The organism is Janthinobacterium sp. SUN073 (assembly GCF_030397665.1).
Lineage (GTDB): Bacteria > Pseudomonadota > Gammaproteobacteria > Burkholderiales > Burkholderiaceae_D > Janthinobacterium.
Genome location: NZ_JAPUBT010000006.1, coordinates 172,113 through 281,703, shown reverse-complemented (window position 1 = coordinate 281,703; position 109,591 = coordinate 172,113). Strand labels below are relative to the sequence as shown.

The 109,591-nt window shown below is 62.6% G+C and carries 115 protein-coding genes and 1 other RNA gene (2 of these 116 only partly in view); 66 read left to right on the top strand and 50 right to left on the bottom strand.

Annotated elements, in window-relative coordinates; translation table 11 throughout:
- Positions 1-1,638, bottom strand: the 5' portion of a protein-coding gene (locus O0882_RS18385) for a glutamine--tRNA ligase/YqeY domain fusion protein (protein ID WP_289950280.1). It extends 129 nt beyond the left edge of the window; the window shows 1,638 of its 1,767 coding nt (coding positions 1-1,638); it begins with the start codon at positions 1,636-1,638; its stop codon lies beyond the left edge, outside the window.
- A 161-nt stretch (positions 1,639-1,799) separates the two neighbouring features.
- Between O0882_RS18385 and O0882_RS18380 the strand changes: the two genes are divergently transcribed.
- The 4 genes from O0882_RS18380 to O0882_RS18365 all read left to right on the top strand — a co-directional run bounded on the left by O0882_RS18380 (position 1,800) and on the right by O0882_RS18365 (position 4,382).
- Positions 1,800-2,093: a DnaJ domain-containing protein gene (locus O0882_RS18380; RefSeq protein ID WP_010395442.1), complete on the top strand. Its 294-nt coding sequence runs from the start codon at positions 1,800-1,802 to the stop codon at positions 2,091-2,093.
- 103 nt (positions 2,094-2,196) lie between these two features.
- Positions 2,197-2,709 (top strand): hypothetical protein, encoded by a 513-nt coding sequence (locus tag O0882_RS18375; RefSeq protein WP_289950279.1) that lies wholly within the window; start codon positions 2,197-2,199, stop codon positions 2,707-2,709.
- Positions 2,699-3,490, top strand: a complete 792-nt coding sequence (locus tag O0882_RS18370; protein ID WP_289950276.1) for a hypothetical protein — start codon at positions 2,699-2,701, stop codon at positions 3,488-3,490. Before O0882_RS18375 ends, O0882_RS18370 begins: the two co-directional genes overlap by 11 nt.
- A gap of 19 nt (positions 3,491-3,509) precedes the next feature.
- A complete protein-coding gene (locus O0882_RS18365; RefSeq protein WP_099760373.1) occupies positions 3,510-4,382 on the top strand; it encodes a hypothetical protein in 873 nt (290 codons plus the stop codon).
- 46 nt (positions 4,383-4,428) lie between these two features.
- Here O0882_RS18365 and O0882_RS18360 read toward each other — a convergent pair whose 3' ends face one another.
- The gene (locus tag O0882_RS18360; protein WP_289950272.1) at positions 4,429-5,331 is read right to left on the bottom strand and encodes a LysR family transcriptional regulator; all 903 of its coding nucleotides are present in this window, start codon (positions 5,329-5,331) and stop codon (positions 4,429-4,431) included.
- Positions 5,332-5,434: 103 nt separating this feature from the next.
- Here O0882_RS18360 and O0882_RS18355 point away from each other — a divergent pair, with 103 nt between their 5' ends.
- Positions 5,435-6,709: an MFS transporter gene (locus O0882_RS18355; protein ID WP_289950270.1), complete on the top strand. Its 1,275-nt coding sequence runs from the start codon at positions 5,435-5,437 to the stop codon at positions 6,707-6,709.
- A 5-nt stretch (positions 6,710-6,714) separates the two neighbouring features.
- On the opposite strand, the gene O0882_RS18350 is transcribed toward O0882_RS18355, so the two are convergent.
- Positions 6,715-7,353: a hypothetical protein gene (locus O0882_RS18350; protein WP_289950268.1), complete on the bottom strand. Its 639-nt coding sequence runs from the start codon at positions 7,351-7,353 to the stop codon at positions 6,715-6,717.
- Positions 7,354-7,527: 174 nt separating this feature from the next.
- Here O0882_RS18350 and O0882_RS18345 point away from each other — a divergent pair, with 174 nt between their 5' ends.
- Complete coding sequence (locus O0882_RS18345; protein WP_289950266.1) at positions 7,528-7,854, top strand: hypothetical protein; 327 nt, start codon at positions 7,528-7,530, stop codon at positions 7,852-7,854.
- 1 nt (position 7,855) lies between these two features.
- Here the strand turns inward: O0882_RS18345 and O0882_RS18340 are convergent, their stop codons facing one another.
- Both O0882_RS18340 and O0882_RS18335 read right to left on the bottom strand, forming a co-directional pair.
- Positions 7,856-8,734 (bottom strand): LytTR family DNA-binding domain-containing protein, encoded by an 879-nt coding sequence (locus O0882_RS18340; RefSeq protein WP_289950264.1) that lies wholly within the window; start codon positions 8,732-8,734, stop codon positions 7,856-7,858.
- Positions 8,731-9,846: a histidine kinase gene (locus tag O0882_RS18335; RefSeq protein ID WP_289950262.1), complete on the bottom strand. Its 1,116-nt coding sequence runs from the start codon at positions 9,844-9,846 to the stop codon at positions 8,731-8,733. The genes O0882_RS18340 and O0882_RS18335 overlap by 4 nt, the downstream gene beginning before the upstream one ends.
- A gap of 198 nt (positions 9,847-10,044) precedes the next feature.
- On the opposite strand from O0882_RS18335, the gene ugpQ reads away from it, so the two are divergent.
- Entirely contained in the window at positions 10,045-10,785 is a 741-nt protein-coding gene (ugpQ, locus tag O0882_RS18330; protein WP_289950261.1) for a glycerophosphodiester phosphodiesterase, read from the top strand.
- Positions 10,786-10,858: 73 nt separating this feature from the next.
- On the opposite strand, the gene O0882_RS18325 is transcribed toward ugpQ, so the two are convergent.
- Positions 10,859-12,910: a TonB-dependent receptor gene (locus O0882_RS18325; RefSeq protein WP_289950259.1), complete on the bottom strand. Its 2,052-nt coding sequence runs from the start codon at positions 12,908-12,910 to the stop codon at positions 10,859-10,861.
- A 160-nt stretch (positions 12,911-13,070) separates the two neighbouring features.
- Here O0882_RS18325 and O0882_RS18320 point away from each other — a divergent pair, with 160 nt between their 5' ends.
- From O0882_RS18320 to O0882_RS18295, 6 genes are all read left to right on the top strand, one after another.
- Positions 13,071-13,529, top strand: a complete 459-nt coding sequence (locus O0882_RS18320) for a transcriptional repressor (RefSeq protein ID WP_289950258.1) — start codon at positions 13,071-13,073, stop codon at positions 13,527-13,529.
- A gap of 119 nt (positions 13,530-13,648) precedes the next feature.
- A complete protein-coding gene (alaS, locus tag O0882_RS18315) occupies positions 13,649-16,267 on the top strand; it encodes an alanine--tRNA ligase (RefSeq protein ID WP_289950255.1) in 2,619 nt (872 codons plus the stop codon).
- A gap of 199 nt (positions 16,268-16,466) precedes the next feature.
- Positions 16,467-16,724 (top strand): sulfurtransferase TusA family protein, encoded by a 258-nt coding sequence (locus O0882_RS18310; protein WP_225317265.1) that lies wholly within the window; start codon positions 16,467-16,469, stop codon positions 16,722-16,724.
- Positions 16,725-16,987: 263 nt separating this feature from the next.
- A complete protein-coding gene (locus tag O0882_RS18305) occupies positions 16,988-17,737 on the top strand; it encodes an electron transfer flavoprotein subunit beta/FixA family protein (RefSeq protein WP_099379460.1) in 750 nt (249 codons plus the stop codon).
- Between the two features lie 40 nt (positions 17,738-17,777).
- Positions 17,778-18,710 carry an FAD-binding protein gene (locus O0882_RS18300; protein ID WP_289950253.1) on the top strand — a complete coding sequence of 311 codons (933 nt, stop codon included), beginning with the start codon at positions 17,778-17,780 and terminating at the stop codon, positions 18,708-18,710.
- Between the two features lie 89 nt (positions 18,711-18,799).
- The gene (locus O0882_RS18295; protein ID WP_289950251.1) at positions 18,800-20,590 is read left to right on the top strand and encodes an acyl-CoA dehydrogenase; all 1,791 of its coding nucleotides are present in this window, start codon (positions 18,800-18,802) and stop codon (positions 20,588-20,590) included.
- Between the two features lie 89 nt (positions 20,591-20,679).
- Here the strand turns inward: O0882_RS18295 and O0882_RS18290 are convergent, their stop codons facing one another.
- Entirely contained in the window at positions 20,680-21,306 is a 627-nt protein-coding gene (locus O0882_RS18290; protein WP_289950248.1) for a glycine zipper 2TM domain-containing protein, read from the bottom strand.
- A gap of 136 nt (positions 21,307-21,442) precedes the next feature.
- Complete coding sequence (locus O0882_RS18285) at positions 21,443-21,877, bottom strand: NINE protein (protein WP_289950246.1); 435 nt, start codon at positions 21,875-21,877, stop codon at positions 21,443-21,445.
- Positions 21,878-22,154: 277 nt separating this feature from the next.
- Here O0882_RS18285 and rpsP point away from each other — a divergent pair, with 277 nt between their 5' ends.
- The 10 genes from rpsP to O0882_RS18235 all read left to right on the top strand — a co-directional run bounded on the left by rpsP (position 22,155) and on the right by O0882_RS18235 (position 29,527).
- Positions 22,155-22,406, top strand: a complete 252-nt coding sequence (rpsP, locus tag O0882_RS18280) for a 30S ribosomal protein S16 (protein WP_010395524.1) — start codon at positions 22,155-22,157, stop codon at positions 22,404-22,406.
- A 13-nt stretch (positions 22,407-22,419) separates the two neighbouring features.
- On the top strand, positions 22,420-22,977 hold the full coding sequence (rimM, locus tag O0882_RS18275; protein WP_289950245.1) for a ribosome maturation factor RimM: 558 nt from the start codon (positions 22,420-22,422) through the stop codon (positions 22,975-22,977).
- Positions 22,978-23,027: 50 nt separating this feature from the next.
- Positions 23,028-23,774 carry a tRNA (guanosine(37)-N1)-methyltransferase TrmD gene (gene trmD, locus O0882_RS18270; RefSeq protein WP_289950244.1) on the top strand — a complete coding sequence of 249 codons (747 nt, stop codon included), beginning with the start codon at positions 23,028-23,030 and terminating at the stop codon, positions 23,772-23,774.
- Between the two features lie 130 nt (positions 23,775-23,904).
- Positions 23,905-24,288, top strand: coding sequence for a 50S ribosomal protein L19 (gene rplS / locus O0882_RS18265; RefSeq protein WP_010395528.1), 384 nt, complete (start codon positions 23,905-23,907; stop codon positions 24,286-24,288).
- A gap of 77 nt (positions 24,289-24,365) precedes the next feature.
- On the top strand, positions 24,366-25,025 hold the full coding sequence (locus O0882_RS18260) for a CoA pyrophosphatase (protein ID WP_289950243.1): 660 nt from the start codon (positions 24,366-24,368) through the stop codon (positions 25,023-25,025).
- Positions 25,026-25,122: 97 nt separating this feature from the next.
- Positions 25,123-26,082 (top strand): CobD/CbiB family protein, encoded by a 960-nt coding sequence (locus O0882_RS18255; RefSeq protein ID WP_141172012.1) that lies wholly within the window; start codon positions 25,123-25,125, stop codon positions 26,080-26,082.
- A 225-nt stretch (positions 26,083-26,307) separates the two neighbouring features.
- Positions 26,308-26,643, top strand: coding sequence for a DUF3579 domain-containing protein (locus O0882_RS18250; protein ID WP_029496213.1), 336 nt, complete (start codon positions 26,308-26,310; stop codon positions 26,641-26,643).
- 83 nt (positions 26,644-26,726) lie between these two features.
- Positions 26,727-27,176: a CBS domain-containing protein gene (locus O0882_RS18245; RefSeq protein WP_289950241.1), complete on the top strand. Its 450-nt coding sequence runs from the start codon at positions 26,727-26,729 to the stop codon at positions 27,174-27,176.
- Between the two features lie 78 nt (positions 27,177-27,254).
- On the top strand, positions 27,255-28,073 hold the full coding sequence (locus O0882_RS18240; protein ID WP_289950239.1) for an AraC family transcriptional regulator: 819 nt from the start codon (positions 27,255-27,257) through the stop codon (positions 28,071-28,073).
- A 2-nt stretch (positions 28,074-28,075) separates the two neighbouring features.
- Positions 28,076-29,527, top strand: coding sequence for a nitrilase-related carbon-nitrogen hydrolase (locus tag O0882_RS18235; RefSeq protein WP_289950238.1), 1,452 nt, complete (start codon positions 28,076-28,078; stop codon positions 29,525-29,527).
- 190 nt (positions 29,528-29,717) lie between these two features.
- Here the strand turns inward: O0882_RS18235 and O0882_RS18230 are convergent, their stop codons facing one another.
- Complete coding sequence (locus O0882_RS18230) at positions 29,718-30,458, bottom strand: GntR family transcriptional regulator (protein ID WP_071079073.1); 741 nt, start codon at positions 30,456-30,458, stop codon at positions 29,718-29,720.
- A gap of 388 nt (positions 30,459-30,846) precedes the next feature.
- Here O0882_RS18230 and O0882_RS18225 point away from each other — a divergent pair, with 388 nt between their 5' ends.
- Together O0882_RS18225 and O0882_RS18220 are read left to right on the top strand one after the other, a co-directional pair.
- On the top strand, positions 30,847-33,507 hold the full coding sequence (locus tag O0882_RS18225; protein WP_289950237.1) for a TonB-dependent receptor: 2,661 nt from the start codon (positions 30,847-30,849) through the stop codon (positions 33,505-33,507).
- A 256-nt stretch (positions 33,508-33,763) separates the two neighbouring features.
- A complete protein-coding gene (locus O0882_RS18220; RefSeq protein ID WP_289950235.1) occupies positions 33,764-34,885 on the top strand; it encodes a heparan-alpha-glucosaminide N-acetyltransferase domain-containing protein in 1,122 nt (373 codons plus the stop codon).
- On the opposite strand, the gene O0882_RS18215 is transcribed toward O0882_RS18220, so the two are convergent.
- From O0882_RS18215 to O0882_RS18160, 12 genes are all read right to left on the bottom strand, one after another.
- Positions 34,882-35,019 carry a hypothetical protein gene (locus O0882_RS18215; RefSeq protein ID WP_289950234.1) on the bottom strand — a complete coding sequence of 46 codons (138 nt, stop codon included), beginning with the start codon at positions 35,017-35,019 and terminating at the stop codon, positions 34,882-34,884. The genes O0882_RS18220 and O0882_RS18215 overlap by 4 nt on opposite strands.
- A 176-nt stretch (positions 35,020-35,195) precedes the next feature.
- A complete protein-coding gene (locus O0882_RS18210; protein ID WP_289950233.1) occupies positions 35,196-36,512 on the bottom strand; it encodes a hypothetical protein in 1,317 nt (438 codons plus the stop codon).
- A 160-nt stretch (positions 36,513-36,672) separates the two neighbouring features.
- Positions 36,673-37,818 carry a sn-glycerol-3-phosphate ABC transporter ATP-binding protein UgpC gene (gene ugpC, locus O0882_RS18205; protein WP_289950232.1) on the bottom strand — a complete coding sequence of 382 codons (1,146 nt, stop codon included), beginning with the start codon at positions 37,816-37,818 and terminating at the stop codon, positions 36,673-36,675.
- Between the two features lie 14 nt (positions 37,819-37,832).
- Positions 37,833-39,179: an MFS transporter gene (locus O0882_RS18200; protein WP_289950231.1), complete on the bottom strand. Its 1,347-nt coding sequence runs from the start codon at positions 39,177-39,179 to the stop codon at positions 37,833-37,835.
- A 57-nt stretch (positions 39,180-39,236) separates the two neighbouring features.
- Positions 39,237-40,265, bottom strand: a complete 1,029-nt coding sequence (locus O0882_RS18195; protein ID WP_289950230.1) for a glycoside hydrolase family 3 N-terminal domain-containing protein — start codon at positions 40,263-40,265, stop codon at positions 39,237-39,239.
- Entirely contained in the window at positions 40,262-41,098 is an 837-nt protein-coding gene (locus O0882_RS18190; RefSeq protein ID WP_289950229.1) for a carbohydrate ABC transporter permease, read from the bottom strand. Before O0882_RS18190 ends, O0882_RS18195 begins: the two co-directional genes overlap by 4 nt.
- Before the next feature lie 12 nt (positions 41,099-41,110).
- The gene (locus O0882_RS18185) at positions 41,111-41,980 is read right to left on the bottom strand and encodes a sugar ABC transporter permease (protein ID WP_289950228.1); all 870 of its coding nucleotides are present in this window, start codon (positions 41,978-41,980) and stop codon (positions 41,111-41,113) included.
- 7 nt (positions 41,981-41,987) lie between these two features.
- A complete protein-coding gene (locus O0882_RS18180; RefSeq protein ID WP_289950227.1) occupies positions 41,988-43,244 on the bottom strand; it encodes an extracellular solute-binding protein in 1,257 nt (418 codons plus the stop codon).
- A gap of 100 nt (positions 43,245-43,344) precedes the next feature.
- Positions 43,345-44,358 carry an SIS domain-containing protein gene (locus tag O0882_RS18175; protein WP_289950226.1) on the bottom strand — a complete coding sequence of 338 codons (1,014 nt, stop codon included), beginning with the start codon at positions 44,356-44,358 and terminating at the stop codon, positions 43,345-43,347.
- Positions 44,348-45,460, bottom strand: a complete 1,113-nt coding sequence (nagA, locus tag O0882_RS18170; RefSeq protein WP_289950225.1) for an N-acetylglucosamine-6-phosphate deacetylase — start codon at positions 45,458-45,460, stop codon at positions 44,348-44,350. Before nagA ends, O0882_RS18175 begins: the two co-directional genes overlap by 11 nt.
- Positions 45,457-46,191: a GntR family transcriptional regulator gene (locus O0882_RS18165; RefSeq protein ID WP_071079320.1), complete on the bottom strand. Its 735-nt coding sequence runs from the start codon at positions 46,189-46,191 to the stop codon at positions 45,457-45,459. Before O0882_RS18165 ends, nagA begins: the two co-directional genes overlap by 4 nt.
- 2 nt (positions 46,192-46,193) lie before the next feature.
- The gene (locus tag O0882_RS18160) at positions 46,194-47,066 is read right to left on the bottom strand and encodes a BadF/BadG/BcrA/BcrD ATPase family protein (protein ID WP_289950224.1); all 873 of its coding nucleotides are present in this window, start codon (positions 47,064-47,066) and stop codon (positions 46,194-46,196) included.
- Between the two features lie 344 nt (positions 47,067-47,410).
- Between O0882_RS18160 and O0882_RS18155 the strand changes: the two genes are divergently transcribed.
- The 9 genes from O0882_RS18155 to O0882_RS18115 all read left to right on the top strand — a co-directional run bounded on the left by O0882_RS18155 (position 47,411) and on the right by O0882_RS18115 (position 55,400).
- Positions 47,411-47,698, top strand: coding sequence for a hypothetical protein (locus O0882_RS18155; protein ID WP_099760345.1), 288 nt, complete (start codon positions 47,411-47,413; stop codon positions 47,696-47,698).
- A 230-nt stretch (positions 47,699-47,928) separates the two neighbouring features.
- Positions 47,929-48,453, top strand: coding sequence for a hypothetical protein (locus O0882_RS18150; RefSeq protein ID WP_289950222.1), 525 nt, complete (start codon positions 47,929-47,931; stop codon positions 48,451-48,453).
- A 51-nt stretch (positions 48,454-48,504) separates the two neighbouring features.
- Positions 48,505-50,136: an ExeA family protein gene (locus tag O0882_RS18145; protein WP_289950220.1), complete on the top strand. Its 1,632-nt coding sequence runs from the start codon at positions 48,505-48,507 to the stop codon at positions 50,134-50,136.
- A 1-nt stretch (position 50,137) separates the two neighbouring features.
- Entirely contained in the window at positions 50,138-50,827 is a 690-nt protein-coding gene (locus O0882_RS18140) for a general secretion pathway protein GspB (protein ID WP_289950218.1), read from the top strand.
- Positions 50,828-50,927: 100 nt separating this feature from the next.
- Positions 50,928-52,313 carry an alkaline phosphatase family protein gene (locus tag O0882_RS18135; RefSeq protein WP_289950217.1) on the top strand — a complete coding sequence of 462 codons (1,386 nt, stop codon included), beginning with the start codon at positions 50,928-50,930 and terminating at the stop codon, positions 52,311-52,313.
- A gap of 95 nt (positions 52,314-52,408) precedes the next feature.
- Complete coding sequence (gene mobB / locus O0882_RS18130; protein ID WP_116743428.1) at positions 52,409-52,945, top strand: molybdopterin-guanine dinucleotide biosynthesis protein B; 537 nt, start codon at positions 52,409-52,411, stop codon at positions 52,943-52,945.
- A gap of 57 nt (positions 52,946-53,002) precedes the next feature.
- Complete coding sequence (locus O0882_RS18125) at positions 53,003-53,203, top strand: YjfB family protein (RefSeq protein ID WP_289950214.1); 201 nt, start codon at positions 53,003-53,005, stop codon at positions 53,201-53,203.
- Positions 53,204-53,445: 242 nt separating this feature from the next.
- Positions 53,446-53,748, top strand: a complete 303-nt coding sequence (locus O0882_RS18120) for a DUF2282 domain-containing protein (RefSeq protein ID WP_289950211.1) — start codon at positions 53,446-53,448, stop codon at positions 53,746-53,748.
- A gap of 17 nt (positions 53,749-53,765) precedes the next feature.
- Positions 53,766-55,400: a DUF692 family multinuclear iron-containing protein gene (locus O0882_RS18115; RefSeq protein WP_289950210.1), complete on the top strand. Its 1,635-nt coding sequence runs from the start codon at positions 53,766-53,768 to the stop codon at positions 55,398-55,400.
- Between the two features lie 4 nt (positions 55,401-55,404).
- Here the strand turns inward: O0882_RS18115 and O0882_RS18110 are convergent, their stop codons facing one another.
- From O0882_RS18110 to fumC, 3 genes are all read right to left on the bottom strand, one after another.
- Positions 55,405-55,689 carry a hypothetical protein gene (locus O0882_RS18110; protein ID WP_086141002.1) on the bottom strand — a complete coding sequence of 95 codons (285 nt, stop codon included), beginning with the start codon at positions 55,687-55,689 and terminating at the stop codon, positions 55,405-55,407.
- Positions 55,690-55,814: 125 nt separating this feature from the next.
- Positions 55,815-56,036: an RNA-binding S4 domain-containing protein gene (locus tag O0882_RS18105; RefSeq protein WP_071079051.1), complete on the bottom strand. Its 222-nt coding sequence runs from the start codon at positions 56,034-56,036 to the stop codon at positions 55,815-55,817.
- 95 nt (positions 56,037-56,131) lie between these two features.
- Complete coding sequence (fumC, locus tag O0882_RS18100; RefSeq protein ID WP_289950209.1) at positions 56,132-57,526, bottom strand: class II fumarate hydratase; 1,395 nt, start codon at positions 57,524-57,526, stop codon at positions 56,132-56,134.
- A gap of 171 nt (positions 57,527-57,697) precedes the next feature.
- On the opposite strand from fumC, the gene O0882_RS18095 reads away from it, so the two are divergent.
- Positions 57,698-58,834, top strand: a complete 1,137-nt coding sequence (locus tag O0882_RS18095) for a hypothetical protein (protein ID WP_289950208.1) — start codon at positions 57,698-57,700, stop codon at positions 58,832-58,834.
- Positions 58,835-58,990: 156 nt separating this feature from the next.
- Here the strand turns inward: O0882_RS18095 and O0882_RS18090 are convergent, their stop codons facing one another.
- The 3 genes from O0882_RS18090 to O0882_RS18080 form a co-directional block, all read right to left on the bottom strand.
- Positions 58,991-59,143 carry a hypothetical protein gene (locus O0882_RS18090; protein ID WP_170840554.1) on the bottom strand — a complete coding sequence of 51 codons (153 nt, stop codon included), beginning with the start codon at positions 59,141-59,143 and terminating at the stop codon, positions 58,991-58,993.
- A gap of 116 nt (positions 59,144-59,259) precedes the next feature.
- Entirely contained in the window at positions 59,260-59,511 is a 252-nt protein-coding gene (locus tag O0882_RS18085; protein WP_354670277.1) for a flagellar protein FliT, read from the bottom strand.
- Positions 59,512-59,735: 224 nt separating this feature from the next.
- On the bottom strand, positions 59,736-60,563 hold the full coding sequence (locus O0882_RS18080; RefSeq protein ID WP_289950202.1) for an HDOD domain-containing protein: 828 nt from the start codon (positions 60,561-60,563) through the stop codon (positions 59,736-59,738).
- Between the two features lie 150 nt (positions 60,564-60,713).
- Here O0882_RS18080 and O0882_RS18075 point away from each other — a divergent pair, with 150 nt between their 5' ends.
- From O0882_RS18075 to O0882_RS18065, 3 genes are all read left to right on the top strand, one after another.
- On the top strand, positions 60,714-62,777 hold the full coding sequence (locus O0882_RS18075) for a M13 family metallopeptidase (RefSeq protein WP_289950200.1): 2,064 nt from the start codon (positions 60,714-60,716) through the stop codon (positions 62,775-62,777).
- A gap of 69 nt (positions 62,778-62,846) precedes the next feature.
- Positions 62,847-63,488 carry a class I SAM-dependent methyltransferase gene (locus tag O0882_RS18070; RefSeq protein ID WP_289950198.1) on the top strand — a complete coding sequence of 214 codons (642 nt, stop codon included), beginning with the start codon at positions 62,847-62,849 and terminating at the stop codon, positions 63,486-63,488.
- Positions 63,489-63,652: 164 nt separating this feature from the next.
- The gene (locus tag O0882_RS18065) at positions 63,653-63,838 is read left to right on the top strand and encodes a CsbD family protein (protein WP_034759763.1); all 186 of its coding nucleotides are present in this window, start codon (positions 63,653-63,655) and stop codon (positions 63,836-63,838) included.
- Between the two features lie 76 nt (positions 63,839-63,914).
- Here O0882_RS18065 and O0882_RS18060 read toward each other — a convergent pair whose 3' ends face one another.
- The 3 genes from O0882_RS18060 to O0882_RS18050 form a co-directional block, all read right to left on the bottom strand.
- Positions 63,915-66,125 carry a S9 family peptidase gene (locus O0882_RS18060; protein ID WP_289950194.1) on the bottom strand — a complete coding sequence of 737 codons (2,211 nt, stop codon included), beginning with the start codon at positions 66,123-66,125 and terminating at the stop codon, positions 63,915-63,917.
- 189 nt (positions 66,126-66,314) lie between these two features.
- A complete protein-coding gene (locus tag O0882_RS18055; protein ID WP_289950192.1) occupies positions 66,315-67,154 on the bottom strand; it encodes a PhzF family phenazine biosynthesis protein in 840 nt (279 codons plus the stop codon).
- Between the two features lie 18 nt (positions 67,155-67,172).
- Positions 67,173-68,567: an MATE family efflux transporter gene (locus O0882_RS18050; RefSeq protein WP_289950190.1), complete on the bottom strand. Its 1,395-nt coding sequence runs from the start codon at positions 68,565-68,567 to the stop codon at positions 67,173-67,175.
- Between the two features lie 391 nt (positions 68,568-68,958).
- Between O0882_RS18050 and O0882_RS18045 the strand changes: the two genes are divergently transcribed.
- The 3 genes from O0882_RS18045 (at position 68,959) to O0882_RS18035 (ending at position 71,296) form a co-directional block, all read left to right on the top strand.
- Complete coding sequence (locus O0882_RS18045) at positions 68,959-69,927, top strand: beta/gamma crystallin-related protein (protein WP_289950189.1); 969 nt, start codon at positions 68,959-68,961, stop codon at positions 69,925-69,927.
- A gap of 133 nt (positions 69,928-70,060) precedes the next feature.
- Positions 70,061-70,981: a DnaJ C-terminal domain-containing protein gene (locus O0882_RS18040; RefSeq protein ID WP_289950187.1), complete on the top strand. Its 921-nt coding sequence runs from the start codon at positions 70,061-70,063 to the stop codon at positions 70,979-70,981.
- Positions 70,982-70,984: 3 nt separating this feature from the next.
- A complete protein-coding gene (locus tag O0882_RS18035) occupies positions 70,985-71,296 on the top strand; it encodes a MerR family transcriptional regulator (protein WP_289950186.1) in 312 nt (103 codons plus the stop codon).
- An 11-nt stretch (positions 71,297-71,307) separates the two neighbouring features.
- Here O0882_RS18035 and O0882_RS18030 read toward each other — a convergent pair whose 3' ends face one another.
- Both O0882_RS18030 and O0882_RS18025 read right to left on the bottom strand, forming a co-directional pair.
- The gene (locus O0882_RS18030; protein WP_289950184.1) at positions 71,308-71,535 is read right to left on the bottom strand and encodes a hypothetical protein; all 228 of its coding nucleotides are present in this window, start codon (positions 71,533-71,535) and stop codon (positions 71,308-71,310) included.
- Positions 71,536-71,668: 133 nt separating this feature from the next.
- Positions 71,669-72,583 carry a LysR family transcriptional regulator gene (locus O0882_RS18025; protein ID WP_289950182.1) on the bottom strand — a complete coding sequence of 305 codons (915 nt, stop codon included), beginning with the start codon at positions 72,581-72,583 and terminating at the stop codon, positions 71,669-71,671.
- 134 nt (positions 72,584-72,717) lie between these two features.
- On the opposite strand from O0882_RS18025, the gene O0882_RS18020 reads away from it, so the two are divergent.
- Positions 72,718-73,323, top strand: coding sequence for an FMN-dependent NADH-azoreductase (locus O0882_RS18020; RefSeq protein ID WP_289950180.1), 606 nt, complete (start codon positions 72,718-72,720; stop codon positions 73,321-73,323).
- Between the two features lie 102 nt (positions 73,324-73,425).
- Positions 73,426-73,971 carry a nuclear transport factor 2 family protein gene (locus O0882_RS18015; protein ID WP_289950179.1) on the top strand — a complete coding sequence of 182 codons (546 nt, stop codon included), beginning with the start codon at positions 73,426-73,428 and terminating at the stop codon, positions 73,969-73,971.
- 17 nt (positions 73,972-73,988) lie between these two features.
- On the opposite strand, the gene O0882_RS18010 is transcribed toward O0882_RS18015, so the two are convergent.
- A complete protein-coding gene (locus O0882_RS18010; protein ID WP_289950178.1) occupies positions 73,989-74,180 on the bottom strand; it encodes a hypothetical protein in 192 nt (63 codons plus the stop codon).
- A gap of 141 nt (positions 74,181-74,321) precedes the next feature.
- Between O0882_RS18010 and O0882_RS18005 the strand changes: the two genes are divergently transcribed.
- The 3 genes from O0882_RS18005 (at position 74,322) to pncB (ending at position 76,823) form a co-directional block, all read left to right on the top strand.
- Positions 74,322-74,576: a hypothetical protein gene (locus O0882_RS18005; RefSeq protein ID WP_289950177.1), complete on the top strand. Its 255-nt coding sequence runs from the start codon at positions 74,322-74,324 to the stop codon at positions 74,574-74,576.
- Positions 74,577-74,691: 115 nt separating this feature from the next.
- The gene (locus tag O0882_RS18000) at positions 74,692-75,555 is read left to right on the top strand and encodes a cysteine hydrolase (RefSeq protein ID WP_289950176.1); all 864 of its coding nucleotides are present in this window, start codon (positions 74,692-74,694) and stop codon (positions 75,553-75,555) included.
- 77 nt (positions 75,556-75,632) lie between these two features.
- A complete protein-coding gene (gene pncB / locus O0882_RS17995; RefSeq protein WP_289950175.1) occupies positions 75,633-76,823 on the top strand; it encodes a nicotinate phosphoribosyltransferase in 1,191 nt (396 codons plus the stop codon).
- Positions 76,824-76,848: 25 nt separating this feature from the next.
- On the opposite strand, the gene O0882_RS17990 is transcribed toward pncB, so the two are convergent.
- Together O0882_RS17990 and O0882_RS17985 are read right to left on the bottom strand one after the other, a co-directional pair.
- Positions 76,849-77,148 carry an antibiotic biosynthesis monooxygenase family protein gene (locus tag O0882_RS17990; protein WP_096234226.1) on the bottom strand — a complete coding sequence of 100 codons (300 nt, stop codon included), beginning with the start codon at positions 77,146-77,148 and terminating at the stop codon, positions 76,849-76,851.
- Positions 77,149-77,214: 66 nt separating this feature from the next.
- A complete protein-coding gene (locus O0882_RS17985; RefSeq protein ID WP_289950174.1) occupies positions 77,215-77,568 on the bottom strand; it encodes a hypothetical protein in 354 nt (117 codons plus the stop codon).
- Between the two features lie 171 nt (positions 77,569-77,739).
- On the opposite strand from O0882_RS17985, the gene O0882_RS17980 reads away from it, so the two are divergent.
- The 4 genes from O0882_RS17980 to O0882_RS17965 all read left to right on the top strand — a co-directional run bounded on the left by O0882_RS17980 (position 77,740) and on the right by O0882_RS17965 (position 81,155).
- On the top strand, positions 77,740-78,321 hold the full coding sequence (locus O0882_RS17980; RefSeq protein ID WP_289950173.1) for a DJ-1/PfpI family protein: 582 nt from the start codon (positions 77,740-77,742) through the stop codon (positions 78,319-78,321).
- 64 nt (positions 78,322-78,385) lie between these two features.
- A complete protein-coding gene (locus O0882_RS17975; protein WP_289950172.1) occupies positions 78,386-79,618 on the top strand; it encodes a GAF domain-containing protein in 1,233 nt (410 codons plus the stop codon).
- A gap of 38 nt (positions 79,619-79,656) precedes the next feature.
- Positions 79,657-80,304 (top strand): response regulator, encoded by a 648-nt coding sequence (locus O0882_RS17970; protein WP_071079025.1) that lies wholly within the window; start codon positions 79,657-79,659, stop codon positions 80,302-80,304.
- A gap of 155 nt (positions 80,305-80,459) precedes the next feature.
- Positions 80,460-81,155, top strand: a complete 696-nt coding sequence (locus tag O0882_RS17965; RefSeq protein ID WP_034759676.1) for a Crp/Fnr family transcriptional regulator — start codon at positions 80,460-80,462, stop codon at positions 81,153-81,155.
- A 3-nt stretch (positions 81,156-81,158) separates the two neighbouring features.
- Here the strand turns inward: O0882_RS17965 and O0882_RS17960 are convergent, their stop codons facing one another.
- On the bottom strand, positions 81,159-82,346 hold the full coding sequence (locus tag O0882_RS17960; protein ID WP_289950168.1) for an MFS transporter: 1,188 nt from the start codon (positions 82,344-82,346) through the stop codon (positions 81,159-81,161).
- A 91-nt stretch (positions 82,347-82,437) separates the two neighbouring features.
- Between O0882_RS17960 and O0882_RS17955 the strand changes: the two genes are divergently transcribed.
- Together O0882_RS17955 and O0882_RS17950 are read left to right on the top strand one after the other, a co-directional pair.
- Positions 82,438-82,890 carry a helix-turn-helix domain-containing protein gene (locus O0882_RS17955; RefSeq protein WP_289950165.1) on the top strand — a complete coding sequence of 151 codons (453 nt, stop codon included), beginning with the start codon at positions 82,438-82,440 and terminating at the stop codon, positions 82,888-82,890.
- Positions 82,887-84,104 (top strand): D-amino acid dehydrogenase, encoded by a 1,218-nt coding sequence (locus O0882_RS17950; RefSeq protein ID WP_289950164.1) that lies wholly within the window; start codon positions 82,887-82,889, stop codon positions 84,102-84,104. Before O0882_RS17955 ends, O0882_RS17950 begins: the two co-directional genes overlap by 4 nt.
- Here O0882_RS17950 and O0882_RS17945 read toward each other — a convergent pair.
- The 3 genes from O0882_RS17945 to O0882_RS17935 form a co-directional block, all read right to left on the bottom strand.
- Positions 84,079-85,158, bottom strand: a complete 1,080-nt coding sequence (locus O0882_RS17945) for a hypothetical protein (RefSeq protein WP_289950163.1) — start codon at positions 85,156-85,158, stop codon at positions 84,079-84,081. The two genes, O0882_RS17950 and O0882_RS17945, sit on opposite strands and share 26 nt — an antisense overlap.
- A gap of 67 nt (positions 85,159-85,225) precedes the next feature.
- Positions 85,226-86,260 carry a MerR family transcriptional regulator gene (locus O0882_RS17940; RefSeq protein WP_289950162.1) on the bottom strand — a complete coding sequence of 345 codons (1,035 nt, stop codon included), beginning with the start codon at positions 86,258-86,260 and terminating at the stop codon, positions 85,226-85,228.
- A gap of 69 nt (positions 86,261-86,329) precedes the next feature.
- A complete protein-coding gene (locus tag O0882_RS17935; protein ID WP_289950160.1) occupies positions 86,330-87,244 on the bottom strand; it encodes a LysR family transcriptional regulator in 915 nt (304 codons plus the stop codon).
- A 97-nt stretch (positions 87,245-87,341) separates the two neighbouring features.
- On the opposite strand from O0882_RS17935, the gene O0882_RS17930 reads away from it, so the two are divergent.
- The gene (locus O0882_RS17930; RefSeq protein ID WP_289950159.1) at positions 87,342-88,409 is read left to right on the top strand and encodes an SDR family oxidoreductase; all 1,068 of its coding nucleotides are present in this window, start codon (positions 87,342-87,344) and stop codon (positions 88,407-88,409) included.
- Here O0882_RS17930 and O0882_RS17925 read toward each other — a convergent pair.
- The 3 genes from O0882_RS17925 to O0882_RS17915 all read right to left on the bottom strand — a co-directional run bounded on the left by O0882_RS17925 (position 88,396) and on the right by O0882_RS17915 (position 90,512).
- Positions 88,396-89,397, bottom strand: coding sequence for an SMP-30/gluconolactonase/LRE family protein (locus tag O0882_RS17925; protein WP_289950157.1), 1,002 nt, complete (start codon positions 89,395-89,397; stop codon positions 88,396-88,398). The genes O0882_RS17930 and O0882_RS17925 overlap by 14 nt on opposite strands.
- A 63-nt stretch (positions 89,398-89,460) precedes the next feature.
- The gene (locus tag O0882_RS17920; protein ID WP_289950155.1) at positions 89,461-89,703 is read right to left on the bottom strand and encodes a hypothetical protein; all 243 of its coding nucleotides are present in this window, start codon (positions 89,701-89,703) and stop codon (positions 89,461-89,463) included.
- A gap of 5 nt (positions 89,704-89,708) precedes the next feature.
- The gene (locus tag O0882_RS17915; RefSeq protein WP_289950154.1) at positions 89,709-90,512 is read right to left on the bottom strand and encodes a hypothetical protein; all 804 of its coding nucleotides are present in this window, start codon (positions 90,510-90,512) and stop codon (positions 89,709-89,711) included.
- Positions 90,513-90,696: 184 nt separating this feature from the next.
- Here O0882_RS17915 and O0882_RS17910 point away from each other — a divergent pair, with 184 nt between their 5' ends.
- The 5 genes from O0882_RS17910 to O0882_RS17890 all read left to right on the top strand — a co-directional run bounded on the left by O0882_RS17910 (position 90,697) and on the right by O0882_RS17890 (position 94,770).
- On the top strand, positions 90,697-90,933 hold the full coding sequence (locus O0882_RS17910; RefSeq protein ID WP_289950153.1) for a hypothetical protein: 237 nt from the start codon (positions 90,697-90,699) through the stop codon (positions 90,931-90,933).
- Between the two features lie 163 nt (positions 90,934-91,096).
- On the top strand, positions 91,097-92,467 hold the full coding sequence (locus O0882_RS17905) for a hybrid sensor histidine kinase/response regulator (RefSeq protein ID WP_289950150.1): 1,371 nt from the start codon (positions 91,097-91,099) through the stop codon (positions 92,465-92,467).
- A 72-nt stretch (positions 92,468-92,539) separates the two neighbouring features.
- Complete coding sequence (locus tag O0882_RS17900; protein WP_289950148.1) at positions 92,540-92,956, top strand: hypothetical protein; 417 nt, start codon at positions 92,540-92,542, stop codon at positions 92,954-92,956.
- Positions 92,953-94,398 carry an ATPase domain-containing protein gene (locus O0882_RS17895; RefSeq protein ID WP_289950147.1) on the top strand — a complete coding sequence of 482 codons (1,446 nt, stop codon included), beginning with the start codon at positions 92,953-92,955 and terminating at the stop codon, positions 94,396-94,398. Before O0882_RS17900 ends, O0882_RS17895 begins: the two co-directional genes overlap by 4 nt.
- A gap of 129 nt (positions 94,399-94,527) precedes the next feature.
- Positions 94,528-94,770 carry a hypothetical protein gene (locus O0882_RS17890; RefSeq protein ID WP_289950145.1) on the top strand — a complete coding sequence of 81 codons (243 nt, stop codon included), beginning with the start codon at positions 94,528-94,530 and terminating at the stop codon, positions 94,768-94,770.
- 33 nt (positions 94,771-94,803) lie between these two features.
- Here O0882_RS17890 and O0882_RS17885 read toward each other — a convergent pair whose 3' ends face one another.
- On the bottom strand, positions 94,804-95,955 hold the full coding sequence (locus O0882_RS17885; protein ID WP_289950143.1) for a HAMP domain-containing sensor histidine kinase: 1,152 nt from the start codon (positions 95,953-95,955) through the stop codon (positions 94,804-94,806).
- Between the two features lie 180 nt (positions 95,956-96,135).
- Between O0882_RS17885 and O0882_RS17880 the strand changes: the two genes are divergently transcribed.
- Entirely contained in the window at positions 96,136-96,465 is a 330-nt protein-coding gene (locus O0882_RS17880; protein ID WP_289950142.1) for a type II toxin-antitoxin system PrlF family antitoxin, read from the top strand.
- A complete protein-coding gene (locus O0882_RS17875; protein WP_289950140.1) occupies positions 96,462-96,968 on the top strand; it encodes a type II toxin-antitoxin system YhaV family toxin in 507 nt (168 codons plus the stop codon). The genes O0882_RS17880 and O0882_RS17875 overlap by 4 nt, the downstream gene beginning before the upstream one ends.
- Before the next feature lie 55 nt (positions 96,969-97,023).
- Here O0882_RS17875 and O0882_RS17870 read toward each other — a convergent pair whose 3' ends face one another.
- Positions 97,024-97,392, bottom strand: coding sequence for a hypothetical protein (locus tag O0882_RS17870; RefSeq protein WP_289950138.1), 369 nt, complete (start codon positions 97,390-97,392; stop codon positions 97,024-97,026).
- A gap of 331 nt (positions 97,393-97,723) precedes the next feature.
- Between O0882_RS17870 and O0882_RS17865 the strand changes: the two genes are divergently transcribed.
- From O0882_RS17865 to O0882_RS17845, 5 genes are all read left to right on the top strand, one after another.
- Positions 97,724-99,325: a sensor domain-containing diguanylate cyclase gene (locus O0882_RS17865; RefSeq protein ID WP_289950136.1), complete on the top strand. Its 1,602-nt coding sequence runs from the start codon at positions 97,724-97,726 to the stop codon at positions 99,323-99,325.
- A 128-nt stretch (positions 99,326-99,453) separates the two neighbouring features.
- Positions 99,454-100,299, top strand: a complete 846-nt coding sequence (locus O0882_RS17860) for a hypothetical protein (RefSeq protein ID WP_289950134.1) — start codon at positions 99,454-99,456, stop codon at positions 100,297-100,299.
- A gap of 2 nt (positions 100,300-100,301) precedes the next feature.
- Entirely contained in the window at positions 100,302-100,754 is a 453-nt protein-coding gene (locus O0882_RS17855) for an HD domain-containing protein (RefSeq protein ID WP_289950132.1), read from the top strand.
- 206 nt (positions 100,755-100,960) lie between these two features.
- Positions 100,961-101,422, top strand: a complete 462-nt coding sequence (locus tag O0882_RS17850) for a penicillin-insensitive murein endopeptidase (protein WP_289950130.1) — start codon at positions 100,961-100,963, stop codon at positions 101,420-101,422.
- A 13-nt stretch (positions 101,423-101,435) separates the two neighbouring features.
- Positions 101,436-101,804 carry a hypothetical protein gene (locus tag O0882_RS17845; protein WP_289950128.1) on the top strand — a complete coding sequence of 123 codons (369 nt, stop codon included), beginning with the start codon at positions 101,436-101,438 and terminating at the stop codon, positions 101,802-101,804.
- Positions 101,805-102,105: 301 nt separating this feature from the next.
- Here the strand turns inward: O0882_RS17845 and O0882_RS17840 are convergent, their stop codons facing one another.
- The 6 genes from O0882_RS17840 to ompA form a co-directional block, all read right to left on the bottom strand.
- Entirely contained in the window at positions 102,106-102,630 is a 525-nt protein-coding gene (locus tag O0882_RS17840; protein WP_289950126.1) for a hypothetical protein, read from the bottom strand.
- Positions 102,631-103,043: 413 nt separating this feature from the next.
- The gene (locus O0882_RS17835) at positions 103,044-103,346 is read right to left on the bottom strand and encodes an HNH endonuclease (protein WP_289950124.1); all 303 of its coding nucleotides are present in this window, start codon (positions 103,344-103,346) and stop codon (positions 103,044-103,046) included.
- 323 nt (positions 103,347-103,669) lie between these two features.
- Positions 103,670-104,030, bottom strand: a transfer-messenger RNA (tmRNA) gene (ssrA, locus tag O0882_RS17830).
- An 83-nt stretch (positions 104,031-104,113) separates the two neighbouring features.
- Positions 104,114-104,818, bottom strand: coding sequence for an HAD-IA family hydrolase (locus O0882_RS17825; protein ID WP_289950122.1), 705 nt, complete (start codon positions 104,816-104,818; stop codon positions 104,114-104,116).
- A 68-nt stretch (positions 104,819-104,886) separates the two neighbouring features.
- Positions 104,887-105,582, bottom strand: a complete 696-nt coding sequence (gene ubiG / locus O0882_RS17820; protein WP_289950118.1) for a bifunctional 2-polyprenyl-6-hydroxyphenol methylase/3-demethylubiquinol 3-O-methyltransferase UbiG — start codon at positions 105,580-105,582, stop codon at positions 104,887-104,889.
- Positions 105,583-105,708: 126 nt separating this feature from the next.
- Positions 105,709-106,419 carry an outer membrane protein OmpA gene (gene ompA / locus O0882_RS17815; RefSeq protein ID WP_034782001.1) on the bottom strand — a complete coding sequence of 237 codons (711 nt, stop codon included), beginning with the start codon at positions 106,417-106,419 and terminating at the stop codon, positions 105,709-105,711.
- A gap of 656 nt (positions 106,420-107,075) precedes the next feature.
- Between ompA and gyrA the strand changes: the two genes are divergently transcribed.
- Positions 107,076-109,591, top strand: the 5' portion of a protein-coding gene (gene gyrA / locus O0882_RS17810; RefSeq protein ID WP_289950116.1) for a DNA gyrase subunit A. It continues 178 nt past the right edge of the window; the window shows 2,516 of its 2,694 coding nt (coding positions 1-2,516); its start codon is at positions 107,076-107,078; the stop codon falls past the right edge of the window.

Genomic DNA, 109,591 nt, shown 5'->3' with positions numbered 1-109,591 from the left:
GGCCAGTTCCGCGCCCGGTTCCAGCCACGCTTGCACCACTTCCTTGGCCAGCGGGTTCAGGGCCAGCTTGAAGTCCTTGCCGCCCGCGTCCGGCTGCGGGTCTGTAAACAGGCGGTCGTACAGGCGTACTTCGGCGGGAATCGCCGTCGGCGCGCTGACCCAGTGCATATTGCCCTTGACCTTGTAGGTCGAGCTGCCTTCGGTGCCCGACTTGCTGTCTTCAAAGTAATTGCAATGCACGGCGATGACTTTACCGTTTTCATCCTTGTCGTAGCCCGTGCATTCGATCACGTAGCCATAGCGCAGGCGCACGCGGCTGCCCGGCTTGCCGTCGATCGGCGGATACAGGCGGAAGTAACCCTTGTTCGGCACTTCCATGAAGTCGTCTTCCTCGATCCACAGCTCGCGCGAGATGGGGAAGGTGCGCAAGCCCCGTTCCGGGAAGTGCGGGTGCACGGGCGCCGTGCATTCCACGCTCTCGTTTTCAGGGAAATTGTCGATGATCAACTTCAACGGACGCAGCACGGCCACCGTGCGCGGCGCCTTCGGGTCCAGGTCTTCGCGCAAACAGCCTTCGAGCACGCTGTAGTCGATCCAGCCGTCGGACTTGGTCACGCCCGTGCGTTCGCACATCAATTGAATCGCTTCCGGCGTGTAGCCGCGGCGGCGCATGCCCACCAGGGTCGGCATGCGGGGGTCGTCCCAGCCGTCGACGATGTGCTCTTCCACCAGCTGGCGCAGCTTGCGCTTGCTGGTGACGATGTAGGTCAGGTTCAGGCGCGAGAATTCGAACTGGCGCGGCACCGGTTGCTGGAAGAAGCCGCCGGCCGACAGGGTTTCCAGCAGCCAGTCGTAGAATGGGCGGTGGTCCTGGAATTCCAGCGTGCAGATCGAATGCGTGATGTTTTCCAGCGCGTCCGAGATCGGGTGCGTGTAGTCGTACATCGGATAGATGCACCAGGCGTCGCCCGTGCGGTGGTGGTGCGCATGGCGGATGCGGTAGATGGCCGGGTCGCGCAAGTTCATGTTCGGCGAACTCATCGCATCTTCGCTCATCTTCGCGCGCAGGATGTGCTCGCCATCCTTGAACTGGCCGGCCTTCATGGCGCGGAACAGGGCCAGCGATTCGTCGCGCGGACGGTCGCGGAACGGCGAATTTTTGCCGGCCTGGCCGAAATTGCCCCGGTTGGCGGCCATGTCTTCGGCGCTCTGGCTGTCCACATAGGCAAAGCCGGCCGTGATCAGGTACTCGGCCATCGCGTACAGCTGGTCGAAATAGTCGCTTGCGTAGTGCAGGTGGCTCTGGCCATCGGCATGCTTCGGTTCCCAGTCAAAGCCCAGCCATTTCACGCTGTCCATGATGGTGTCGACGTATTCCTGCTCTTCCTTCGCCGGATTGGTGTCGTCGAAGCGCAGGTTGCACTGGCCGGCGTAATCGCGCGCCAGGCCGAAGTTGACGCAGATCGACTTGGCGTGGCCCACGTGCAGGTAGCCGTTCGGCTCCGGCGGGAAACGCGTGATCACCTGGGGCAGACCGGGACGCACGTGGGCGCCGGCAGCCAGGTCGGCTTCGATGATGTTACGCAAGAAATTGGGCGCCAGCGCTGGCGCGGCGGTATTCGGTTTATCGTTGCTCATTGATCAATGCGGAAGAGTGACAGTAAAAAGCATTTTACCGTACCGCAAGCGCTTTATAAGCACGTATTTGCCCCCATATCCAGCATGCAAGCGACGCGGGCGCCGTTCTATAGGATAATCTGCCTTTAATTAGCAAACAAATCGTGACCCCGGAGCCATTTATGGAAAATTTATATAACGTCCTCGGTGTCGCGCCCAATGCCAGCGACGATGAAATCAAGAAGGTTTACCGTTCGCTGGCCATGCGCTTCCACCCCGACCGCAACCAGGCCCCCGGCGCCGAGGCGCGCTTCAAGAGCGTCACCAAGGCGTATGAAATCCTGGCCGACCCGGCCAAGCGTGCCGAATACGACCAGAGCGTGAACCACCGCATCATCATCGATCCGGAAGCGGAAGCGTATGCCCTGTGGTGCGGCGTGTTCCGCTTGCATGGCACCGTCCTTCCAGCAGACTGAGTCTGCCGGCAGCCGCCACCGGGCGGCCTGAATGACATTTAAAAAACAACAACGGCGCTTTTATGTCGATAACAGCGCCGCGCATTACATTGGAAAGCACAGCATGAGAAGAGTACACCCTGAATTCGCGTACCAGTCGCGCGAGCTGGAAGGCCAGATCGACGGCATCCTCGGCGACCCGCCAAACCGCAAGAACTACAAAAGCATGGTTGACGCGCTGGTGAGCGAGTACGCCAGTGGCGGCGGCATCGAAGACGTGAATATGCTGGCCTTCGCGCTGGTCGACCACATCACCTTCAGCGACCCGAAAGGCTTGCTGGCCGAAAGCGAAGACTACGAATTCGGCGACCCGGCCCGCGTGTTTTCCATGGCCACGTGCGCCGCGCCGGAAGCGGCGAAGATGTATGCCGCCATCGAAGAGAGCTTCCCCGACCTGGCGCGCCAGGCCATCATCACGGCCTTTTTGCACAAGAACCCGCGCCTGTGGGACGACGACGACCAGTCGCTCGACCAGCTGGCGGCCAATGACGACGGCGACGACGAGATTGATGACGACGAAGCCACCGACGATTTCGCCCAGATGTTTGACCAGGATGGAGATGACCATGGCCGATAACAAGGATGAACAAAAAAGCAACCTGCCCGCGCTGACCAAGCAGGTCATGGAATTGGTGCTGTCCGGTTCGCTGGGCCACGCCGAGCAGGCGTTTGCCGACGCGGCCGACCAGTACGGCGATCTTGCCGTGGTGGAAGTGCTCAATGCCATCCCGCCGCAAGTGACGGCGCTGCACCTGGCCGGCTTTGACGGCGGCAAGATGTCGCTGGCCACCTTGCTGGTGCCGCCGAAGGCCTGGGCCGACAGCCTGGCCTTCATCGCCGCCACCTGGAGCGACGACCAGATCGAGGACGATCCGGAACGCATCGCCGAGTCGCTGTTCGCGCACATCCACGGCGTGGTGTTTTCCACCGACGACGCCGAGCGCCGCCGCGAGCTGCTGCTCGAAGCGTCCGCCACCGACTGGGGCGCCACGGCATTCGCCATCCTGTTCTCGATGGCGCCGAAGGAAATCCTCGAAGTGGCGGGAGAGATCGTCATCAAGGGACCGTACGTGACGGGCGTGACCTCGTCCGACAACGACGTCGTGCCGCTGGCCATCGAGCTGGCGCAAGCGAATGAAGACGGCTGGGATCGTTCGCTGTTCGAACTGTTCCCCGACTTCCGCCACAGCGCCGACCTGGCCGATGCCGAATTCTCGGACGACCCGGACGAAGAGCCGACCATGTTGCAGCGCAGTACCAAGGAATTGCTGTACCGCCTGCGCAAGCAAGTACCGAGCACGCGCAGCGCGCCGCGTTCCAGTACGCGCCGCAGCCTGGGCACCGGCATTTTCTCGTAATGAAAGCAGGGAACGTCTAATGCTGCCAGCAATTGTTGTAGAGAATCTTCCGCGCCTGGTGCGCGCCATCAAGCTGTTGCCGAACGACCCGCGCGAGGATGCGGCGCTGGACCTGGCCGACGAGTTGACGGGCATCACGGCCATGGTGGCCGAAAAGTTCACGAATGAACGCACGGCCGACGGCATCCAGAAAGCGCTGTTCCTGACGGTGGGCGGCGTGTCGCTGGGCCTGGAGCAGGCCGTCACGCATGAAGGCGACCAGGCCGCCCTCGATTTCCTCGTCGAGCACGGCGCCGAGCACGCGTTTCAGGTGGGCTTTCGCCTGATCAAGGAATTGTCGCAGCTGCCGGAAGATGCCCTCGTCGGTGAATACGACCAGGACCCCGTCTACCTGCAGCGCCGGCTGCGCGAGCTGTTCATCGATATTTGCCAGGCCGACCCGAACCAGAACTGGGCCGGCTATGAAAAGTATGCGCTGCAGTTGCAACAGCGCAAGGAAGTGCAAGCCGTCGTGCGCCTGGCCAGCTGGCTGCGCCGCCACCATGACAATGGCCCCGTCAGCGACAGCGACCTGAATGCCGAGGGTGTGATTGCCGTGGCCATCATCTTCGCCATCGAGGGCGGCGGACGCATCATGGCGCGCACGGGGCAAAAGGAGTTTGAACGCTTTGTGCGTTCCGTGCGCAAGAACAAGCCCGACTTCGAGGAAGGCTGGGCCGCCCTGGTGGCCAAGGTGCCCGTGCAGCATCATCCGGTGTTGCTCGACCGCATAGAATCCTACCGCCGCAGCTGCACTGTCGTGCATAAAATCCTCACGCGGGCCAGCATGAAAAGCCTGTTCGAGGACCTGGAAAATTATGCGGGTTCGGAGTTGGACGCGGATTATTCGTGACCGCTGGTGTCGGATTACGCGGCGGCTTCGCCACCGCTAATCCGACCTACGCTCCCCCTTCCAGCGCCGCTGCCTCGGCCAGCTTGACGAATGCCGCCACCAGCGGCGACGTCTCTTCTTCCCGTTGTGCCAGTAACAGACTGGTGGTCGCCTGCGGGTCGGCGATGGGGCGGTAGCACACGCCATCCATGCGGATGCGGTCGAACGAGGCGGGCAGCACGGAAATGCCGCAGCCGGCCGCCACCAGGCCGATGATGGTCGACGCTTCGCCCGCTTCCTGCGTCACCTGGGGCACGAAGCCTGCCGCCTTGCACAGGCGGAAGATCTGCGGATAAATCCCCGTGCCCGCATCCTTGGGGTACATCACAAAACCTTCGCCCGCCATATCGGCAATGGCAATGGCCTGTTTTGCCGCCAGCGCGTGGGCGACGGGCAGCACGAGGAACAGCGGGTCCTGGCGCAATTCGGTGAGGCGGATGTCGTCCGGGTACGTCGTTTCCGGCGGGCGCACGAAGCCCAGGTCCATCGTCCTGCCCGAGATCGCTTCCAGCTGATGCAATGTCGCCATTTCATGCAGGGTCAAGGTGACGTGCGGAAATTGCTGGCGGTAGCGGTTGATGACGGTCGCGAAATACGGCGTAAACGGCGTGGAAAATGTAAAGCCGATGCGCAACTCGCCCGCTTCGCCCCGCTGCGCCCGGCGCGCCGTGACGGCCGCCTGCTCCGACAGGGCCAAGATGCGCCGCGCATCGTCGAGGAAGAGCGCGCCCGCCTGCGTCAGGCGCACGGAGCGCTTGTTGCGCTCGAACAACTGCGCACCGAGTTCCGCTTCCAGCGCCTGGATTTGCTGGCTCAGCGGCGGCTGGCCGATGTGCAGGCGCTCGGCCGCGCGCGTGAAGTGCAGCTCTTCGGCGACGGCGACAAAGTAACGCAGGTGGCGTAGTTCCATATAAGTAATATTTTAAAAGTATGAGTTGGGCCTTGAATATATATTGGACGATATGAGTTGGCAATCCTAAGATGAAGACTCGCTTCCTTTCCGAAACACGGCCATGTCTGATTCATCGCTTGCCTTTGCCCCCGCCGCACCTTCCGCCATCCCGGTTTCTGCTCCCGCTCCCCGTTCGGCTATCGCCAAGGGATCCATCGAATTCAAGCGCAGCAACCGCGCCCTGTTCTTCGGCGGCTTTTCCACCTTCAGCTTGCTGTATTGCATCCAGCCCCTGTTCCCGCTGCTGTCGCACCAGTTTCATCTGACGCCGGCGCAAAGCAGCTGGTCCTTGTCCGTGTCGAGCGGCTTGCTGGCCATTTCCTTGGTGCTGCTGAGCGCCGTCTCGGACCGGGTCGGGCGCAAGCCGCTGATGGTGGCGTCGATGTTTTCCGCCGCCATCTTGACGATCTTGTCCGCCTTCGCGCAGGATTACGCGCAATTGCTGGCGATTCGTGCCGCGCTGGGCATCGCCCTGGGCGGCATGCCGGCCGTGGCCATGGCCTACCTGGGCGAGGAAATCGAGGGACCGTCGCTGGGCCTGTCGATGGGGCTGTATATTGCCGGTAGCGCCTTTGGCGGCATGTCGGGGCGCTTGATCGCTTCCATGCTCAGCGATTTCCTCTCGTGGCGCTGGGCCCTGGGCGTGCTGGGCGTGGCCGGCGTGCTGGCGGCGGCGGAATTCTGGCGCAGCCTGCCCGCATCGAAAAACTTCGTGCCCAGTACCCGTGGCTGGAATGCCTTGCCGCACGCGATAAAACAGCATTTTTCCGACCGGGGTTTGCCGTGGCTGTTCTGCCTGGCCTTCGTGCTGATGGGTTGTTTTGTCAGCCTGTATAACTACATCGGCTACCGCCTGCTGGCCGCACCGTTCAACTTGCGCCAGAGCACGGTCGGCTTGCTGGCCTTTTTGTACCTGATCGGCATCTTCAGCTCCGTCTGGGCGGGCCGCCTGGTGGACCGCCTGGGGCGCCGCGGCGTGCTGTGGATCATGCTGTCGGTGATGCTGGCCGGCATTTTGCTGACCCTGTTCGATTCCCTGCCGCTGATCGTCATCGGCATGGCGCTGGCCACGTTCGGCTTCTTTGCCTCGCATTCGATCGCCAGCAGCTGGGTCAGCCGCCGCGCGCGCGCGCCGCAAGCGCTGGCTTCGGCCTTCTATCTGCTGTTCTATTACCTTGGTTCCAGCCTGATCGGTTCCGCCTCGGGCATGATGTGGGGCTTCGACGGCTGGACGGGCGTCATCATCATGCTGGGTCTGTGCCTGGGCGGCGGCGTGCTGATCGCCTTGCGCTTGCGCCATCTGCAACCGCTGGGCGCGCGAGAAGCGGTGGGCTGAGGCGGCTATTTGGGGCAGTTGCCGATCATCGTTTCCCCCTGCTTGCCCGCGCGCGTGGTCACGCACAAGGTGCCCAGCGCGCTGGTGATCTTGTAGGTGCGGCCGCCCTTGGCCGCATTCGCGCCAACTTCCTCGATTTTTGACGCTTCATACCATTTCGGCGGCACGGCCGCGTAGGCCTCGGCAAAGCCTTGCTGCATGCGCTTGAAGCCCGTGTCGTCCAGTTTTTGCTCTCCCCGCTGCGGGAATTCCTTGCGCAAATCCCTGTCAATCTTGCCCACATCGCGTTTGGCTTGCGCCAGGATATCGGCCGCGCTGGGCGCTGGCGGCGCCGTGATCGCTTCCGGCGTTGCAGGCGCTGGCACCTGCTCGACGGTGGGGGCGGGCAGGGGGCGGCTGACGGGCGCCGCCATTGGCAGGCGCGGCGGGCGCGCGGCGGCTGGTTTGATGCTTGGCAACGGCAGGGGCTTGGGCTGCGCCGGGAGCGTGTGGCGCAGCCAGGTGATGGCCGGACCTTGCCGCAGGTTCTCGTCAGAGGCAAGGTGGGGCCGCGATTGCAGGATGACATAGGCCAGCCCCGCGTGCAGCAGGACGATCAGCAGCAGGCCGGGCGCGCGGCGCGGCAGGGTAGTCAAGGAGGACATGGAGGGCGTGGTGGTTCAGGTACGCCAATGTATCCGAGGCATCTGATTATTATCTAAAATGTCACAAGCGCTTACAAAAAAAGTGCCTCATGGAAATTTCAATGCCGTGGCGGGCGCTGGGGAACCCTGGATCGGCCAGACGATCCAACTGCAGATAGCATGGGAGGACACATCATGATGCAGGTAAAGGAAGTGGCACGGCGCTTTGGCGCCATCGAACACGCGATCGGTCAGGCGGCCCAGCTGTGCGGCAAACAGCAGGGCATGCCCATGGACTTGAAGGATTGCATCAAGCAGTTGGACCAGCAAAAGAGTGCCGTGCGGCAAGCCATCGACACGCAAGACGATGCGCGCATCCGCGAGGCGGTCGACCAGATGGAGTCGCTGGGCGACCGCGCCAAGCGGGCCTGCGGCACGGCGTCCAGCGTGACGCCGGAAATGAAGAGCGCCGTGCTCAAGGTGCACGATGAACTGTCGGACCTGAAGCATCAAATGCACTAGCTTACATCTGGCGGAACAGATGGGCATATAGTGGACTGACGCGCAGTTGCGCCGGGTGCTGGCGCAGGGTCAGCGACAGCTTGCCGGCCTCGTCGCGCACGGCCGTGGCGATGGCGCTGGCGTTGACGATGGTGCCCCGGTGGATTTGCCAGAATTGTTGCGGGTCCAGCTGGGGCAGCAGCTCCTTCAGGCTCGTGCGTATCAGTGCTTCGCTGTCCTGGCACACGACGTTGATGTATTTGTCCAGCGCTTCGAAATACACGACGTCGGCCAGGGCGATCATGCGCACGCTGTTGCCGACGGCGGCCCGTATCATTTGCAGGCGCGGCGCCGGTGGCAGCATGGCTTGCAGCTGGCTCAGCAGGCGGGCCAGGTTGTCGTCGCTGGCGGACGCTGTTGCCGTCGTCGCCAAGGGTGCCGTCGTGGCGGATGCCGCTGGGGTTGCTGTTGTTGTACCGTTGCTGTTGCCAACGCTGCTGTCGCGCAGGCGCTGCTGCAGGCGTTCCACCGTCTTGCCCAGGCGTGCATCGTTGACGGGTTTTAGCACGTAATCGGCGGCCGCATGTTCGAAGGCGGCCAGTGCGTATTCATCGTAGGCCGTGACGAACACGATATGGGGGAAAGGAACGCCATCCGGCCACTGCTCCGCCAGTTCTTCGGCCGCTTCCAGGCCCGTCTTGCCTGGCATTTTGATGTCGAGAAAGAGGATATCGGGCTGCAGTGCCAGGCCTTGCCGCAAGGCTTCCACGCCGTTGGCGCAGGTGGCGACAATGGCGAGTTCCGGCCACAGCCGCTGCAAGGCGTGCGCGAGGGCGGCGGCAAGGATGGGTTCGTCTTCGGCGATCAGGGCGCGTGGCGCGCGCAGGGTGTGGTGGCTCATGCGAGGGGACTCGTGATGGTGGGTGGAAGGGGGAGTGTCAGGCGGGCGATCGCGCCTGCAGGATGGTTGGCGGCCAGCGACAGGCTGGCGGCATCGCCATGCATGCCGCGCAGGCGTTCGCGGATATTCGCCACGCCCAGGTGCGTGCCCTTGGTCTGGCCCGGATGATCGAGGCCCAGGCCATCGTCGCTGACGGTGAGAATGAGGACGCCAGCGTCCGTGGACGCCTGCACGTGGATATGGCCGCCTTCGATCTTCGGTTCCAGGCCGTGCTGGATGGCATTTTCCACCAGCGGCTGCAGCAGCATGGGCGGCACTTTGATATCGCGCAAGGCCTCGGGCAAGTCCAGCGTAAAGCGCAGGCGCGCGCCCATGCGGATGGACATCAGGCCCAGGTAGGCTTGCATCAGGGAAAACTCCTGCTCCAGGGTGGTGGACCCGGCGCGCGAGGAAGAGAGGGTGGCGCGCAGATACTGGATCAATTGATCGAGCAGCAGCTGGGCGCGGTCCGGGTCAAAACTGATCAGGCCCTGCAGGTTGGCCAGGGTATTGAACAGCATGTGCGGTTCGATCTGTGCCTGCAGCAGCTGCAGCTGGGCCTGTATAGCCTGGCGCGCCACGGATTCGGCGCGGGCTTTTTCCTGGGCTGCCGTCATTTGCAGGCGGGCAATCTTTTCGCGGCTGGAGAAAAACAGCACGGCGCCGCCCGTGGCCAGCAGGGTGAACACGAGCGTGCCCATCATCTGCGTGGGCAGCAGGTTTTCGAAGCCGCCCACGTCCACGCCCGTCAGCCAGCTGAACAGGGCTAGCCCCAGCATTTGCGCCACGGGCACGGACAGCAGGATGATGAGCATGAAGGGCAGGAATCTGGGCCGCTGGCTTTCGCCCCACAGGGTCAGACGCATGCCGTCGATCAGCAGGAAGGCGATCGTGCCGATGCACATCGAGGCGATCAGGTTTTGTCCAAAATGGCTGCCCGGGTTGAGGATGTATGTAATGACCAGCGCGCAGATCACGTTCAGCACCACCGCATAGCGCGCGTCGAGCAGCATGCGGTAGTAGGGGAAGCGGCGCCTGGCGGGGGCTTCGGCGGAAGGGGCGTCGGATTTCATGGAAGTGTCTGCTGGTAGCGATGGGGCATTGTGTGCCAGCGCAGGCCAGCGCGCAACAGGGCTGCGACGAAACGGGCTTGGCGCATCGCCATTCGTAGCGGCGCGTCGCCAAACGGGGCCGCTTTACTTTTCAGGAGTGGCGCGGGATAGTATGGCAAGACGTCCTGACCGACAATTTCATCACGATAAAGGAACACCATGTGGCCCTATCCACGCACCCTGGCGCACCGCGGCGGCGGTACCCTGGCGCCTGAAAACACCCTGGCCGCCCTGCGCTGCGGCCTGGCCTACGGCTACCGCGCCGTGGAGTTCGACGTCATGCTGGCGTCCGACGGCGTGCCCGTCGTCGTGCATGACCCGGAGCTGGGCCGCACGGTGGCCGGCAGCGGCCATGTCAACGATTACACGGCCGCGCAGCTGGGCGCCATGGAAGCGGGCGCCTGGTTCGGCCCGCAGTTCGCGGGCGAGGGCGTGCCCACGTTTCACGCCGTGGTGGCGTATTGCAAGGCGCAGCGCATCTGGATGAACATTGAAATCAAGCCGGCACCCGGCGTTGACGTGGCCACGGGCGCGGCGGTGGCGCGGGCCACGCGCGATTATTTCGGAAAGGAAATTGCTGCAGGAGAGTTATTGCCGCTGCTCTCGTCGTTCAGCATCGCCGCACTGGAAGCGTCACGCCAGGCGGCGCCGGAACTGGCGCGCGGCTGGCTGGTCGAAGCCATTCCCGCTGACTGGGAGCGCATGGCGAAGGAACTGGGCGTGGTGGCGATCCATTGCGACCACCAGCAACTGACGCGCGCGCTGGCGCTGGCAGTCAAGGAGGCGGGATACGGGCTGTTCTGCTACACCGTCAACACGTCCGAAAGGGCCAGCGAGCTGCTGGCCTGGGGTGTGGACGGGTTTTGTACGGACAGGATCGATTTGATCAAGCCAGTCTGAACGTAACCCAAAGCAACATCTGGGGTCGTACCCTGCAGGGTACGACCCCAGTCTTTGCCGTTGGGTTCAGCGTCTAGAAAGTCACGCGCATACCGACCGTCACATTGCGCCCCATCAACGGCGCCGCATTCTTGATGAACGAGGTATGGCTGTACGCCAGTTCGTTCGTCAGGTTGTTCGCCTTGATGTAGAACTGGGCGGGCGTCGTGCCGATGCGCGTGTCGTAGTTGGCGGACAGGTTCAGCATGTTGTAGCCCGGGGTTGCCGTTTCGAATGCCGCCACTTTATCCTGCTTGCCCACGCGGTAGAACTCGGCCACGCCGCTCCACGCCTGCCAGTTGGCGTCAACCTTCACGCCGACGCGCTGGGCGGGGATGCGGGGTAAATTGCCGCCACCGTCGGCCAGCTTGGCCCTGACGTAATCGCCGAACACGCTGGCGCCGAACATGGGGTTCAGTTGCTGGCGGATCTGGCCTTCGACGCCCGTAAACGTGGCGTCGCGCTGGGCGTACTGGATCAGCTGGAAGCCTTCGTGGTTGTCCAGGGTGGAGCCGAAGATGTAGTTGTCGACCTTGTTGCGGTAGGCACTGGCCGAGAAGGTCGTGGCGCCCGCATATTTGCGCAGGGTCAAGTCGATATTGTTCGACGTTTCCTTGCCCAGGTTTTGGTTGCCCAGCTCATAGGTGGCCGTGGCCATGTGCACGCCATGCGCATACAATTCCTCGGCGCTGGGCAAACGGTGCGTGCGGGAAATGGTCGAACCGAGCGAATACTGGGGCGCGAATTTCCACACGGCGCCCAGCGAGATCGAGGTGCCCTTGGCGCTGCGGTCTTGCAGGGTGGCGCTGTCGACCGTGATGTCTTGCCATTCGTGGCGCAAGCCAGCCTCGAAGCGCCATTGGTCGAGCTTGTATTCTTCCACCAGGAAAGCTGCGTGTTTCTTCGTTACCGTTGGCGCTACATACGCTTCTTCGCCCAGGGCGGAGAAATCGCGCTTCGACGTTTGCAGGCCGACCACGCCGCGCCAGCCGAAGACGGGATGGTGTTCCATTTCCAGGCGCGCATCGTGGCCCTTGTTCTTGAACGTGGTGGCGATTTGCGTGCCTTCGATTTCGTCGTGCTTGTAGTCGGTGAACGCGGCGCGCAGGCGCAGCTTGGCGAAGCCGGGCACGGGATCGCGCAATTCGCCGCGCACATCCCAGCGCTCGCTTTTCAGCTTCACGTAGGGCACGCTGCCGTGCTCGTGCTCATGTTCCTCTTCAGCACCGTGGTCGTGGCCGTCGTGGCCGCCGCAATGCAGGTGCGCGCCGTGCGGGTGGCAGCTCTCGAATTCGTGGTTGTGGCCCGGCAAGCCGTATTCCGCGTGCTGGCTGGTGAAGGCCAGGCCCAGGAAGCCGCGTTGACCCACCCACGACACGCCCACGCTGCCCGTGTCCGTCTTGTTGTAGCTGCCGGCCACTTTGGAGCCGCCTTCCCAGCCGCTGCCGACCTTGTATTCCTTCGCATCGCGCTTGACGCCTTCCGCGTGGAAGGCGATGTTGCCGGAGCCGCCAGTGACTTCAAAGGCGCCGGCCTTTTCGCGTGCGGCCGAGTTGGCGCGTACTTCCGCGCTGCCTTCAAAACCTTTCGCCGGCACGCGCATGGGGATTTTCTTGTCGATCACATTGACCACGCCGCCGACGGCGCCGCCGCCATAGGCCAGCGCGGACGGGCCGCGCAAGACTTCAATCTGTTCCGACAGCATCGGTTCAGCGGCCACCGCATGGTCGGGGCTGATGGTCGACGCGTCCTGCACTTCGGCGCCATCGGACAGCACCTTGACGCGCGGGCCATCCATGCCGCGGATGATGGGACGGCTGGCGCCGGCGCCGAAATGGCTGGACGTGATGCCGGGCTGTCCCGCCAGGGTCTCGCCCAGGGTCGCAGCCCTTGCCAGCACCAGTGCTTCGCCTTCCAGCACGGTCACTGGCGTGCTCATGTCGTCACTGCCCAGGGCCAGGGCGCTGGCCGAAACGGTGACGGCGGGCAAGGTGGCGGTTTGCTGTGCCAGAGCGCTGGCAGGGGCGGCAAAGGCCAGCATGATGGCCAGCGCGAGGGGAGTGGGTTGGTGAGGACGGACGGACATGGGCAAGAGTTCCTTTATCGGCTATCGGTGTTTGCGGGGTTTGGGCAGGCGCTTGCCGGATGGGGTGACTGCCCGAAGATGATAATGATAACCCATTATCATTACTGTGTGACAGTTTTTCCGGGCGGTGGAAGAAGGCGGATGGTGTATTCTGTCGGCTATGGAACGCACAACACGTCAAAAAACCGCTATTCAAGCCGCCATCGAGTCGGCCCAGCGCCCTCTGTCGGCGCAGGAAATCCTCGAACAGGCCAGCTTGCAGGTGACGCAGCTGGGCATTGCCACCGTTTACCGCAATTTAAAATCGCTGGTGCTGGAGGAAAAGGTGCACGTGGTGACCTTGCCGGGCGAAAACCCGCGCTATGAGTCGAACACGGCCGCCAATCACCACCACCACCATTTCCAGTGCACCACCTGCCAGCGCGTGTTCGACGTGCATGATTGCCCGGGCGACTTGAAGCGTATGGCGCCGCAAGGCTTTGTCGTCGAGCGCCACGAATTGACCTTGTACGGCCGCTGCGCCGATTGCAATGCCGCCGCCGGCGCCACGGCCGCAGCGGGGAGCGCCGCAGTTGCCACCACTGTGCACGCCTGCGCCAGCCACCACGACCCGGCCTGAGCGGTCCAGCCCTCCGTGTTGGCACGGGCGCAACAATGCCCATGCCTGCCATAATTGCCGCACCCCATATCACGTATAATCTTCCCTTTAAAGCTGCCGCCACTCTTTGCCAAAAAAACATGAAATCATCTGAAATCCGCGACAAGTTCCTCAAATTTTTCGAATCCAAGGGCCATTCCATCGTCCGTTCCAGCTCCCTGGTGCCAGGCAACGATCCGACCTTGCTGTTGACGAACAGCGGCATGGTGCAATTCAAGGATGTGTTTACGGGCACGGACAGCCGTCCGTACACGCGTGCCACTTCCGTGCAGCGCTGCGTGCGCGCCGGCGGCAAGCACAACGACCTGGAAAACGTGGGTTACACGGCGCGCCACCATACTTTCTTTGAAATGCTGGGCAACTTCAGCTTCGGCGACTATTTCAAGCGCGACGCGATTCAATACGCGTGGGAACTGCTGACCAAGGTGTATGGCTTGCCGGCTGACAAGCTGACCGTCACCGTCTACATCGAAGATGACGAAGCGTACGACATCTGGGCAAAAGAAATCGGCGTGCCTGTCGAGCGCATCATCCGCATCGGCGACAACAAGGGGGCGCGCTACGCGTCCGACAATTTCTGGCAGATGGCTGATACGGGCCCATGCGGTCCGTGCACGGAAATCTTCTACGACCACGGCGCCGACATTCCTGGCGGCCCGCCGGGATCGCCGGACGAAGACGGCGACCGCTTCATTGAAATCTGGAACCTGGTGTTCATGCAGTTCAACCGCGACGAAGCGGGCGTCATGCACAAGCTGCCGAAGCCGTGCGTCGACACGGGCATGGGCATGGAGCGCCTGGCCGCCGTGCTGCAGCACGTGCATTCGAACTATGAAATCGACCTGTTCCAGCATTTGATCCGCGCCGCCGCGCGCGAAACGGGCGCCACGGACCTGGAAAACAAGTCGCTGCGCGTAATCGCCGACCACATCCGCGCCGCCGCCTTCATGATCGTCGATGGCATCATCCCGGGCAGCGAAGGCCGCGCGTATGTCTTGCGCCGCATCATCCGCCGCGCCTTGCGCCATGGCCACAAGCTGGGCCAGACCAAACCGTTCTTCTACAAGCTGGTGGTGGATCTCGCCATCGAGATGGGCGGCGCCTATCCTGAGCTGGAAGAAGCGAAAGACAACGTCGCCAACATGCTCAAAGCCGAGGAAGAGCGTTTCGGCGAGACGCTGGAAACGGGCATGAAAGTGCTGGAAGCGCAACTGGCCAAGGATGCCACGGGCATCGACGGCGCCACCGCTTTTACTTTGTACGAAACCTATGGCTTCCCGCCGGACCTGACGGCCGACATCTGCCGCGAACGCAATATCAGTTTCGACCAGGTGGGCTACGAGGTGGCCCTGAAGGAAAGCCAGGAGCTGTCGCGCAAGGGTGGCAAGACGCACAAGGACAGCAAGGTCGAGTACACGGGCGAGAAAAACACCTTCGTCGGCTACGATCAATTGACGTTCAGCAGCAAGGTCGTGGCGCTGTACGCGGCCGGCACGCCGGTAACGGAATTGAAGGCCGGCCAGGATGGCATCGTGGTGCTCGATACCACGCCGTTCTACGCGGAATCGGGCGGCCAGGTGGGCGACCAGGGCGTGATCGCCTCGGGCGCGGGCAGCTTTGCCGTCAGCGACACCTTGAAAGTCCAGGCGGACGTATTCGGCCATCACGGTGTGCTCGAGTCCGGCGTGTTGAAAGTGGGCGACGCCGTCTCGGCGCAAGTCGATACGGCCAAGCGCGCGCGCACCATCCGCAACCACTCGGCCACGCACTTGATGCACAAGGCCTTGCGCGAAGTGCTGGGCAGTCACGTGGCGCAAAAGGGCTCGCTGGTCGATCCGGATAAAACCCGTTTCGACTTCAGCCACCATGCGCCGATGACGGCGGAACAGATCGTCGCCGTGGAAACCATCGTCAATAAAGAGATCCTGGAAAACCGCGCCACGCAGGCCCACCTGATGTCGTTTGACGATGCCGTCAAGCATGGCGCGATGGCCCTGTTCGGCGAGAAATACGGCGATGAAGTGCGCGTGCTCGACATCGGCAGCTCGAAAGAGCTGTGCGGCGGCGTCCATGTGCAGCGCACGGGCGATATCGGTCTGTTCAAGATCATCGGCGAAAGCGGTGTTGCCGCCGGCATTCGCCGCGTGGAAGCGGTGACGGGCGAGGGCGCGCTGGCGCTGGTGCAAACCATCAACCGCCGCCTGGTCGAAGCGGCGCAAGCGCTGAAGGCGCAGCCGGAAGAGCTGACTGCCCGCATCGGACAGGTGCAGGACCATGTGAAGGCGCTGGAGAAGGAACTGGCCGCGCTGAAATCGAAACTGGCTTCCGGCCAGGGCGATGAACTGGTCACGCAAGCCGTCGATGTGAACGGCATCAAGGTGCTCGCCGCCGTGCTCGATGGCGCCGATGTGGCCCGTCTGCGCGAAACCATGGACAAGCTGAAAGACAAGCTGAAGACGGCTGCCATCGTGCTGGCCAGCGTGACGGACGGCAAGGTCAGCCTGATCGCCGGCGTCACGGCGGACGCGACTTCCAAGGTCAAAGCGGGCGAGCTGGTGAACTTCGTTGCACAGCAAGTGGGCGGAAAAGGCGGCGGACGCCCCGATATGGCGCAAGCGGGCGGCACCGATCCGAGTGGTCTGGCGAACGCCCTTGCCGGCGTACCGGCCTGGGTCGGCGAACGCGCAACACAGGCGTAAGCTAGAGGATATGCGGGGTTTGCGCCCCATAGCCCCTTGAAACGGCCCGCAGACGATGTTTGCGGGCCGTTTTGCCGTGTGGAATCTCGTTGTGACCCCACAACAGCCGATGAACTATTTTGGTGCAGCGCGTCAATGCCCCTGATTTAGAGTAGTATGTCGAAAATCAGTACAACAAAACAATGGTGGGATATTGATGATGAGCGACACACTACTTGATACCGAGATTATGGAATTTCACAAAGAACTCGACGCGCGCGGCTTGAATTGCCCGTTGCCGATTCTGAAGGCGAAAAAGGCTTTGTCAGAGCTGCAGAGCGGGGAAGTGCTGCGCATCATGGCAACCGATCCCGGTTCCGTGCGCGACTTTCAGGCTTTCGCCAAGCAAACGGGCAATGCCCTGCTGTCGCATGTGCAGACGGGCACCGAATTCGTCTTCCTCATGCAACGCAAATAATTCTGCCAGCCGGGGCCGCCGTGGCGCGGCCTGCTGGATACCTTGCCGTACCGTTTTTGCGTCACTTTCACGCCCTTTTGCTGCCCTGCAGCGTAGCGGCAGACTCCCCTGAAATCCCCGAAGCTGGACAGTTTAGATGGATTGCTCTAACAAAAAATCGCACGATCGTGCTTAAATTCGGTTCAGGATTCAAATTTCTCTTATAATCGAACGCACAATCAGCACTTGATCCGTCATTTTTATAATTTCCCAAAGGCATAGCTATGAAAGTCTTGGTACCCGTCAAACGCGTGGTCGACTATAACGTCAAAGTCCGCGTCAAGAGTGACGGCACTGGCGTCGATACCGCCAACGTCAAAATGTCGATGAACCCTTTCGATGAGATCGCGCTGGAAGAAGCGATGCGCCTGAAAGAAGCCGGCAAGGTCACGGAAGTGGTCGCCATCTCCTGCGGCGTGACGCAGTGCCAGGAAACCCTGCGCACCGCCATGGCCATCGGCGCCGACCGCGGCATCCTGGTGGAAACGACGACCGAACTGGAACCGCTGGCCGTGGCCAAGCTGGTGAAAGCCCTGGCCGAGAAAGAGCAGCCGCAACTGATCATCCTGGGCAAGCAAGCCATCGATGACGACAGCAACCAGACCGGCCAGATGCTGGCAGCCCTGCTGGGTTGGCCGCAAGCCACGTTCGCTTCGAAAGTCGTGCTGGAAGACGGTAAAGTCACCGTCACGCGCGAAGTCGACGGCGGCCTGGAAACCCTGGCATTGACCTTGCCAGCGATCATCACCACCGACCTGCGTTTGAACGAGCCACGCTATGTGACCTTGCCAAACATCATGAAGGCCAAGAAAAAGCCGCTCGAGACCGTCAAGCCGGAAGACCTGGGCGTCGACGTCGCGCCACGCCTGAAGACCCTGAAAGTCGTCGAGCCAGCCAAGCGCTCGGCCGGCATCAAGGTACCGGACGTGGCCACGCTGGTCGCCAAGCTGCGTACCGAAGCCAAAGTCATCTAAGCGGCTTTGCCGTCTACCCAGAACAATTACAGGACATATCATGGTCGCATTAGTTATTGCTGAACACGACAACGCTACCTTAAAGGGCAGCACCCACCACACCGTGACCGCGGCTGCCCAGTGCGGCGGCGACGTGCACGTGCTCGTCGCAGGTTCGAACGCCTCGGCTGCCGCCGCTGCCGCCGCGCAAATCGCCGGCGTGACGAAAGTCATCGTGGCCGACGCGCCATACTTCGCCGACGGCCTGGCCGAAAACGTGGCCGAGCAAGTGCTGGCCATCGCCGGCAGCTACAGTCACATCCTGGCGCCAGCCACCGCCTACGGCAAGAACATCTTGCCGCGCGTGGCCGCCAAGCTGGACGTGGCGCAAATCTCGGAAATCACCAAGGTCGATTCGCCTGACACCTTCGAGCGCCCGATCTACGCCGGTAACGCGATTGCCACCGTGCAATCTGGCGACAAGGTCAAGGTCATCACCGTGCGCACCACCGGTTTCGACGCCGCTGCCGCCACCGGCGGTTCGGCTGCCACCGAAACCGTCGCCGCCGTTGGCGACAATGGCAAGTCCACTTTCGTGGGCCGCGAGCTGGCCAAGTCCGACCGTCCTGAACTGACCGCCGCGAAAATCATCGTGTCCGGCGGCCGTGGCATGGGTTCGGCCGAGAACTTCCACATCCTGGAGCCGCTGGCCGACAAGCTGGGCGCCGCCATGGGTGCTTCGCGCGCCGCCGTCGATGCCGGCTTCGTGCCGAACGACTGGCAAGTGGGCCAGACGGGCAAGATCGTCGCGCCATCGCTGTACATCGCCGTCGGTATCTCGGGCGCGATCCAGCATCTGGCCGGCATGAAAGACTCGAAAACCATCGTCGCCATCAACAAGGATCCGGAAGCGCCGATCTTTGCCGTGGCCGACTACGGCATCGTGGGCGATCTGTTCGAGATCGTGCCGCAACTGGTTAAAGAACTGGGTTAATTTAAACCCATCAGGTTTTGTATATCACGAAGCCACGCCGGCCCGCCCCACACGGCGAGCCGCGCGTGGCTTTTTTCTTGGAGAAATAGATGAGCTATCAAGCCCCGCTGAAAGATATGTTGTTCGTCATGAACGAATTGGCCGGCCTGGCCGAAATCCATACTTTGCCTGGCTGCGAAGACGCCACGCCCGACACGGCCGAAGCCGTGCTGGAAGAGAACGCCAAATTCTGCGGCGCCGTGGTGGCCCCCCTGAACTGGCCCAGCGACAAGGAACCGAGTTTCTGGCACGACGGGCAAGTGACCACCTCGAAAGGCTTCAAGGAAGCCTTCAAGGCGTATGGCGAAGCGGGCTGGCAGGGCGTGCAGCATCCGACCGAATTCGGCGGCCAGGGTCTGCCCAAGCTGCTGGCCACGCCCTGCATCGAAATGCTCAACTCGGCCAGCATCTCCTTCGCCCTGGTCGCCCTGCTGTCGGACGGCGCCATCGAAGCGCTGCTGACGGCCGGCAGCGACGAGCAAAAGGCGGTCTACCTGGAAAACCTGGTATCGGGCAAGTGGACGGGCACCATGAACCTGACGGAGCCGCAAGCGGGCTCCGACCTGGCTGCCGTGCGCACGCGCGCTGTGCCGCAGGGCGATGGCACCTATAAAGTCTTCGGCACGAAGATTTTCATCACGTATGGCGAGCACGACATGGCGGAAAACATCGTCCACCTGGTGCTGGCCCGCACGCCGGATGCGCCCGCTGGCGTGAAAGGCATCTCGCTGTTCATCGTGCCGAAATTCCTTGTCAACGCCGACGGTAGCCTGGGCGAGCGCAATGACGCGCACTGCGTCTCGATCGAACACAAGCTGGGCATCAAGGCCAGCCCCACGGCGGTATTGCAGTTTGGCGACCACGGCGGCGCCATCGGCACCCTGGTGGGCGAGGAGAACCGCGGCCTCGAGTACATGTTCATCATGATGAACGCGGCCCGCTTCGGCGTCGGCTTGCAAGGCATCGGCCTGGCCGAGCGCGCTTACCAGCAGGCGGTGGCGTTCGCCAAGGACCGCGTGCAGTCGCGCGACCTGGCCGGTTCGCCCGGCCCGGTGTCCATCATCCACCACCCGGACGTGCGCCGCATGCTGATGTCGATGCGCTCGCAGACGGAGGCGGCGCGCGCGCTGGCCTACGTGGGCGCGGCCATCAGCGACGTGGCGCACCACCATCCGGAGGCCGAAGTGCGCGCGGAAAGCCTGGCCACGTATGAATACCTGGTGCCCGTCATCAAGGGTTGGGCCACGGAAATGTCGCAGGATGTCACGCGCGACGGCGTGCAAGTGCATGGCGGCATGGGTTTCATTGAGGAAACAGGCGCCGCCCAGCATTACCGCGACGCCAAGATTCTCACCATCTACGAAGGTACGACGGCCATCCAGGCCAACGACCTGGTGGGCCGCAAGACGGTGCGCGACGGCGGCGCCGTGGCGAAGGCCATCATCGCCCAGGTGCGCGCCACGGAAGCCCAGTTGGGCGAACTCTCCGGCGCCGACTTCCAGGCCATGCAGCGCCACCTGGCCGAAGGCAGCGCCGCGCTGGAAGCGGTGGTGGAATACGTGGTGGCGAACATGAAGACGGACATCAAGGCCGTGTTTGCAGGCAGCGTGCCATATCTGAAGCTGGCCGGCATCGTGCTGGGCGGCTGGCAAATGGCGCGCGCGGCCGTGGTGGCGCAGCAAAGGCTGGGAGAAGGCAGCGGCGACGCCTCGTTCTACAAAGCAAAAATCGCCACGGCGCGCTTCTTTGCCGACCACATCCTGTCGCAGGCGCCAGGCTTGCGCGCCACCATCATCGATGGTAGTGCCGGCGTGATGGCCTTGTCGGAAGAGCAGTTTTAAGCTTAGCCAACTCAACTGCAAATGCCGGGGTCGGACCCTGAGGGACTCGGCGTCCCCGTACGACCCCAGTCCTTGCTTTTGGGTTCAGCTTACCTTCTGGCAATACCATTACCGGAATTGCGTACCAAGTCGCCAGCCGCCAATCCAGGATCCTGGTCAAATGCGAAGTCAGCCTTGGCGCCCGTTTCGTATTGCACGGTGACGGTCCAGGTCTTGGCATTCTTCATGTGGCCTTCGACTTGCTTGCCCGCGAAAGCGCCGCCAGCGGCGCCGGCCAGGGTGGCCAGGTCCTTGCCGCGTCCGCCGCCCACCTGGCGGCCCAGCAGGGCGCCGGCCACGCCGCCACCGATCATGCCCAAGGCGCCGCCTTCACCGGCCTTCTCGGTGACATTGACTGCCAGGACCTTGCCGCAATCGGCGCAGATCTGGTGTTGTGGCTGCTTGGAAGGCTGGCTGGCGTAGGAATTGCCCGCTTTCTGTGCGGCCTTGGCATTGATGATGGCCTGGTCGTATTCGCTCTTGGCGTCGCGCAGGCATTGCATGCGGGCTTTTGAGCTGGTTTCTTCTGTGCACAATTTCTTGTCGTCCGCATAGCGCGTGCTGGCTTGTTTGGTATCGTAGGCGTATTGCGCCTTCGGCGACAGGTTTTGCGCGAAGGCGGAGGTGCCGAACAGGGCCGTGATGGCGACTGCGAGGATGAGTGGGCGACGAATCATGATCTTCTCCTAGGGGGTGTTGAATATGCCAGTAATGTCGGCATTGTGAATGCAGTATAGGGGAAAATCATGATTGCTTACCAACACTTACATGTGCGCGTGCCGCGCGCCATGCGATGTCATTTCTGCATGGGAATTAACCGTAGGCGCCGCCCGTGTACAGCAAGTCGAACAGGCGCGCCATGGTGGCGATCAGCACGCCTGCGCCTAGCATCAAGGTAGCGACCAGCACCACGGCCAGGGGCCAGCCCGTGTCCGACAAACGGCCGGAGGCGGCGTTGTAGCGCGCGTCCCACTTGTCGTCCGGCATCAAGCCCAGCACCAGCGCTTCCAGGAAGCCGACCAGGGCGGACAGGGTCAGCGGCAATATCTGGTAAAACCAGTCGGCCTCGGGAAGCAGCTGGCGTAGCAGCAAGGAGGCGGGCAGGGCGGCCAGGTGCAGCCAGCCCCAGCGGTCTTTGCTGCCATGCAGGTAGAAGCGGTGCGCGCCCAGCATGCCCAGCAGGAAGGCCAGCAAGGTGGTGAAGGCCTTGTTCTTGTGCGACTGTTGCAAAATGGTAGCGGTGGTCATGGGACTCCAGAGTTGCTCATCGGTAAAGATTGCCAGTATCGGCCATTGTCTCGCACAACGATAGCACTTTCCTGTGGCGTTTATGCAATGATTTCGCGTGATTTCAAGCCATGGCCGGCACGATAGGCGCAGACGCCTATTGCGTCTTCGGCCATCACTGGTCATAATGTTTGATTAGCCCAAATTACACGCCCGTCATCATAACGCTTGCTGCCTGGCGGTAAAGCGCGCTATAATTTGCGGCTTTTTCCGCCTCAGCACACTTTTTGGAAATATTATGGTCGTTATTCGTTTAGCTCGTGGAGGCGCCAAGAAGCGCCCGTTCTTCAACATCGTCGCTACAGATTCGCGCAATCGCCGCGATGGTCGCTTCATTGAGCGTATCGGTTTTTACAACCCGATGGCGCAAGGTGGCGAAGTTCCACTGCGTATCACCGCAGACCGTCTGGCCTACTGGCAAGGCGTTGGCGCACAATTGTCGCCAACCGTTGCTCGCCTGGTTGCCAGCAACAACAAAGCAGCAGCTTAATTAGATCACTGGTTTGACGGTCAAGACTGCATCCGGGGTGAAAGTCCCCGATGACCTGGTACAGGTAGGCTATGTCTCCGGTGCTTATGGCATTGCTGGCGGAATCAGGATCACTCCTTTCTCCGACGACGCGGATGCATTATTAAGCGTTAAAACCTGGTGGTTTGATAAACCGACCTTGCATGATGTTGAAGTCAGGCAAGCGAAGTTACACGGCGGCGACGTCGTGGCCCAGCTGGTGGGTGTGGTCGGGCGGGATGCCGCAGAAGCGCTGAAAGGCGTCTCTGTGCAAATTCCGCGTAGCCATTTCCCGACGCTGACGGCCGATGAATTTTATTGGTCCGATCTGATCGGACTGACAGTCGAGAATTTGCAAGGCGAGTGCCTCGGCACAGTGCACGACATGATGAGCAATGGTCCCCAGTCGATCTTGCGCGTTACGCCCGTTGCCACTGCCGATGAGACCGTTGAAAAGGCGCCTGAGCGCCTGATCCCGTTTGTTGGTCAGTTTGTCATTAACGTTGACAAGGCCGCCAACAAGATCACGGTCGACTGGGGCCTCGATTATTAAACCGCCTGCGCATAATTTTGCGCCGGGCAAACATTGCAGGATGGTGAACGATGCAATTTGATGTCGTGACCCTGTTCCCGGAAATGTTTGCCGCGCTGACGCAGTCGGGTGTGACCCGGCGTGCCTTCGAGCAGGGGAGATGTGGCTTGTCGCTGTGGAATCCCCGTGATTTCACCACCGACAATCACCGTACCGTGGATGACCGCCCGTATGGCGGCGGCCCTGGCATGGTGATGATGGCGCGTCCCCTCGAAGCGACAATTAATGCCGCGAAGCAACGCCAAGCCGAACTCGGCCTGGCGGCGCCCCGCGTGGTGTTCATGTCGCCGCAAGGCCGTGCGCTGACGCACGAGCGTGTCACGCAGCTGAAAGCCGAACCTGGTTTGGTGATCCTGTGTGGCCGCTATGAAGCCGTGGACCAGCGTTTGCTGGACCGTTGCGTCGACGAAGAAATCAGCGTCGGCGACTTTGTTCTGTCGGGCGGTGAGTTGCCCGCCATGGCGCTGATGGATGCGGTGATCCGCCTGTTGCCGGGTGTCTTGAACACCGAGGCATCGGCCATCGAGGATAGCTTCGTCAATGGCTTGCTCGATTCGCCGCACTACACGCGGCCGGAAACATATGAAGGCATGGCCGTGCCGCCCGTCTTGATGGGTGGCAATCATGCCGAGATCGTCAAGTGGCGCCGCCAGCGCATGCTGGAAGCGACCGCGACGAAGCGGCCTGACCTGCTGGTCAGTGCACGCGCCGCCGGCTTGCTCAGCAAGACCGACGAAAAATTCTTGGCCAGCCTGTAAGCCGTCTCCGGACGGCCTGCAGGGTGGCCAGTAGTGCCGGGCATGTTGCCCAAATTGTGTTACCCATCCTCTACCGGGCGGATACTTGCTATCCACAGTGCGCCGGCATGATGGTTTTCGGAGTTATAAAATGGACTTGATTCAACAATTAGAGCAGGAAGAAATTGCTCGTCTGGGTAAAACCATTCCTGAATTCGCACCAGGCGATACCGTTATCGTCAGCGTCAACGTAGTCGAAGGTACGCGCAAGCGCGCCCAGGCTTACGAAGGCGTCGTTATCTCCCGTCGTAACCGTGGCCTGAACTCGAACTTCATCGTTCGCAAGATCTCGTCCGGCGAAGGCGTTGAGCGTACGTTCCAACTGTACTCGCCGCTGATCGCTTCGATCGAAGTGAAACGCCGTGGTGATGTTCGCCGCGCCAAGCTGTACTATCTGCGTGAGCGTTCGGGTAAATCGGCGCGTATCAAAGAAAAATTGCCAAATCGCCGCGTTGTGGCGAAAGCAAGCGCGTAATATCAGCGTCTGCGTTGGGAAAAGGGGTGCCTCTCGGCGCCCCTTTTTTATTCCGAATTGTCTATGGGACAAGCTGCATGGCCACCATCGCATTTGATCCACAACAACTCGCCATCGATTCGATCGCCGGCGAGGCGGCGCTGGACGCCGTGCGCCTGACGCCGGACTGGCTGCGCCAGCGCCTGGCCGAACAGCCCGAATGGCAGCCCGAGATTACCCAGGATTTCCTGTCCGCCCGCGCCGTGCCCGTGCGCGCCGCCGTGCTCATTCCCCTCGTGCAACGACCGCAGGGCTTGACCATCTTGCTGACCATGCGCACGGACCATCTGAGCAGCCATGCGGGCCAGGTCAGCTTTCCCGGTGGGCGCAGCGAAGCCTTCGATGCGTCGCCCATCGCCACGGCCCTGCGCGAAACGCAGGAAGAAGTCGGCCTGGCGCGCGAGCACATCGAAGTGCTGGGCCACCTGCCCGACTACCTGACGGGCACCGGCTACCAGGTCACGCCCGTGGTGGGCCTGGTGACGCCGCCGTTCGAACTGCGCGCCGACCCGTCCGAAGTGGCGGAAATCTTCGAAGTGCCGCTGGCCTTCCTGATGGATGGCCTCAACCATCAGCGCCTGTCGGTGGAATTGCCCGGCGGGCGGCGCTCGTTCTACGCCATGCCGTACGAGCGCTTCTACATTTGGGGCGCCACCGCTGGCATGCTGCGTAATCTGTTTCACCTCTTGCGCGCGTAAAATGGTGCCGCGCACGTAATAAGTTTGATTCCAGCACGGCACTGCGCTATCGTAGCGGGCATTGCGGTATTGCTGAAAAAGACAAAAAGGACCATTGATGACATTTCTCTCCATACTTTGCGCATTGCTGATCGAGCAGCTCAAACCTTTGCGCGCGGACAATCCGATCTACGCCGAAATCAAGAGCCTGGCAATGCGCATGGAGACCTGGTTCAATGCCGGCCATGCCAACCATGGCCGCATGGGCTGGTTCCTCATGATCGGCGTGCTGATGGTGCCGACGGCAGGCGTGTACTGGCTCTTGCAGCATTATCAGCTGACCCTGCTGGCCTTTGCCTGGAACGTCCTCATCGTCTACCTGACCCTGGGCTTCCGCCATTACAGCCACTACTTCACCTCGATCCAGCTGGCCTTGAGCGCCGGCGACGAAGCGACCGCGCGTACCTTGCTGGCCGACTGGACCAAGCTCGACACGGTGGGCATGGAAGCGAGTGAAATCGCCCGCATCGCCGTGGAAAAAGCCCTGATCACCACGCATCGCAATGTATTTGGCGTCTTTTTCTGGTTCCTGATGCCGCTGGGCCCTGCCTGCGCCGTGATGTACCGCGTGGCCGAATACCTGGCCCGCGCCTGGAACGAGCCGGAGCACATGCGTAATGAAGCGTTCGGCCAGTTCGCCGCGCGCGCCTTTTACTGGATCGACTGGATCCCCGTGCGCCTGACGGCCGTGGCGTTTGCCGTGGTCGGCAATTTCGAGGATGCCATCTATGCCTGGCGCAATTTCGCCCAGCGCTGGCAGGACGAGGCCATCGGCATCATCCTGACGGCCGGCGGTGGCGCCATGGGTGTACGCCTGGGCACGCCAGCGGAAACGGCGGCCCGAGTGCTGGTGACCCCAGACATGGCCGTCGATGACAGCGACAGCGAAAGCGATATCCTGCCCGGCGAAGAGCCGGGCGCGCGCGCCTTGCAGAGCACGGTCGGCCTGGTCTGGCGCGCCTTGCTGCTGTGGATGCTGCTGCTGCTGTTGATGTCGGGCGCCGTTTTCCTCGGCTGACGCGGGCGCACACGCGCCACCCATGCGCCTTGCGCGTGGAACAAGGTTAAAATAGGGGCTGGCGCGTTACGCGTGCCGGCCCCTGTTTGCAGCGTCAGGGCAGATCGAGGTAGAACCCAAGTCTTCTATAAGATATAATACTGGCTTACCGCAGCAAACGTAGTTGAATTACCAGCCCGGCTTACCCGCCGGGGCCATTCACGCAATCCAGTCCCGACAAGCCACATGGCCGAGTTATCTCAAAAAACAGGGGAACTCTCAGACGAGTTCTTCATCCTTGGTCTCACCAGCAATGGCAAGCAATTCCGACCCAGCGATTGGGCCGAGCGCCTTTGTGGAGTGATGTCCTGTTTCAATCCCGAAGGTGGCGGGCGCAATGCGCACCTCCAGTATTCGCCCTACGTGCGCCCGACCGTCGTCAATGGCGTCAAGTCGGTGGTGGTCAACACCAAGCTGCGCGAGATCGAGCCGATGGCGTTTCACTTCGTGCGCGAATTCGCCAAGGATAACGACCTGCAGATCGTCGAAGCCTGCTTCCTGCCGCCCCCCGAAGAAAAGTAAGACCCGTTTCATTTGATCTAGCGCAAAGCCCGCCACGGCCGGGCGGCGTAGCGTGGACACTCTGCCTCAAACGGAGTGGCGACATGCGTATCGGCGACATCTGTACCCTGCATACCATCCATTGCCAGCGTGACACCAGCGTGCAAGACGCGGCGCTGCTGATGCGCCAGCATCATGTGGGCGACCTGATCGTGGCCGAACAGCCGAACGGCGAGCGCGTCCCCATCGGCATCCTCACCGACCGCGACATCGTCATTTCCGTCATTGCCCTGGGCCTCGACCCCGCCAGCCTGCTGGTGGGCGACATCATGAGCGCGCAGCTGCTCACCGCCAGCGAAGACGAAGACGTCTACGACATCATCGAACGCATGCGCGTCAACGGCATCCGCCGCCTGCCCGTGGTCAACAGCCTGGGCGGCCTTGCCGGCATCGTCAGCATCGACGACCTGCTGGCCTTCCTGTCCCAGGAGACGGCCGAGCTGGCACGCATCAGCAGCGGCCAGCTGGTACATGAAAAACGCATGCGCAAATAAGCCCGTATTGCGCAATTCCAGTCAAATCCTCTTCACCCGAAAATGCTACAGTCGCTGCTCGTTCAATGGGAAGCGTCCATGCACTATCTGGCCAAGGCACTCTGGTATATCGAATCGCATTATGCGGAGAATATCTCGCTCGGCGATATCGCCTACGTGGGCGGTGCCTCGCCGTGTCACCTGACGCGCGCGTTTGGGCTGGCCACGGGCCACTCCGTGATGCGCTATGTGCGGGCGCGCCGGCTCAGCGAGGCGGCCCGCGCGCTGGCGCAGGGCGCGCAAGACATTCTCGCCGTCGCCCTGCAGGCCGGCTACAGTTCCCATGAAGCATTTACGCGGGCCTTCCGCGACCAGTTCCAGATCACGCCGGAAAAGGTCAGGGCCCAGCGCCACGTCGCCAACCTCGCGCTGGTGGAGGCCATCAAAATCGATGTGGCGCCGGGCGTGGTCCTGGAGCCGCCCCGTTTCGAGCAGGGGCCCGCCTTGCTGGTGACAGGTCTCGTTGAACGTTATCGCGCGGAAACGTCTGCCGGCATTCCCGCCCTGTGGCAGCGCTTCCTGCCCCATGTGGCGCCCGGCCAGCTGGTGTATGGCGTGTGCTGCAACAATGACGATGCGGGCAATTTCGATTACCTGTGCGCCATGCCGGTGAGCGACTTTTCCCTTGCCCCCGAGGGCTGGACGCGGCTGCGCATCGCGCCGCGGCGCTATGCCGTGTTTCATCACCGCGGGCATATTTCCACCATCCGCTCCACCTGGCGCACGGTGTGGAACGAGTGGCTGCCCCGATCCGGGCTGGAGGTGGCGGACGCGCCCGATTTTGAACGCTATGACCAGCATTTCGATCCCGCCAGCGGCATCGGCGGCGTGGAAATCTGGCTCCCCTTGAAAGCCTGAGCATGTTTCCTGCCTTGTCCGCGCCGACTGCCGGCGGCACCGCGCTGCGCCAGCGCCTGTTGCAAACCGCCGCCGCGCTGGCGGCGGGCATGCCCCTGTACTGGGTGCTGGGGCCGCAGCCGATTGGCTGGCTGGCCTGGTGTGCGCCGCTACCCGTGCTGTGGCTGGCCCTGCGTTCGTCGCGCCGCGATGCGGCCTGGATGACGTTCCTGGCCGCCTTGCTGGGCCTGTCATCGAACGTTGCCTATTTCTGCCTGCTCATGCCTTTGCCGACCGTGCTGGCCGTGCTGCTCGTCAAGGCACTGCTGTGGCTGCTTGTGGTGCTGGTCACGCGGCGCCTCGTGCTGCGCTACCGGACGTCCTGGACGGTGCTGGCCTATCCCGTGCTGTGGGTTGCCATCGATACCTTGATGGCCGCCTTGCTGCCGGATGGTAACTGGGGCAGCCTCGCGTATTCGCAAGCGGATAACGTCGCCGTGCTGCAGACGGCGGCCCTGGCGGGCGTGCCTGGCATGCTGTTTGTGCTGTGCCTGGCGCCATCCGCGCTGGCCTTGCTGCTGGCGGGCGGGCGGGCGTATGCGCCAGCGGCGGGCGCGAGCGTGTTGTTGCTGGCGGCCGCGTTCGCCGCTGGCGCCTGGCGCGTCCACGGCGCGCCGCCGCCAGGCGGGCCGCTGGCAGGGCTGGTGGCCATCGATGACTTTATCGGCCCGGCCACGCCGCCGGCGCGCGCGCAAGCCATCTGGGACCAGTACGCGCGCCACGTCGAAGCGCTGGCCGGGCAGGGCGCCAGACTGGTGCTGTTGCCGGAAAAGATAGCCGTGATGTCCCCCGCGCAGGCGGACGCCGTGCGGCAGCGTTTCCAGGCGCTGGCGCGCGGCACGGGCGCGTGGATCACCCTGGGGCTCGGCGTGCAAGACGCCGCCGGCCGGCGCAACCTGGTCTGGCTGTTCGCACCCGATGGCGCCGCGCCTGTCAGCTATCAAAAACACCATCTGGCGCCGCCCGAGCGCGATTTTCTTGCTGGCAGTGCGTATGCCGTGCAGCCGGTGGCGGGGCAGGCCATGGGCATGGCCATTTGCAAGGACATGCATTTCGCGCCCTTGGGCCAGGCGTATGGCGCGGCCGGAGCGCAAACGATGCTGGTACCGGCCTGGGATTTCCAGCTGGACGCCTGGATGGGCGCGCGCATGACCGTGGTGCGCGGCGTGGAAAACGGCTACGCGGTGCTGCGCGCGGCGCGCGAGGGCGTGCTGACGGTCAGCGATGCATATGGACGGGTGTTGGCGGGGCGGGCCAGCAGCGCCATGCCGGGCAGCACCTTGCTGGCGCCGCTGCCGGCGCATCCGACCATCTCCACCTGGGCTGGCTGGCTAGGGCCGCTGTTCGGCTGGCTGTGCGTGGCGCTGAGCGCGATCCTGCTGTGCCTGGGCCGCCGCGCCGTGCCCGCTCCGTGACGGGAAACACCACTTTGCTGCAATGCGCAAAACCGCATCGCGCCGCCTTCTTTTATATTTTTCGCACGCGGCCACATAATCGCCGCCGATGATTACAGCGCCGCCGTGATTATATCGGCGCGATGCCGCCATATATATTGCAGTGCAATAAGTGGTTTTATCTGGTATTGAGAAAATATGGCAATTGGTATTAATTGGTACTTAATTCGGCCACGAAGTCATACATATCGCCGCGGAAGTAGGAGCGGCAAAATTCCACGGCGCGGCCATCGCGCAAAAAGCCCAGTCTTTCCACCGACAAGCCCGCGTCGCCTTCCTGCGCCTGCAGCAGGCTGGCCTGTTCTCCCGTCAACAACAAGGCGCTGAGGCGCTGCAAGGCGCGCACGGGCCGGTTGCCCGCCTGTTCCAGCGCGTCATACATGGACACATCGACGGCGTCGAGCGCCGGCAGGCAGCTGGCGACGATGGTCGCGTACTCCAGGCACATCGGTATCTCGTCCGCATAGCGGATGCGGTGAAAGCGGTACACGGGCGCGCCCGGCGACAGCCGCAGGCGCAAGGCCTCTTCCGGCGTGACGGTGCCCTCTGCGCGCTTGAGCCACACGCTGCGGGGCGTGCGCCCGCGCGCCCGCATGTCCTCGGAAAACGAGGTCAGCTTGGCGAAATTCTTCTCGATGCGCGTATTGATGAAATTGCCCGAGCCGGGGCGCCGCACCAGCAAGCCCTCGTTGACGAGGCCGTCGATGGCCTTGCGCACGGTGATGCGCGAGACGGACAGGTCGCTGGCCAGCTGGCGCTCGGCCGGCAGGGCTTCCTCGGGGCCAAGGATGCGCTTGTCGATCGCTTCGCGCAGCGCGCGCTGCAGTTGCTGGTACAGGGGCAGGCTACTCGTCTGCCCCAGGCCTTGCATGATGTGAGCCAGGGTTGTCATACGCTGAGGGTCTCCGTTACGGCGCGTTGCAGACGCGCTCTGTATCTGTTTTGTGTCGCTGGATAATACCAAAAAAGGCCGTTATAAAACCAATTTGAATTATCAGGCCGGCAATTTATGCCTGGCCTCGCTGGTATTTACGTCGCTCATACGGGCTACAGATTGATTCAGGTGAAGTGGTCTGTGTGATTCAAACAACGTTATAAAAAAAAAGTTGCAACTGGTAGTGTTCTGGTATTGGATAGTAGTATATTGGCGTTGAATTGGTTTTGTAAGTGGTTGTACCGAAGGGTCTGCAGCATGCCGGCGAGAGTGGGCGGGCTGGAAAGAAGATCTACGTTAAAAATGAAAAGGGTCCAATCCTGGAGCCTAAATCAAGGGGGAGTACATGAAACGCAATTTGACACTTGCAGCTGCCGTCGTGAAATCCGGATCGCGTCGCCGTACGCCGATCGCTACGGCTGTTGCCGTGATGGTCGCTGGTCTGGCCTTTTCGGCGCAGGCGCAGGAAGCACCCGCCGACGACGTGTCCACCGTAGTGACGGTGACCGGCGTGCGTGCCTCGCTGGAAAAATCGCTGAAGCAAAAACGTAATGCGGATTCCGTGGTGGAAGTGATCACCGCCGAAGATATCGGCAAGATGCCAGACCGTAACGTGGCTGACGCGATCCAGCGCCTGCCAGGTGTGAATACCCAATCGTCTGCCGGTGGCGAAGGCGGCTTCGGCGAAAACGACCGCGTCAGCCTGCGCGGCACCAGCCCCAGCTTGCAACAAACTCTGTTCAATGGCCACGCCATCAGCACGGGCGACTGGTTCGTACTGAACCAGTTCGGTGGCAACGTCGGCCGCAGCAGCAGTTTTTCCTTGCTGCCATCCGAGCTGGTGAGCTCGGTAGTGGTGAAAAAGAGCGCGACAGCCGATCTGGTGGAAGGTGGCGTGTCCGGTGCGATCGACGTGATTACCCGTCGTCCGCTGGAGTTCAAGAACAAGCTGACCGCCGAAGGCTCCATTCAAGCCAACTACAATGACCTGTCGGAGAAAACCCAGCCGCAATTCTCCGGTATGGTGAACTGGAAAAACGACGACAATACCCTGGGGATCATGGTTCAGGGTTTCTCGCAAAAATCGGAAGTGCGTCGTGATGGCCAGGAAATCCTCGGTTACACGGCGATTGCCGCCGACAAGGCTGCCGCCAAGGCGCATCCTGACCTGGTGGGCGTCCTGGCTCCGACCTTCATCGGTGCGAGTTTCTTCGAGCAAAAGAAAACCCGCGAAGGTGGTGCATTTGACATCGAGTTCAAGCCGAACAAGGATCTGACGCTGGATTTGAATGGCTTCTATTCGCAATTGAAGGCGCCGCATTCGAACACCAACCATTTGGCCGCGCCGAGCGGCTCGATTAACGCGGGGATGGTGCCGACGTCCTACACGGTGCGCAATAATACGCTCGTGGCGGCGAATTTCACGCAGAATGCCGGCGAGGTCGATAATATTTATCGTCCTGACGCAGGCGGTGAAACGTACTACCTCGATTTCAACTTCAAGTACCGTGCCAGCAAGGACCTGACCTTTACAGGCAAGCTGGGCAAGACCCACGGCGTGGGCTACGACCGTGACGATGTGTACTACCAAAACAAGGTCGATGGCGGCATGAACTATGCGCTCAATGGCATGAGCCCGGCTACCGTCGCCTACCCGGGCGGCACGACTACCGCGCCATTGGGTACGGCATGGATCGGTGGCGGGGAATCGCAGTCGGTTGACAAGGAACTGTATACTCAGATCGATGGCGAATTACGCCTGTCAAACGGCATATGGGATTCCATCAAGTTTGGCGCACGCTTCACTGACCATAAACGTACCGCCGAGCATCCGTTTGAAACGGGTCCTGGCGCGACGGGCTTGAACAGTGCCGGCCCGATCTGGAACGGTACGCAGTACCCGAGTAATTTCGCGTCCAACCTGGGCGGTAATTTGCCGACCAACTATTTCCGCTATGACGGTGATGCCTTGGCAAAATGGGCGGCGATTCCCGGCAACCGCAATCCTGACCGCGTAGCTCGCCATAACTGGCGCGATGAATTCAAGCTGCAGGAAAAAACCCAGGCAGTCTACGGTATGGCCAATTTGGCTGGCGATGACTGGAGCGGTAACTTCGGCGTGCGCGCAGTCCGCACCAAGCAGTCCACTACTGTTAATTCCAGCGGTGGTCCGATCACGGGTTCCGCGTTTGGCGCCTACTCGCAAAACACCTTCGAGCGCACCTATAACGACTTCCTGCCGAGCGCCAACATCAAGTTTGATGTCAACCGCGATCTCGTTGTGCGCGCGGCCTTGGCCAAGACCATTGCGCGTCCTGACTATAGTGCGCTGGGCGGTGCCGTATCGCTGAATGAGGATTCCCTGAGTGGCACCAAGGGCAACATCAATCTCAATCCCGTGCGTTCGAACAATGCCGAAGTCAGCGCCGAGTGGTATTTCGCGCCAAAATCGGCGGTCTCGGCCGGTATTTTCTACATGGATTTGACTTCGATCGTGGCGCAACGTAACGTCAACGCTACCTATTTCAATACCAAGGTCGGTGCTGACAGGGTGTTCCAAGTTACCGAGTCCTACAACACCAAGGGCAAGAACAAGGGTATCGAGTTGAGCTATCAGCAACCGGTGCTGGGTGATTTCGGCGTACTGGCCAACTACACCTATGCTGATGGCAAGCTGAACGATGGCAGCGAATTGCTGAACGCGTCGAAGAACACCTACAACCTGACCGCTTTCTACGAAGCCCATGGTTTTAGCGCGCGCCTGGCTTATAACTATCGTTCGGCTTACAAGGCGGGCGTGGACCGTGGCGCCAGCCAGCACGTCGACGACAGCAGCACCCTGGCAGGTTCGCTCAACTACAAGATCAACGAACATTTCACGATCACGTTCGATGCGCTTAATCTGACCAATGAAACCATCAAGATGTACGCGGAAAACAAGGATCAGCCACGCGCTTTCTATAGCAACGGCCGTACCTTCTACCTGGGCTTGCGCGGCAAGCTGTAAGCAAGACGATCAGGCCTGATGCGCCCGCGTCAGGCCAGGTCTTCCTCGGTCTTTCAAGCAAGTTCCTGCTTCAGGGGCTTGCTTTTTTTTTGCGCTCACCGGTAGTGCTGCTTCTGTCTTTTTCACGCCAGGGCTGTCCCCGCAGGTCGCCAGCATGACTTGCGTCCGCTAAGCTTGTATCCGGCGGCGTAAGGTTTTTTGCCGCCTCCTTGCCGCAAGCAGGAAGGCGGTTTTTCCTATTTAGAATTGTTTGATCATGACTATTGCACCTCAACGCTACCTTGCCCTCGACGTCCTGCGCGGCCTGACCGTGGCCCTGATGATCGTCGTCAATACACCGGGCGACTGGGGCAGCGTGTATGCGCCGTTCCTGCATGCCGAATGGCATGGTTTTACTGTGACGGACCTGGTTTTTCCCAGTTTTTTGTTTGTCGTCGGCAATGCGCTGGCCTTTGCGTTGGGGAAATATGAGCACCTGGGCCATGGCGCCGTGCTGGCCAAGTTGTGCCAGCGCAGCGCGCTGATCTTTTTACTGGGCTTCCTGCTGTACTGGTTCCCCTTCTTCAAGCTCGACGATGCGGGCCAGTTCGCCTGGTCGCCCCTGTCGCACACGCGCATTCCCGGCGTGCTGCAGCGCATCGCCGTGTGCTACCTGGCCGCCGCCCTGATCCTGCATTACTGGAAGACACGCGGCGCGCTGGTCTTTTGCGCCTGCGCCTTGCTCGGCTACTGGGCCATCCTCGCGACCTGGGGCGACTACAGCTTGCACGGCAATGCGCCGGCCAAGCTCGATCTGATCCTGCTGGGCGACAGCCACCTGTACCACGGCGAAGGCATCGCCTTCGATCCGGAAGGCATCCTCGGCACTTTGCCGGCCATTGTCAATGTGATTGCCGGTTATCTGGCGGGCAGTTTTTTACGTCAGGCGACACCGGCTCGGCTGCGCTCCAGCTTGGTTCAGCTGGCCGTGGCCGCTGCCATCTGCGTGGTCGTGGCCCTGTGCTGGAATGAAGTATTTCCTATCAATAAGAAGCTGTGGACCAGCTCTTACGTAATGCTGGGCATCGGCCTGGACTTGCTGCTGCTGGCGCTGCTGATGTTCATCATTGACGTGCGTCAAATGACGGGTTGGACGTATTTTTTTGAAGTCTTCGGCAAGAACACCCTGTTCATCTACCTGGTGTCGGAAGTGCTGGTGATCATCGCGTTTACCGTGCGCATCGGCAGCGGCAACCTGTACCAGTGGCTGTACCAGCAGTGGTTTACGGGCTGGGCGCCGGCGCGCGTGGCTTCCTTGCTGTTTGCCGTCAGCTTCATGCTGCTGTGCTGGCTGATCGCCTACGCCATGGACAAGCGCAAGATCTATATCAAGGTCTAGAACTTCAGCTTCAAGCCGCAACGGGTGGCCAGCGCGGTGAAGAGCAGCAACAGGGCGGCGCCGCGCAGGAAGAGCAGGCCCACCAGGGGGCCGGCCAGCACGTGGGCCACCGTCGAACCGAGCACCTGCGGCACGTTGACGACGCATGGTGACGATCAAGCAGCCGCGGAAGGCATGCACAGGCTGGTCAATCGTTCAGGTGCAGGTGCGGGGGGCGGTGGCTGGCGGCATGGAAGGAGGAAAAGGTCGAAAAAAAAGCAGCCCCGGCCTGAGCCGGGAACTGCTTTGCGCATGCTGCGGGGAGCAGGAATTACTGCGCCGCTGCTGCCGGTGCCGCCGCTGCCGTGGCAGGACGGTTCAGCCACAGGATCCAGTAGCGGGCCAGATCGCCCACGCCGTCGCCGCCCTTGACCGTTTCCAGGACCTTGATGGCGTCGTCTTTCTTGCCGGCCATGGCGTAGGAATAGCCGAGGCGCAGTTTGGCGTCTTCTGGGCGCTTCAAGCCGCCCTTGGCGATGCCTTTCTGGATCAGGTCGATACCTTTGTCGAACTGGTCCATCGTCACGAAGGCGTAACCCAGGTTGATCAAGCCCGTGCCATCCTTGCTCTTCATGGCCGAGGCTTCGCCGCTGGCGATGCTTTTCGCATCGTCGGCGGCAGCCTTGTTGGCTTGGTCGCGCAGTTTCTTGTGCTTGGCGGCATTCGCGCCCGTGCCCAGCACGCCTTTGGCAAAGCCCGCGTCGAGGACTTTTTTCGCTTCCGTCGGGAAGGCATTCTGCAAGGCGATTTCAGCCATGTCGCTGTAATCTTGCGGCGGCATGGTGCCCACGGCCTTGAATTGCAGGCGCAGTACGTCCAGCGCGAAGCGGTCCGAATAGCCGGCCTTGCTTTGCGTGCGGCTCAGCAAATCGCTCCAATAGTCATCCGACGGGTAGTAGCGCACCAGGTTTTCCATGGCGATCAGGTAGGTGGCCGGGTCCTTGCTCTTCGAGCCCGTATTGGCCAGCAATTGCAGTTCTTCGATGGTCGGCGTCTTGCCCGCTTGCTGCTTGGCCGTCAGGTCGGCCATCAGTTCCTGTTTCGCGCGCGCGAAATCATTGCTGAAGTAGTAGGCGCGGAGGATGTAGGGACGCACGGTGGCCACGTCGCCTGTTTCCGTCTGGTAACGGGTGAACCACTTGATGGCGTTCGGATAATCCTTGGCGTTGTAGTGGTAGTTGGCCAGCGCCTGGATGAAGTCGCCCTGGACTTTCTTGTCCAGCTTGCCCGATTCGATCACCGCTTCCAGTGCCGTCATGGCCATGGCCGTATTGTTGGTGGTGGAGGCCAGCGCCACGCGCAGGCGGTTCAGCACGAACAATTCGTAGGGCGTCAGGGCGGGAATGGCGGCTGCCTGGTCGATGCGGCTTTGCACGTCGGCGTAGTTTTTTGCATCCATCGATGCCTTCACGGCGTCCGGATCGAGCAGCTTGAATACTTCAGGGCGCACCGTGTCGACCGGGGCGGCGGCGGGTGCACCGGCGGCAGCGGCTGGCTTGGCATCCTGGGCGTGCGACAGGGCTGGCAGGACGTTCAGGCCGATGGCGGCCAGGATCAGGCTGAGACGGGCAAGACGGAATTGGGACATGGGTTATCCTTCAATCAATAACAAAAATACGCACCTGCAATGGCAGCCGCAACATCGTGCAGTGGCATTGCCAGAGGGGCAAGGAAGCTCGAAAAAACACATTTCTGCCAGTCTGCCTGCATAAGTCAAACAGAAGCGGCATGATACAGAGCGGCTATTGTCACATAAACTGCTGGGCTGGTGCGGCAAACGTGCGCGCCAGTGCTTGCCCTTTGGCATCGAACAGCAGGCAGCGCTGCGCCGGCAGATGCAGGCGCATGGCATCGCCCGCCTGGCGCAAGCCATCCTCGGCCGGCAGCTTGACGGCCAGCATCTCGGCCAGCATCCCGGCCACACCAGGCATGCTGGCGTAAACGATGGCCACGTCGCCCAGGTATTCGACATGGCTGACACTGGCATCGATCACGTTGTTGTTCACCGTCTCCTTGTCCTGCAGGCTGACATGCTCGGCGCGCACGCCCAGGGTCAGCGGGTCGCCCGGCGTCACGCCATCACCGTGCACCTCGACCTCGATCACGGCGCCGCCGGGCAGGCGCACGGCCACCGTGCCGGGTCCGCAGGCGACAGCCTCGCAGGCGATGAGATTCATCTTCGGCGCGCCCAAAAAGCCGGCCACGAACAGGTTGCCGGGATGGTTGTACAGCTCGTGCGGACTGCCCACCTGCTCGATGCGCCCGCCGTTGAAGACGACGATGCGCTCGCCCAGGGTCATCGCCTCGACCTGGTCGTGCGTGACGTAGATCATGGTGGTTTTGAGTTCCTGGTGCAGGCGCGAAATCTCCACGCGCATCTGCACGCGCAGCGAGGCGTCGAGGTTCGATAGCGGCTCGTCGAACAGGAAGACCTTGGGCTTGCGCACGATGGCGCGGCCGATGGCCACGCGCTGGCGCTGGCCGCCCGACAGGTCCTTCGGTTTGCGCTTGAGCAAAGGCGTGATCTGCAGGATTTCGGCCGCGCGTTCGACGGCGGCGCGCACCTCCGCCTTCTTGTGCCCGGCCAGGCTGAGGGCGAAGGCCATGTTTTCGAACACCGTCATGTGCGGATACAGGGCATAGCTCTGGAAGACCATGGCCAGGCCCCGCTCGGCCGGCGCGATGTCGTTGGCCAGTCGGCCGCCGATATGCAGCTCGCCGTCCGTGATGTCTTCCAGCCCGGCGATCATGCGCAGCAGGGTCGATTTACCGCAACCGGAAGGCCCCACGAAGACGACGAATTCGCCATCGCGGATATCGAGGTCGATGCCGTGGATGACAGGGTGCTTGTCGTCGTACAGCTTGACGATATTCTCTAAAACGATATGTGCCATGTGGTGGTTCTATCCTAGCTGGCGCTGGCTGGCGCTTGAGGGGGATCGGCCTTGCTCAGGTCGGGTTTGTCCGCGTCTTCCTTCGGCCCGACGCGCATGAAACGCGACAGTATCAGCACGGGCACGGCCGACACCAGCACCCACAGGAAGAAATTCTTGTAGCCGAGGGCCATCTGGATATCGCCGCTGACCATCTTGAACAGCACGAAGCCCAGCTGCATCACGCCGGTGGCGAACGCATAGTGGGCCGTCTGGTATTTGCCCACCGAGACGACCTGCATCATGAACAGGATCAGGCCGACGAAGCCGAAGCCGTAGCCGAACATTTCCACGCTGAGCGCGGCCGTGATCAGGGCCAGGTCGCTCGGCATGCTGTGGCTCAGGTAGTAGAACACCAGGTTGGGCAAGTTCATGGCCAGGATCAGGAAGAACATGGCGCGCTTCAGGCCCAGCCAGGAAGTAAAGTAGCCGCCGCCTATGCTGCCCAGCAAAAAGGCCACGGTGCCGGCCGTGCCGTACACGGCGCCCACTTCCACCGTCGACAGGCCCAGGCCGCCCAGTTCGCGCGCTTCGCGCAGGAACAGCGGGCCGATGGTCTGCACCTGCGCCTCGCCGGCGCGGAACAGGATGATGAAGGCGATCATGCCCCAGATGCCGGGCTTCTTCAGGAAGTCCACCAGCACTTCCCACAGGGTGCGGCTGATGCCCGCCACGCTCTTGTCCTTGACGGCGCTGTTGCGCACCTGCGGCAGCGACCAGATGTGGTAGGCGGCCAGCGACAGCATGATGGCGCCGATGATCAGGAAGATCACCGACCAGGCCTGTTTCTTGCCGATATGGTCTTCCAGGTAGCCGGCCAGGATCACCAGGCCGCCCAGCGAGATGAACTTGCCCGCGTTGAAGAAGGCGCCCTGCCAGCCCGCATAGGCGGCCTGCTGCTTGTTCGACAGGCTGGCGATATACAGGCCGTCGCAGACGATGTCGTGCGTCGACGAGGCCAGCGCGGCGACGGCCAGCACGGCCACGCAGGCGGCGAACCACAGCGGCGTCTGCAGGGCCAGCGCGATCAGGCCCAGACTCAGGCCGCCGAGGAACTGGAACAGCACCACCATGGTCTTTTTGCTGGGCGCCAGTTCCAGGAAGGGGCTCCACAGGGGCTTGAAGACCCAGGCAAAGCCGATCAGCCCTGTCCAGCGCGCGATCTGGTCGTTCGGCACGCCCAGGCTCTTGAACATCAGGCCGGCGACCAGGGCCACGGCGTAAAACGGCAGGCCTTGGGCGAAGTACAAGGTGGGCACCCACGAAATCGGGCTGCGGACGCCGCCCTTGCTACGGTTGTTGCTGCTGGTCTTGTCGTTCATGGATGCTTCCTCGGGTCGTCTTGATAGTCGGGTATTGCGTTCGGTGCAAAGGCGCGATTACTGACAGCGCCGCCTGGCCTCGGCCATGATGATGCGGTCGGCCGCCTCCTGCGCGTACACGCCGCTGACGGTCGGGTAGCGTGCGGCCATGGCCGCCAGGCGCTGCAGCCGCGCACCCACCGCCTGCAGCGGCAGGGCGCCAGAGGCCAGCGCGGCGCTGACGTCGTCCAGCGCGGCCGGCAACTGCGCGGCATCGGCCAGCAGGGCCATGTCGGCGCCGGCGGCCAGGGCGCGCGCGCCGACATGCCCGCCCTGCGTGTCGATGCCAGGCGTGAGCAGCACGCCGCCATAGCCCCACTGCTGGCGCAGCAAGCCATGCATCACCGCGTGCGACAGGCTGGCGGGCTGGCGCGCGTCGAGGGCTGGATAGGTCACGTGCGCGCTCAGCATCGAGGCCGTCTGCGTGGCGGCCTGGCGAAACGGCACGAAATCGTGTTCTTCCAGCTGCGAGCGGGTCTTGTCGACGCTGGGCAGCTGGCCACCGGCACCGTGCTGCGGCAGGTACAGCCTGGCGCAGCACGCCACGCCCTCGGCCTGACAGCCCGACGTCCAGGCTTGCGCCATGGCGGCCGCTTGTGCCGGATCGCCGCCAAACGCTTGCGCCGCGCCAGGCGCCTGTGCGGCGCCGGTGTCGAGATTGATCAGGGGCGCCAGCAGCCAGTTGATGCCCAGCGCGCGCAAGCCGCGCGCCGTCGCCGCGCCCGTGCCGTTGGCCAGCTCCGCGTCGCCGACGGCGCACAGGTCCATGGCGCCCGGCGGCTGCGGCAGCCAGGCCGGGTAAGCCGCAGGCATGCCGGCCGGGTCGATGGCGATCAGCGCCTGCGGACCTAGGGCGCGGCGCAAGTCCGCGCTCAGGCGCGTCAGCTGCGCCGCGTCGCGCAGATTGGCCGCGCGCAGGCATACGGCACGGATGCCATGTTGCTGCAGGCATTGCGCCATGGCCGCATCGAGTTCGGTGCCGGGGATGCCCGTCATCAGCAGCTGCCCGGCAAGCCGGCGCAGGTCGGTAGTGATGGCGGCGCTCATTTGACGGCGCCGTCCATGCCGCGCATGAAGAAGCGCTGGGTAAACAGGAATGCCAGCAGGGTCGGCACGATGGTGATCAGGGTGCCGGCGGCAATCACGCGCGTGCTGCTGCCAAACGTGCCGCGCAAATACAGCACGCCCACCGACAGCGGGAATTCATCGGGTTTGCTCATGACGATGGAGGGCCAGATGTATTCATTCCACGATTCGACGGCCGTCAGGATGCCGACGGTGGCCAGCCATGGCGTGATCAGGGGCAGCATGATGCGGCTGAAGATGACCCACTCGGAGGCGCCATCGACACGCGCGGCGTCGATCAGGTCTTGCGGCACTTCCTCGAACGCCTGCTTGAGCAGCAAAATGGCCACGGCCGTCACCACGTTGGGCAGGATCACGCCCGTGTAGGTGTCGACCAGGCTCATTTGCGTGATGGTGATGAAGTTGACGAGGAAGTTCACCTCCGACGGCAGCACCAGCGTGGCCAGGATCAGGCCGAACACCAGCTTGCGGCCACGGAATTTCAGGCGCGCCAGCGGATACGCGGCCAAAGAGCACAGCAGCAGTTTCCAGAACACGGTGAACACGGCGATCAGCACGGAGTTCTTGAAGAACGACCAGATCGGGATCGCATGGAACACTTCGATGAAGTTCTCAAAAGACGGCGCCTTCGGCCAGAAGGTGGGCGGGAAGGCGAAGATATTGCCTTGCGTGGAAATGGCCGTCACCAGTGTCCACCAGAACGGGAAGACGCAGACGACGGCGATCGCGCACAGCACGGCATAGTGGCCGAGTATTTGCAGGCGGGTTTTCAGGGGGCGGGAACGGAGTTTCATGGTCATTCCCTCTTAGCGGTGCTTGGGTTTCAGATAGCGCAGGCACAGCAGGGCGATGGCTATACAGAACAGCGAGACGACGAAACTGGCGGCCAGCGCGCGCGGCAGTTTCAAGTGCTTGAGGCCTTGGTCATACGCGTAGTACAGCGCCGTGAAGGTCGAGTTCATCGGCCCGCCCTGGGTCAGCACGTCGACTTCCTGGTAAGCCTTCAGGGCCGCCAGCACGGACAGGATGGAGCACAGCATGATGGTCGGGCGCAGCATCGGCACGGTGATTTTCCAGAAGCGCTGCCAGCGGTTGGCGCCATCGAGCATGGCCGCTTCCTGCATGTCCGACGGGATCGATTGCAGCGCCGCCAGGTACATCACCATGTACCAGCCCAGGCCGCGCCACAGGGTCACGAACATGACGGCGAACAGGGCCAGGCTGTCGTTCGTCAGCCAGCCCACGGGCGCGTTTACGAGTTTTAACGTCATCATCACGTAGTTCAGCGCGCCCTGTTCGTGGAACATGAAGCCCCACATGATGCCGACCACGGACACGGTGGTCACCACGGGGACGTAGAAGGCGGCGCGGAACAAACGGATGCCGGGCAGGCGGTTGTTCACCAGCACGGCCAGCACGATGGCGCCCACTTGCACGAAGGGCACCATCAGCAAAAACATCAGCGAATTCTTCAGGCCCGAGACGAACATCTCGTTGTTGAAGATGTAGCGGAAGTTATCCAGGCCGACGAAGCGCGTCTCGCGTATCAGGCTGTAGTCGGTGAACGCCAGCACGGAGCCGTAGCCGACGGGCCAGAAGGAAAAGGCGGCCAGCAGCAGCAGGGCGGGGGCGAGAAACAGCCAGGCTTGCAGAGTGTGGCGGTGGGCGAGTTTCATGCTGTCCTCAGTGACGCGGCAGAGTGGCCAGCTTGCGGTTCCAGATGGCGACGGCCTGGTCCAGCGCCTGCTTCACATCCTGCTTGCCCGTCACGCCCGCCTCGACGGCTTTGACCAGCGAGCGGCGCAATTCGTCGTAGTCGTCGATGCCGGCCACGTACAGGGTGCGCGAGTGGCCCATCGACAGGGCGCCGGCAGCGACGGCTTTCTCGGCCGCGCCCGCGTTTTTCGGCGTGGACAGGAAGAACGGGTCGGCCGCCGCCTTGACGGTGGTGGGGAAGACGCTGGCCTGCCTGGCGAAGGCCAACTGGTTGGCGTCGTTCGTCAGGAAGCGCGCGAACTTGCCGACCGATGGCAACAGGCGCGCCGGCACGCCTTTCGGAATGGCGAAGTGCACCAGCCAGCCGCCGTCGGCGATGCCGGTGGGGCCCAGCGGCGCGGGCGCCACGTCGGTGATGGCGTAGATGTCTTTCGCATCGCCGCGGATGCGCTGCATGGCCGTGGGCGGCGCCAGCAGCATGCCCAGGCGGCCGCCCTTGTAGGCGTCGATCACGGCCGGGAAGTTATCTTCGGCGAACAGGCTTTCCTTCAGCAGGCCGCCCACTTTATAGGTGTCGGCCAGTTTTTGCACCAGCGCCACGTGCTGCGGCGAATTGAAGACGGCGCGGTTATCGGTGATGACGGCCAGGCCCTGCTGCATGAACAGGCCGTCGATTTTGGAGAGGGCGGGGGCGATGCCGGCCTTGCCCGTGCGTTGCGCGATCTGGCGTGCGAACGCCAGCTGTTCATCGAGGCTGGCGGGGCCGCGCGTGAGGCCCGCTTGCTTGAAAATATCGGTATTGAAGGCGATCACCGCGACATTGCTGTACATGGGAAAACCGTAGGTGCCGCCCTTGAAGCGCAAGTCTGCCAGGGCGCTGGGAATGTAGCTGGCGCGCGCTGGCGCGATCAGGCCATCGACTTGTGTGAGCAAGCCGTCGCGCGCAAATTCGTCGGCCCAGGGCACGTTCAGGCTGACCAGCGCGGGCGGCGTGCCGGCCACGATGCGCGTGACCAGCTTGGTCTGGATGACGTCCCACGGGAAGTCGATCCATTCGATTTTGACGTCGGGATTCTGCGCCTCATAGCGCGCCACCACTGCATTGAAATACGGCGTGAACTTGGGCTTCATGCTGAAGGTCCAGAATTCGATTTTCTCGGCAGCCCATGCCTGTGGCGCGAGCAGGCCCGCGCAGGCAAACACCGCCAACAGTCTCTTGATCATTATTATTATCCTGGCGACTGACCCCGCAAGTGCCGGGGTCGGACCCTCAGGGTCCGACCCCCGTCTCTGCCTTTGGGGGGGGTAAGTTACTACTTGTTGCTTAGTTTGTTTTTGTTACTTTGCTCAGGTGGCGCGGCGCATCCGGGTCCATGCCGCGCGCGGCCGACAGTTTTGCCGCCATCACGTAGAAGGACTGGATGGCGACGATCGGATCGAGATCCGGCGTGGCCGCCACGGGCAGGGTCAGGTCGCGCTCGGCCACGTCGGCGGGCGCCGCCAGCAAGACCTTGGCGCCACGGCCGCGCATCTCTGTTGCCAGTTGCAGCAGGCCGGCTTGCGTTGGGCCGCGCGTGGCAAAAATCAGCAGCGGGTAGCCGTCTTCGATCAGGGCCATCGGGCCATGCTTGATTTCGGCGCCGCTGAACGCTTCCGCCTGCAGGGCCGAGGTTTCCTTGAATTTCAGTGCCGCTTCCAGCGCCACGGGGAAGCTGATGCCGCGCCCCACGACCATGATGTTGCGCGCCGGCGCCAGCACGTCAATCGCCGGCGACCAGTCGACGCGGGTCGCTTCGAGCAGCGCTTCGGGCAACGCTTCCAGGCCCGCCTGCAGCTCAGGATCGTTCTGCCACTGGGCCACCAAGCGCGCACCGGCGACCAGGCTGGTGATGAAGCTCTTGGTGGCGGCGACGCTTTGTTCCTTGCCGGCGCGCAGGGGCATGGCCCATTCGGCGGCGTGCGCCAGCGGCGAATCGATGTCGTTGACGAGGGCCACGGTGGTGGCGCCGCCGTCGCGGAAGTAGCGGATTGGTTCGACCACGTCCGGGCTCTGGCCCGATTGCGAGATCGAGATGGCCAGCGTATCGCGCGTCACCAGCGGCGACTTGTTCAGGGTCACCAGCGACATCGGCAGCGAGGCGACGACGCGGCCCAGGCGCGCCATGATCAGGTAGGCGACGTAGTTGCAGGCGTGGTCCGAGCTGCCGCGCGCGATGGTCAGCGCGGTCGAGAACGAGGTGCTCCTCAATTTGCGGCCCAGTTCCGCGTAGCGTTCCGTATCGCTGGCCAGTTGCAGGGCGACGCATTCGGCGGCGGAAATGGCTTCTTTAAGCATCATTGAGGTCACAGATTTCTCCTTCTATATACACAGCTTTGAGTTTGAGATCGCGATCGAGTACCACCAGATCGGCGTAAGTGCCGGGGGCCAGCCGGCCGCGTTCTTCCAGGCCCAGGTAATCGGCGGCATTGGTCGACACGCGCTTGGACGCGTCGGCCAGGTCCAGTCCCAGTCCCACCAGATTGCGCAGCGCCTGGTCCAGGGTCAGGGTGCTGCCCGCCAGCGTGCCGTCGGGCAGGCGCACGCCGCCCATGCATTTCTGCACGGCGTGGCGGCCCAGCATGTATTCGCCGTCCGGCATGCCGGTGGCGGCGGTCGAATCGGTGACGCAGTACAGGCGCGGGATGGCGCGCAGGGCCACCTTGATGGCGCCCGGGTGCACGTGCAGCAGGTCGGGGATCAGTTCCGCGTATTCGGCGTGCGCCAGGGCGGCGCCGACCATGCCCGGCTCGCGGTGGTGCAGGCCGCTCATGGCGTTGAACAGGTGCGTGAAGCCCATGGCGCCATGTTCCAGCGCGGCCACGCCATCTTCATAGGAACCCAGCGTATGGCCGATCTGCACGCGCACGCCGGCGTCGGCCAGGGCGCGCACCAGATCCAGGTGGCCGGCGATTTCCGGCGCCACGGTAATGACGCGCAGTTTGGCCAGGGTTTGCAGGCGTTCGATTTCGGCCAGGGTGGCTGCGCGCGCGTAGTTCGGCTGCGCCCCGAGCTTGCCGGAATTGATGTACGGGCCTTCCAGGTGGGCGCCCAGCACGCGCGCCGTGTTCGGGCGGCGGTGGTTGGCGGCGATGCCGATGGCCGTCAGGGCCACGTCGATATCTTCCGGCGGCGCCGTCATGGTGGTGGCCAGAAGGCTGGTGGTGCCGTGGCGCGCATGGATGGCCGCGATGGTGTAGACGGCTTCGCCGCCTTCCATGATGTCCTTGCCGGCGCCGCCATGCACGTGCAGGTCGATAAAGCCGGGCAAGATATAGTCGTCGTTATTGGTCGACGGGTGGAGGGAATCGCCCGTGATGCTGTCGACGCGCTCGCCGAAGGCGATGGCGCCGTGGATCCAGCCGCCGGGGGTAAGGATATTGCCTTTGATAGTGCTGCTCATCTGCGCGACTCCGCTACGAATTCATAATAATCACTGCGGCAATACGAGTGGGTCAGTTCCACCGCTGCGCCGTTGTCGAGATAACTGACACGGGTGATGTGCAGCATGGCTTCACCCGTCTTGATATTGGCCAGCTTGGCCTGTTCCGCCGTGGCGTTGACGGCGCGGATATGCTGCAGCGCGCGCATCGGGATGGTGCCGCGCGACTCCAGGTAGCCGTACAGCGAATCGGTCACCTGCTGCGGGTCCGGCATGTACAGCGCGGGGATGGTGGTCGTCTCGATCGCCATCACCACTTCGTCGGCCGTGCGCAAACGGCGCAAACGCGCCACCGGCATGTGCGGCGACAGGCCCAGCGACAGCAGTTCCAGCGGCGCCGCCGCGCCGATATCGCGCTGCAGCCAGCGCGAGCCGGCCGTGAAGCCCCGCTGGCGCAATTCTTCCGAAAAGCTCGTCAGGCGCGACAGCGGCTGCTCCAGCTTGGGCGTGATGTAGGTGCCCGAGCCGCGCCTGCGCGTCAGCATGCCCCGGTCGCACAGCATGTCGATGGCTTTGCGCGCCGTGACGCGCGAGATTTCCAGGATGTCCGACAGCACGCGCTCGGAGGGCAAGGCCTGGTTGGCGCGCCAGTCGCCGCTGGCGATGCCGTCCGACAGCATGTTCGCCAGCTGCATGTAGAGCGGCGTGTCGCTGGCGGGATTCGGTTTGAAGGCGGACAGTTTGGTCAGCATGGTCATTGCTCCTGCAAGTGCTTGCTGATCAGGCGCAGGCCGCCTGCGGCCGAGTCGCCCTGTGCCGGCACGACCAGTTGCAACAGTGCCGCCGGCAGGTAGCCAGACAAGGGCGCCGCCAGGCCGCCGCACAGGGCCACGGGCAAGGTGCCGGCCGGGTCGAGCGCCCTGGCGATGAGGGCGATCTGCTGGCCCGCGTCGCTCAGGATGGTGCGCGCCACCACGTTGCTGGCCGCATGTTCGAGCACCAGCCGCGCCAGTTGCGCGAAGTTGGTCTGGCTGGCGGCGGCCAGCCACACTTGCATGGCGTTGCGCTGGCCGCCGCAAGCGTCGATGACGGCCGTGGCGAAGGCGCTGCCGGGCACGCGCCCGTCGACCACCTGCTGCGCGTGGTTGATGGCGCGCATGCCGATCCAGGCGCCGCCCGCTTCGTCGCCGGAGGGAAAGCCCCAGCCGCCCACTTCGTGGCGGCTGCCGTCCGCGTGCAGTACTTCGCCCACGCTGCCGGTGCCGATGGCAACGATGACGCCCGGCTGGCCCGCGTGCGCGCCCAGCAGGGTGGTCAGGGCATCCGATTCGAGTGCCACCAAGGCATAGCCGGGATTGTGTTCGACAAAGCTGGCGGCCCATTGCTTGTTGTGCACGCCGGCCAGGCCCAGGCCGATGGCCATGCGCTGCAGCGACGGCTGTTCCAGGCCGGCGGCGCGGAAGGCCAGGGTGACGGCATGTGCCACGGACGTCCAGGCACGCTCGATGCCGTGCATCAGACCGGAAGGGCCGCTTTGTCCCTGCGCCAGTTCCTGGCCATCGAGGCGCGCCAGGCGTACGCGGGTGCCGCTGCCCCCGCCGTCGACGCCGATTATGTATTCGATCATGTTATGCAGTCCCGCGTTTGGTTGATTGCGCCTGTCTGGTTTTTTTTGTCGGGCGGCGAAAAAGCTGAAGGCACTATATTGTCGCCTCGATGGCTTGTCAACAGGTATTTAAGTGGTATTAACAAATGCCTTGTTCGATGCCGTGCCATGCCCGAGGCGGTGATTGCAAGTTGCTGTTAATAAAGGCATTTTTGTGTTTGATGAATGGTATTGAAATTGGCCTTGTTTAATGCCAATTTTTTCAGACTGGTCTATGTCTGGTGTTGCGCTATTGCTTGTATGCATGCTTGGCAAGGGACGCCATGAAGAGTAAAGTCCGCCTTTTACACCTGAGTTGGAAGAGCATGATGAACGACAAGGCAGCAAAGAGCGAGTACTGGGACGACTGGCAGCAAGAGGCGCTGGCCGCCGGCGTGTCGGCGCCGCTGGCCAAGCTGGGCATGGAAATGATGCGCACGCACCGCAAGAACCGCTGGCCGAAGGATTTCCTGGGCCGTGAAAGCGATGGCCCGGTCATGCTCGAAATGTGCCTGGAAGATGAAGCGGAAACGGAATTGTTCTTTATCGAGAACCTGTATCCCTACGATGCGGAGCTGATCGAAAAGACGCGCCGCCGCCTGTGCCTGCACTGAGTGTGCGCTGATGCCTGACCGGAACGGCCGCCTTGTGCGGCCGTTTTGCTTTTCGGGTGGCATTTTCATGGGGGAGTGTCATAATGGCCCAGGCATTTTCGCCCAAGCATGGAGTAGATGATGAGCAAGGCACAGGACAGCAAGAAAGAAGCCAAGAAGGAACCGGCCAAGAGCATGAAGGAAAAGAAGGAAGCCAAGAAGGTCAAGAAAGAAGAGCGCAAGCGCTGATCATGCGCGTGCGCCGTTCATTGATGCGCCCCTGGCGTGCGCCGGCCTTGCTGGCGGCGTTCGCCTTGCTGGCCTTCGGTGTCCCCGTGTCCGGCGTGCTGGCGCAGCAAAAGGCAGCGCCGTCCACGTTCGGGCAAGTGGTGGGCAATGCCGTGCTGTGCATCGACCAGATCGACAACAAGGCCTTCTATGCCTATTTGCTGACGGCTTTCGGCCCCGCCTACAAGCATGAAGGCGGCGCCTACTGGTTCCGCACGGACGCCACCTTGTGGGGCGCACCCGTTACCGACGTGATCGTCAGTGACGACACGAGCCCCCTCGTCTTCATGGGCGTGGTGGCGGATTCGACGCCGGAAAAGCTGGAACCGGCCATCCGCAGCGCCTCGGGCCTGCGTTTCAATAAACTCGACAATTCCGCCTTCCCTGTCCGTGGTTCCGTGCCTGGCAGTAAAATCGTCTACTTCCGTAGCAAGGCGAAAGTGTATTGCGCCAAATACAAGCCGTTGCCGCCCGCCCGCACCCGCTGAGGGGTTCGGCTTGCCGCCGCGCATTTTGATCGTTTCATCTGCAGGGTCTCCATGTACACGCATTATTTCCAGCTCAAGCAATCGCCGTTTTCGATCGCCCCCGATCCGCGCTACCTGTTCATGAGCGAACGCCACCGCGAAGCGCTGGCGCACTTGCTGTATGGCGTGGGCAGCGGCGGCGGCTTCGTGCTGCTGACGGGAGAAATCGGCGCCGGCAAGACCACCGTGTGCCGCTGCTTCATGGAACAGATTCCGGACAATTGCCAGCTCGCCTATATCTTCAATCCGAAACTGTCCGTCGAAGAATTGCTGCTGTCGATCTGCGAGGAATTCCGCATCGCCGTGGCGCCCGGCGTGGCCAGCGTGAAAGGCTATGTCGACGCCATCAATGCGCATTTGCTGGCCAGCCATGCGCAGGGCAAGAACAATGTGCTGATCATTGACGAAGCGCAAAACCTGTCCACCGCCGTGCTGGAGCAGCTGCGTTTGCTGACCAACCTGGAGACGAGCGAGCGCAAGCTGCTGCAGATCATCCTGATCGGTCAGCCGGAATTGCGCGCCATGCTGGCCCGGCCCGAGCTGGAACAGCTGGCGCAGCGCGTGATTGCCCGCTATCACCTGGGCTCGCTGACGGCCGAGGAAACGGCCAGCTATGTCCGCCACCGCCTGGCCGTGGCGGGCAGCACGGCGCAGACGCCGTTCGCACCGCGCCTGATGGCGCAGATCCATGCCTTGAGCAAGGGAGTGCCGCGCCGCATCAACCTGTTGTGCGACCGCGCGCTGCTGGGCGCCTACGTGGAAAACCAGCCGCAGGTGACGCGCCAGATATTGCGCCGTGCCGCCGAGGAAGTGTTTGCCGAAGAGGGCAAGCCGGCTCCCGGACGGGGCTTGCGCTGGCCGCACGTGGCCGGTGGCGTGCTGGCCGGTGCGCTGGTGACGGCTGCGCTGGCCTGGCATTTCATGCCGTCCCCGTCCTCGTCCGCCGTGCCCGCTGCACCTGCCGTGGCCGTCTCCGTGCCGGCCGCCTCCCCCGTGGTGGCCGCCGCCGCCGCGCCCGCCAAGGTGCTGGACCGCAACGCCATGCTGCGCCAGCTGGCCGCCCTGTGGGGCGAGCAGTTGCCGGCCGGCGACGCTTGCCAGGCGGGCGCCCGCGCCGGCCTGCGCTGCCTGCACAGCCGGGGCGGCATCGCCGAACTGCGCGTGCTGGATACGCCCGCCATGCTGGCCCTGCGCGACGGGGAGGGTAGGGAACAGCTGGCGCTGCTGACGCGCTTGCAGGGCGAGACGGCCACCTTGATGCTTGATGGCAAACCACACAGCCTGCCCCTGGCCCAGCTGGCGCAACGCAGCGATGGCAGTTTCACGACCTTCTGGCGCGCCCCGCGCAGCTGGCGCGACGAAGTGCCGCTGGGTGCCCGCGGCGCCGACGTGGACTGGCTGGCGCGGCGCCTGGCGCAGCAGCGTGGCTTGCCGGCGCCGGCCGCCAATCTGCCGCTCGATGCCGAGATGCAAGGCCAGCTGCGTGCTTTCCAGCAGAGCCAGAACCTGCGGGCCGATGGCCTGGCGGGTCCGAAAACGTACATACGCCTGAGGCAACTGGGTGACAACGCGGAGCCGCGCCTGAGCAGCGCAGCTCCTGCCGTGGCAGCACCCGCTGCGACGGCGATGGTGGCGGGGAAATAAGATGTCCTACATACTTGAAGCATTGAAAAAATCGCAGGCCGAGCGCCAACTGGGCGAGTTGCCGTCGATCCACGCACCGCAAGTGCAGTTGCATGATGGCGCAGCGTCCGCTTCTGCGCGGCGCACCCCCGTGTGGCTGGCGCTGGGCGGCGTCGCCGTGGCCGTGGCTGCCGCACTGCTGCTGTGGCAGCCTTGGCAGGCGGACGCGGCGGCGCCTGCGGCCGCTGCTGTCGTGCCAGCCGTGCTGGCCCAGGCCGTGCCCGCTCCCTTGCCCGTGGCTGCCCCGCCAGCGGCGGTCGCACCCGCGCCTGTGGCGGCCTCCGTGCCGCCAGCGGCCACCGCCGCGCCCGTGCACCATGCCAGGCCCGTGGCGGAACCGAAGCAGGAGACGCCCGGCCAGGTCGTGTCGCCGCCCGTTGCGGCCCCGGCGCCTGCAGTGCCGCCCACGCCCGCCGCCGAGGAAAGCGTACCCGGCATGCGCGACCTGCCCGAGCCGATACAACGGCAAATCCCCGCCATTGCCATCGGCGGCTATATCTATTCGAAGAATCCGGCCGACCGTCTGTTGCTGATCGACAAGGTGCTGCGCCACGAGGGCGAAGAGCTGGCGCCCGGCCTGGTGCTGGAAAAGTTGCAGCCGAAGGCGGCCATCTTCAGTTTCAAGGGCTACCGCTACCGCGTGCCGTATTGACTTGTTGTGCATCAAGGCCGGGCCACCATAGCTGAACCAACCTGGCCTGGCCTGGTCGAACCAGGGTCGCTGCGCCCGTGTGCGCGGCCGGGGAGTTCCCATGATTGCTGCTGCCGATGAGGGTGTGCTTGATGCGGATGCGCCGGAAAACCTGGCGCGCATCGAGCATATCGTCGTGTTGATGATGGAAAACCGCTCGTTCGACCACATGCTGGGCTACCTGAGCCTGGAAGGGGGGCGCACCGACATCGACGGCTTGCAGGCCAGTCATGCCAACGTCCATGCGGGCGTGACGTATCCTGTGCACCATTTGCGGCGCACGGCCTTCGGCCCGCAGCAAGACCCGTCGCATACGGGCCTGTCGGTGGCGCAGCAATTGCAAAACAATAACGGCGGCTTCGTCGACGACTATGCGCAAACGCATCCGGGCGACCCTGACATCGACCTGGTGATGGGTTACTACAATGCGGCCGATTTGCCCATGTATGATTTCCTGGCGCAACAGTTTTGCGTCTGCGACCGCTGCTACAGTTCCGTGCCGGGCGCCACCTGGCCCAACCGCCTGTATGCCATCAGCGGCAAGGCGGCCGGCAGCCGTGACAGCAAGCGCGTGCCCCTGTACGCGAACAAGTCCTTCGTGCGCCACCTGGACCGGGCCCAGGTCGGCTGGAAATTCTATTCCGCCTGGAAACCCTGGAGTTTGGCCTTCAGCGACGATCATTACCGCTCGTCCGAGTGGTATGAGCCCTTCGGCTCCAGCGGGCGCCGTTATGGCTTCATCGGCGATGCACTGGCGGGTACCTTGCCCTCGGTCAGCTGGATAGATCCGCATTTTTTTGAGAATGACGACCACCCGCCGGCCGATATCCGCGCCGGCCAGGCGCTGGTGGCGCAGGTTTACCAGGCCCTGTCGCGCGGTCCCGCCTGGCCGCGCACCTTGCTGATCCTCAGTTATGACGAGCATGGCGGCTTTTTCGACCATGTGCCTCCGCCCGCCGCCGCCGACGACGACCCCGCGTTTCGCCAGTACGGCGTGCGCGTGCCCATGCTGCTGGTGTCGCCGCTGATCGCGCCGGGCAGCGTCAGCCACGAGGTAGTCGATCACACGTCGATCATCAAAACCATCCTGCAGCGCTTTTGCCGCGCCGCCGATGGCGGCTTGCCCCAGATGGGCGCGCGCGTGGCGTCCGCCAGCGGCCTGGGCGCCGTGCTGACCCTGGCGCAGCCGCGCGCGGCGCCGGCCGTGCCCGCTACGGTGCCAGCGCAGCGGGCCGCATGGAAAGCGGATGTGCGGGCGCACGACTTCGCCCCGCTGGAGCAGGCCGGCGAGATGGCTGCCGTTGCCGCCGTGCCCGTGCAATCCGATGCCGAGGCGGGCGTGATCGCTGCGCATCGGCAATTGGCGCGCTGGGCCAGGAATGCGCAGGCAGCGCCCGGGCCGGCGGGCCGGCGCCGGCGGCAGGGTGGCAAACCGGCGCCCGCCTGAGTTGGGCAATGAGCCGGGCAATGCATGGCGCCCGCGCCGGGCGCCGGCGCCGGTAGGGCTGCGTATAATCACTGCTTCTCAATCAAGGAGTGATCATGCACGATGCGATGCCCGCCCACCCGGTACTGGGTGTGATCGGCCGTTCCGGTAGCGGCAAGACGACCCTGCTGGAATTTGTGGTGAAGGAACTGGCGGCGCGGGGCTTGCGCGTCAACCTGGTCAAGCATAGCCACCATGACCTGGCGCTGGAACCGCCGCAAAAAGACAGCGCCCGGTTGCGCCTGGCAGGAGCGGCGGAAGTGCTGGTGGCGTCGCCGTACCGGTTTGCCATCGTGCATGAACTGCGCGGCGCGCCGGAACCGAGCCTGGCGCAGCAATTGGCCCGCATGGGGCCGGCGGACCTGACCCTGGTCGAAGGTTTCAAGACGGACCCCATTCCCAAGCTGGAAGTATTCCGCCCGGAAGTGGGGCAAGCACCTCTGTATCCGCATGACCCGCATGTGATCGCCGTCGCCTCCGACAGCCCGGCGCCGGCCGACTTGCGCGAGGGCGTGCAATGGCTGGACTTGAATGCGCGCGAGCACGTGCTGGCCTGGCTGCTGCTGCAGTTGGAAAATAAGCTGGAAAAATAAGCTAAAGGTTTGCCGCGGCCATCCGTTAATACTGGTAGAACCTCATTGGAGAAATGTATGGACGTCGGAAGCATTGCTCAACTGTCAACCACGATGGCGGAGACAGGCACACGGCAAGCCGTCGGTTTGGCTGTCCTGAAAAAAGCCCAGGATATTCAAAGTTTGACTGCCACTGCCTTGCTGCAAGCGTTACCACCGATACAGTCGGCGCCGAGTCTGCCGGCTCACCTCGGTAACCGCATCAACACGACAGCCTGAGCGCAGGTCTGTAGCGCCCGTCTGGCGCTTTGCCGTGCCCATGCCCACACCACCGTCATCGACGGTGGAGAGTGGGCGTGTTTGTCTGTCTCTCCGCCTATTTCCTGCTCCTGTCAAGTTGACTAATTGACCATGGTTCGCCATGGCACGGCCGATTCAGTAAAATGACGTCCATCACCTCGCGTTGCCCATAGTGCAGCCTGGGGCGTGCCATTACTTTGATCCATGCAAGAGGAATCCCCATGAACAAACGTCAAGCTCTCATCGCCGCCGCCCTCGCGGGCCTCTGCGCCGGCACCACCGTCAACGCCACCGCGCACGATGGCCCCGCCCCTGGCGACAAGGAAAAATGCTACGGCGTCGCCAAGGCAGGGCAGAACGATTGCGCCTCGTCCGACGGTGCGCATTCCTGCGCGGGCCAGGCGGAGGCGGACAACTTGCCCACGGAATGGACCTATGTTGCCAAGGGCACGTGCGAACAGGCGGGCGGCTCCGTCAAGCCCATCAAGGCCGGCAAGGCCGCCAAACCGGCCACGCAGCCGTAAGCTCTCGCCGCTTGCCCATGCCGCAGCCACTTCGAGCGCTTGCCGGCGTCGGCCTGCGCGCCGCGCACTACCGCGATTTTCTGGCGCGCCGGCCCAAGGTTGGCTGGCTGGAAGTACATACCGAAAATTATCTGCAGCCATCGGGCTGGGATAGTCATGTGCTGCGAACCCTGCGCCAGGATTACCCGATCAGCCTGCATGGCGTGGGTCTGGGCCTGGGTTCCGCGCGGGGCTTTTCCGAGCCCCATTTGCAGCGCGTGCGCGCCGTGGTGGAGCGCATCGAGCCGGCCCTCGTGTCGGAACACCTGAGCTGGGGTGCCGTGGCGCAGCAGCAACTCAATGATCTGTTGCCGCTGGCCTTGAATGGCGCGGCCCTGGATTTACTGTGCGCCAGAGTGGGGAGGGTGCAGGATGTGCTGAAAAGGCCGATCTTGCTGGAGAATGTCTCCACTTACCTGCGTTTTGCCGACGATGCCATGAGCGAGGCGCAATTCCTGGCGGAACTGGCGCGCCGCAGCGGCTGCGGGCTGCTGCTCGATATCAACAACTTGTATGTGAACCAGTGCAACCACGGCGAAGACGCCCTGCTTGCCATGCAAAGCATCGCGCCGGGCAGCGTGGGCGAGCTGCACCTGGGCGGCCATTTGCTGATGCCGCACGCCGTGATCGATCACCATGGCGCCGCCGTGGCCGAGCCCGTCTGGGACTTGTATGCGGCCGCCTTGCTGCGCTTTGGCGCCGTGCCCACCCTGGTCGAATGGGACACGGATTTGCCGCCGCTCGATATTCTGCTGGGCGAAGCGGACAAGGCGCAAGCGATGCTGGCGCAGCACGAGCAACATTCGCCATGGCATGGGGGGCCGGTGCTGCCACCGCCACCGCCCGTGTCGCTTGACGCGCTGGCGGCCGGCCAGCATGCGTTTGCCACGGCCTTGCTCGATACTACGGCAACGTTGCCATCGTTCGCGGGAGAGTCGGTATCGGAGCGTTTCTCTTTGTGCCGCGGCAACTTGAGCGCCACCTGGCGCCGTACCCTGGGCCACGCCTATCCCGTCGTGCTGGCGCTGGTGGGCGAGGAATTCTTTGGCGGCCTGGCGCGCGCGTACGGCCGCCAGTATCCGTCAGATAGCGCCGACTTGAAGCAGTTTGGCGCCCGTTTCGCCGATTTTCTGGCCAGTTTTCCGCCTGCGGCCGAGTTGCCCTATCTGCCGGACATGGCGCGCCTGGAATGGGCCATGCACCTGGCCCATTACGCGGCCGATGCGCAAGTGCTGGCGCCCGAGTCGCTGGCCGCCCTGCACCCCGATCAGCTCGAAGCGCGCCGTTTTAGCCTGCATCCCGCTTGCGCCTTGCTGGCATCAACTTGGCAAGTGGCGGCCTTGTGGCAGGCGCATCAGGAAGGTGATGGGCAAAGCGAAGGGCCGGGGAGGTTTCCGCAAGACATGCAGGTGGCGAGCTGGGCACTGGTATGCCGGCCGCACTGGAAGACGCAGGTGCTGGTAGTGGATGCGGCCGCGCATGCGGCCTTGCTGGTGTTGCAGCAGGGGCAAACGTTTGGCGCCGCGCTCGACGTGGCGTTCGAGCGGGACCCGGCATTCGACCTGGCGACACATTTGCGCCAGTGGCTGGCGCATGCCGTGTTGACGGCGTAACTCGTTACTCGAAGGCCCGCAGCAGGCGCGCTTCGCCTGTCTGATCGCGGTACAGGGCGTTCGCGGCCAGGGTGGCGTCCATCATGCGCGTGACTTGCTCTTCTTCAAAGCGGGCCAGTTCGGCCGTGGCCGCGACGAGGGCCAGTTGCAGCCTGGCGCGCGCGCTCTGGTACAGGCTGCTGGTGTATTTGTCTGTGTTACGCAGCAATTCTTCCGCGTTTTCTATTACCTGGCGCAAGTCGCCGATCAGGCGTTCCTGGCTGCGCGTACCTTGTTCGGGCTGGTCCATGGCGCTCCCCTTCTGCAATCGATATTTATCTGACAATAACGACGTGTCGCAGCTTGACTAGGGCAGCCGGGCTGGCAGCGGTGCTGGCTGGACGCATGGGGCTGCTTTCGCACCCCATGCCGGGATCAGGCGGGAGCGACGACCGTGATACGGATATCGCCCACGCTGACGACCTGGCCGGCGCGGATCTTGGCGGTCTTGCGCAATTCCTTCTTGCCATCGACCTTCACCACGCCGCTATCGACCATGACCTTGCCTGCGCCACCGCTGTCGCACAAGCCGACCAGCTTCAACAGCTGGTTCAGCTCGACGAACTCGGATGTTAAATCAAAGCTTACTTTTTGCATTGTATCCCTTATTGCAATGATGTGTTTTCAACACTTGATGACGACCTCAACTAACTCGTAGTTTACCTGAAGCCGCCAGCAATGCAGGGTGGAAGTCAGCTTTTGTTGGGCTGCGTCATCGCCAGTGGCACGATCCACGCACTGAATTGCTCTTCCGTTACATAGCCCAGGGCCAGCGCCGCTTGCTTCAGGGTCGTGCCTTCATGCTGGGCCTGCTTGGCGATTTGCGCCGCCTTGTCGTAGCCGATGTGGGGCGCCAGCGCCGTGACCAGCATCAGGGAGCGCTCCATCAGTTCGGCGATGCGACCATGGTTCGGCGCGATGCCGTGCGCGCAATGCTCGTCGAAGCTGCGCATGCCGTCGCCCAGCAGGCGCGCGCTTTGCAGGAAGTTGTGCGCGATCAAGGGCTTGAAGACGTTCAGCTCGAAATTGCCCGAGGCGCCGCCCACCGTGATGGCGACGTCGTTGCCGAACACCTGGCAGCACAGCATGGTCAGTGCTTCGCACTGGGTGGGATTGACCTTGCCCGGCATGATGGAACTGCCTGGCTCGTTTTCAGGGATGGTGATTTCACCGAGGCCGGAACGGGGGCCGGACGCCATCCAGCGCACGTCGTTGGCGATTTTCATCAGCGCCGTGGCCAGGGTTTTCAGCGCGCCATGGGCGGCGACGAGCGCATCGTGGGCGGCCAGCGCGGCAAACTTGTTGCTGGCCGTCTCGAACGGCTGGCCCGTCAGGCGCGCCAGTTCGGCCGCGATGCGGCCGGCAAATTCCACGTGGGCATTCAAGCCCGTGCCCACGGCCGTGCCGCCAGCGGCCAGCTGCAGCAGCGGCGGCAACGCTGCCGTGATGATGTGCTCGGCGAAGTCCAGCTGTGCCACGTAGCCGGAAAATTCCTGGCCCAGGGTCAAGGGCGTGGCATCCTGCAAATGCGTGCGACCGATCTTGACGATGTCGGCAAACTCCGTGGCTTTCGCGTCGAGCGTGGCGCGCAGCTGGCGCAGCGGCGGCAAGACCGTGTTGGCGACGCCCAGCGCAGCCGCCACATGGATGGCGGTGGGAAAGATGTCGTTCGAGGACTGGCCCAGGTTGACGTCGTCGTTCGGGTGCAGCAGGCGCGCTTCTCCCCGCAAGCCGCCGATCAGCTCGGAACCGCGGTTGGCCAGCACTTCATTCATGTTCATATTGCTTTGCGTGCCAGAGCCCGTCTGCCAGACGGCCAGCGGGAATTCCGCGTCATGCTTGCCGGCCAGCACTTCGTCGGCCGCTTGCGTGATGGCGATGGCCTTCTTGCCATCCAACAGGCCCAGGTCCAGGTTGACGTGGGCGGCCGCGCGCTTGACGGTGGCCAGGGCGGCGATCAGTTCAGGCGGCATCTTTTCCGTGGAGATATGGAAGTGCTCAAGCGAGCGCTGCGTTTGCGCTCCCCAAAGCCGGTCGGCGGGTACGTCGATCGGGCCGAAACTGTCGCGTTCGATTCTGCTACTCATGGCATCCCTTTCATCGATGGAGGTGGATCGAGTGTACTCCAGACGTCAAAAAGACACAGGATGATGCTGTATTGCATCATTTTTGCCCTGGCCCATCTATATTTTTGCGATTTCCTGCCGTTAATGACAGACGAGTTCCCCTTCCTATCTTGTTATCAAAGCGATCAGTCCATGCAAAGCAGCATTGTTCCCCGTTGGTCCCTGATCGCGTGCGCCGCCGCCAGCCTGGCCTTGCCGCCCGTGATGGCTGCCGAACTGGGCGAGATGGCGGTGCTGTCGCATGTGGGGCAGCCCTTGCTGGCCGAGATTGAACTGACGGCCCTGACTCCAGAAGAGGCTGGCGGCGTGGCCGTGCGCCTGGCCTCGCCCGATGTGTACCGGGGCGGCGGCATCGGCATGGAGCCGGCCTTGCAAACCTTGACGATCAGCCCGCTGGAGCGCGGTGGGCGGCAGTATGTGCGCGTGACTACCCGGCAAGCGATCCAGGCGGGTCATGTGCATTTGTATTTGTTATTGGGCAATGGTAGCGGCGCCGTCGTGCGTCTCGGTACGCTGTGGCTGACGCCGGCACCGCCCGCCGCTGCCGCTGCGGCTACCAGTGCGCCGATCAGGCCCGTCATTCCGGCGCCCGTGCCTGCGCCGCTGCCGCGCGCTGCGTCCGGCGCGCCGCCGCCCGATGCCGCCGCGCTGGCAGCCCGCGCGCGCGCCGAGGGGCTGGTGCGTCCGGCGCGCGTGTTCGTGCCGCCGCCTGCCGTGCCTGCGCCGGCCGCTCCCGCGCTGCGTCCGCCGCCATTGCGCCGCGCCAGGGCGCCCGTCGCCGCCTGCGCGCCCCAGGCAGATGCTGGGCAGGCACAAGCGTGCGTGGCGTTGGATGAGAAAAACGCGGCCCTGAATGACAAGCTCGGTGAATTGGAAGGCAAGATCGGCGCCTTGCAAAAAGCGCTGGCGCTGCCCGCCGCCACCACCGATGCCGTGGCGCCGGCTGCCGCGCCGGCCGAGGCGGAGGCGCCGCATGCCAAGCCCAAGCCCCTGCACGCGGCGCCGGCAGCCGACAAGGACAAGGGCAAGGCAGCGGGCGGCAATGGCTTGCTGTGGCTGGGGTTTGGCACTCTGGCCTTCCTGCTGTTGACGGCGGCGATCGTGTATGTCGTGCGCAAGCGCAGGCAGGCGGCGGGGCCGGGTGCGCCGTCGAAATACTGGGTTCTGCTGCGCAAGCCGTTCGGCCGCAAGAAAGAGGTGCCGGTGCTGACGGAGGCGGTGGAGGAAGGGCCGGCCGCCCAGCCGGAAACGGAGCCGTTCTCGCGTTAATGCTGCTGCAAGGTCGCGCTAAAAAATTGATATAAAAAAAGATATTCAAAAAAGACAGAAAAATGCTGTTCCATCGTGTTGCCTATTTTTCAAAGATGGTGATATGATTAACTCAGTGGACTTGCTCTACGACAAAACAGCCCCAGCCTGTCGCAGTCACCAACGATAGTGTGGCGCGGCAAAACAGGTGTAGCGTTGCATAAACGCCTGGGACTGGAAGCGGTTTGCGATGCCGACGATGTGCTCGCGAACGCCGGATGCAACCGGCAGCGAGGCGACGCCAGGAGATACCTGGGGTTCGCCTTCCAAATTTCCCCTCCTGGCTTTTTGAGTGTCGCAGATGGCGCACTCCCTGGCACGGCGGCAGACGTAAAAAAAGCACCCTCGGGTGCTTTTATCGTTTCTGGCATGGCAAGCTTGCTTATTTACATGCGGGCGCGCGATCCTGGCATGATGTTCGACAGCTGCGTCATCCACGGTTCCGTAATGGCGCGGATTTCGCGGTCATTGGCCAGGATTTGCTTGAGCAAGTCGATCTTGCGCAGGCGCGAGGCGCCGGCCTGGGCAGGCATGCTGCCCGTCTTGGTCGCGCTGGCGACGCTGGCGCACTGGTTTTCCAGGGTATCCAAGCCATCCCAGTCGCTCGAACGTGCGGCCACGACCATTTTGTTGGTCATTCCTGCAATATTTTCATACATCGAGAGAACGTCGTTGGAGGTCATGAGCACACCCGTAACTAGTGAATGGATTACCGCTTGTCCAGATTAGCGGCAGGTTCAGCGGGAACTTGAGGGTGTTTTTGAAAAAAAAGTGAAAATAATGTGAATAGTTTTGGCTGGCTGCCGGAATCGCCCGCAAAACCCGCATGGATACTGGGATGGCGATTCCGGCTGCGATCGGTTTATTTGACGAGTTCTTCCAGCCCAGCGCTCAGTTCGGCAGGCGGCGGCATCCTGTCCACCAGCACGGACGGCGGTAAACCGAGCGCTTCAGCCACTTCATTGGGGTAGCAGGCGATGATTTCTTCATTGCTCAACGCATTTTCCTCGATGCGCGCGCGCCAGGAGGCCAGGTGCACGATGGCGGCCAGGCGGTTCAAAGGCGCCTTGGCCAGCGGATCGGGAAAGGCGGCGATGGCCTCGGCAAAGGTGGCGGGGAACTTCCAGCGGCGCGTCAGTTCGGCGCCCACTTGCGCATAGTCATAGCCCAGCGACACCCGTTCCGCATCGAGCCGGCGCGCATCGAGCGGCGGCGCGATCTTGTCGAGCTGCATGGCTTGCTCGGGCATGGCGGCATGGATCACCAGTTGACCGATCGCATGCATCATGCCGATGGTGAATGCCAGGTCCTGGTTGTCGCCCGTCTGCCTGGCGATCCAGCGGGCCGACACGGCGCTGTGCAGACTGTAGCGCCAGAACTGCGGCAGATTCAGGCCAGGCACAGTCTTGTAGCCGCTGACCAGGCCCGAGCTGATGACGAGGGTGCGCACGGTCACAAAACCGAGCATCAGCACGGCGTCTTCCACCGTGCCGATGCTGCGCGAGACGTGGTAATAGGCCGAGTTGGCCAGCCGCAGCAGCTTGGCGCTCAGCACCGGGTCTGCTCCCAGCTGGCGCGCGATGTCCTCGGTGGCAATGGCGGGGTTGTCGAAACTGCGCACCAGTTCATTGACGATCTTCGGGGCGGCAGGCAGGGCGTGGGGTTGCTGGAACAGCGCTTCCAGTTGCATGGCAATCTCCTTGGCGTACACGCGGCACGGGGTCGTGAAACTATAGGCCGATTTTTTGTCCGCATGCAAAAAAGTTTAGTGACGGTTTTTGGGCCCAAAAAAGGTATGATTTCAGGCTATGATTTTCTTGTTTTCATCGAAAGGATCGCCATGCACGGTTTGCGTTTTTCCTGGTTCCGGACGCCAGTCCAGGCTGCCATCGTCCTCGCCCTGGCCGGCGTCTCGCTGGCCGGTTTGCCGGCCCAGGCGCATGGCCAGGCCGCCGGCGCCACTGCCGCTGTCCCCGTCAAAGTCTTGCCTGGTGACGATTTCTATGACTACGTGAATGGCGACTGGCTGCGCAGCACGGAGATTCCCGCCGACCGCAGCAGCTGGGGCTCGTTCGCCATGCTCGCCAACGCCACCAACGAGCGCATCATCGGCCTCGTCGAAGGCCTGGCGGCGGCGCCACAGGCGGATGCCTCCGCGCGCCAGGTCAGCGATTTTTACCGTTCCTGGATGGATGAAGCGGCTATCGAAGCGAAAGGCTGGGCGCCGATCAAGCCACTATTGAGCAAGATCAATGGCATACGCGACCAGGCGGGCCTGGCCCGCGCGTTGGGCGAGAGCTTGCGCGCCGATGTCGACCCGCTCAACGCCACCAATTTTTATACGGAAAACCTGTTCGGCCTGTGGGTGGCGCAAGACTTGAACGACACCACCCGCAATGTGGCTTATTTGCTGCAGGGCGGGCTGGGCTTGCCCGACCGCGCCTTTTACCAAGGCGACAGCGCGCGCATGCAGGGCTTGCGCACGGGCTACCAGGCGCATATCGCCGCCATGCTCAAGCAGGCCGGCTACAGCGATGCGCGGGCCCGCGCCGCACGCGTGTTTGCGCTGGAACAGCAGATTGCCGCCAGCCACGCCAGCCGCGAAGATTCGGCCGATGTTGCCAAGGGCAATAACGCGTGGCGCGCCGCCGACTTCGCCAGCAAGGCGCCGGGCCTGGACTGGAAAGCCTTCTTCCAGGCGGCCGGCCTGGGCCAGCAGACGGATTTCATCGTCTGGCATCCGACGGCCATGACGGGCAGCGCCGCGCTGGTGGCAAGCGTGCCGCTGGCCACCTGGAAGGATTTCCTGGCTTTCCACGCCATCAACCATTTCAGCACGATTCTGCCGAAGGCGGCCGCCGAGCAGCGCTTCGCCTTCTACGGCAGCACCCTGAGCGGCACGCCGCAGCAGTCGCTGCGCAGCAAGCGGGCGCTGGCGGCAACCAACGCGGCCCTGAGCGACGCCGTCGGCAAGCTGTACGTGGAACGTTATTTCCCGCCGGAATCGAAAGCCCGCGTGCAAGACATGGTGACGAATATCGTCGCCGCCTTCTCGCGCCGCATCGACAAGCTGGACTGGATGGCGCCGGCCACCAAGGCGCAGGCGCAGGAAAAACTCAAGACCCTGTACGTGGGCGTGGGCTATCCCGAGCGGTGGGACAGTTATGCGGGCTTGCGCGTGGTGCGCGGCGATGCGCTGGGCAATGTGCAGCGGGCGGAACAGTTTCACTATCGCCAGGAACTGGCCAAGCTGGGCCTGTCGCCGGACCGCAAGGCCTGGGCCATGCCGGCACAGCTGGTCAACGCCGTCAACCTGCCGCTGCAAAATGCGCTCAATTTCCCCGCCGCCATCCTGCAGCCGCCGTTTTTCGACCCGCAAGCGTCCGATGCGGCCAACTATGGCGGCATCGGCGCCACCATCGGCCACGAGATCAGCCACAGCTTCGACGACCAGGGTGCTCAGTTCGACGCCCAGGGCAAGTTGCGCGACTGGTGGACGCCGGCCGACCTGGCGCATTTCCAGTCGGCATCCCAGCAGCTGGTGGCGCAGTTCGCGGCCTACAAACCGTTCCCCGACCTGGCAGTGAATGGCCAGCTGACCCTGAGCGAAAACCTGGCCGATCTGGCCGGCGTGGCGGCCGCGCATGATGCGTTCACGCTGTCGCGGCAGGGCAAGCCGGCGCAGGCGGACGCGGACCGCGATTTCTTCATCGGCTACGGCGTCAGCTGGCGCAGCAAGGCGCGCGAAGCGGCGGCGCGCCAGCAAATCCTCACCGATGGCCATGCGCCGGCGCAATACCGCGCCGCCACCGTGCGCAACCTCGACGCCTGGTATCCGGCCTTCGACGTCCAGCCGGGGCAGCAGCTGTACCTGGCGCCGGAGCAGCGCGTGCGCGTCTGGTAGCCGAGGTTGACGCTGCCGCCTGTGAGCCGGCCGGCAGCGTAAAATGCGCCCATCGATGACAGGAGCGCCATGAAGCCGACCCCACCGCAAGACCCCATCCACGCCATCACGGGGCGCACGCTGGCCCATTACGATGCCAGCGCCGAGCAGTTTTTCGAAGGCACGCGCGACCATGACGTCAGCCAGAACATCGCCGCGCTGCTGGCCGCCATCGGCCGGCCCGCGCCCCTGGATATCCTCGACCTGGGCTGCGGCCCCGGCCGCGACCTGAAGGCGTTCACGGCCATGGGGCACCACGCCACAGGCGTCGATGGCTGCCCCCGCTTCGTCGAGATGGCGCGTGCCTACAGCGGCTGCACCGTGTGGCAGCAGGATTTCGTCGACCTCGACTTGCCCGCCGCGCACTTCGACGGCGTGTTCGCGAATGCCGTGCTGTTCCACGTGCCCAGCGCCGCCTTGCCCGGCGTGCTGCGCGCCCTGTATTCCTGCTTGAAGCCCGGTGGAGTACTGTTCAGCTCGAATCCGCGCGGGCAGAACCAGGAAGGCTGGAATGGCGCGCGTTACGGCAGCTATCACGACGAAGCGACGTGGGCCGCGTACGTGCAGGCCGCCGGTTTTACCTTGATCGAGCAGTACTACCGTCCACCCGGCTTGCCGCGCGACCAGCAGCCGTGGCTGGCCACCGTGTGGCGTAAGGATTTGACGGCCTGATCGACGATGTTGGCACTGTGTTAGGAACCGTACAGAGCCTTTGATCCCCACTGCGTACTATGGACACATCGACACGCAGCAAGCAGTTTGCAACAGCGTGTGAGCCGCAGTACCGGCCCTTGCGGGCTGGACAACAGATGTACCAACTACAGTGAGGATCCATCATGAACAAAGATCAAGTCGAAGGTAAACTGAAGGAAGTCGGCGGTAAAATCCAGGAAGCCGCTGGCAAAGTCGTCGGCAGCGAAGAACAGCAAGCCAAGGGCCTGGCAAACCAGGTTGAAGGCAAAGTGCAGAAGAAAGTTGGCGATGTGAAAGATGCGGTGGAAACGGTAACCCGCAAGCCATAATTCTGGCAGCAATAATGTAAAAAACCGCCGCCTGTCGCAAGACAGGCGGCGGTTTTTTATTGGATGCAGCGCAAGCTTACTGTGCTGGCTTCATCAGGTTCTGCTTGAAGAACATCTCAATTTTCCTGTACACGTGGCGCTGGCCCGCGCGCGACGAGATGCCGTGCTTGGCGCCCGGATACGTCATCAGGTCGAACTGCACGCCGCGGTTCACCAGCGCGTCGATCAAGCGCGTGCTGTTGCTGAACAAGACGTTATCGTCGGCCATGCCGTGCACCAGCAGCAGCGGCGACTTCAGGCCGTCCAGGTGGGCGAACACGGTGCTGGCCTTGTAGCCGTCCACGTTTTCCTTCGGCATGCCGAGGAATTGCTCCGTGTAGTGGGTGTCGTACAGCGACCAGTCGGTCACGGGGGCCACCGAGACGCCCATGGCGATCTTGTCGGAGGCAGCCGACAGCAAACGCAGGGTCATGAAACCGCCGTAGCTCCAGCCAAATACGCCGATGCGCTTCGGATCGACGAAGCTTTGCTTGCCCAGCCAGTTGATGCCCACCAATTGATCCGCCACTTCAGCTGCGCCAAGGTTATGGTAGATGGCGTCCGTGAAGGCGCGCTCGCGGCGCGACGATCCGCGGTTATCCAGGCGGAAGACGACAAAGCCTTGCTGCGCCATGTACTGGTCGAAGTTGTTGCCCCAGCGGCGAGCCACGTGCTGCGAGTGCGGGCCGCCATACGTCGACAGGTAGACGGGATAGCGTTTGCTGGCGTCGAAGTTCGACGGCTTGACGATGGAATAGTGCAAGGTCTGGCCATCGTTGGCCTTCAGGGTGCCGTACTCGGTCGGCAGGTGATCGGCCTTGTACTTGAAATATGGGTGACTGGCGTTGAGCGCGTTTTCTTCCAGCCAGCCCACCATGGCGCCGTCCGGACGGCGGATGCTCACTTGCGGCGGCGTGGCCGGGTCGGAGTAGGTGTCGACAAATACTTCACCATTGCGCGAGAACGTCGTGTCGTGCCAGCCAGCGGCTTTCGTCACGCGCTGCGGCTTGTCGGCCATGCTGCCGTCCAGCGCCAGGGCGTAGGTCTGCTTGTCGATCACCGCATCGCGGTTCGACGCGACGAACACTTTACCTGTTTTCTGGTTCACGGCCAGCACGCTGTCGATGCCCCATTCGCCGGAAGTCACCGGGTGCAGCAGCTTGCCGCCCATGTCGTACAGGTACAAATGGTTGCGGCCCGTGCGCTCGGACGACCAGAGGAAGGTGCCGTTCGACAGGAAGCGCAGGTCGTCATGGATGCTGACCCAGGTCTTGGACGTTTCCGTCAGCAGGGTGCGCTGCGCCAAAGTACCGGCATCGACGGCCACCAGATCGAGGGTTTTCTGGTCGCGCGACTGGCGCTGGTACACCAGCGACTTGCTGTCCGCGCTCCAGTCGGCGCGCACCAGGTAGATGTCCGGGTTTGTGCCCAGGTCCACCTGGCGCTGCGCGCCCGTTTCCGGCGAGACGATCAGCAGCTGCACCAGCACGTTCGGGTCGCCCGCGGCAGGGTAGCGCTGCTCGACGACGTCGGTGCGGTCGGCGAAGATTTCGAAGCGGCGCACGACGGGCACGGGTGCTTCGTCAAAGCGTTTATACGCGATGGCGGAATCGTCGGGGGCCCAGTAGTAGCCGGTGCGCTGGCCCATTTCTTCCTGTGCCACGAATTCGGCTTCGCCGTTGCGGATCGTGCCCTTGCCATCGGTGGTGAGCTGGCGTTCCTGGCCCGACTTCAGGTCGATCACATAAATATTCTGGTCGCGCACGAACGACACGTAGCGGCCTTTCGGCGAAATTTTCGGATCGAGCACATTGCCCTTGGCGACCAGGCGTGCCTGGTCCGGGTGGGCCACATCGACCAGATACAGATTGCCGGCCAGCGGCACCAGCAGCTGCTTGCCATCGGGCGACCAGCTGTAGCTGAGAATGCCGTTCAGGCTGGCCGTGCGCTCGCGTTCGCGGCGCGCCTGCTCTTCGGGCGAAATCGTTTCATTCGGCACCAGCGCCTTCGAGTCGACCAGGCGGTGCGTGCTCTTGTCCTTCAGCTTGAATTCCCACAGGTCGAGCTGGAACTGGTTGTCGGCGCGGCCGCGCAGGAACGTGACGCGCTCGCCGTCGGGCGAGACCTTCAGGTTGCGCACGCCGGGGCCGGCCAGCGCCGGATCGGCGTGGATGCGTTCCAGGGTCAGCTTTTCAGCCGATGCGGGAACGCTGGCCATCGCGGCCAGAAAACAAAGAATAAAACGCATGGATGTCTCGGTAGTTGGAAGGGGAAGGGCACTGCATGTAAAGGCGAGCTTGAGCGTTGCCTAAGCGTAAGACGATACCAGAGCATGCCTGTTTATGCGATAGCCCCGGCCACGGAATAAACCGTTTCTGGCCGTATTTCCTTCGTCAAAAATATCCCGCAGCCGCCCATTCCATGGCGCCTGTCCCGTTCAGGCCAATATCGTACCTTCTATCACGGTCAGGCATGCGCCGCCTATCCAGGCGTGGCCATCGCGGAAATTGACGGACACGCGGCCGTCGCGCTGCAGACAGGTGCCCTGGCGCACGCGGTAGTCGGCGCCTGCCAGCAGGTGCGCGATGCAGGCGTTGGCGCTGCCCGTGACGGGATCCTCGACCAGCGCGCCGTGCTCGCTGAGCAGCGCGCGCACTTCGTAATCGGCCGGCCCGCCGGCGCCGTGCGCGCCGTAGAGGGCCAGTCCGTCAGCCATTGACGCCGCCAGCAATGCCGTCAGCGCCGCGATGTCGGCATGGACGGCCAGGCAGGCCGCGGCGCTTGGCAGCGGCACGCACAGCCAGCGGATGCCCATGTCGACGACGGTGCCGCCAGCGGCCGCCGCGTCGCCCAACGCCGTTTGCAGCAGCGGCAGCAGCGCGGGGACAAGCGCGCGCGTGGTGCAGGGCGGTGCCTGGAACGCCAGTACGCCGCCGGCGCCGCGTTCTATCTGCACCAGGCCAACGCCGCATTCCTGCACGATGCGCGCGCCCTTGGGCCGCATGCCCGCATCGAGCAGGGCATGCGCCGTGCCCAGGGTCGGGTGGCCGGCGAACGGGAATTCCATCTCGGGCGAAAAAATCCGCACGCGGTAATCGGCGGCGGGATCGCGCGGCGCCAGCACGAAGGTGGTTTCCGACAGGCCGGTCCAGCGTGCGATCGCCTGCATCTGCGCGTCATCGAGGCCATTCGCGTCGAGCACCACGGCCAGCGGATTACCCAAGAAGGGCACTGTGCTGAAGACATCGACTTGCCTGAAGGGGCGTTGTTGCGGCATGGCGGTTTCCTTGCTGGTTTATCGGGCGGCGCGCAGGCGCTGCAGCGACAGCCGGTTCAAGTACCAGGTCAGCAGCACGGCGGCCACCGTCAAGCCCGTGACGAGGCCGATCCAGAAGCCGGCGGCGGCCATCGGTTCGGCCGGCGACCAGATGAAGCCTTGCGGCGCGAGGCCCAACACATAGCCGATGGGCAGCGAGAAACCCCAGAACGCCAGTAGCTGGATCAGCATCGGCTGGCGCGTCACCTTGTAGCCGCGAATGGCGCAGGAAGTGGCCACCTGGGTAGCGTCGGACAGCTGGAACAGGGCGGCGAACAGCAGCAGCTGCGCGCACAGTTCCTGGACCTGCGGATCGGACGTATAGGCTTGCGCGATCTGGTGGCGGAAGACCGTGATGACGGTGGCCGAGACGATGGCCGCCGTCAGCGACATGGCCACGCCCACCCACGAAATGAAACGTGCGCGGCGCAAATTGGCCTCGCCCACGGCATGGCCCACGCGCGTCACCAGCGCGATGCCGAAAGTGAGCGGCACCATGAAGACGACGGACGAGAAATTGAGCGCGATCTGGTGCGCCGACACCTGGATCACGCCGAAGCGGGCCACCAGCAGGCTGATGACGCCAAAGGCGCTCACTTCGGCAAAGTAGGTCACGCCGATGGGCAGGCCCAGGCGCAGCATGGGGCCGATGGACGACGGCTGCGGCCATTCCCAGTGCGTGAATGGATACGTGGCGTGGTAGGCGGGCGCGATCCTGATCCAGGCCAGCATGGCCAGCAGCATCATCCACACGCAGCAGGTGGTGGCCACGGCGCAGCCCACGCCGCCCATCTTCGGCATGCCCCAGTGGCCGTAGATCAGCAGGTAATTCACGAGAATGTTGAGCGCCAGCGCGGCCAGCGCGATGACCATCACGGGCTTGGTCTGGTTGATGCTGGTGCTGTAGCCGTACAGCGCGCGGTAGGCGGCGAACGGCGGCAGCGCGCAGCTGATGATGTGCACGAACAGCTTGGCCTTGGCCGCGACGGCGGGTTCGAGCATCAGGTGGTCGAACACCAGCGCCGCCATGTTCGTCAGCAGGCAGGCCACCAGGCCGACGAGCAGCGCCTTCCATAGCGACTGGCGCACGATGTGCGGCACCTGGTCGTGGCGCGCGGCGCCGATTTCATGCGCCACCAAGGTATTGATCGCCATCATGATGCCGCTCACGGTGACCAGCACGATGGACCAGATGGCCGCGCCCAGCGACACGGCCGCCAGTTCCTCGGGATTCGTATGCCCCGTCATCGCGACGTCGGCCGCGCCCATGCCGACGGTGGCCAGCTGGCCGATCAGGATGGGCCACGCCAGCTTCCACAGCGAAGAAATTTCAGTACGGACGGCGGGCAGGGTGAACGATGTGGTGTGTGGCATAGGCAGCAACCTTGACTAAATACAATATTCTACTGGCATTCGCCGTGCTTGTCCGACGCGGCGCCCCAGGCGCCCGGGCGTGCGCTGATCGCTGTGCGCGGATACCAGGCAAATGGCAATCACAGGCTTCGTGCGGCCTGTGATTGCTTTTAGTAACAATTTATTGTGCTTTTCCCATACTTTGTTACACCGTTTTTTCTACGGATGGCTACACTGACAGCAGTTGTCATGCCGATCACTTGTCCGTGGGGCGCGATGCTCTTGCGCGTGACTTGAACGTGTGATATCGAGCGCGTTATCGCGCTTTCCCGTGGCCTTGTATTTGTTACACTAGCACCCTGGCGCAACAGCCAGGCAAATCATCACCAAAGAATGAAGAATGGAGTTAATCATGACGGGCCCTTTCAAACACACGCTGGCATGCGCGGCGACCTTGCTGCTCTCGCTGGGGGCGCATGCAAGCGCCCATGCGGGCGATATCACCCTGTTCGAGCATGATAATTTCCGCGGCCGCGCGGTGAACCTGCGCGAGACGACGGACGATCTGTCGCGCTTTGGCTTCAATGACAAGGTGTCGAGCATCCTGGTGCGTTCAGGGACCTGGGATGTATGTACCGATTCCGGCTTCCGTGGCAGATGCAAGACCCTGGGGCCAGGGGAGTACAGCTCGATGCCGGGCATGAACGATGCTATCAGTTCGGTGCGCGAGGCGGGCCGCGGCGATGGCTACAATCCGGGACGCCCGGGACGCGATCCAGATCGCGGCAACGGCGGCTATGGCCGTGGCGGCAGCCTGGAAGTGTATTCGGGCGCGGGCCAGAATGGCGGCTCGGCGCGGTTGAACCGCGATACGGACGATTTCGTCAGCATCGGTTTCAACGACCGCACCACCAGCATCGTCATCAACAATGGCTACTGGCAGCTGTGCAGCGACTCGAACTATAACGGCGTGTGCCGCATCTTCGGGCCTGGCCGTCACGACGACCTGGGACGCGGCCTCGATGGGCGCGTCTCCTCGGCGCGCATGGTCGACGAGCGCGAAGCGCGCCGCCAGCAGCAGTACGAGCAGCCTTACCAGCAGCCGCAGTATCAGCAGCCGCAGTACCAGCAACGCGGCGCCGTCATGCTGTTCCCCGAAGCGGGCATGCGCGGCGAACCGCTGGCGCTGGACCGCGATGCGGAAGAACTGGTGCGCTACAACTTCAATGACCGCGCCTCGTCCATCATCGTCAACGAGGGCCAGTGGGAAGTGTGCAGCGATGCGCACTTTCGCGGCCACTGCGAAGTGATCGGGCCGGGAGAATACGGTCGCCTGAACAGCATGGAAAACCAGATTTCTTCGCTGCGCCGCGTGCGCTAAGCCTTTTTTTGCTGCCACATGCACCGCCCGCGCGACCCGTGTCCCGCGGGCGGTGTTGTATTGTGTGCACGCGCCGTCGGCGCCAATTCGTGTACTCTTCTCACAGGCAGTTCAACCATGGGGAGCAAGCGCGGTGGAATACAAGGACTACTACAAGGAGCTTGGCGTCGAGAAAACGGCGACCGAGGCCGAGATCAAGAAGGCGTACCGCAAGCTGGTACGCAAATACCATCCCGACGTGAGCAAGGAACCGGACGCGGACAAGCGTACCAAGGCCCTGAACGAGGCCTACGGCGTGCTGGGCGACGCGGAAAAGCGCGCCGCCTATGATGAACTGGGCCGCAACCAGGGTGCGCAGGGCCAACCATTCCGGCCGCCGCCGGACTGGGGTTCGGGCTACGAATCGTCGGGCGCCGACGACAGCGACTTCTTTGCCGACCTGTTTGCCCACGTGGGCGGGCGCCGCCGCGCCGGCGGCAGTTTCCATATGCAGGGCGAGGACAGCCACGCCGCCATCACCATCGATTTGCACGACAGCTACCACGGCGCCAAGCGCCACATCGTCATGCGCGTGCCCGAAGCGGATGCGCAAGGCCACGTGGTGACGCGCGAGCGCACGCTCGAAGTGACGATACCGAAAGGCGTCACGGAGGGCCAGCAGCTGCGCATGAAGGGGCAGGGCAATCCCGGTAGCGGCGGCGCGCCCGCTGGCGACCTGTATCTGGAAATCCGCTTCCAGCCCGATGCACGCTACAAGGTGGAAGGGCGCGACGTGTTCGAGACGGTGCCCGTCACGCCATGGGAAGCGGCGCTGGGCGGCGAAATCGCCGTGCCCACGCCATCGGGCACGGTGGCCGTCAGCGTGCCGCCCAATTCGCAGACGGGACGCAAGCTGCGCCTGAAGGGGCGCGGCATCCCCGCCGCCCAGCCGGGCGACCTGTATCTGCTGCTGGCAGTGGTGCTGCCGCCGGCGAACGATGACAAGGCGCGCGAATTGTATGCAACCATGGCGCGCGAGATGGCTTTCAATCCGCGCCAGAAGCTGGGAGGGTAAATCATGACAAACAAGGTAATTGGCGAACTGCTCGAAGATCGAGCCCTGAGCCTGGAGGAACTGGCGCGCGCCTGCGCCGTGGAGCCGGACTGGGTGGTGCGGCATGTGCAGACGGGCGTGCTGCTGCAAAATGGCCCGCCGGCGGGGCAGCTGACGGCCTGGCGCTTCACCAGCCTGGATCTGGTGCGCGCGCGCCGCCTGCACGAAATCGAATCCGTGTTCGATGCGAACGCCGAACTGGCCGCGCTGGTGGTCGATCTGTCGGAAGAAGTGGCGCGCCTGCGCCGCCGCCTGCACGTGCTGGGCGTCGATTAGACCGTTAGCCCTTAGGCCGGGTCGCCGTGCCGCTGCACGGTGATCCTGCCGATATAAAACTGCCCATCGATGACCACCCGGTGCGGGATGCCGGCCACGTCGAAGCCGGGGCCGCCGTCTTCCATCCATTCCTGCGCCAGCGAGTCGAACTGCTGCGGCGTCATGCGCAGCATCTGCGCCGTGATGACGAAGCGCGCGCCTGGTTTCTGTTTGTTGACGAAGTCGTCGATGCCGGCCATGGTGAATCTCTTCAAGGTTGTGTCTGAAATCGGGGGGCAACCCGTCCCAATGGGACGGGTTGCGATCCCGTCGGGTCTGACCCCAGCAGTTGTTTGGGGCTTGCCCACGCATGATACCCGCCCGCGCGCGCTTCTAGAAGACTTGTTCCAGCAGCGGCAGCTGCTCCGCAAAGCGCTCCGTCAGCCACTTGCCCGCCTGGCCGGGCGGCGTGTCGGCGCGCTGGATCAGGTAAATCGGATAATTCTCGCCATTGTCGACGGCCAGCGGCAGGTGCACCAGCCGTCCCTGCGTCAAATCTTCGCGCACCATCGCTTCGGGCATGTTGCCCCAGCCCAGGCCCGCGCGCAGCAAGGCGTGCTTGGAACCGAGGTCGCCCAGGCGCCAGTTGCGCAATCCCAGTACGCCGAAATCCTGGCCCTGCGTCAGGTCGCTGCGGTCGCTGAGCACCAGCTGCACGTGTTCGCGCGCCACGTTGGAGGCGATCGGCCCTGCCAGCTGCGCCAGCGCGTGGCTGGGTGCGGCCACGGGAATCAGGCGCACGTGACCGACGGCCAGGCGCTCGAAGACGCTGGCCGTGGCCGTCATCCAGCCACCGAGGCCGATGTGGCAACTGCCATCCATCACCAGCTGCGCCACGGCGCCCATGGCTTCGATGCGCAGGCGCAGGGCGACGGTGGGGAACTGCGCCTGGAACGCTTCCAGAATGCGCACCAGCACGCAGGTGGGGAACATCACGTCGACCACCACCGATACTTCCGCCTCCAGTCCGCCGGCCAGCGCCTTGGCGCGCGCGCGCATGCCATCGACCTTCAGGGCCACGGCACGTGCATCGGCCAGCAGGGCCTTGCCCGCGTCCGTCAGCGTGGGCTTGCGCTTGCCGCGGTCGAGCAGCACCACATTCAGTTGTTCTTCCAGGTTGGCGATGGTGTAGCTGATCACCGACTGCGTGCGGTGCAGCTGGCGCGCAGCATGGGCGAAGCCGCCCGCGTCGATGACGGCGACAAACACGCGTAACTGGTCGAGCGAAGGCTGGCCCGGTTCTCTCATGGAAACTCCCTATCTAAAAATTCGATGCTAATCATTGATATTTATGCGGTTTCATCGATGGTAGACCCGAACTATGCTGTGTGCAAGGGCTGCGACGTGGCCCATCCCCTCATCCATTTCCACAGGAGCAATTCATGAGCAAGGTCTTGTACATCAATAGCAGCGTGCGCAACAGCGGTTCCCTGTCACGCCAATTGTCGGGCGAATTCGTGGCGAAACTGGCCGCGCAAGGCGCCAGCGTGGTCGAGCGCGACCTGGCCGCGCAACCCGTGCCGCACCTGACGGAACAGGTGATGGGCGCCTTCTTCACCCCGGCAGAGCAGCGCAGCGCGCAGGCGGCCGCCGCCGTGCAACTGTCCGATACCCTGGTCGACGAATTGCTGGCCGCCGACGTGCTGGTGCTGGCCGCGCCCATGTACAACTTTTCCGTGCCCTCGACCCTGAAGGCGTGGATCGATCACGTGGCGCGCGCGGGCCGCACCTTCCTGTACACGGCGACGGGCCCCGTCGGCCTGGCCACGGGCAAGAAAGCGGTTATTTTCACGGCCAGTGGCGGCGTCTACAGCGCAGGCCCGGGCGCCGCGTATGACTACCTGAGCACCTATCTGCGCACGGCGCTGGGATTCATAGGCATCACCGACATCGAGTTCGTGCAAGCCGAAGGCGTGGCCATGGGCGAGGATGCCGTCGCCAGTGCGATCGCCAAGGGCCGCGCCTCGATCGAAGCCCTGGCCGCCTGAATCAGGCCTTCAGAGGGGTTGCCAATCTGCCATGGTTGACATAAGCTTGCCGACGGCACGCCCCGTGTCAGCCCGGCGAGCGGTTCGCCATGAAAGTCCCCCATGCACAAGTTGGCCAGTGCAGTACTGTTCGGATGTTCCCTGCTGGCGGCAGGCATGGCGCCAGCGCAGACTGCGCCAGCGGCGCCAGCCCACGTGGGCCGCCACGCCTCCACGCCCGAAGATATGCGCGCCATCGAAAAAGTCGTCGCCGACTTCCAGGCGGCCCTGATCGCCAAGGATGTCAAGCTGCTGTCGTCGCTGATGCTGCACACAAACATCCTGTTCGCCTCGCCGGCCGACGACGCTTTCATCAAGAAAATGCGTGACACGACGGACGTCCACTTTGACGGCGTCGCGGCGGCCGGCTATATCGGTTTCGCCAACTTCATCAAGCGCGAACCGCAGCGCACGGAAGAAAAATTCTACAACGTCAAGATCACCCAGGACCGCCATGTGGCGTGGGTCAACTTCGACTACGAATTCCTCGTCGGCGACACATTGTCCAACTATGGCGTGGAAGCGTGGCAAATGGTCAAGCGCGACGGCGAATGGAAAATCCTCAGCGTCGTCTGGTCCATGCATGCCGCCGCCGAGGCAGGAAAATAGGCGCCAGCCATGCCGCATCAGTCGCGCGGCAGTGTGCGGATTTCCAGCGTGCCACCCGCGTTCAGTACAGGGTTGCCCAGCAAGAATTTTTTCGCATCGTCTATACTTTCAGCTTGCACAAGTAGATAGCCTGACAAGTGTGGCTGCACTGGCCTGGCCGGTGCAAACAGATGCTTGTGTGTCGTCATGCATGCAGATGATGTAGTCATGCATCCTTTTCTCCTGTGCCGCGTGATAAAAAGAGAGCTGAATTGAGTATCCTGAGCAATCGCGAGCGCATGTTTTTTACCCTCACCGCGTCAGTCCGTAGAGACAAGCTGTCCGGCCATGTCATTTTTGGAGCGCACATCGTGCCGATAAAGTATGTTGATTTTTATGAAGTGAATTACACGGCAGAGCGCTTGCGGGGCTGCAAACTATGGGGCGCGTACGTCGCCATCTATGCCCCCTCGTCCAACCCCATGCACCGGGTGAATCTGCTGCGCAAGCGCCGGGTGTCGGCCGACCACCAGTTTACGACGGAAGCGGACGCCATGGCGGAAGCGGGCGAGGTGGCCGTCAAGCTGGTCGAGCGGCGCCAGCGCCGCTATGTCTTCCACCCCTGACCTGACTTGTCCAGGCGCAAGTTATTGCGATTTGCAAGGTTCATGGCGGCTCCCGGATTGGCGTGATGGCGATGTTGCCATTATCATGCAATACCCGCCACGCACGAGGACCGCCATGAAACGCCAGCTGCACCTGCTCGTCATCGACCCGCAAAACGATTTTTGCGACTTGCCCGCCGCCTGGCTGCCGCAGGATGCCGCGCCGGCCCTGGCCGTGCCCGGCGCCCACGCCGACATGCTGCGTGTGGCGCAGCTGATCCGTGAAGGGGGCGGCGGGCTGACGCAGATCAGCGTGACCCTCGACGCCCACCACCGCTACGACATCGCCCATCCCGCCTTCTGGCGCACGGGCGATGGCGGCCCCGTTGCGCCATTTACGCAGATCAGCGCGCAGCAGGTGCGCGACCGATTGTTCCTGCCCGCCGCCAGCGGCGCCTTGCCGCGCGCGCTGGCCTATCTCGATGCCTTGCAGCAAGCGGGGCGCTATCAATTGATGGTGTGGCCCGTGCATTGCGAGATCGGCAGCTGGGGCCAGAATATCCACGTGGCCGTGCGCGCCGCCTACAACGCCTGGGAAGTGAGCAACTTGCAAGTGGTGGCCAAGCTGAGCAAGGGTTCGAATCCGTGGACCGAGCATTACTCGGCCGTCATGGCGGAAGTGCCCGATCCTCAGGACGCGGCCACCCAGCTGAACCGCGCCTTCCTCGATACCCTGCTGCCGGCGCAGCAGATTTATGTCACGGGCGAGGCGGGCAGCCACTGCGTGAAAGCCAGCACGGAACACATCGCCGACTACCTGCAAGCCCAGCAAGGCAAGCCGGCCCTGTCGCGCCTGGTGCTGCTGACGGACTGCATGAGCCCCGTTACGGGCTTCGAAGCGCAGCAGCGCGACTTCCTGGCCACCATGCACGAGCGCGGCGCGCGGCTGGCCACGTCCGCCGAGGTCTTGCCTGAATTGTTGGCCAATGCGCTGGCCTGAGCCATTGTCGAGCGTGCCCTGCTGAAATGCTTGCGGTGGCGTACTATTCTGGCTTCAGGAAGTTGGAGAAAACACACATGACCCCGATAGTGCGCAGTTTGCTGGAAACCGATCTGTATAAATTTACAATGTGGCAAGCATTGCTGCACGGTCATCCGAATACCCATACCGAATACGAATTTGTCTGCCGCAACGCCACCGCCTTTCCGCTGGCCGAACTGAAGGGCGAGCTGGAAGAACAGCTCGACCACCTGTGCTCGATGTCGTTTGCCGACGACGAGCTGGCCTATTTGCGCACCCTGCGCTTCATGAAGAGCGATTTCGTCGACTTTTTGACGGTGTTCCGCTTCCAGCGCAAGTTCATCGACGTCAGCACCGATGGCGACACCCTGCTGGTGCACGCGGCCGGGCCGCAGGTGCATGTGATGGGTTTCGAGATTTTCGTGCTGTACATCATCAATGAACTGTATTTCCGCCGCTTCGACCTCGACGCGGCCATGCGCGAAGGGCGTCACCGCCTGGGCTTGAAAGTGGCGGCCGTCAAGGAATTCGGCAAGCTGCCACGGCGCAAGCATCCGTTCGAGTTTTCCGACTTCGGCGTGCGCCGTCGTTTTTCCGGCGCCTGGCACGACGAAGTGGTGCAACGCCTGGCGCATGAAGTGCCGGAATATTTCAAGGGTACGTCGAATGTGTACCTGGCGAAAAAGCTGGGCATCGTGCCGATCGGCACCATGGCGCATGAATACATGCAGTCGTTCCAGTCCTTCGGCGTACGCCTGCGCGATTTTCAGAAGGCGGCACTGGAAGACTGGGTGCAGGAATACCGGGGCGACCTGGGCATCGCCCTGACGGACGTGGTGGGCATGGATGCCTTTTTGGCCGATTTCGACCTGTATTTCGCCAAGCTGTTCGACGGCTTGCGCCACGATTCGGGCGACCCCGTCGAATGGGGCGAAAAGGCGCTGGCCCATTACGCGGCCCTGCGCATCGATGCCAATACCAAGCGCCTCGTGTTTTCCGACGGCCTGGACCTGGACAAGGCCTTCGCCCTGTACCGGCACTTCGCCGACCGCATCATGACGGGCTTTGGCATCGGCACCAATCTCACCAACGACGTGGGTTTGACGCCGCTCAACATCGTCATGAAACTGGTGCGCTGCAATGGCCAGTCGGTGGCGAAATTGTCGGATTCGCCGGGCAAGACCCTGTGCAAGGATGAAACCTTCCTCGCGTATTTGCGCCAGGTGTTTCACCACCCTGCGGCGTAATGGCAGCGGGGCAAGCGCTGCCTGCTTAAAACCCCGTGACCACCGTGTTCATGTGCTCGACCTGGGGCGGGGCGGCGAAGAATTCGCCCACCAGGCCGCGCCATGCCTGGAAGTCGTCGCTGCCGCGGAAATGCACGGTGTGGTCTTCCAGGGTGCTCCAGCCGACCACCAGGCGGTAGGCATCGCCATTTTCGATCGAGCGCTCCAGGCGCATCGATTCGCAGCCGCGCGCGCGCTGGAACAGGGGCACGGCTTTGGCGACGGCCGCTTCGAAGGCGTCATGCGTGGCCGATTTGATCTGGATGTGGGCAATTTCATAAATCATGGCAAGTTCCACTGTGGAATGAAGGAAGCTCGATCTTGCCATAGTTTGGCTGCGCGGGGGAGGGTGTCAGCCCGCCAGCGCGTGTTTGCCTGCACCTGTGCCTGCATGTCGGCTTGCCGCGTGGCTGGCCGTGCGCTGTTCGATATCGCAGCCGTTGCAGGCCTGCACGATGGCGTGCGCCCGTTCGCGTTCCTGTGGCGTGCCGATGGCGACGACGAGGCGGAACATGCCGCGCCACGCGGCCTTGCCCTGTACGGGCACGGCTTCGTCGTCGACCGTGTCGAGCTGCACGGCGTGCGCGGCGAAGCCATCGTCGAGCAGGGCGCTGCGGGCCTGCTGCGCATCGCTGAAATGGTCGAAGATACGGATCAGGGCCGCAGCGACAAGAGGGTTGGCAAGGGGGCTGGTGGAGGTGCTCATGGCCAGGCTTTCAAAGAGGGTCTCTTGGATTTGACCTGCGAGCCTTGAAATAATTCTGGCTCAGCCTCTAAATGCCTGCATTCAGTGGCAAAAGTTTGATAAATATCCAGTATGGCTGCCAAGTCGCGCTAAGATACGCCTTGCGGGATCAATCTTTCATAGGAGAACTAAATGGCAGCGAAGAAAATTCTGTTTTTGACCGGCGATTTTGCAGAAGATTATGAAACGATGGTGCCATTCCAGGCCCTGCTGATGCTCGGGCATACCGTGCACGCCGTTTGTCCCGGCAAGAAAAGCGGCGAGACGATCAAGACGGCCATCCACGATTTCGAGGGCGACCAGACCTACACGGAAAAGCCGGGCCATTTGTTCACCCTGAACGCCAGCTTCGACGAGATCGATCCGGCCGACTATGACGCGGTGATGATCGCCGGCGGCCGCGCGCCCGAATACCTGCGCCTGAACGAGAAAGTCATCGCCGCCGTGCGCCATTTTGCCGATGCGGGCAAGCCTGTCGCGGCCGTGTGCCACGGCGCGCAATTGCTGGCCGCCGCCGATGTCATCCGTGGCAAGCGCATTTCCGCCTATCCCGCCTGCGCGCCGGAAGTCAAACTGGCGGGCGGCACGTATGCCGACATCGCCGTCACGGACGCCGTCACCGATGGCCAGTTCGTCACGGCCCCCGCCTGGCCCGCGCATCCGGCCTGGCTGGCGCAGTTCGTCAAGCTGCTCGGCACCGAGATCCGTTTGTAACCTTTACCTGCCCGGCAGGCCGCAGCGCTTGCCGGGCGCCCCACTTTTCAGATTCGAGTTCTTCATGCATGCGCCGCGCAGTCAACCTTCCCGCAAACAACTTCCAGCGTCGCGCTGGCGCCAGCGCCGCCTGGCGCAAGCCGCATCGGGCTTGAGCGCCGCGCAGGAACGCCAGCTGGCCACCCTGCATGAGATTTCCACCTTGCTGGCGGGACAGCACGCCATCGATGCGCTATGCCGTGGCTTTCTGCACCACGTGATGCAGTTCGCGCAGGCCGAAGGCGGCACCGTGCGCATCCTCGATCCGCAGCACGATACCGTGCACATCATCGTGCATGAGGGCATTTCGGACGCCATGGTGGAAGAGGAACACTGCATCCGCAACAACGATTGCCTGTGCGGCGCTGCCGTGGCGCAGGGCGTGATCCAGATCCGCGATTTCCGCCAGGTCGATGCGCTGCAGCGCTTCCGCTGCCAGGACGAAGGTTTTATCGCCATCGCCGTCTTTCCCATCCTCGCGCGCGACCAGGTGGTGGGCAGTTTTTCGCTGCACTTCGCGGGCCCGCAAGCCGTGCATGCGCAGCAGCAGGGCTGGCTGGAAACGCTGGGCCAGAGTCTGGGCATCGCCATCGAAAACCAGCGCCTGATCGCGCGCGAAAAGGAATTTGCCGTGGCGCGCGAACGCAGCCTGCTGGCCGAAGGCTTGCATGACAGCATCGCGCAAAGCCTGAACTTCATCAGCCTGCAAGTCCAGATGCTCGACGATTCCGTGCGCCGGGGCCAGCTCGACGAAGCGGCCGAAGTGCTGCCGCTGATGCGCATGGGCGTCGAACAAAGCTACCAGGACGTGCGCGAATTGCTGGTCAATTTCCGCACGCGCTGGCATGGCAGCGACCTGGAAAGCAAACTGTCCGAAGTGCTGGCCAAGTTCGAGCTGCAGACGGGCGTCGTCGGCACCCTGGACATGAGCGGCAATGGCGCGCCGCTAGCGCCGGAGCAGCAGTTGCAGATCCTGTTCATCGTGCAGGAAGCGCTGTCGAATATCCGCAAGCACGCGCAGGCCAGCAACGTGGCCCTGCGCGTGGTCAACGGGCGCGATTTTGCGCTGCAGGTACGCGACGATGGCGAAGGCTTCGCCGCCAACCTGCGCGACAAGAAAACGGAATTGCAGATCGGCTTGCGTATCATGCAGGAAAGAGCCGAGCGGCTCGGTGCGCAATTTGCCATCGACAGCACGCCCGGCGGTGGCACGACGATCTCGCTGGCCTTGCCGGCAGCCCGGCGCCAGGCCGCGTAACAGAAGATTCATTCTTACCAGGTAAAAGATACAAATACGTGAACGCTCCAATCAAAATCCTGCTGGTCGACGACCACACCTTGCTGCGCAGCGGCGTCAAGCTGCTGCTGCAGCGCAATCCTCTATTCCAGGTGGTGGGCGAGGCATCGAACGGACTCGACGGCGTGCGCCTGACGGCCGAGCTGCTGCCCGACGTGGTGCTGATGGACTTGAACATGCCCGGCGTAACGGGCGTCGAGGCGCTGCAGCTGATCTTGCAGGACATGCCGCAGATGGTCGTGCTGATGCTGACCGTGTCGGAAAACGCGGCCGACCTCGGTGCGGCCCTGCGCGCTGGCGCACGCGGCTACTTGCTGAAAAATATAGAAGCCGAGCAGCTGGGCCAGGCCATCTGCCGCGCCGCCGCAGGTGAATCCGTGATTGCCGACGCCATGACGGCCAAGCTGGTGTCGCAGTTCCGCGCGGGGCAGAACGCGCCCCAGGCCGACTACGACAAACTGACGCCGCGCGAACGCGAAGCCATGGCTTGCCTGGCGCAAGGGCTGAGCAACAAGGAAATCGCGCGCCAGCTGGACGTGGCCGAAAGCACGGTGAAAATCCACGTGCAAAACATCCTCAAAAAGCTTAAGCTCAGCAGCCGCGTGCAGATCGCCGTTTACGCGGTGGAGCGCGAACTGGGTAAATAAAGATCAAACAATGCGCAAATAAATGGCAAAAAATGCGCGATTGTTTGATCTGTATGGCGTTCCGGCCTAGACAACCCTAGTTCCTTTGACGTATGGCCTTGACGATGCCTGCGCATTACACTCTTAGTCATTCGCTAATCTAATAAGAGAGTGTCATGCATAAGGTCAACGTCGATGGCTTGCTATCGAGCCAGGCTCTGTTCCGCCATATTTCCCCTTCGCAATTAGAGCAATTGCGCCAGGATGTCGTGCGCGTCGAAGTGGAAAAAGGCAAAGTGCTGTTCCGCAAGGGCGAAGTGGCGGAAGGCGCCTATGTGGTGGTCTTCGGCCTCGTCAAGCTGAGCGTGTTTTCCATGGAAGGTACCGACAAGGTACTGGAGTTGATCCGTCCGGGCCAGAGCTTCGGCGAAGCCATGATTTTCCTCGATGAACCGTATCCGTTCTGCGCCGAAGCGCTCGAGCATTGCCTGCTGCTGCGCATCCCGCCGCACGCGCTGCTGCGCCTGCTGGACCAGTCGCCGCGTATCGCACGCCAGATGATGAACAGCCTGTCGCACCACCTGATGGGTTTTATCCGCAACGTGGAACGCTGCTCCGTGCAAAACGCCACCCAGCGCGTGGTCGAGTACCTGTTGCAGGCATCGGACCAGCAGCGTTCGAACGAGGTCAAGCTGGACTTGAAGAAAAGTCTGCTGGCATCGTTCCTGAACCTGGCGCCCGCCACCCTGTCGCGCGTGCTGCACCAGTTGACGGACTTGCATTTGATTAAAGTCAGCGGTTCGCTGATCCAGATCCAGCCCGATGCCTTGAAAACGTATCGCCACGGCTCCGCCACGGCCATGCTCAATTAAGTCCTATTTTTCGATAGGCAAGGTCAGCCGCCAGAACAGCAGGGCGAGCAAGCTGACCGCCGCGCCCAGCGCGCATACCGCATGCCAGCCCGCCAGCGCATACGCGCTGGTGGCGGCAATCGCACCGAGTCCGCTTCCCACCGCATAAAACAGCATGTAGCACGCCACCAGGCGGCTGTGCGCGTCGCTGTCCTGCTTGAAAATCAGGCTCTGGTTCGTTACGTGGATGGCCTGGCCCGCCAGGTCCAGCGCGATGATGCCGACGATCAGGGGCCACAGGGCCGTGCCGGCAAAACCGAGCGGCAGCCACGCGGCCAGCAGTAGCAACAGGGCCGCGCCCGTCGTCCACTGCGCGCGGCCCTTGTCGGCCAATGCTCCCGCACGCGCCGCGCCCAGCGCACCGATCACGCCGACCAGGCCAAACGCGCCGATGGCCGCGTGCGTATAGCCTTGCTCAGTCAGTGGCAGCACCAGGGCGCTCCAGAAAATATTGAAGACGGCAAACATCAGCAGCGCCAGCATGCCGCGCACGCGCAGCACCTTGTTGTGCAGCAGCATGTCCAGCATCGAGGCAATAAGCGCGCCGTAGGCCAGCCGTTGACTTGCCGCCTGCGCCGGCGGCAACTTGCGCCACAGCAGCAACAGCAGGGCGCAGGCGATGGCCGCCGAGACGAAATACACGGCGCGCCAGTCGGCCAGATCGGCCACCACGCCGGACAGGGTGCGCGCCAGCAGCAAGCCGATCACCACGCCGCCCTGCGCCATGCCGACGACGCGGCCCCGCTCATGGCTGGCCGCCGCGCTGGCCGCGTAGGCGATCAAGCCCTGCGTCATGGCCGTGCCCAGCAAGCCCACCAGCAGCATGCCACCCAGCAAGGCGGCCGTGGAACGGGTGCAGCCCAGTGCCGCCAGGGTGATGGCAAGCAAGCCCAGCTGGAACAGGGTCAACCGGCGCCGGTTCAGCATGTCGCCCAGGGGCACCAGCAGCAGCAGGGCCAGCGCGCAGCCGAGCTGCGTGGCCGTGATGACCATGCCGCTGGCGGCGTCCGTCATGCCGAATTCGTGCGCCAGGGTGGCGAGCAAGGGCTGGGCGTAATACACATTGGCCACGCTGAGGCCGGCCGCCGTGGCAAACAGCCAGACGAGAGGGGAAGGAAGTGCCGCTGTGATGGGTAGTGTCGTGTCGCGCATGGGCTGGCCTGCAAGTGGTTTCAAATTAAAACCAGTTGGAGTCTACGGTGATTAGTTTTAAAATGCAACCACTCAATCCTGGAGCATGCCGATGGCCAAGCGCAAGAGCCTGAAAACCGACCCCTGTCCCGTGGCGCGCGCGCTCGACGCGATCGGCGAGCGCTGGTCGCTGCTGATCGTGCGCGACGCCTTCGATGGCATGCGCAGGTTCGGCGAGTTCCAGAAAAGCCTGGGCGTGGCGAAGAACATCCTGGCCGACCGCCTGCACACGCTGGTGGAAGAGGGAATTTTTACCATTGCGCCCGCCTCGGACGGCACGGCTTACCAGGAATATGTGCTGACGGCCAAGGGGCTGGGTCTGTTTCCCGTCGTCGTCGGCTTGCGCCAGTGGAGCGAGGCGCAATTGTTTGAACCAGGCGCGGCGCACTCCACCCTGCTGCAGCGCGGTTCGGGCTTGCCCGTGCGCAGGATGGACGTGCTGGCCGAGGATGGCCGCGTCTTGCAGGCCGGTGATACCGTCGTGCACAAGGTGTCGCCACCATGACGCGCGTGGCTGTGCTGGGCGCCGGCATCACGGGCGTCACCACGGCGTATGCGCTGGCGAAACGGGGCGTTAATGTCACCCTGATCGAGCGCCACCGCTACGCGGCCATGGAAACGTCGTATGCGAATGGCGGGCAATTGTCGGCCTCGCACGCGGAAGTGTGGAACCACAAGGCGACGCTATGGAACGCACTGAAATGGATGGCGCGGCGCGATGCGCCGCTGCTGCTCAATCCGACTCCCGGCTGGCACAAGCTGAGCTGGTTTGCGGAGTTTCTCGCCGCCATGCCGGACTACGAGCGCAACACCATCGCCACGGCGCGCATGGCGATCGCCGCGCGCGAACACTTGTTTGCGTGGGCGCAAGCGGAAAACATCGCATTCGATCATCGCCGCGCCGGCATTCTGCACGTGTATCGGGACCAGCGCGGCTTCGAGCGGGCGGCCGGCGTGTCGCGCCTGCTGGCCAAGGGCGGCTTGCAGCGGCGCGCCGTGAGCTTGCTGGAAATGCGCGCCATCGAGCCGGCCCTCACCGGTGACTTTTACGGCGGCTACTACACGGACAGCGATTCCACGGGCGATATCCATAAATTCACCAGTGGCCTGGCCGACGCCTGCGTGCGCCTGGGCGTGGCGTGCCGCTTTGGTGCACAGGTCACCGCGCTGGCGCGCGAGCACGGCAAGGTGCGCGTGACGATGGGCGAGGACAGCGTGCTGTTCGACGCCGTCGTCATCTGCGCGGGCACGGCCAGCCGCGCCATGGCGGCAATGCTGGGCGACCATGTGAATGTGTATCCCGTGAAAGGTTATTCGATCACCGTGCAGCTCGATGATGCAGCCAGCCGGGCGGCCGCGCCCCAGGTCAGCCTGCTCGACGATGCGACCAAGCTGGTCAGCAGCCGCCTGGGCGAAGACCGGCTGCGCGTGGCGGGAACGGCGGAATTCAATGGCGTCAACTATGACATCCGCGCCGACCGCATCCGCCCGCTATTGCAGTGGGTGGAGCAGTGCTTTCCCGGCATCAATACGCGCAAGGTGATCCCGTGGGCGGGCTTGCGCCCCATGCTGCCCGCCATGCTGCCGAAAGTAGGGCCGGGCAAGGCCCCTGGCGTGTACTACAACACGGGCCACGGCCACCTGGGCTGGACCCTGGCGGCGGCCACGGCGGAGATGGTCGCAGAGGTGGTGCTTAGTTCTTCGGCAACAAGTCGCTGAGCGCGGCGCGGCCCTTGACGGTGAGGAAGGGGCCGACCTTGCTGTAGGGCAGTAAAAAATCGTTTTCGCAGCCGCTGCCGTTCGAATCTTCCCAGAACGACACGCCCTCCCGTTTCAATGACAGGTGGAAGCGGCCACGGCCGTCGTAATCCGTGCCCTTGCACTCGGCGTCGATTGTCACATTCTTGAAGAGGGCCTGGCGCAGGCGGTCCGGCAATTCGGCCTTGTCGTCGCCATCGCTGGCGCTGGCGCCGAACCAGTTCCACACGTCCGTTTCCTGGCCCGTTTTCACGTCCCAGGTGCGGAACCGGATGGAGATGCCGCTGGCGCCATAGCCGGCCGGCCAGCGGTAAAACTTGATCGTCACCCAGCGCGGCGACCAGTAGGTCGGCTCCGCATACACTTCGTCTTCCGTCGTGAAACCGTTGCGGCCCAGGTATTCGCGGCGCGTGGCATAGAAGTCGGCCAGGTCCTTTTTACTTTTTGCCAGCACGGCGCGCAGCTGCGCATTGATTTTCGCCACGCCATCGCCGGGCGCCATCAATTCCACCGTGATGGTGTCGCCCACTTGCAGCTTGCGGTATTGCTTGCCTTCAACGGTAACGGGTTTACTGACCTTGGTGCTGGGGAAGTCTTCCAGTGCCAGGTTGTAGGCGTCGCTGGCACACGATGGGTGCTCGCGGTCGCCCGCCGCTTCCAGCAGGGTCAGGGCCAGGGGCAGGGTCTTGCCGCTTTTTGGCTCCGTCCAGGTGCCGATGAGCTTGCCGCCCTGCGGCGCGTTGAGTTTCCACGTGCCCGTGGTATCGCCCTTGGCATCGGATTCGCTCCAGTCGCTCTTGCCGTTCGGCATGGACAGCATGATGGCTGTCTTGTAGCGCGTGTAGTAATAATTGCCGCTGCGGTCAGATCCTTGCGTGGGGCTGGGCTGGTTGAAGCAAGCCACGATATTCGCCTTGCCCAGCGTGCCCTGCCACACGCCTTGCACGGGCGGCTCGGCCGCCATGGCGATATGGAAGGCGGGCAGGGTCAGGCAGGCTAGCAGAAAGCGGCGCATCGGTTAATCCTCTCGTGGGCGAAGGCCGATTCTACATGGCCCCGCCCACGAAATGCCACACGTCAAGCTATGCGCCGGGGCGCTCCTGCGCCACCACGGCCATCGCCGCACCCAGGTAGTGCAGCATGGCGGCGTCGACGAAGCTGCCTTCCATCAGACGCGGTTCCTGCTGGTGCGCCTGGCGAAATTTCAGCTGCGTGGCCGGGTTCGTGCCCGCATACGCGCGGAACAGTTCCAGCCACTGCCGCGCCAGCTGCAGCACGGACGGGTCGGTGGGCGGCGTGTGCGCATCGATGGCGGCGCGCACGGCGGCGATCAGGGCCGGCCACTCGCCCGAACGCTTGCCGTAGTTGGCGAGTAGATACGCGTATTCCTGCTCATCGAGGAAAGGCCGGTACAGCGCCATGCGCGAGGCATTGAAGGCGGCGATGACGAACTGCATCAGTTCCGCATCGATGCTGGTCGTCGCCTGCATCGATGGTTCCTGCGCGTGCATGTCGTTCAGGCGCGCGAACAGGCCAGGGTGGGCGCCCGTGTCGCGCACCAGCTTGACCATCCATTGCGTGGCCAGCGCCTGCGCCCGCGCATCGTCGGGGCCGGCACCCGCGTCTTTGACGGCGCGCACTTTCGTTACCAGCGCCTTCCATTCCTGTTCCACGGCTGCATTGGACAGCAGCGGCATCTGTTGCAGTTCTTCGTGACTAAAATATTTGTCGTACATGGTCATCAACTCCATTGTGGTGAGCCACTCGCTCAGTTCCGGGGCAAGCCCTTGCGCCAGTTGCGCCTGCAGGGTGCGCAGGCGTACACGCAGGGTGGAAGCCTGCGCGATCTGGCGCTCCAGCATGGCGATCTGCCGCGCCACGATGGAGGAGAGCGGCAGATCCGGGCCGGCGAGTGCGTTGGCGATTTCGGCCAGCGACAGCCCGAACTTGCGCAGCGCCATGATCCGGTGCAGCCGGTCCATGTCGCCGTGCTGGTACAGGCGGTAGCCAGCGGGTGTGCGCGCCGAAGGCGAGAGCAGGCCGATGCTGTCGTAGTGGTGCAGGGTGCGGATAGTCAAGCCAGTGAGTCTGGCCAGTTCACCGATTTTCAACAGCATTGCTTGCTCCTTCCTTGGTGCGTACGGACAGCATCGACCATGACGTCACGTCATGGTCAAGCGATATTTTCAGCTGATTGTCAGCCGCTGCCGCAATTCCTGCAACAGGGTGCCCGTTTTCGGCGTCAGCTGGCGCGCCAGCGGCCAGGCCAGGTACAGGGGCAAGCCTGGCGTGGCCAGTTGCGGCAGCACTGCCACGATGGCGCCCGTCGCCAGGTGCTCCTGCACCAGCCAGGTGGCCAGCTGCGCCACGCCCAGGCCCGCCAGCACGGCGGCCGTGCGCGCTTCCGCGTCGCCCACCGTCATGCGCGGCGACGCCAGGCGGTATTCCACCTGCCCGCCATGTTCATCGTGCGGGAACAGCCACGGCATGGGCGAACCGTCGCCGCGCCCGTAGGCGATGCAGTCATGCTGCTCCAGATCCGTGATGGATGCTGGCGTGCCGCGCCGCGCCAGGTAGGCGGGCGCCGCGCACAGGATCAGCTGCTCGTCGCCCAGGTGCATCTGTCCCAACGCGGCCGGCCAGTGCGAGGGCGCGCCGATGCGCACGGCGATATCGATGCGCTCCTCGAACAGGTCGACGAAGCGGTCGCTGAAGGCGATCGACGGCTGCAGGCGCGGATACTGCGCGCATAGATCCAGCAGGGCCGGCATCACGCGCAGCCGGCCATACGCGGCGGGCACGCCGATGCGCACCTTGCCCGCCAGTGCCGTCGCGTGTTCGCCCAGCACGTCTTCCGCATCCATCAGTTCCTGCAGCACGCGCTTGCAGGTGGCGTAGTAGGCGCGGCCCGCGTCGCTCAGTTTCAAGCGGCGCGTGCTGCGCTCGAACAGCAGCACGCCCAGCCGTTCTTCCAGCCGCGCCACGCTCTTGCTGACGGCGGAGCTGCTCAGGTGCAGGCGTTCGGCCGCCTTCGTAAAACTGCCCGCGTCGGCCGTGGCGAGGAAGGGCGTGAGGCCCTTCAGATGTTCCGATGAAAACATGATCCGCGAATTTTATTCATGAATAAGGTGAAATAGTATCGCGGATAAGAATTTCAGTCGCGGATATGATGGATTTTTCTTTCGGAGGCTTTCTAACATGCAAAAACACGCCCTCATCATCGGCGCCAGCGGCGTCATCGGCAGCAAGCTGGCCACGCATCTGCTGGCGCAAGGCTGGCAGGTCACGGGCGTCTCGCGGGGACGCACGCCCGTGCCCGCCGGTTGCACGGCCCTGCAGCTCGATGCGACGGATGGCGCGGCCGTCGCCGCCGCGCTTGCGGGCCTCGATGCCAGCCACGTCTTCTTCACGGCCTGGGCGCGCCAGGAAAACGAGCAGGAAAACATCCGCGTCAACGGCGCCATGGTGGCCAATGTGCTGGCCGCGCTGGGGCCGAACGGCCACCTGCGCCACGCGGCGCTGGTGACGGGACTCAAGCATTACCTGGGACCGTTCGATGCGTATGGCCAGGGCGCCGTACCAGTCACGCCGTTCCGCGAAGAGCAGGGCCGGCAAGCGGTCGAGAATTTCTACTATGCGCAGGAAGACCGGCTGTTCGCGGCCGCCGCCCGGTACGGCTTTACGTGGAGCGTGCACCGCCCGCACACCATCATCGGCTACGCGCTGGGCAATGCCATGAACATGGGTTTGACGCTGGCCGTGTACGCGAATTTGTGCAAGGCCAGCGGCGCGCCCTTCGTCTTTCCCGGTTCGCCCGCGCAGTGGCACGGTTTGTCCGACATGACGGACGCGGGCCAGATCGCGCGCCACCTGGCGTGGGCGGCGGACAGCCCTTGCGCGCGCAACGAAGATTTTAATATCGTCAATGGCGACGTGTTCCGCTGGAAGTGGTTGTGGCCGCGCCTGGCCGCGTATTTTGGCGTGGCAGCGGCGGACTTGCCGGAAACGATGGCGCCGCTGGCTGAGCGCATGCAGGACGCGCCCGCGCAGTGGCGCGCCATTGCGCGGCAGCATGATCTGGCGGAAGCGGACATAGCCCTCCTGGCTTCCTGGTGGCATACGGATGCCGACCTGGGACGGCCGATGGAAGTCATGACGGACATGGGCAAGAGCCGCAAGGCGGGTTTCCTCGATTACCAGGATACGCAGGATGCCTTCATTGCCCTGTTCGAGCGCTTGAAGGCGGAGCGCGTCATTCCGCGCTGACGTTGCCAGTCGCGGCGGGCGGCGCGGGCGGCGTTGCCGCTGCCGCCGCATTGCTCTTGTGCCGCTGCGCCCGCTGCCATTCCAGGCCCGGGCGGTCGACGCGAAATTGCAGCAGGCGCCCCTGCACCACTTCCGTCACATACGCCGTGCGGCCGTCGGGGCCGCCGAAGGTGATGTTGCTGGGCTTGGCGCCGGGCACGCTGATCTCGCGCAGGATGCGCCCCTGCGGCGAGAGTTTGACCACGCTGCCCTTGCCGTAGCGCGTCACGTACAGGTTGCCGTCGACGTCCACGCGCATGCCGTCCATGCCGAAATCGTCGAACCTGATCAGCAATCGTTTGCCGCTCAGGCTGCCGTCCGCCGCGATGTCGTACATCCAGATATTGCGCTGCACGCTTTCATTCACGTACAAAATCTTGCCGTCCGGGCTCACTTCGATGCCGTTGGCCGTGCCCATGGTGTCGAGCGCCAGGGTCACCGTGCCGTCTTGCGCGATGCGCCACACGCGGCCCGTGTTTTCCTTCCAGTTCGGGTCGCTCGCGTACAGCACGTCGTCGGCCGTGATGGCGATGTCGTTCGGCTGCGTCATGCGCGGTTCGCGCGCGTGGATGGTGAGCGCGCGCGTGGCCGGATCGACCAGGTAAATCGTGTGTTCCATATAGTCGGCCAGATACATCTGGCCACGGCTGCCGAAGCGGATGCCGTTGGCGATGCTGGTGCCGGGCAGGGTCAGGTACACCTCGCCACTGCCGCCGGGGCTGACCTTGCCGATGGTTTGCTGGCGCGCAAAGTTGACGGCGTAGATATTGCCGTCCGCATCCACGGCCGGGCCTTCGATGCCCTTGGTGAAGGAGTGCGCGGGCGTCAGGGTGGTGGCAAGGAACAGCGTCTCGTGCGCGGGCGGGCTGGCGCAGGCGGACAGGTTGGCCAGCGCGGCGGCCAGCACGGCGGCGCGCAGCGCCGGCAGGGCGAATCGGGAATGAGGCATCAAGGTTCTCTGTGTGGCAAGGGTGGCGTATGTTACCCGACGCGCGGTGACGCAGGCGCCTGGCTAGGCCGCCACCACGACCAGGTCGGGGAAGTCGTCTTGCCAGCCGTCCCATTCGTCTTGCAGGTGGGCGTGCATGCCGGCGGGCTCTTGCGCCTGCTCAAACGTGTCGGCGCTGGCGAGCAGAAAATGGGCGATGGCGCGCAGGGTGGCCGGGTCGGCGTGGATGGTCACGTCGGAGCAGGGCAGCGGACGTTCGGCGGCCTCGTCTTGCAGATAGCAGTGCAGCGATAAGTGTGGGGTCATGGGTGTCAATTGTTGATGTAGGCGCCCAGCATGGCGTGTGCGTTCAGTGCGGCGCGGGCCGCTTCCTGTTCCCCGGGCTGCAGGTACCAGAAGATCCAGCCGGCATGTTCTTCACAGCGGCCATGGGCTTGCATCGCACCGCGCAGCGCTTGCTGGCGCTCGGGCGGCAGCGCGTCCAGTTTTGTTTGCGTGAAACCATTGATGGGATATACATCGCGCAGGTGCGCATCTTGCAGCCCGCGCCGCTTGATGGCGGACCAGTTGTTTGCAGGGCAAGGAATGCCAAAGGTCATCGGATGGGCCTCATCGAGCTGCCGGTAGCCGAGTGCGTAGCCGGTGCCATAGCCCTGCGTTTCAGCGTAGCAGTACACATATTCGCAATGCTCAAACAGGCCGGGTATGGCCCGCGCACCGTCGAACAACGGCGCCAGCGCAAGCTTGCGGGCGCATATGGACAGAACCAGCTCCGAGCCCGATAAATACATCGCCTGCGCGTCGCAGTTGACGGCCTCGTAAGCTTCGTCGGGCGGCACGATACGCGGCGAAAGCAGTCCGATGCCGTCGGTATCGGGCGCAAACAGCATCTTCTCGTAATTGCGCTGTGAGAACTTGACGATCTTGCCGCGCTTGTTGCCGTAGCGCTCGACGGGTTCGCCGATCTGCGCGAACCAGGCGAACAGCTGCGCGCTGGCCGCGGCGGGATTGAAGGGGCTATTGTTCTTGAGTTCGCCGACGAGGAAATGGTATTGGTCCATTGGCAATGCAGGGGGAGGGTTGCGACAGGCGCATTTTTGCACGGAATGCAACATGTTGCCAACGCGCGCGCGTGACTATTTCGTCAGGCGGCCTGATGCGTATGTAGTTGATTTAATTGGAATTTACGCCGCATTGTGCTTACTTCGAAGCGTATTGCGGTTACACTAAGTCTGGCTATACTGCAATGATGACCGTGGTGCTTGTTCACTACGTCGCTGGCAATCCCACGGAGGCCTCATGTCTTATGCGAACCCCACCACCCACAATGGTTTCGTGATCTCGGCCTATGCCTGCGAATTGCCCGAGGGGTGCTGGCAGGGACAGTTGGTGCTGAGCAAGTACGGCTTTGAAGATGTGCGGCAAGCCAATCTGGAAAATCGCAGCACGCAGCACGAGGCGGAGCAATCGGCCCTGGCCATGGGCTGGCAGCTCGCCAATTACGTGCTACCCCTGCGCACTGTTGACGATAAGTAACCGAATGCTTTCATTTCATGAGGAAAATAGAGTATCGTGCTCAGCTAGAAAGTAATACACCGTATGCAGCAATAGAGCTGGCGTGCGCGGCGAGGTCTGAGTGAACGCCGCGGAACGAAGAGTTGTCCTTGAGGCCGGCCCCCACAGGCCGCACACCGTCACCATGCACCACCCAGCACTCCCGCCGGATCCTGAGGATGCACCCGCCCAGCAGTTGCCCTCCGAGCAAAATCTGCAGGCATTGCATAACCGCGAAGTCAAACTGCTGCGCGAGACGATCAATCAACTGTTGATCATGGCCAAGATGCAGTTGCAGGAAAAGGATAAATCCGACGCCTTTGGCCTGTTGATCATGCAGTTGCGCGAAGCCAATCAAAATCTCGTGCTGGCGACGTTTGGCGCGCAGGATATGCAGGCGTCCGCCGAAGCGACAACCGTGCGCCAGACGGAATTTCTGGCCATGCTTGCGCATGAGTTACGCAATCCCTTGCAGCCGCTGGCGATGGCCAATGATTTGCTGGCCAAGAAGGTCGACCTTGATCCCCAACTGGTGGATGTGCATGGCGTGATCGGCCGCCAGGTGGCGCATATGGCGCGCCTGATCGACGATTTGCTCGACGCTTCGCGCGTCAGCAGCGGGAAGATCACCTTGCAGCTGGCGCCCATCCTGCTGAGCGAGATTATTGCCAGTGCCGTGGAAGTTGGCCAGGCCAGCATCAGCCAACGCCAGCAAGTGCTGAGCGTGAGCATGCCGAAGGAAGCCCTGGTGATCGAAGGGGACCTGGTGCGCCTGACGCAAGTGTTTGCCAACTTGCTCATCAATGCCAGCAAATTTACGCACGAGTTTGGCCATATCGACATCGTCGTCAGGCGCCACGATGATTTGGTGGAAATTGCCGTCAGCGACGATGGCGCCGGCATCGCCCTCGATATCCAGCCCTTCATCTTCGACTTGTTTACCCAGGGCTTCCGTTCGCTGGAACGGGCGCAGGGTGGCTTGGGCATCGGCCTGTCGCTGGTGCGCATTATTACCCAGCTGCATGGCGGCACCGTGGATGTCTTCAGCGCCGGGGTCGGCTTTGGCAGCCAGTTTGTCTTGCAGTTGCCCCTGTCGTCGCTGGCGCCGCCGCTGCAGGACTTGCAGGCGGTACCTGCGGCGTGCGCATTGCCGCGCCGCATATTACTGATCGAGGATAATGTCGATGCGGCGGAAATGCTGGCGCTGCTGCTGACGCAGGACGGCCACCATGTGGACGTGCGCAATGACGGCCCCAGCGGCTTGCGCGCCGCGCTCAACGCGCCCTACGATGTGATCGTGTGCGATATCGGCTTGCCGGGCATGGATGGCTTCCAGGTCATCAGTTCGGCACGCGCGGCCTTGCCGGCACCGCTGCCGTGCTTTGTCGCCGCGTCAGGCTACAGCCAGCTTGGTCAGTTCGACCGCGCTGGCGAGGCAGGGTTTGACCACTACCTGGTAAAGCCCATCAATATCGACGCTTTGTCGAAAATAATCACGGCAACGGTTCCGCGCTGATGGGCGAGGAAATCCTGATGCTTTTGTTTAACATGGTCCATGCACCGAAAACCGCAGAGAAAAGATCCGATTATGGCCACAGTCCATGAACAGCGGCAGCGCAGGATAGAACACGCGCTGTTACGCGAACCAGGTGCGGTGGTAGACGTCAGTATTCGCCTGTGGGAGCAACTGGCCACTGAATTGAATCAGATCATTGGTGAGCGGGGCGTGGAGTCGATGTATGCCCGCAGCCTGCATCAGAGTCAGAAACAGTTCAGCTGGTTGACGCCCCATCCGCCGCAAGCACTGGAAGCTGCCATGACCGCCTTGCGCGCCAGCTTGCAAGCGCAGGCGGACAGCGCCGCCTGCGCGGCAAGCACGGCGATGATGATGCACTTCATCAACACCCTTATTTTATTAATTGGCGAACTCTTAACGAATAGCATCCTCCTCAAAGCCTGGGGTGATGACGTTGTGAATAATGCTGGAACGGAGCCGAACGAATGAACAAAGTCACCATCCACCGCCTGGCTACTGGCGTGCCGGGGTTGGACGAACTGCTGGGCGGCGGAATACCTGAGTTTTCCTTCAACCTGGTGGCGGGCACGCCCGGCAGCGGCAAGACGACGCTGGCGCACCAGATCATGTTTTCCCTCGCCACGCCCGAGCGCAAGGCGCTGTTTTTCACGGTCCTGGGCGAGCCACCGCTGAAGATGCTGCGCTATCAGCAGCAGTTTCCCTTCTTCGATGTGGACAAGATCAACCAGTCGATCAAGTTCGTCAATCTGTCGGCCGACTTGCTGGAAGGCGATTTCGACCGCGTGCTGGCGCGCATCGCCGAAGAAGTGGCAGCGTTCTCGCCCAGCCTGGTCTTCGTCGATTCCTTCCGCTCGGTAGTGCAGTCGGCCAAGGCCATGGACACGGGCGCGGCCGGCCTGCAGAATTTCGTGCAGCAGCTGGGCGCGCAAATGACCAGCTGGCTGGCCACGACCTTCCTGATCGGCGAGTACCTGGCGCCCGAGGCCGAATCGAGCGCCGTGTTCACGGTGGCCGACGGCATCCTGTGGCTGTCGCAGCTCGTGCACCGCGATGCCATGGTGCGCAAGATCCAGGTGGTCAAGATGCGCGGCCAGGCGCAAAGCCTGGGCGTGCACACCTTCCGCATCAATGACAATGGCGTGGAAATCTTTTCCCGCGCCGTGCTGAAGGCCAGCGGCATGCAAGAGGTCAGCATTTCCGGCAATGAACGCCTGTCGCTGGGCGTGCCGGAGCTCGACGCCATGATGGGCGGCGGCTTGCCGGCCGGCTATTCGCTGCTGCTGGTGGGGCCGTCCGGTTCCGGCAAGACCGTGCTGGCCACGCAATTCCTGACGGAAGGCGTGCGTTGCGGCGAGCCGGGCGTGATCGCCGCCTTCGAGAAAAGCCCGAACCAGCTGCTCAGCCATCAACTGAATGCGCTCGTCAGTTCCGGCCAGATCGGCGTCATCAACACGCGCACGCTCGACCTGTCGCTGGATGAAATCCTGCATGACCTGGTGAGCATGATCACGCGCATGAAGGCCAAGCGCGTGGTGATCGACTCGCTGTCCGGTTTTGAAATGGCGCTGGCCTCGATGTTCCGCGAGGATTTCCGCGAATCGCTGTACCGCCTGGTGGCGGCCTTGACGGACATGGGCGTGTCGGTGCTGATGACGGCCGAGCTGGAAGACCAGTACACCATGTTGCGCTTCAGCTCCTACGGCAACGCCTTCCTGGCCGACGCCATCGTCATGCAGCGCTACATCGAGCTCGAAGGCCAGTTCAAGCGCGTGGTATCGGTGGTGAAGGTGCGCGGCAGCGGCCACAGCAAGGATATCCGCTTCTACGATATCGACGCCGGCGGGCTGAAGGTCGGCGCCGCCCTCAGCCAGTACCAGGGCATCCTGTCGGGCGAGCCGTACCGGGCCTAGACGCATGCGGTTGGTGACGGCTGAGTTGAGGCGTATGATGCAAGTGCGGCCATGCCGACGGTGATGGCTGTACCCAAGGGGACGGATGATGCGTCTTCTGGGTTTCCCAGCTGATCAAGAGGAGATATGATGGACAAAGCCGAATTCATCCTGGCCGCGAAAGCCATGGAAACGCTGGAGATGTATCAAACGTTTTATGGTCACTCCAGCGAATACCAGGCGCACCAGCAGGAAGTGCTGAAACTGCTGCGCCACAAGGGCGCCTCCCTGCTGGTGTCGGAACATGGCCCGGCGAAGTTCCTGCTGGCCTTTGCCGATGCGCTGGAAGCGGCCAGCTTGCCGGGCGAGTATGTGCCACTCAGCCGCAGGTAGGGCGAACCCGCCCCGGCAGGCGAGGGCGGGCGGTTAGCCGTTCGCTCCCTCGTTGCGCCACACCCTGGGCAGGCACACGGTAAATACCGTGCCCGATTCCAGGCTCGACTCGGCGCCGATGGTGCCGCCGTGCGCGCTGGCGATTTCACGCGCGATAAACAGGCCCAGGCCGATACTGGTGGCGTTGGGCGCTTTGTGATCGTCGGAAATGGCCAGCTGTACCAGGGGATCGAAAATGCTCTTCAGCGAAGCCTCCGGGATCTGGCGGCCGAAATTCTTCACTTGCACCACGACTGTATCGGCGTCGCCGCAGGCCGTGATGCTCACCGGCTGGTCGTCGCTGCGATATTGCGCAGCATTGTTGAGCAAATTGGAAAACAGCTGGGCCAGGCGGGCCGCATCGAAGTCGCCGATCATCTCGCCCGTGGTGCTCAGTTCAAACTTGCACTGCGGATGAGCGGCCGAGGCATCCTCGACGGCTGTCTTGCAGATTTCCCCCAGGTCGCCCAGGCTGGGCGAAATGGGCATGCGTCCCCCTAGTTGCGTCCTGGCAAATTCCAGCAGATCGTTGACCATGGTTGTCATGGTGGCCGCGCTGCGGGCAACCCGTGCCCCGATCTGCACCGTGGAAGACGAGCTTGCACTCGGCCTGCTCAGCAACGCACCGGCCATCGTCATCGTGCTCAGCGGACTGCGCAGATCGTGGCTGAGGATGGCGAGAAAGGTGTTGCGGGTGCGGTCGCTCTGCTGCGAGTAGCGTATGGTCGATTCCTGCAGCGCCTGGTCGATCGCTTCATTGAAGCGCAAGATATCTTGCGTCGCCGTTTTCGTCGTCACCGACACCTGTGCCATCCACAGGCGCAGCACGCTGGCCCGCATCGCGCGAAATTCGGCCGTCAATTGCGGCAGCGTAAATCCAATCTGCTGGCGCAGCGAGCCATGCGTGGCCGCTGCCGTTTCCTTGCCCGCTATTTCCGACACGCCCGTGATCGATTTCTTTTTCCGCTGCGTCGCGTTCTCGATCACATCCATGTCGCGCACGATGGTTTGCAGCATCTGCTTCGCATGATCGCGTAATTCGGCTTTCGAGATGGCGTTGCCAGGAATGGGAAGCGACCTGGCGAAGAGTTCCCACTCTTCCAGGATCGGCTCCAGATGGCCGGTAATAAAGCGCGATAGTTTCACGGTAGACCAATGCGGTGATGGAAGAGGAGCCAGTGTACGCTGTTGCGGTGAGGGAGGGGGATTGGGGTCTGCTTTGGGTGTCATCTACGTATGACCCAGCAATTCAAGAGCAGGTAAGGGCATTGACATGGTAATGCATCCGCATTACCATGTGGGCATCCCTTTTAACCGGAGAGCATCATGTCCGCTAACCACGACATCGAATCCACGCTGACCGACCGCTACCAGACCACTGTGCCGGAAACCGTGCGTCGCGCCTTGCGGTTGGGCAAGCGGGACAAGATCCACTACGCCGTTCGCCCGAATGGCGAAGTGGTCATGACGCGCGCCGACGCTTCTGCAGGCAACGACCCGGTGCTGGGGCAGTTCCTGGGCTTCCTGGCACGCGACCTCGTCAGCCATCCGGAACGTCTGATGGCTGTGGATGCTGCCTTCGTCCAGCGCCTGCGATCGCTGGTAGGTGATGTCGAAGTCGAGCTCGATGTTGCCTTGCCGGCGGACGATGAATGAGCACGGACAAGACGGCGCCGCTGGTCATTCATGGATGGACAGTATTTGTCCATCCTCTATTCCTTGCGCAGATTGAGGCGCTGGTTCTGCAGGTCGAGTCGCTCAAGCAGAAGGATCCGGTCGGCTACGTGAAGAAGAACGCCAGCAAGCGGCTGGCCGCTATCGCCAAGTTGGCGTTCGATGTCATTCCACAAGATCCCACGCGCCCCGAGTATCGGCAAGGCGGTACTCTCGGTAATGCGCATAAACACTGGTTCCGGGCCAAGTTTTTCCAGCAATACAGATTATTCTTCCGCTATCACGCAGCTGCCAAGGTACTCGTGTTTGCATGGGTTAATGACGACGACAGCAAGCGTGCCTATGAGAGCAGCGATGACGCTTGCCGGGTGTTCCGCAAGATGCTGGAGGGCGGGCACCCGCCCGATGATTGGGATATATTGCTTGCGGAGGCCAGGGCGGAGAACGCCCGTCTGCGGAGCTTGCTTGCAGGGATTGAGGAGTAGGTAGCGATTGTTGCAGGCTGGGCTAAGGCCCAGGTCACTCCAGGCTGCCCGCTAGCTAGCAAATCGATTCAGCTATGCTTTTGCCGCTGCGCAAGTTAAAGCCGAAGTAGCACCTATAGCCGTCATGATCCCGAACACAGGAAACTTTTTCCTTGTCGCGCTGCCGATAACCTTTCTCCAAACTGCAGCGCTCTTTCGAATCCGGAGCCATGGAGTCAAACATGTCCTTGGCCACGCTCCCCGTGACCATGAAAGAAATCTTGCGTTCATGCGATGTGGGCGGCTGTTGCTCGCCCAAGGTATTTGAATACATCAGATAAGAACCCTTGAACGGTTTGTATTCGCCCCAGTCGCTGTCGCTAGCCGCATAAGCCAGTGAAAACAGGGTGAAGGCGCCCCACGCCAGAGCCCACTGCTTTTTCATGTCAAGCTCTCAGTTCCAGATGAAAGTGATGGTCCGGAACCTGCGGCAGGATGAAAAACCCGCGCTTGTCCTTGGGCTGAACTTCAAGCATGCTCGACTCCGCAGGCGCAACGGTGGGGGGGACTGGCATTGTTTCGCAGTCCGTTCCAGCTGGAATTGCGGTATCGCAAACAATTGCGGGCTGGAACAGGATTTACCGCCGCCATGGCGGAAAGAACACCTTGCCCGGCAAGTGTCGCGGTAGCTTTTTTATATCTTTTGTGACGATGTGTGAGTATGTTGCTGCCGATTTCGTGCACACTTCACTAGATATCAAACCGGGAGTGTATCCATGACCAGGTCACGCAGCCTGCCGCCACGACTGCCGGGAGCGGGTTTCCGGGTTTTTTCCTTGTTGCCGCAGGCCATTTCATTTGTCGTGCTGGTGTGCCTGTCGCTGCTGGCGCTCCAGCTATGGATGACCTTGCGCGCACGCGAAGTGCAGCTCAATGAAGCGGCGCGTGAAAGCGCCAATCTGGCGCAATCCGTCGCGCAGCATGCGTATGACACCATCAAGGAGGCCGATACGGTGCTGGTCGGACTGGTGGAACGGGTGGAGGCAGACGGTATTTCCGATCTTGAACTGACCCGTATCCATAAATTGCTGGTTACCCGCGTAGGCGAGCTGCCGCAGCTGCACGGCATCTTCATCTATGCCAAGGATGGCAGCTGGCTCGTGAACTCACAAAAAACGCTGTTGAGCAATCTGAATAATTCCGATCGAGATTATTTCAAATATCATCGAACACATGATGACCGGGGGCCTTATGTCGGCCCGCCCGTGCGCAGCAAATCGACCGGGGACTGGATCGTCACGGTATCGCGGCGGATCAATATGCCTGACGGCAGTTTCGGCGGCGTGGCGCTGGCGACCATCGACATGAATTATTTCAGGCTGTTTTACGAACGTTTTGCGATAGGTGAAAAGGGGGCTATTTTCATTGCGAATGGAGCGGGCATTCTTTTGTTGCGGCGGCCGTTCGATGAGAGCTTGCTGGGACGCGATATTTCGCAGTTCCCGGTGTTTCATGATTATTTACCCAAAAGTCCGGTTGGCACGGCCGTGATCCGGTCGCGCGTCGATGGCGTGACGCGTATCAATAGCTACCGCAGAATCGAGGAATACCCGCTGGTGGTTTCTGCCGCATTGTCACAGGATGAGGTGTTGGCCGAGTGGCGCCTTGACGCGGTCTTGCAAAATGCAGTTGGTGGGGTATTGGTGTTGCTGATTGCCTTCATCGGCTACCGCGTGGTGCGGCAAATCGATTTGCGGGTCAAGAGCGAGGCGGGGCTGGTCGCGGCGCGGAATGAGCTGGAATTGATCAATGAAACCCTGGCCCGCCTTGCCAACCAGGATGGATTGACGGGGCTGGCGAACCGGCGCCATTTCGATCAGTCGCTGCTTGCCGAGTTCAGCCGTGGACAGCGTGAAAAAAGCGCTCTGGGACTGGTCTTGATCGATGTCGACTTCTTCAAGCAATACAACGATATCTATGGCCATGTGGCCGGTGACGAGTGCTTGAGAAAAATTGGCAGTGTGGTGGCCTATAGCATGCGCAGACCGGGCGACCTTGCTGCGCGCTATGGTGGCGAGGAATTGGTCATTTTATTGCCCGGTACGGATCTGGCGGGCGCATTGGCGGTGGCGGAAGGTGTTCGCCATGCCGTGCAGTCGCTGGGAATCGAGCATCGGGGCAATCCTCTTGGCGTGGTGACGGCCAGCGTCGGCGTGGCGGCGTTTATGCCAGTGCATCTGGAAAACCAGGCAGTGGAACTGATTGAGTTCGCTGATAAAGCCTTGTACAAGGCCAAGGCATCCGGCAGAAACCAGGTCTGCTATGAGTCTGCTTGCGAGCCTGCCGAGCAGGCTGCGACTGTTTTTGCGTTTCGATAGCAAGTTCTGAATGCTGAGGGTCGCCGTCAGCTTTGTGCTGCGTCCTGAGTGGCGCGTATGCCAGCCTCGTCCATGTACAATCGGCAAACTACGGATCGACGTATCCGCCCCTTCATTGCGGAGTACGCTTGAGCGTGACACACATATTGCAAACCTGGCTGCTGGCCTGGCGGGAAGCTTTCACGTGCATCGGCCTGGGACTGCGCGATGCGCGTCATGCGGGCTTGTGGTGGCGCTCCGCCCTGTGGTGCATGGCGGTCGTGGTGCTGTGGCTGGGACTGTATAGCTGTTTCGGCCGTTTTTTTGTCGAGCTGAGCGCCATGCTGGCGCTGGTGTCCGTCGCCGGCTTGCTGGGCCTGGGCGTGATGGATGGCGTCGGGACACTCGCCAACGGACCGGCCACGCTCTCGCAGATGGGTAATATCGCCGGCGGCCTGGGCAGCGCCGCCAAAGCCCTGCTGTCGATCGGCCAGATCGCCCTGGCGCTGCTGGCGCTGGCTGCTTTTTTCTATGTGATGGTCTTTATCGTCGGCGCCATCGGCACGGCGCGCTTGCCGCTGCGCTGGTTGTTGCTGGAGCGCGCCAAGGCCGTGGCGGCGCGCCGCTATGTTGCGTGGCAAGCGCCGGCCGGCCTGGATGCCTCCGCCGTGCGCCCCGCCTGGCGGCGGCGCCTGTTGCTGCTGCTTTCCCTGCTGATACCCGTATGGGCGATGTGCGTGCTGATCTCGTACTTGCTGGCCTGGAATGTGCAAATGATCTACGGCACGGCGGCCGCGGAGGTGCTCAGCGTCGAACAAGAAACGGCGTTGCGCCGCGAGCAGCGTCCGGTGATCTTTGCCCTGGGCCTGCTGTTGTGTTTGCTGATGCTCATACCGGTCCTCAATTTATTGTTGCCAGCCTTGCTGTGCACGAGCGTGTGCCACTTGCAGCGCCGCGGCTGGCGCGCAACGGGGTCACCAATCAAAGTGGAGTGAAGATGACTGAACACGCAAGACGCGCCACCCTGGAGCGCGCGATTGAAATCGCCGCCGCCACCCATGCCGGCCAGACGGACAAGGGCGGTGCGCCCTACATACTGCACCCCTTGCGCGTCATGCTGCGCGTCGCCCCTGGCGCCCAGCAGATTGTCGCCGTGCTGCATGACGTGGTGGAAGACAGCGACGGAAAAATCACCCTCGATGACCTGGTGCGCGAAGGATTTTCCCGGGAAGTCATCGACGGCGTGCGCGCCGTGACCAAGGTCGAGGGCGAGTCGTACGAAGCATTCATCACCCGCGCGGCCCAGGACCCGGTCGGCAAGGCCGTCAAGCTGGCTGATCTGGCTGAGAACAGCGATTTGTCGAGGATAGGGGCGCCGACGCAGAAGGATCTGGAGCGGGTGGAGAAGTATCGGCGGGCGATGGAATATTTAAGGGGTGATGTTTTTTAACTTCGAAATGGCGCAACGCCATCGCTTCAACTGGCAACAAGTCCACCAACGTACGGACCTTTGATCCTTCGCAATGCTCAGAAAATGCATAGCGGTAAGAATTGTCGAGCGCACAGATTTCTTTGCGAGCGTGCAAGGAGTCCTGCCACGGGGGCATCGTGCCATTGGTTTGAGCTGAGTCCGGGATTTTGCATTCAGGAGTACGCATGCTGGAATTGCAGCCAAAGGATGGACGCGGCTATTTCAATCTTCCGCAACGACCTGAAGGCGCGGGATATTACACCTACGGGACGCCGCCGAATGGCGCCGGCCAATATGCGCATCCCAAACTGCTTTCGCTCCTGTTTTTGGTTGAGCATCAATGGCAAGGTATCGATAGCCGGAAAATTGGTTTCGGAAATATCAGCCTGGCTGATGGTGTTCCCTACAGTGAACATAAAAGTCATCGAAGCGGAAAAGACGTCGACGTCCGATTGCTTCGCAAAGACAAAATGAATAGCCCTGTAACAAGGTTTGACTCTCAGTACGACCGCGATGCCACGGCCCGGTTAATCCGCATATTTTTTGAATTCAGCTTTGTCCACGTTATTTTTTTTAATGATCCCACTATTCCCCGGGTAAGACCCCTCATACGGCACGACGACCATTTCCATGTCACGATCAAGTAGCAAGGCAGATGATATGAAACGCCTTCTCGTTGTTTTTCTTCTTCTTGTTTTGGCTACGGCCATGGCCCAATCCGCTCCCAAATGGTTATTTTCTTACCAGTCATTCAAAGGCCGCTATGCGATTTATGGCGGAAGCCTGAGCGATCCGCAGCCGCCAACCAGGAAAGACAAGCGCATCGCGTTCTGGATCGACGGCAAGGCGGCGAAACAGCTATTTGATGCGATGGGGCCCGACTTGCGCAACGCGTGCGGCGTGGATGGCGAATATCGATTGCGCCAGCGGGCGGAAGTGAGCTGCTCCTACCATCCCCGTGATGGCCATCATTGCGACTTCGGCTTTGATTTGCTGACGGGGCGCAGCATTGGCGGCTCCGTATGCTGAGGCGCGCCAGCCTGCTAGGCGTCACGCTACTGTGCCTGCTGTTGGCGCACCAGGCTCGGGCCGTATGGGCGTTTGCAGAGAGGAATTTTTCAGCTTCGTACGCGATCTATGGCGGATATCTTGACGAAGCCGTCGCCCCGGTTGCGGGCGATACCAAAGTCGCGTTTCGATTGACGGGAGCCGCTGCCAGAGACATGTTCGACGCCATGAGGCCGGATTTGCCCAATGGCTGTCCCGATGCGCAAATACGCATTCGCCATCGTGACATGCTGCTGTGCCGATATCGGCCAAAGGATGGCCACTACTGCGATTTTGGCTTTGATTTGTCGACGGGGTTGAGTATCGGAGGAGCGGTTGGTGGGGCGGCGTGTGGCGAGTAGTGGGGGCGGCGGTGGACCTTCAAGGGGCACCGGGTACGAGCAAGTGCCTTGCGGATGGCCTGCTCGACGGGGCGGTCTATCAGCGCCAGGACGATGACCACGGCAGCGGTAACAATCAGTCCCTCCAGTAAAGCAGGATCCGGAAAAAGTCGCTGATTGGCGATGGCGGCAGGTACCGTTGCGCGCTTCCAGAGAAGCAGCAGCAGGGCGGCGCCAGCGGCGAGCAGCATGGCTGGCCGACGATGGTGCAAGCGGGCGATTTGCCCCGTCAGCAGCAACGCGATACCCCAGGCAAAAGGATAGGCGCCGTGGTCGAACAGGATCATGCGCTCGTCATAGTAGACGCCGGTGTACCACGCAAAACGGGAGAAGCCGAAAAGACCATAGACGACGAGGGCCACAGCCAGCACGAGGAAACCGGAGGAAAGCGGGCGCGCAATTTTCATGGTTGGGATTTCTTTGCCAATGCGTCGAGATCGCGTTTGCTCAGGTGGCCCTTCTGCTTGCTTGGTTTGATCATCGTGCCTTTGCTGGATATGGCTCGCTGGCCGTGCTTGTAGTCCTGCATTTTTCGCCGCTGTGGCTTGTCTGGTCACTCTTGTAGATGGTTTCAGCGGGCATGAAAGTGCAAGTTTTTACATGTATAGATGTAGCATATTTACTAATTCTATTGGCGTCAACCTGGTGCTCGGCTATGGCCTGTTTTAAGTCCTGCGGAGCGAGGGGAGTTCCGTCTATGGCCACAACAAGAGTCTTCCCTGGCTGTGTCAATACGGATTGACTGGCTGCTTTCGGGGACGGAAGCGGACGGAGCAGATTAGCGCTCTGAATCGCCACCAGTAGCTTAAGACCGTGATTTTCAGCGCGGGAATTTATACCGTACCAGCAGCGTAGGTCCTTTCCCGCCGGATGGCGTCAGCAGTATCTCGTCACCCGGCTGCATCTCTTCATACATTACCGTGCAACAGGTCGGCATCGAGTGGCCGCGCGCGGGATAAACGCCAACGTCGGTGTGCAGGGTCGCAGCGCGTACGTCCACGCTGGTTTCGCCGGCCTTTGCTGCTTCTTGCAGCTGCTTGCGCAGTGCGGTGACGAAGTCCCCTTTGCTGAGTCTGGCAGGTGCCTGGGTTGCTTGCGGGCGAGCGGTTGCGTCGTTTTTCATGTTGGTTTCCTTCAGTGAATACATTCCCGCCACTATATCATCGGCCCCTGACACAGAGCGAGGTCCGGCATTCGTATACAGCCTGAGCCGCTAAAGTTGTCGTTAGGAAAAACCGCCTGCGGCACAAGAGCCAGTCAGACGAATCGGAGAGGGTTGCGCTTGCAAGCGCAACCCGGTTTTGCGGCGCCGAGCTGCGCTCGCCGAAGTCCCGCAAAACCCCCGCGTCCGTACCGGACGCGGATGCGCTGCCCGCGCTCTGCATGCATGGAATAAATAAAAAGGGCCTCCCCGCCAAAACGGGGAAGCCCTTTTTATTTATTCAGTGGTGGAGACGGCGGGAATCGAACCCGCGTCCGCAAGCACTCCACAGACAGTTCTACATACTTAGCACTATCATTTAATTTAACTCAGCCAGCACGGATGTGCACGTTATGGGCAAGCGAGTTACCTATTATTTAGTCGGACGCTAAGTAACCCAGCATCAGACGAGTCCCTGTAAATGACTCTAGAGCTTTTGACGGCCCACCCCAGGGACGAGGTGTTCTAGAGCTAACAGCAATTAAGCTGCCAGTGCGTACGAGTTATCGTTTGCAGTTAAGTTTTTTCAGGTTGTATTTACGAGGTAGCCCGCCCTCGGTATGCCCTGCGCTGCTTTGCAACCCACGTCGAAACCAGGTCGTCCCCACAGAACCTTCATTGTAGCGCAATCTTCACACTCTTGCATGATGCATTCGTTTGTTGGCGCGCCAGATCAAGTGGAGGCCGATTTACGCCGCCAGCTGCCGCGCCTGCGCCGCCTTCACCACGCCAGTCACCAGCTCGAGCAGGGCCTGCGGCGTGTCCAGCAGGTGGTCGGCCTTCCAGTGCTGTGGCTCGACGGGGCCGCAGTAGCCCCAGGCGCAGGCGACCGTGCGCATGCCGGCGGCGCGGCCGGCCTGGATGTCGCGCAGGTCGTCGCCCACGTACCAGCAGTCTTCTGGCTGCAATGCCAAGCGGCGCGCCGCTTCCAGCAGGGGGGCGGGGTGCGGTTTCGGGTGCGCCATGGTGTCGCCCGAGATCACGCAGCCGGCCGCGCCCAGGCCGATCTGGCCCACCAGCGGGTCGGTGAAGCGGGCGGCCTTGTTGGTGACCACGCCCCAGGCCAGGCCCAAGGCTTGCAAGCCGTCGAGCAGGGCGGGGATGCCGTCAAATAAACGGCTTTCCACGGCCAGGGCTGCTTCGTAATTGTTCAGGAAACCGTCTTTCAGGGCTTCGTAGCCGCTTTCACCCGGGCCTATGCCATAGGAGGCGCCTATCATGCCGCGCGCGCCGGCCGAGGCGGTGGGGCGCAGGATGTCATACGGGGTCGGCGCCAGGCCGGCGCGTGCGCGCAGCAGGTTGATGGCCGCCGCCAGGTCGGGCGCGGTGTCGGCCAGGGTGCCGTCGAGGTCGAACAGGATGGCGCGCGGGGCTGGCAGATGGTCTGTGATCATGGCGGGCAAAAGGTGTCAAGTAAGAATGAAAAATGGCGGCCGCAGCCGCCTTGTATTGTGCGTGATGGTTACAGCGGCCGGGTGCAGGCCACCAGATAATTGACGCTGGTATCGCTATTAAGTGAGTAAATCTTGGTCAGCGGATTGTAGCCCATGCCGCGCATGCTGTTGACGTCCAGGCCGGCGCTGCGCAGGTATTGCGACAGTTCGGACGGGGTGATGAATTTGTCATAGTCGTGCGTGCCTTTCGGCAGCAGGCGCAGCAGGTACTCGGCGCCCAGGATGGCGAACAGATACGCTTTCGGGTTGCGGTTCAGGGTCGACAGGAAGACGTGGCCGCCCGGTTTCACCAGCGTGGCGCAAGCCTTGACGATGGCGGCGGGGTCCGGCACGTGCTCGAGCATTTCCATGCAGGTCACGACGTCGTACTGGCCCGGCTCTTCCTCGGCCATGGCTTCGGCGGCGATCAGCTTGTAGCGTACCTTGGCGCCCGATTCCAGGCTGTGCAGGTCGGCCACTTTCAGGGCCTTGTCGGACAGGTCGATGCCGGTCACGTCGGCGCCCTTGCGGGCCATCGATTCGGCCAGGATGCCGCCGCCGCAGCCGATGTCGATCACGCGCTTGCCGGCCAGCGGCACTTTCGCGTTGATCCATTCCAGGCGCAGGGGGTTGATTTCGTGCAAGGGACGAAACTCGGAAGTGGGGTCCCACCAGCGGTGGGCCAGCTCACTGAATTTTTGGATTTCGAGAGGGTCGGCGTTCATAGGTCGAATAATAGCGGCAATTTTACAATCGGGCAGCCACGGACGAAAAAAAACCCCGCCTTGGCGGGGTTTTTCATGCTGTCCTTGACTTGCGCGATGACTTGCAGCAAGCCAAGGGCTCAGCTATTACTTGTTGCGGGTACCAACAACTTCGATTTCCACGCGACGGTTTTTCGCACGGCCTTCGGCAGTTTTGTTATCAGCAACAGGTTGTTTCTCGCCTTTGCCTTCGGTGTACACGCGGTTGCTTTCAACGCCTTTGGTGACCAGGTAGGCTTTGACAGCATCAGCACGACGTACCGACAGTTTTTGGTTGTAAGCATCGGTGCCGACGGAGTCGGTGTGACCCACAGCGATGATGACTTCCAGGTTGATGCCGCCCAGTTGTGCGGACAGCTCGTCCAGCTTGGCTTTGCCTTCTGGCTTCAGCGTAGCTTTGTCGAAATCGAAGAATGCATCAGCAGCGAAGCTGACTTTTTCCGAGGTAGGAGCAACGACGACTGGTACTGGTACGACAACGACTGGTGCCGGTGCTGGTACGACTGGCGCTGGCGGAGCCACGCATTTGCCGTCTTGCAGGGTTTCTGGCTCTACGCACAGTGGCACGTCGCAACCTGGCACCGCGTCAGCAGGTGTCCAGTAGCCGGTGCGCCAGCACAGACCGAATGGATCGCGCACGATCACGCCGCGGGCATCTTGCACGTAAGCGCTTTTTGGGCTTGGTGCTTTGATGTCAGTGGTAACTGGCGCGAATGGTGGGGAGGTTGGGGTTTGGGCCGAAGCCGAGCCAGCAATCACTGCGGATGCAGCGAAAAACAGCGTTACAAATTTATTCATTCTTTTTTCCTTTCGGGGGGTGATATCCGCAGAACAACACTGCGCTACTGGTGCTACGTGCCAAGATTTTATCATGTAGACCATATGCGCTCGTTTCAGATTGCGAAACTAGCAATTAACTTCCCAGTCATTTTGCCACACGCATCAGGGGCACACGACCGTGGTTAAATCAAAGCTTGCCCGATTTTAGACCGCGCGTTGTTTTTGCGCAACGAAAATGCTTATTTGTAACGCATCTGTAACAATTGATCGCTTTTTTTGCCACTTTGAAGGGCAGGCGTCTTGAACTGCTATTGCCATTGTGCATTATCGGCAGGCCGGCGTGCACGCCCCTGGTGCAATCTGACAATATTGTCGGCATGGCCAATTTGTACAGGTAGCTGGGCGCGCATGCTAAAATCGTGTGCTTGACTGTTAAGAGTGTCGAGCAAATGCCCACGGCGGCACTGCATGGCCAGGAAGTACCCCTGCGGTACGCGTACTGGTTGTGCCGCCAGCCCGCCGATTTGCCCGGGCACTCTGCGACATGGAAGCCGGGCCGCGCCAGCAGCGCGCGGTGCGGCGTCCACGACGACAGCCACCCAGGATATGCAGTATTGCGTCATACATTGCGTAACAGATAAGTTAACCACAGCCTGAGATCAGTCGAACCGCCAATGGATCAATTCGCAAAAGAAACAATTCCTATTTCCCTCGAAGAAGAGATGCGCAAGAGCTACCTCGATTACGCCATGAGCGTGATCGTCGGTCGCGCCTTGCCCGATGCGCGTGATGGCTTGAAGCCAGTGCACCGCCGCGTCTTGTTCGCGATGCATGAAATGAATAACGTGTGGAACCGCCCTTACGTCAAGTGCGCCCGCGTGGTCGGCGAAACCATGGGTAAATACCATCCCCACGGCGATGCCTCGATCTACGACACACTGGTGCGTATGGCGCAAGATTTTTCGCTGCGCTACATGCTCGTCGATGGCCAGGGTAACTTCGGTTCCGTCGACGGCGATGGCGCCGCGGCGATGCGTTACACCGAGTGCCGCCTGGACAAGATCGCCGGCGAACTGCTGGCCGATATCGACAAGGACACCGTCGACTTCCAGCCCAACTACGATGGCAAGGAAAAGGAGCCGACGGTCTTGCCGACGCGTATCCCGAACCTGCTGATCAATGGCTCGTCCGGTATCGCGGTCGGCATGGCGACGAACATTCCGCCACACAACATCACCGAAGTCATCGACGGCGCGCTGCACGTGCTGCGCAACCCGGAATGCACGATCGATGAATTGATCGAGATCATTCCCGCCCCCGATTTCCCTACCGCCGGCATCATCTATGGCGTGTCGGGCGTGCGCGACGGCTACCGCACGGGCCGCGGCCGCGTGGTCATGCGCGCCAAGACCCACTTCGAAGAATACGGCAAGGATGGCGGCCGCATCGCCATCATCGTCGACGAGCTGCCATTCCAGGTCAACAAGAAATCCTTGCTGGAACGCATCGCCGAAAACGTGCGCGACAAGAAGCTCGACGGCATTTCCGACATCCGCGACGAATCCGACAAGTCGGGCATGCGCGTGGTGATCGAGCTGAAACGGGGCGAAGTGCCGGAAGTGGTGCTGAACAACCTGTACAAGCAGACCCAGTTGCAAGACACCTTCGGCATGAACATGGTGGCCCTGGTCGATGGCCAGCCGAAGCTGCTGAACCTCAAGCAGATGCTGCAATGCTTCCTGTCGCACCGCCGCGAAGTGGTCACGCGCCGCACCGTGTTCGAACTGCGCAAGGCGCGCGAACGGGGCCACGTGCTCGAAGGCCTGGCTGTCGCGCTGGCCAATATCGATGACTTCATCGCCATCATCAAGGCCGCGCCGACGCCGCCGATCGCCAAGGTCGAGCTGATGGCCAAGGCCTGGGATTCGTCCGTCGTGCGCGAAATGCTGGCCCGCACGGGCGACGGCACGACGCCAGGCGGCATCGATGCCTACCGTCCGGAAAACCTGCCGAAGCACTATGGCATGCAGATGGATGGCCTGTACAAGCTGTCGGACGACCAGGCGCAGGAAATTCTGCAAATGCGCCTGCAGCGCCTGACCGGTCTGGAGCAGGACAAGATCGTCAACGAGTACAAGGACGTGATGGAACATATCGCCGACTTGCTCGACATCCTGGCCAAGCCGGAACGCGTCACCGTCATCATCACCGATGAAATGACGGCGGCGAAAAACGAATACGGCGCCGGCAACAAGGACGTGCGCCGCTCGCAGATCGAACTCAATGCGACCGACCTGGAAACGGAAGACCTGATCACGCCGCAAGACATGGTCGTGACCCTGTCGCACACCGGTTACATGAAGGCGCAGCCGATTTCCGAATACCGCGCGCAGAAGCGCGGCGGACGCGGCAAGCAGGCCATGGCGACCAAAGAGGAAGACTGGATCGACCAGCTGTTCATCGCCAATACGCACGACTACATCCTGTGCTTCTCGGATCGTGGCCGCATGTACTGGCTGAAGGTGTGGGAAGTGCCGCAAGGCTCGCGCAATTCGCGCGGCAAGCCGATCGTCAACATGTTCCCGCTGCAGGACAACGAAAAGATCACCGTGATCCTGCCGCTGTCGGGCGAGAACCGCACGTTCCCGGAAGACCATTACGTGTTCATGTCGACCAGCCTCGGTACCGTGAAAAAGACGCCGCTGAAGGACTTCAGCAATCCACGCAAGGCCGGCATCATCGCGGTCGACCTGGACGACGGCGACTTCCTGATCGGCGCCGCGCTGACCGATGGCCAGCACGACGTGATGCTGTTCTCCGATTCGGGCAAGGCAGTGCGCTTCGACGAAAACGATGTGCGTCCGATGGGCCGTACGGCGCGCGGCGTGCGCGGCATGAACCTGGAAGAAGGCCAGCACGTGATCGCCCTGCTGGTGGCCGAGAACGAGCAGCAGTCGGTGCTGACGGCAACCGAAAACGGTTACGGCAAGCGCACGCCGATCACCGAGTACACGCGCCATGGCCGTGGTACGAAAGGCATGATCGCCATCCAGACCAGCGAGCGCAACGGTAAAGTGGTTGCCGCGACCCTGGTCGATACCAGCGATGAAATCATGCTGATCACCACCGGTGGCGTGCTGATTCGCACCCGCGTGTCGGAAATCCGCGAAATGGGCCGCGCGACGCAGGG

Excerpts from the sequence above, each read along its gene's own strand:
- O0882_RS18380 (WP_010395442.1), top strand. The coding sequence starts at position 1,800 with ATGGAAAATTTATATAACGTCCTCGGTGTCGCGCCCAATGCCAGCGAC.
- O0882_RS18375 (WP_289950279.1), top strand. The coding sequence starts at position 2,197 with ATGAGAAGAGTACACCCTGAATTCGCGTACCAGTCGCGCGAGCTGGAA.
- O0882_RS18370 (WP_289950276.1), top strand. The coding sequence starts at position 2,699 with ATGGCCGATAACAAGGATGAACAAAAAAGCAACCTGCCCGCGCTGACC.
- O0882_RS18365 (WP_099760373.1), top strand. The coding sequence starts at position 3,510 with ATGCTGCCAGCAATTGTTGTAGAGAATCTTCCGCGCCTGGTGCGCGCC.
- O0882_RS18360 (WP_289950272.1), bottom strand. The coding sequence starts at position 5,331 with ATGGAACTACGCCACCTGCGTTACTTTGTCGCCGTCGCCGAAGAGCTG.
- O0882_RS18355 (WP_289950270.1), top strand. The coding sequence starts at position 5,435 with ATGTCTGATTCATCGCTTGCCTTTGCCCCCGCCGCACCTTCCGCCATC.
- O0882_RS18350 (WP_289950268.1), bottom strand. The coding sequence starts at position 7,353 with ATGTCCTCCTTGACTACCCTGCCGCGCCGCGCGCCCGGCCTGCTGCTG.
- O0882_RS18345 (WP_289950266.1), top strand. The coding sequence starts at position 7,528 with ATGATGCAGGTAAAGGAAGTGGCACGGCGCTTTGGCGCCATCGAACAC.
- O0882_RS18340 (WP_289950264.1), bottom strand. The coding sequence starts at position 8,734 with ATGAGCCACCACACCCTGCGCGCGCCACGCGCCCTGATCGCCGAAGAC.
- O0882_RS18335 (WP_289950262.1), bottom strand. The coding sequence starts at position 9,846 with ATGAAATCCGACGCCCCTTCCGCCGAAGCCCCCGCCAGGCGCCGCTTC.
- ugpQ (WP_289950261.1), top strand. The coding sequence starts at position 10,045 with ATGTGGCCCTATCCACGCACCCTGGCGCACCGCGGCGGCGGTACCCTG.
- O0882_RS18325 (WP_289950259.1), bottom strand. The coding sequence starts at position 12,910 with ATGTCCGTCCGTCCTCACCAACCCACTCCCCTCGCGCTGGCCATCATG.
- O0882_RS18320 (WP_289950258.1), top strand. The coding sequence starts at position 13,071 with ATGGAACGCACAACACGTCAAAAAACCGCTATTCAAGCCGCCATCGAG.
- alaS (WP_289950255.1), top strand. The coding sequence starts at position 13,649 with ATGAAATCATCTGAAATCCGCGACAAGTTCCTCAAATTTTTCGAATCC.
- O0882_RS18310 (WP_225317265.1), top strand. The coding sequence starts at position 16,467 with ATGAGCGACACACTACTTGATACCGAGATTATGGAATTTCACAAAGAA.
- O0882_RS18305 (WP_099379460.1), top strand. The coding sequence starts at position 16,988 with ATGAAAGTCTTGGTACCCGTCAAACGCGTGGTCGACTATAACGTCAAA.
- O0882_RS18300 (WP_289950253.1), top strand. The coding sequence starts at position 17,778 with ATGGTCGCATTAGTTATTGCTGAACACGACAACGCTACCTTAAAGGGC.
- O0882_RS18295 (WP_289950251.1), top strand. The coding sequence starts at position 18,800 with ATGAGCTATCAAGCCCCGCTGAAAGATATGTTGTTCGTCATGAACGAA.
- O0882_RS18290 (WP_289950248.1), bottom strand. The coding sequence starts at position 21,306 with ATGATTCGTCGCCCACTCATCCTCGCAGTCGCCATCACGGCCCTGTTC.
- O0882_RS18285 (WP_289950246.1), bottom strand. The coding sequence starts at position 21,877 with ATGACCACCGCTACCATTTTGCAACAGTCGCACAAGAACAAGGCCTTC.
- rpsP (WP_010395524.1), top strand. The coding sequence starts at position 22,155 with ATGGTCGTTATTCGTTTAGCTCGTGGAGGCGCCAAGAAGCGCCCGTTC.
- trmD (WP_289950244.1), top strand. The coding sequence starts at position 23,028 with ATGCAATTTGATGTCGTGACCCTGTTCCCGGAAATGTTTGCCGCGCTG.
- rplS (WP_010395528.1), top strand. The coding sequence starts at position 23,905 with ATGGACTTGATTCAACAATTAGAGCAGGAAGAAATTGCTCGTCTGGGT.
- O0882_RS18260 (WP_289950243.1), top strand. The coding sequence starts at position 24,366 with ATGGCCACCATCGCATTTGATCCACAACAACTCGCCATCGATTCGATC.
- O0882_RS18255 (WP_141172012.1), top strand. The coding sequence starts at position 25,123 with ATGACATTTCTCTCCATACTTTGCGCATTGCTGATCGAGCAGCTCAAA.
- O0882_RS18250 (WP_029496213.1), top strand. The coding sequence starts at position 26,308 with ATGGCCGAGTTATCTCAAAAAACAGGGGAACTCTCAGACGAGTTCTTC.
- O0882_RS18245 (WP_289950241.1), top strand. The coding sequence starts at position 26,727 with ATGCGTATCGGCGACATCTGTACCCTGCATACCATCCATTGCCAGCGT.
- O0882_RS18240 (WP_289950239.1), top strand. The coding sequence starts at position 27,255 with ATGCACTATCTGGCCAAGGCACTCTGGTATATCGAATCGCATTATGCG.
- O0882_RS18235 (WP_289950238.1), top strand. The coding sequence starts at position 28,076 with ATGTTTCCTGCCTTGTCCGCGCCGACTGCCGGCGGCACCGCGCTGCGC.
- O0882_RS18230 (WP_071079073.1), bottom strand. The coding sequence starts at position 30,458 with ATGACAACCCTGGCTCACATCATGCAAGGCCTGGGGCAGACGAGTAGC.
- O0882_RS18225 (WP_289950237.1), top strand. The coding sequence starts at position 30,847 with ATGAAACGCAATTTGACACTTGCAGCTGCCGTCGTGAAATCCGGATCG.
- O0882_RS18220 (WP_289950235.1), top strand. The coding sequence starts at position 33,764 with ATGACTATTGCACCTCAACGCTACCTTGCCCTCGACGTCCTGCGCGGC.
- O0882_RS18210 (WP_289950233.1), bottom strand. The coding sequence starts at position 36,512 with ATGTCCCAATTCCGTCTTGCCCGTCTCAGCCTGATCCTGGCCGCCATC.
- ugpC (WP_289950232.1), bottom strand. The coding sequence starts at position 37,818 with ATGGCACATATCGTTTTAGAGAATATCGTCAAGCTGTACGACGACAAG.
- O0882_RS18200 (WP_289950231.1), bottom strand. The coding sequence starts at position 39,179 with ATGAACGACAAGACCAGCAGCAACAACCGTAGCAAGGGCGGCGTCCGC.
- O0882_RS18195 (WP_289950230.1), bottom strand. The coding sequence starts at position 40,265 with ATGAGCGCCGCCATCACTACCGACCTGCGCCGGCTTGCCGGGCAGCTG.
- O0882_RS18190 (WP_289950229.1), bottom strand. The coding sequence starts at position 41,098 with ATGAAACTCCGTTCCCGCCCCCTGAAAACCCGCCTGCAAATACTCGGC.
- O0882_RS18185 (WP_289950228.1), bottom strand. The coding sequence starts at position 41,980 with ATGAAACTCGCCCACCGCCACACTCTGCAAGCCTGGCTGTTTCTCGCC.
- O0882_RS18180 (WP_289950227.1), bottom strand. The coding sequence starts at position 43,244 with ATGATCAAGAGACTGTTGGCGGTGTTTGCCTGCGCGGGCCTGCTCGCG.
- O0882_RS18175 (WP_289950226.1), bottom strand. The coding sequence starts at position 44,358 with ATGATGCTTAAAGAAGCCATTTCCGCCGCCGAATGCGTCGCCCTGCAA.
- nagA (WP_289950225.1), bottom strand. The coding sequence starts at position 45,460 with ATGAGCAGCACTATCAAAGGCAATATCCTTACCCCCGGCGGCTGGATC.
- O0882_RS18165 (WP_071079320.1), bottom strand. The coding sequence starts at position 46,191 with ATGCTGACCAAACTGTCCGCCTTCAAACCGAATCCCGCCAGCGACACG.
- O0882_RS18160 (WP_289950224.1), bottom strand. The coding sequence starts at position 47,066 with ATGATCGAATACATAATCGGCGTCGACGGCGGGGGCAGCGGCACCCGC.
- O0882_RS18155 (WP_099760345.1), top strand. The coding sequence starts at position 47,411 with ATGATGAACGACAAGGCAGCAAAGAGCGAGTACTGGGACGACTGGCAG.
- O0882_RS18150 (WP_289950222.1), top strand. The coding sequence starts at position 47,929 with ATGCGCGTGCGCCGTTCATTGATGCGCCCCTGGCGTGCGCCGGCCTTG.
- O0882_RS18145 (WP_289950220.1), top strand. The coding sequence starts at position 48,505 with ATGTACACGCATTATTTCCAGCTCAAGCAATCGCCGTTTTCGATCGCC.
- O0882_RS18140 (WP_289950218.1), top strand. The coding sequence starts at position 50,138 with ATGTCCTACATACTTGAAGCATTGAAAAAATCGCAGGCCGAGCGCCAA.
- O0882_RS18135 (WP_289950217.1), top strand. The coding sequence starts at position 50,928 with ATGATTGCTGCTGCCGATGAGGGTGTGCTTGATGCGGATGCGCCGGAA.
- mobB (WP_116743428.1), top strand. The coding sequence starts at position 52,409 with ATGCACGATGCGATGCCCGCCCACCCGGTACTGGGTGTGATCGGCCGT.
- O0882_RS18125 (WP_289950214.1), top strand. The coding sequence starts at position 53,003 with ATGGACGTCGGAAGCATTGCTCAACTGTCAACCACGATGGCGGAGACA.
- O0882_RS18120 (WP_289950211.1), top strand. The coding sequence starts at position 53,446 with ATGAACAAACGTCAAGCTCTCATCGCCGCCGCCCTCGCGGGCCTCTGC.
- O0882_RS18115 (WP_289950210.1), top strand. The coding sequence starts at position 53,766 with ATGCCGCAGCCACTTCGAGCGCTTGCCGGCGTCGGCCTGCGCGCCGCG.
- O0882_RS18110 (WP_086141002.1), bottom strand. The coding sequence starts at position 55,689 with ATGGACCAGCCCGAACAAGGTACGCGCAGCCAGGAACGCCTGATCGGC.
- O0882_RS18105 (WP_071079051.1), bottom strand. The coding sequence starts at position 56,036 with ATGCAAAAAGTAAGCTTTGATTTAACATCCGAGTTCGTCGAGCTGAAC.
- fumC (WP_289950209.1), bottom strand. The coding sequence starts at position 57,526 with ATGAGTAGCAGAATCGAACGCGACAGTTTCGGCCCGATCGACGTACCC.
- O0882_RS18095 (WP_289950208.1), top strand. The coding sequence starts at position 57,698 with ATGCAAAGCAGCATTGTTCCCCGTTGGTCCCTGATCGCGTGCGCCGCC.
- O0882_RS18085 (WP_354670277.1), bottom strand. The coding sequence starts at position 59,511 with ATGACCAACAAAATGGTCGTGGCCGCACGTTCGAGCGACTGGGATGGC.
- O0882_RS18080 (WP_289950202.1), bottom strand. The coding sequence starts at position 60,563 with ATGCAACTGGAAGCGCTGTTCCAGCAACCCCACGCCCTGCCTGCCGCC.
- O0882_RS18075 (WP_289950200.1), top strand. The coding sequence starts at position 60,714 with ATGCACGGTTTGCGTTTTTCCTGGTTCCGGACGCCAGTCCAGGCTGCC.
- O0882_RS18070 (WP_289950198.1), top strand. The coding sequence starts at position 62,847 with ATGAAGCCGACCCCACCGCAAGACCCCATCCACGCCATCACGGGGCGC.
- O0882_RS18065 (WP_034759763.1), top strand. The coding sequence starts at position 63,653 with ATGAACAAAGATCAAGTCGAAGGTAAACTGAAGGAAGTCGGCGGTAAA.
- O0882_RS18060 (WP_289950194.1), bottom strand. The coding sequence starts at position 66,125 with ATGCGTTTTATTCTTTGTTTTCTGGCCGCGATGGCCAGCGTTCCCGCA.
- O0882_RS18055 (WP_289950192.1), bottom strand. The coding sequence starts at position 67,154 with ATGCCGCAACAACGCCCCTTCAGGCAAGTCGATGTCTTCAGCACAGTG.
- O0882_RS18050 (WP_289950190.1), bottom strand. The coding sequence starts at position 68,567 with ATGCCACACACCACATCGTTCACCCTGCCCGCCGTCCGTACTGAAATT.
- O0882_RS18045 (WP_289950189.1), top strand. The coding sequence starts at position 68,959 with ATGACGGGCCCTTTCAAACACACGCTGGCATGCGCGGCGACCTTGCTG.
- O0882_RS18035 (WP_289950186.1), top strand. The coding sequence starts at position 70,985 with ATGACAAACAAGGTAATTGGCGAACTGCTCGAAGATCGAGCCCTGAGC.
- O0882_RS18030 (WP_289950184.1), bottom strand. The coding sequence starts at position 71,535 with ATGGCCGGCATCGACGACTTCGTCAACAAACAGAAACCAGGCGCGCGC.
- O0882_RS18025 (WP_289950182.1), bottom strand. The coding sequence starts at position 72,583 with ATGAGAGAACCGGGCCAGCCTTCGCTCGACCAGTTACGCGTGTTTGTC.
- O0882_RS18020 (WP_289950180.1), top strand. The coding sequence starts at position 72,718 with ATGAGCAAGGTCTTGTACATCAATAGCAGCGTGCGCAACAGCGGTTCC.
- O0882_RS18015 (WP_289950179.1), top strand. The coding sequence starts at position 73,426 with ATGCACAAGTTGGCCAGTGCAGTACTGTTCGGATGTTCCCTGCTGGCG.
- O0882_RS18010 (WP_289950178.1), bottom strand. The coding sequence starts at position 74,180 with ATGACTACATCATCTGCATGCATGACGACACACAAGCATCTGTTTGCA.
- O0882_RS18000 (WP_289950176.1), top strand. The coding sequence starts at position 74,692 with ATGAAACGCCAGCTGCACCTGCTCGTCATCGACCCGCAAAACGATTTT.
- pncB (WP_289950175.1), top strand. The coding sequence starts at position 75,633 with ATGACCCCGATAGTGCGCAGTTTGCTGGAAACCGATCTGTATAAATTT.
- O0882_RS17990 (WP_096234226.1), bottom strand. The coding sequence starts at position 77,148 with ATGATTTATGAAATTGCCCACATCCAGATCAAATCGGCCACGCATGAC.
- O0882_RS17985 (WP_289950174.1), bottom strand. The coding sequence starts at position 77,568 with ATGAGCACCTCCACCAGCCCCCTTGCCAACCCTCTTGTCGCTGCGGCC.
- O0882_RS17980 (WP_289950173.1), top strand. The coding sequence starts at position 77,740 with ATGGCAGCGAAGAAAATTCTGTTTTTGACCGGCGATTTTGCAGAAGAT.
- O0882_RS17975 (WP_289950172.1), top strand. The coding sequence starts at position 78,386 with ATGCATGCGCCGCGCAGTCAACCTTCCCGCAAACAACTTCCAGCGTCG.
- O0882_RS17965 (WP_034759676.1), top strand. The coding sequence starts at position 80,460 with ATGCATAAGGTCAACGTCGATGGCTTGCTATCGAGCCAGGCTCTGTTC.
- O0882_RS17960 (WP_289950168.1), bottom strand. The coding sequence starts at position 82,346 with ATGCGCGACACGACACTACCCATCACAGCGGCACTTCCTTCCCCTCTC.
- O0882_RS17955 (WP_289950165.1), top strand. The coding sequence starts at position 82,438 with ATGGCCAAGCGCAAGAGCCTGAAAACCGACCCCTGTCCCGTGGCGCGC.
- O0882_RS17950 (WP_289950164.1), top strand. The coding sequence starts at position 82,887 with ATGACGCGCGTGGCTGTGCTGGGCGCCGGCATCACGGGCGTCACCACG.
- O0882_RS17945 (WP_289950163.1), bottom strand. The coding sequence starts at position 85,158 with ATGCGCCGCTTTCTGCTAGCCTGCCTGACCCTGCCCGCCTTCCATATC.
- O0882_RS17940 (WP_289950162.1), bottom strand. The coding sequence starts at position 86,260 with ATGCTGTTGAAAATCGGTGAACTGGCCAGACTCACTGGCTTGACTATC.
- O0882_RS17935 (WP_289950160.1), bottom strand. The coding sequence starts at position 87,244 with ATGTTTTCATCGGAACATCTGAAGGGCCTCACGCCCTTCCTCGCCACG.
- O0882_RS17930 (WP_289950159.1), top strand. The coding sequence starts at position 87,342 with ATGCAAAAACACGCCCTCATCATCGGCGCCAGCGGCGTCATCGGCAGC.
- O0882_RS17925 (WP_289950157.1), bottom strand. The coding sequence starts at position 89,397 with ATGCCTCATTCCCGATTCGCCCTGCCGGCGCTGCGCGCCGCCGTGCTG.
- O0882_RS17920 (WP_289950155.1), bottom strand. The coding sequence starts at position 89,703 with ATGACCCCACACTTATCGCTGCACTGCTATCTGCAAGACGAGGCCGCC.
- O0882_RS17915 (WP_289950154.1), bottom strand. The coding sequence starts at position 90,512 with ATGTTGCATTCCGTGCAAAAATGCGCCTGTCGCAACCCTCCCCCTGCA.
- O0882_RS17910 (WP_289950153.1), top strand. The coding sequence starts at position 90,697 with ATGTCTTATGCGAACCCCACCACCCACAATGGTTTCGTGATCTCGGCC.
- O0882_RS17905 (WP_289950150.1), top strand. The coding sequence starts at position 91,097 with ATGCACCACCCAGCACTCCCGCCGGATCCTGAGGATGCACCCGCCCAG.
- O0882_RS17900 (WP_289950148.1), top strand. The coding sequence starts at position 92,540 with ATGGCCACAGTCCATGAACAGCGGCAGCGCAGGATAGAACACGCGCTG.
- O0882_RS17895 (WP_289950147.1), top strand. The coding sequence starts at position 92,953 with ATGAACAAAGTCACCATCCACCGCCTGGCTACTGGCGTGCCGGGGTTG.
- O0882_RS17890 (WP_289950145.1), top strand. The coding sequence starts at position 94,528 with ATGGACAAAGCCGAATTCATCCTGGCCGCGAAAGCCATGGAAACGCTG.
- O0882_RS17880 (WP_289950142.1), top strand. The coding sequence starts at position 96,136 with ATGTCCGCTAACCACGACATCGAATCCACGCTGACCGACCGCTACCAG.
- O0882_RS17875 (WP_289950140.1), top strand. The coding sequence starts at position 96,462 with ATGAGCACGGACAAGACGGCGCCGCTGGTCATTCATGGATGGACAGTA.
- O0882_RS17870 (WP_289950138.1), bottom strand. The coding sequence starts at position 97,392 with ATGAAAAAGCAGTGGGCTCTGGCGTGGGGCGCCTTCACCCTGTTTTCA.
- O0882_RS17865 (WP_289950136.1), top strand. The coding sequence starts at position 97,724 with ATGACCAGGTCACGCAGCCTGCCGCCACGACTGCCGGGAGCGGGTTTC.
- O0882_RS17855 (WP_289950132.1), top strand. The coding sequence starts at position 100,302 with ATGACTGAACACGCAAGACGCGCCACCCTGGAGCGCGCGATTGAAATC.
- O0882_RS17850 (WP_289950130.1), top strand. The coding sequence starts at position 100,961 with ATGCTGGAATTGCAGCCAAAGGATGGACGCGGCTATTTCAATCTTCCG.
- O0882_RS17845 (WP_289950128.1), top strand. The coding sequence starts at position 101,436 with ATGAAACGCCTTCTCGTTGTTTTTCTTCTTCTTGTTTTGGCTACGGCC.
- O0882_RS17840 (WP_289950126.1), bottom strand. The coding sequence starts at position 102,630 with ATGAAAATTGCGCGCCCGCTTTCCTCCGGTTTCCTCGTGCTGGCTGTG.
- O0882_RS17835 (WP_289950124.1), bottom strand. The coding sequence starts at position 103,346 with ATGAAAAACGACGCAACCGCTCGCCCGCAAGCAACCCAGGCACCTGCC.
- O0882_RS17825 (WP_289950122.1), bottom strand. The coding sequence starts at position 104,818 with ATGATCACAGACCATCTGCCAGCCCCGCGCGCCATCCTGTTCGACCTC.
- ubiG (WP_289950118.1), bottom strand. The coding sequence starts at position 105,582 with ATGAACGCCGACCCTCTCGAAATCCAAAAATTCAGTGAGCTGGCCCAC.
- ompA (WP_034782001.1), bottom strand. The coding sequence starts at position 106,419 with ATGAATAAATTTGTAACGCTGTTTTTCGCTGCATCCGCAGTGATTGCT.